Below are 108,188 nucleotides of genomic sequence, written 5' to 3'. Positions count from 1 at the left end.
GATGAAGGACAGCAAGATCATCGTCGCCATCAACAAGGACGAGGAAGCCCCGATCTTCCAGGTCGCCGATTACGGGCTGGTCGCAGACATCTTCGCCGCCGTGCCGGAGATGATCGAGAAGCTGTGAAACGGTTGAGACCGTCAGGGAAAGGCGCGGCAGGCAACTGCCGCGCCTTTTGCTTTGCCTAGGCCCTGGCGAAAAGCGGGCCAAGCACGGGCGCAAGGGCCGCCGCGATTTCGGCATGGTGCAGCGGGCCCGGCATGCCGCGCGCCGCAGGTTCTGCGAGAGAGGGAAAGACCATTCCCGCCGTGCCCGCAGCGCAGGCCTCGGCGCTGAAGGTGACCGTGACGCTGGCTGCGACATGGGGGCGCAGGGCCATGACCATGTCGGCATCGACGAGCATGGGTTCGGCATCGTCCTGCGCCGGATTCGGGGCAAGCCACAGCAGCACCACCCGGGGGCCGAGGCGTGGCAGCAGCGCCCCCATGCGGACCAGCCATGCGGCGCGCAATTCATCGGCCAGAAGGGCGAACTTTTCGGGCGAGACGCGCCGCAGGCTTTGCAGCATGTGGCGGGTAAAGTGGAAGTCGGTGAAATCCACCTCGCGGAAGATCTGCGTCAGCAGGGGCGAGGCCCGCAGGAAACGGTCGTTCCGGCGCGGATGCACGGCGTAGAAGCGGTTGGTCAGGTTCTGCGCGCCGGTGACCTGCACCACCGTGACGCGGGCCTTGGCGGCGATGTCGAGCAGCGTGGCATCCTGCCCCCATGCGTCAGGCCCCGCCGAGGGCACGCCGAGGTTGACCACCGGAAGGCCAAGCGCCGCCTCGAGCCGCGCGGGATAGGGGTGGGGCACGAACTTGCCATAGGTTTCGGTGCTGCCCAGAACGGCGACATAGGGCGCGGTAAGATCGCGCCTTGGCCCCCTGAAAAGCAGTTTCGACCGCCCGTAGCGGCAAGGAAAATAGTCCAGCGACGCATCGCCGGGAAAAGCGAAGCTCATCCCCACACCCCATCAGTCACACCCGCCGCCAGACTGAAGGGCAGGCGTGAACAAAGCGTAAAGCGCGGCCGCCTGCCCTTGCACTCAAAGCCGTGCAATGCATAAGCTTTTCACGGAATTTGCAGGAAGGTGGCGTCATGGCTGAGATCAGGACGGTCGGGATCGTCGGCGCGGGACAGATGGGCAACGGCATCGCCCATGTCTTTGCCCTTGCGGGCTATGACGTGCTTTTGACCGACATCAGCCAGACCAGTCTGGACAAGGCCATTGCCACCATCGACCGCAATCTAGAACGGCAGGTCACGCGCGGCAAGGTCGCGGCCGGGGACAAGGCCGCGGCGATGGCGCGGATCAGGACCACCCTGACGCTGGCCGATGTGGGGCCGAGCGATCTGATCATCGAGGCGGCGACCGAGCGCGAGACGGTGAAGCAGGCGATCTTCGAGGATCTGCTGCCGCATCTGAAGCCCACGACGATCCTGACCTCGAACACCTCGTCCATCTCGATCACCCGCCTTGCAAGCCGGACGGACCGGCCCGAGAAGTTCATGGGCTTCCATTTCATGAACCCCGTGCCGGTGATGCAACTGGTGGAACTGATCCGCGGCATCGCCACGGATGCCGAGACCTGGGACACGCTGCACGAGGTGGTGAAGAAACTGGGCAAGACGGCAGCAAGCGCCGAGGATTTCCCGGCCTTCATCGTCAACCGCATCCTGATGCCGATGATCAACGAGGCGGTCTACACGCTTTACGAGGGCGTGGGCAATGTGAAGTCGATCGACGAGTCGCTGAAGCTGGGCGCGAACCATCCGATGGGGCCGCTGGAACTGGCCGATTTCATCGGACTGGACACCTGCCTTGCCATCATGAACGTGCTGCATGACGGGCTGGCGGATACGAAATACCGGCCCTGCCCCCTGCTGACGAAATACGTCGAGGCGGGCTGGCTGGGGCGCAAGACGCAGCGCGGCTTCTACGACTATCGCGGCGAGGTTCCGGTTCCGACACGATAGGGCGCGGGGCGCGTCGTCATGGCCAAGGTTCCGTCATCGCGCGTTGACAAGCTGCTCTCCTCGATGGGCTACGGCTCGCGCAGCGAGATGGCGCGGATGGCAAAGGCGGGCGGGATCGTTCTGGACGGGGCCGAGGTGGCCGATGCCAGCCAGCGCATCGCCGTGACGCCGGACCTGCCCCTGCGGATGCAGATCGACGGCGCGCCGCTCGACCCGCTTGCCGGGCTGGTGATCCTGTTGAACAAGCCCTTGGGCATGACCTGTTCGCACAAGGAGGACGGCCCGCTCGTCTATGACATCCTGCCCGGGCGGTGGAGAGAGCGGGATCCGGCGATTTCGACCATCGGGCGGCTGGACAAGCAGACGTCGGGTCTTTTGCTGCTGACCGACGATGGCGCATTGCTGCACCGTGTCATCAGCCCGAAGCGGCATATCAGCAAGACCTATCGCGCCAGACTCGCCCGCCCGCTTTCCGGAGCCGAGGGTGGGGTCTTCGCCTCGGGCCGGCTGATGCTGGAGGGCGAGGAGAAGCCGCTGGCCCCTGCCGCGCTTGAGATCGTCTCGGAGACCGAGGCGCTGCTGACGGTGACGGAGGGGCGGTATCATCAGGTGCGCCGCATGTTCGCGGCCGTGGGGAACCATGTGACCGACCTGCACCGCGAGCGGATCGGCGGTTTGGGCCTGCCCGACGGGCTGGCGGCCGGTCAGTGGCGGCTGCTGACGCAAGCAGAGATCGCCCTGATCTTTGCCTGAGCATTGGCCACGGGCAGGCGCGGGGCGAAGAATTTTCGGAGAAAATTCTACGGGGCGGGTTTCGGGTGGGAAACTTGCCTGAGCGTCCTATTTGCCCAGGTTCAGCGTATGTTCACGCAGCCATGCGAGGAACCCCCTCGGGTTGCCCTCCCATTTCTTCAACTCTTCCGCCGGAATCGGTGCGCCGATCACGGGGCGGGTGGGTTTGAAGAGGCAGCGCTTGATTTCGTAGAGCAGCAGGCCCTGACGGATCGTATCGCTGATCTGGTTGGCGATCTGGAACGCGCGCGAGTTCTGGCCGGGGAAATAGATCGGCAGGATGGTCGCGCCCGAGGATTTGACGATCTTGTGGGTGAAGACGTTCCATTCGCTTTCGATGGCGGGGCCCCACCACCCTTCGGACATGGCGACCTTGCCTGCGGGGAACAGGATGATGACCCCGCCCGCCTTGAGGTGCTTCATCGTGTCGTCGCGCATTTGCAGGCCGAGTTCGCGGGCATTGTCCTCGTGCGGGAAGGGCACGGGGATCATGAACATCTCGACTTCGGGGATGCCTGTCAGAAGCGAGCGGGTCAGGATCTTGAAATCCGAGCGCACGCGGTTGACCATTTCGGCAAGGATCATGCCGTCGACCAGCCCCGAAGGGTGGTTCGACACCACGACCAGCGGGCCGGTCTTGGGAATGAGCGCGATTTCTTCCGGCGGCGTGTCGATCCGGATGCCCATCTGGCGGATGGCCTTGGGCCAGAAGGGCGCCCCCACCGGCGCGCCGGAGCGTTCGAACTGGCGGATCAGGCGCAGCAGCGTGACCTTGGCCGTCAGCCATTCGATGGTGCGGATCGTCGCGGCTTTGAACGGGTTCTTGAAGGTGCCCGCGTAGGACAGGCGACGCATGTCATAGGGTTTGCCGTCACCGTCATCGCGCCGGACAAGTGCCGGCTTCGCTTCGCTTTGGGACGTCTCGATCACCCGTAATGCGCCTTCGTTTCGTCTGACGGGTCTCAGTAGTCTTCGCCGAAGCGGTTTGCAACAAGGGCTTCGAGAGCATCGGCCAGCTTGTCTGCCTCTGCGCCGGAAGTCGCCACATCGATCACGGTCCCGCGCGAGGCGGCAAGCATGAGAAGGCCCATGATCGAATCGCCCGACACGGTCATGCCGTCCTTGGTGACGGCGGCGGCGGCGTCATGCTGTTCGACCACTTCGACGAATTTCGCCGATGCCCGCGCGTGCAGGCCTTTTTCGTTGATGATCCGAAGGGTTCTTGCCGTCACTTGGGCCTCGTTCCACGTATTGCGGGCAACCTGTCGCGGGCTATGCCCCGCCACCGAGGTCCAGACTGTTGATATACTTGCGCCCCGCGTCAAGCGCGGCGGCGACGGCGTCGGGAACGGAAAGGTCGCGCGATTTCGCCAGCTTGATCAGCATGGGAAGATTCGCGCCATAGACGATGCGGCGGTCAGGGCCGCAACAGGCCATGAGCGACAGGTTCGAGGGCGAGCCGCCGAACATGTCGGTCACCACCACCACACCCTGCCCGTGGTCGACGGAATCGGCGGCGGCGCAGATCTCGGCCTGTTTGGCGCTGCGATCATGTTCATCTTCGATGGCGATGGCGCGCATCGCATCCTGTTTTCCGACCACATGTTCGACCGCCGAGAGATACTCCCGTGCAAGGCCGCCATGCGCCACGATCACGATACCGATCACGCGCCCATCACCCCGATGCCAAAGGCGGCGTCGCCGCCGCCCTGCGTTCCAGTTCCCGATGCCGTTTTGACACCGCCCAGCCCGCCTCTGCAAGCGAATTGCCCAAAAGTTCCGCGATTGCAACCGAGCGGTGTTGTCCGCCGGTGCATCCGAAGCCGATGGAGAGGTGGGCCTTGCCTTCCTCGACCTGCGCGGGAAGCAGCAGAAGCACCAGATCGCGCAGCTTTTCGAAGAAGGGCGCAAAGCGGGCGTCGGCGCGGATATAGTCGACCACGGCAGGGTCGCGGCCGTCGAGATCGCGCAATTCGGCCTGCCAATAGGGATTTTGCAGGAACCGGCAGTCGAACACCATGTCGACGCCGCGCGGCAGGCCGCGCTTGTAGCTGAAGGATTGCACCGACAGGGTAAGGCGCTGCATCGGGCTGCGGCCGAACCATCGGGCAAGTTCGGCCTTGAGGTCATGCGGCGACATGTCCGTGGTGTCGATCAGATGGTCGGCGCGCACGCGGATGGGGGCGAGCAGGTCGATTTCGCGCGCAACCCCTTCGTTGGGGGATTCGGCGGGTGCCAGCGGGTGGCGGCGGCGGGTCTGGGCGTAGCGGCGGATCAGTTCGCCCGCCGCGCAGTCGAGATAGAGCACATCGAGCGACACGCGCGGATCGCGGGTCAGGCTGTCGATGGTTTCGATCAGGGCGGTGGCGTTGAAATCGCGGTTGCGCACATCCATGCCCAGCGCGATGGGGCGCGGCAGGGGGGCGCCGTCGATCAGGCGGGGGATCAGCGACAGGGGCAGGTTGTCGATCACCTCGTAGCCGAGGTCTTCGAGCGCATCGATCGCGGTCGAGCGTCCGGCACCCGAAGGGCCGGTCACAAGCACCAGACGGTGCCCTTCGGTCGCAAGATCGGCCCGTGCCGCCTGTTCGTTCATTCCCGCCGCCCTGCCCTGACGTATTGCCAGAGCGCAGCGGGAAAATGGGGCGTCGACTGGCCGAGGACAAGGGGAAGCATGCGCCCGAGGTAGGTCACGTTCCGAAGAGGTGGCAGGCGCAGGGCTTCGGTCTGGGAGAGATCGACGACCAGACGGACGGGTGCATGGTCCAGCGCATCCGCGTTGAGGATGCCCAGACCGCGGGCCTCGATCATACCGAAGATCGGCGGCGGGCAGGTGGCGACAAGGGTTTCGCCCGCAAGGGTGAGCGTGGTCTGGTCATCGGCGACGAGGTTTGCGCCCAGCGCCATGAGCGCCAGAGCGAGCGCGGATTTGCCCGATCCGGATGGCCCCGCGATCAAGACGCCCTGCCCCGCGATCGAAACGCAACTGGCGTGCAGCGTCAGAACCTGGGCAGGGGACACCGGATCAGACCGGAAGGCCGACGACGAAACGCGCGCCCAGCGGGTCCGAGCCGGCATCGGCATTGGTCGGGCGGATGTTTTCGGCCCAGATCACGCCGCCATGCGCCTCGACGATCTGTTTCGAGATGGCGAGACCAAGACCGGAATGCTGGCCGAACTGGACTTGCGGGCGTTCGGAGTAGAAGCGTTTGAACACCTTGGTCAGGGCCTGTTCGGGAATGCCCGGTCCGGTGTCCTCGACGACGACGAGGACGCGGTTCGAGCGGCGGCGCGCCCAGACGCGCACGGCATCGCCGTCTTCGCAGAAGCTTACGGCATTGGTGATGAGGTTAACGAAGACCTGTGCAAGACGCGCTTCCAGCCCGTGGATCGTGATCGGATCGGCGGGGAAGTCGGTGATGAATTCGACACCCTTCTCCTCGGCCTGCTGGCCGAGATATTCGCACAGGTTGGACAGGGTGATGACGAGGTTGAATTCCTCTTCCTCTTCCTTGACCAGTTCGCTGTCGAGGCGCGAGGCGTTGGAAATGTCGCTGACGAGGCGGTCAAGGCGGCGGACATCGTGTTCGATGACCTCGAGCAGCTTTTCCTTCTGGTCGTCGCGTTTGGCCACCCGCAGCGTGCCGACCGCCGAACGCAGCGAGGCGAGCGGGTTCTTGATTTCATGCGCCACATCGGCGGCGAATTGTTCGTTGGCGTCGATCCGGTCGTAAAGTGCCGCGACCATGCCGCGCATGGCGACGGACAGGCGGCCGATCTCGTCCGGGCGGGCGGCAAGGTCGGGAATGCGCACGCGGCCCGGACCCATCTTGCGGTCGCGGTCGCGGCCGAGTTCGGCGGCGGCGGCAAGGTCGGAGAGCGGGTTGGCGATGGTCGAGGCCAGCACGAGCGAGAGGCCGAGGCTGACCATCAGCGCCACGACGAACATTTGCAGCACCTGTTCGCGCTCGAACCGCACGAGGCGGTCGATTTCCCCTTCGGCGCTGGTCAGGGCGACGACGGCGACGACGCTGCCATTCTGCGCCACAGGGGTTGCGACCGAGAACAGCGCTCCACCCGAAGGGCCGCGTCCGGTGTTGACCACGGTATCGCCCGCCGCCGCGCGGTCGAACAGCGGGCGGACGATGGTTTCGGGATCGAAGGCGGGATCGGCGGGATCGTTCCGCGCGAAAAGACCGGTCACGCCGGTCCAGACGAAATTCAGCGCATCGACGATGAGCGTGCTGCGATCACCCGTGTCGGCGATGTTGCGCGGATCGCCGGTGTGGCGGCCCAGAAGCGTGCCGTCGGGCGCGAAAACGAAAGCCTCGACCCCCGGTCCGAGCGCGGCGTTCCCGAGCGCCCGCGTGGCATCATCGGCGGTCACGGCGGCACCCGCGACGCCGGCTTGCACCACATTGGCGGTAAGCATGGCTTCGGTGATAAGCCCCTGTTCGCGCTGGATCACCAGAGAGTCGCGGAACGGGTTGAGGAAGAGAACCCCCGCCACCAGAAGCACAAGCGCCATCAGGTTGAACAGGATGATCTTGCGCGCCAGCGGAGAGCGGTTGAGCGAGACGATACCACGGCGTCCCCGCCCCTCGCGCAGGGCAGGATCGACGAGGTGCTCGGGAGAGACCCAGTCGTCCCCAAGAAGCAGATCGCCCGACTTGGCCGGACGCCCCTCCTTTGACATGCGCGGTTGAGCTGTCATTCCTCGTTGTAGCGGTAGCCGATCCCGTAAAGCGTTTCGATGGCGGAAAAGTCGTTGTCCACGGCGCGCATCTTCTTGCGCAGGCGCTTGATGTGGCTGTCGATCGTGCGGTCGTCGACGTAGACCTGATCGTCATAGGCCACGTCCATCAGCTGGTCGCGGCTTTTCACGAAGCCCGGACGCTGGGCCAGCGCCTGAAGCAGCATGAATTCGGTGACGGTGAGGGCGACATCCTGCCCTTTCCACGTGACCGAATGGCGCAGCGGGTCCATGCGAAGCTGGCCGCGCTCCATGATCTTGGTTTCTTCGGTGGTCGCGACCTCGCCCGAGGCGATGGCCTCTTGGCGGCGCAGAAGCGCGCGGATGCGTTCGACGAGCAGGCGCTGGGAGAAGGGTTTCTTGACGTAATCATCGGCCCCCATGCGCAGGCCGAGGACTTCGTCGATCTCGTCGTCTTTCGAGGTCAGGAAAATGACCGGCATCGATGTTTTCTGCCGCAGGCGTTGGAGCAGGTCCATCCCGTCCATGCGCGGCATCTTGATGTCGAGCACGGCCATATCCGGCAAACGCCGGTTGAACGCATCGAGCGCCGACTGGCCATCGTTGTAGGTTTCAACTTCGAAACCTTCGGCTTCAAGCGTCATAGCAACAGACGTCAGGATGTTCCTGTCGTCGTCAACCAGCGCAATTCTTGCCATGTGACTATCCCTATACTGCCCGTTATTCTGATTTTTGCCAGATGATCGGGTTTCCAACCCCGAGAATCAATACGAATGTGCGAATCACCGCGCATCAGTTCGCTTCCCTTGCACGAAAGTCGCAGGGGATGGCCTATTTGCCGCAATGATTCGCGTCAGGGTTGCGCGCCATTCGCGGCTGCGATGCCGAGGCAAAGGGCATCTGGCGCGCTTTGCGGCACCCGGTCCGGCGGTGGCGGCGGCGCGATCACGCAGTTGCGTCAACTGATTGCGCTAACCTTCGGGTGGTTGCGCTAACTGTGCGATTGCGTCCTGTTCCAAATCTGGAACGCCGTGTTATAGCCGAAGTCATGCCCCCCTTCGTTGGCCCGGAGGCGGCATCGCAACCCTTTGGCCCGGGTTGTGTTTTGGGAGAGTTGCCGGGGGTAATCCCGGCCCAAGGAGCTTGCAGGATGACGAACGGACGCGTGAACCCGGCGCAGGAATTGGCACATCAAGGCATCACCGGTCTGGGGAGCGTCTATTACAACCTGATCGAGCCGGCGCTTGTCGAAGAGGCGGTGAAGCGCGGCGAGGGCCGTCTTGGCAAGGGCGGGGCGTTCCTCTGCTCGACCGGGCAATACACCGGACGTTCGCCCAAGGACAAATTCGTGGTGCGCACGCCATCGGTCGAACAGACGATCTGGTGGGAAAACAACGCGCCGATGGCGCCCGATGCCTTTGACCGCCTGCATGCCGACATGCTCGACCATATGAAGGGGCGCGACTACTTCGTGCAGGATCTCTATGCGGGGGCCGATCCGGTCCACCGGCTGGATGTGCGGGTGGTGACGGAACTGGCATGGCACGGGCTGTTCATCCGCCACCTGCTGCGCCGCCCGGACCGTGCGGAACTGGACCAGTTCGTACCGGAATGGACCATCATCAACTGCCCCAGCTTCAAGGCCGACCCCGCGCGGCACGGCTGCCGGACGGAAACGGTCATCACGCTCAACTTCGAGCGCAAGCTGATCCTGATCGCCAACACCGCCTATGCGGGCGAGAACAAGAAGTCGGTCTTTACGCTGCTGAACTATCTGCTGCCCGAAAAGGGCGTGATGCCGATGCATTGCAGCGCCAACCATGCCATCGGCAATCCGGTCGACACGGCCGTTTTCTTCGGCCTGTCGGGCACGGGCAAGACCACGCTTTCGGCAAGCCCCGACCGCACGCTGATCGGGGATGACGAGCATGGCTGGTCGGACCGCGGGTCGTTCAACTTTGAAGGTGGCTGCTACGCCAAGACCATCAACCTGAACCCCGAGGCCGAGCCGGAAATCTATGCCACGACCCACCGCTTCGCCACGGTGGTCGAGAACATGGTCTTTGACCCAGAGACGCTGGAGCTGGACTTCGACGATGACAGCCTTACGGCCAACACCCGTTGCGCCTATCCGCTGGATTACATCTCGAACGCGTCGGCCACGGGCCTGGGCGGGCATCCGAAGAACGTCATCATGCTGACCTGCGATGCCTTTGGCGTGCTGCCGCCCATCGCGCGGCTGTCGCCGGCGCAGGCGATGTATCACTTCCTGTCGGGCTTTACGTCAAAGGTGGCGGGGACCGAGCGGGGCGTGACCGAGCCGCAGCCCACCTTCAGCACCTGTTTCGGCGCGCCCTTCATGCCGCGCCGGCCCGAGGTTTACGGCAAGCTGTTGCAGGCCAAGATCGCCAAGCACGGGGCTGTCTGCTGGCTGGTGAACACCGGCTGGACCGGCGGCGCCTATGGCACGGGCAAGCGCATGCCGATCAAGGCGACGCGGGCGCTTCTGTCGGCGGCGCTGGACGGTTCGCTGGGCGGGGTCGAGTTCCGGCGCGATGCCAACTTCGGCTTCGAGGTTCCGGTCGCCGTGCCGGGTGTGGATGCGACGCTGCTGAACCCGCGCGACACCTGGGGCGACAAGGCGGCCTATGACGCGCAGGCGGCGAAGCTGGTCGAGATGTTCTCGAAGAACTTCGGGCAATATGTGCCGTTCATCGACGAGGATGTGAAGGCGGCGGCGATCGGCTGAGGCGATCGCCCTTAGCAGGCGCCGGGGGTTTCACCCCCGGACCCCCAGAGTATTTGGACAAGGATGAACGGGGGAGCGAAAGCTTCCCCGTCGTCACATCAGCGCGCGGCGGATGAGGTTGAGGCCCATCGCGACCAGAACGATCTGCGTCCACCAGCGGAAGCGGGTCTGGTCGAGGCGGTCTTGCAGGGCGTAGCCGAGGCTCATGCCGATTTGCGCCGGAATGACGAGGGCCGCGGAGAAGGGCAGGGATTGGCCGTTGGCGAGGCCGGTTTGCAGATGGGCGCCCAGAAGCGTGATCGCCCCCAAGAGGAAGGCCACGCCGAGGGCGCGGACGGTTTCGAGTTTCGGCACGCCGGTCGAGAGCAGATAGACGAGAAGCGGCGGCCCCCAGACACCCGAGACCCCGCCGTAAAGACCGCCGAGGACCCCGAGCCCCCATTCCGCCCCGCGACGATGGCGCAGATGCAGCGTCAGGCTGCGGCCTGAAAGGTTCAGCGCGGCATAGGCGGTGATCGGAACGCCGAGCAGGAGCAGCATGGCAGGCTGCGGCAGATCGCGCACGAACTGGGCCGAGACGATGATGAAGGCGCACATTGCCGCAAGGAAGCGCCAGAATTTGCGCGTGGTGGCAAGGGCCGGGGCGAGGCCCTGCCGCAAGGACTGGCTGAGGTTGGTGACGAGGGTTGGCAGGATCAGCCCCGCGAGGGCGAGTTCGGGCGGCAGGAAGCTGGAGAAGGCGCCGATCATGATCATCGGCATGGCGAAACCCACGGCGCCTTTGACGAAGCCTGCGAAAAGCGTGACCGCCGCCGCCGCCCAAAAGGCCCCTGCCCCCTGCCCTGCCATCAGCCAATCCATGCACGTCCTCCGCTTTGGGCCAAGGTGCAGCGAAGCGGGAGGAATGCCAAGGCGCGGCGGGCGGGCGCGACCGGACGAACAGCGCACTTTACATCGGCGCGGACCTTTAGAATTGCCAATAAGCAAGTCGCAGCTATTCTTGGCACATGTGCCAAAGCTTCAGATTACTGCTCTTGTTTGCTCCGCTTCTATTCTGCGCTATCGCCGTTCCAGCGCGCGCAGAGTTGCCAGCGCCTTATGCAAACCCGGCGCGGGCGGTGGCGCTGAGTGTCGGTATCGTCTGTTCCATGACGGTTGTCGGTCAGAAAAAGGCACCGCGGACGAGAGCCGGAACGTCTTTCCAAAACGATGGCGTCAGGATCTCGATCAAGACGCAGGTCATTCCCGCTTTCGAAGGCATAAAGTTCGGTATGACCTTTATGATCTTGGGACAACACGACAGCTACAACAGCGTGACGATGACACATCCGCCGCTGGGCCCAGACGGGACCACCGTCGAGCACTGGATGATGCCGATAAACACAACCGATTTGGCGAACATTGTTGTAAAGCTCGGTAGCGCGGATGAGCACCCGTTAGGCCGTTGGACGTTGACGACGAAATCCATCAATGGCCTGATTGCCACAACCGAGTTCGAACTGGTGGAGCCTAAGCCGGGGGAAGCCCACCCCTGTGAATTCCTGTCAAGCTAACCAAATCGACTGCGACATTTTACGTCGCCACGATAAAATTTCTTGAAACTAAGTTGCGCGTTCGCAGATTCCGCTCTAGCTATTTCGCAGATGCAGAAAGACAGGTGCCCCCATGCCGCATGATGGCCAGCAGATGACCCAGACGCCCTTGCTTGCCGACCTTCTCGGCCTGACCGGAGCCGCCCTGCCCGAGGTGGAGGCGCTGTTCGCCACGGCACGGGAAAACCTGCGCGAGCGGGTGACGGTGGCGGGCAAGGTGTCGGCCGCGGCGCTGGAGGAGCATCAGTTCGCGGCCCATGCGCTGGCGTGGCTTGCGACCTATGTCGAAAGCCTGCGGCAGATGCGCGACTGGGCCGGGCGGGTCGAGGCTGCGGGACAGTTCGGCGAGATGGAGGCGCTGCTGCTTCAGATCGCCTATGGCGAATACCTGAACCAGATCGCGGGCGGCATTCCGATGAGCCAGGGCGAGGTGGCGCGGCTGTCGGACCTGTGGTTGCCGCCGATGGTCGCGGGCGGGGCTGCCGGGGCGCTGATGGCGCAGGGCAATACGCAGGCGGCGCGGGCGCGGCTGGTCGAGCTGATGCGCGACAATCAGGGGCGGGCGACCTTTGGCGTCACCGGCCTTGACGCGGAATTGGAGATGATCCGCGACCAGTTCCGCCGCTATGCGGACGAGCAGGTGATCCCCTTTGCCCATGACTGGCATCTGAAGGACGAATTGATCCCGATGTCGGTGATCGGCCAGCTTGCCGAAATGGGCGTGTTTGGCCTGACGATTCCCGAAGAGTTCGGCGGTTTCGGGCTGTCGAAGGCGTCGATGGTCGTCGTGTCCGAGGAGTTGTCGCGCGGCTATATCGGGGTCGGCAGTCTTGGCACGCGCAGCGAGATCGCGGCAGAGCTGATCCTGTGCGGCGGCACGCCAGAGCAGAAGGCGCAGTGGTTGCCCAAGCTGGCGAGCGGAGAGATTCTGCCCACCGCCGTGTTCACCGAGCCGAATACGGGGTCAGACCTTGGCAGCTTGCGGACGCGGGCGGTGAAGGTGGGCGAGGATTGGGAGGTCACGGGCAACAAGACCTGGATCACCCATGCAGCGCGCACACATGTGATGACGCTGCTGGCGCGCACCAACCCCGAGACGACCGACTATCGCGGGTTGTCGATGTTTCTGGCCGAAAAGACCCCCGGCACCGACGAGACCCCCTTTCCCACGCCCGGCATGTCGGGCGGCGAGATCGAGGTTCTCGGCTATCGCGGCATGAAGGAATACGAGATCGGTTTCGACGGCTTCAAGGTGAAGGGCGAGAACCTGCTGGGCGGGGTCGAGGGGCAAGGGTTCAAGCAGTTGATGCAGACCTTTGAATCGGCCCGCATCCAGACCGCCGCGCGGGCCGTGGGGGTGGCGCAATCCGCGCTCGAGACGGGGATGCAATATGCGACCGACCGCAAGCAGTTCGGCAAGGCGCTGATCGAGTTTCCGCGCGTGGCCGGAAAGCTGGCGATGATGGCGGTCGAGATCATGGTGGCGCGGCAGCTGACCTATTTCAGCGCCTGGCAGAAGGACCATGACAAGCGCTGCGACCTAGAGGCGGGGATGGCCAAGCTGCTGGGGGCGCGTGTGGCGTGGGCGGCGGCGGACAATGCGCTGCAAATCCACGGCGGCAACGGCTTTGCACTGGAATACCGCATCAGCCGCATCCTGTGCGATGCGCGCATCCTGAACATCTTCGAGGGTGCTGCGGAAATTCAGGCGCAGGTCATCGCGCGGCGTCTGCTCGACTAGCACCGCCCGCCGAGGGGCGGGGTGTGCCGAGGCGGGGGTGCAACTGGCTGGCCACGGCGTGGGCGGCCAGAAGGCCCAAGCCCGCTGCGGCAAACACGCCCTGAACGGGGGCGACCAGCAGCACCAGCCATGCAGCCCCCGGCGTCAGGATGCCCGACACGTCGCGGAAGCTGGAATAGACGGCCGACATCTCGGTCCGTTCCGAGGGCTTCACCGCCATGAGGAAAGGCAGCCCCCCCACCACGTCGAGCACCACGAGGAAGAAGGCCGCAGCCATCATGGCGATGACCGAGAGCCACGGCATGGGCGCGACGATGGCCGAGAGGAAGAACAGCGCGCCGCAGGCACCGAAGGCCAGACGCACGCCCTGACGCACCGATGAGCGGCGCACGAAGCGCAGCATGACGGGCGAGATGAACAGCAGCGCGTTCGACAGCGACAGCGCCACGCCGCCGACCTTGTCGCCCAGACCGCTTTCGATGCAGAAGATTGGCAGGTAGACGACATAGACCCACCAGCCGCACGAGCGCATCACCGCGAACATCCAGCCCGCGATCAGGCGGGGCTGGCGGAAGAAGCGGCCCAGATAGGCAAGCGGGTTCAGCGCCGGCCCCTTGGCGCGGGCGATCTGCTTGCCGTTGCCAAGCCGCAGCACCCAGAAGGTGACAAGCAGGGCAAGGGCGAAGCTGCCGGCCAGAAGAAAGGGCGCGGGCGCCCAGAGGTCGTGCAGCCAGACGCCGAGCATCGGGCCCACGGCCCAGGGCCCGGCCGCATAGACCATCTGCATCGACTGGTTGCGCCCCAGATCGGCGCGGTCGATGTAGTCCAGCACATAGGCGTTGAAGCAGACGAAGGTCGTCGCGGTCGCCATCGCAAGACAGATCAGGGCGGCTTGCACCGCAAGGGGCGATCCGGTGACCGCAAGCGCCATGCCGATCAGATACAGCCCGCAGCCTGCCGAATACATCCAGCGGCGCGGGATGTGGCGGGTGAACCACGGCACCATCAGCCCCCAGATCAGGGCGACGATACCGGCGTGGAAATAGGCTTCCGACGTGGCCGCCGCATCGCCCAGCGCGTGGTAGACGGCCAGCGGCATGGCCGAGATCAGCGTGCCGCGCACGGCGGCTTCGGTTCCGGCCAGAAGCGCAAAGTCACGCACGCGGGGCGTGGGCGAATGGCGCAGGAAAAGGGGGACGTAGCGGGTTGCCATGACGTGCCTGATTTTCGGGCATTTGGCCAGCGATCGGCCCGCCCCGTCTGCACCGCGCGCGACAGGACGGGTCGGGTTTGGCGCTATTTAGCCGCGCAACTCGGAGGTGATCCGCACGGGTCCGGCCACGCCCTTGAGCTTGGCGCGGTAGATCACGAGGCTTTCGGTCACGCGCATGACATAGGTGCGGGTTTCGGTGAAGGGGATCATCTCGACCCAGTCCACCACATCGACCGACGGGTCGCGCGGGTCGCCGAAGGTGCCGATCCAGCGTTTCGGCCGGCCCGGCCCCGCGTTGTAGCCCGAAGCGACCAGCGCGACCGAGGGGCCGAACTGTTCGACGAGCTGCGCAAGATATCCGGTGCCGATGCGGACGTTGTAGCCCGGATCGTTCAGGTTGCCGGAATCGTAGACAAGGCCCACGCGGGGCGCGACGAGTTTGGCGGTCGAGGGCAGCACCTGCATCAGGCCGCGCGCGTCGGCGGCAGAGCGGGCGGCGGGGTCGAATTCGCTTTCGCGCCGCGAGATGGCAAGCGCCAGCGCGCGGCTGACGGCCAAGCCTTCGCCCGGCACGAAGGAGGGAACGGGATAATAGGCGCGGGGCAGGATGATGCCCCGTTCCGCCGCCTGTTTGGCAATGACCACGGCAAGGTGGGGTTCGTCGATTTCCAGTGCGAATTGCGCAAGCTGCGCGATTTCGGTTTCGTTCAGCCCTTCGGAGAGGTGAAGGAAGAAGCGTTTCGCAAGGGTGCGGTCGCCTGCCTTTTCCAGCAGCACGGCAGCGGCAAAGACCGAGGAGCGGGTGAAGGACGCGTCCTGCCAGTTCGGCGGGCGGCTGTCGGAGAGAAGCGACGCGTCGAGGTTCAGACCCAGCGTTTCGGCAGCCATCAGCCCGTAATAGGCGGTCTGGTTTTGCGCCGCGATGCGCAGGGCGGCGGTGGCCCCTGCCGTATCGCCCGCCGCTTGCAGGGCGCGGCCTTGCCAGTAATGGGCGCGGGCGGTCGAGATGGGGGTCGAGACGGCGGCTTCGAGATGTTTGAAATGCTTCAGCGCGGTTGCGGGATCACCAAGGAAGCGCAGGGCGATCCAGCCTGACAGGAATTCGAGATCGGCATAGTCGGACCCTGCCGCAAGCTGGTTCGAGGCTGCGACCCGATAGGCGGCCTTGGGCTTGCCGTCGCGCAAAAGGGCGCGGGAGAGCGAGGCGCGGCGCTCGGCCCATGCGTCGGGATCGCCGAGGGTTTGGGGCGATTTCGACGCGGCAAGCAGGGTTTCGGCGGCGTCGTCGTTGCGGTCGCGGCGGAAGCGCCAGTCGAATCGCTCGAAGGCAAGGCCGGGGTCGGATTGCAATTCGGGCGGGATGCGGGCGATCAGGGCATTGACGCCATCGGCATCGGCACGCAGCGCCATGCGGGCTTCGGCCAAGGCGCGCCAGCCTGCGCCGACGCGGGGCAGCATGCGCTTGGCTTCCGACGTGCGGTTCTGCCAGAGCAGCCGGTCAAGGCGGACTTCATGCGCGACCGAGAGGATATCGCCGTAAAGGCCAAGGATCTGCTGTTCTTCATCCGGCCCGAAGGCGAGGGTCGTCCAGGCGCGGAACGCCTCGTTCTCGGCATCGGCGGCGCGGCCGGCGGCGCGGAGCGCGTTGATATAGGCCAGCGCGCCGGTGGCGGTTTCGGGCAGATCGGGGCCGAAATAGGCGATGACGCGGGCGGGGTCGGTCGAGCGGGCAACGGCCTCTTCGCCCTTTTCCTTCAGGAGCGGCATGCCCGGCCAATCGGGGCGGCGGGCAAGGAAGGCTTCATAATCGCCAAGCAGCCCGCCCGAGGCGCGCAGGCGTTGCCATTCGACAAGATCCGCGCCGATCTCGCCCGCGCCGCGGGCGGCGGCGGCGGCACCGGCCCAATCCTGCTGCCCGACGGCGGCTTGCGCCGCACGCATCGCGCCCGCCGCATCGGCGGCGGCGGAAAGCGGCGCAAGGGCCGCGAATGCAGCAAGAAGCCACGCGAGGCGGCGGGGTCCGGTCATGATCTGCTCGTCTGTCGTTTTTTGTATTCGTTAAAGGCGAGTGTGCCGAAAAACGCCCCCGGCGGCAAGCGGAGACGCTGCGCGCGGCTTGCCGCTTTGCCCCGCTTGGCAAGCCTTTGCCACAAGGCTAGGAAGGGCGCGTTTGCAACGGGCGACTCAAGGCCCAGAAATCGGAGAAGCGTGTCATGATCAAAGGGTCCATTCCTGCCCTGGTGACGCCGTTCAAGAACGGCGAGCTGGATCTCGACACGCTCAAACGTCTGGTCGACTGGCATATCGAGCAGGGCTCGACCGGGCTGGTTCCGGTGGGCACCACGGGCGAAAGCCCGACGCTGAGCCATGAAGAGCATGAAACGGTCATCGAAGTGGTGGTGAAAGCCGCCCGTGGCCGCGTGCCGGTGATCGCAGGGGCGGGGTCGAACAACACGGTCGAGGGCATCCGCCTGATCCAGCATTGCGAACGGGTCGGTGCCGATGCGGCGCTGGTCGTCACGCCCTATTACAACAAGCCGACGCAGGCGGGCATGATCGCGCATTACACGGCGCTGCATGATTGCTGCAAGCTGCCGATCATCATCTACAACATCCCCGGCCGTTCGGTGGTGGACATGTCGCCCGAGACGATGGGCCAGCTTGCCAAGCTGCCGCGCATCGTGGGCGTGAAGGACGCGACCGGCAAGATCGAGCGCGTGTCGATGCAGCGCGCAAGCTGCGGGGCCGATTTCATCCAGCTTTCGGGCGAGGATGCGACGGCGCTTGGCTTCAACGCGCATGGCGGGGTGGGCTGCATTTCGGTGACGGCGAACGTGGCGCCGAAACTTTGCGCCGAATTCCAGACGGCAACGCTGGCGGGCGATTACGCCAAGGCGCTTGAATATCAGGACCGTCTGATGCCGCTGCACGAGGCGATCTTCATCGAGCCGGGTCTGGCGGGGGCCAAATACGGCCTGTCGCTGCTGGGCCTGTGCAGCGAGGAGGTGCGCTTGCCGCTGGTGACGCTGACGGATGGCACCAAGGCCAAGATCAAGGCCGCGATGCAGCACGCAGGGATCCTGTGACCGCGCAGGCGGTGTCGGACAACCTGAAAGGCGCTGTCTGGATGGTGGCCGCGATGGCGGGTTTCGCCGTCGAGGACATGTTCCTGAAGGCCGCGGTAAAGCATATGCCGCTGGGGCAGGCGCTTCTGGCTTTTGGCCTGATCGGCATGGTTTTTTTTGCCGCCATGGCGCGGCGGCATGGCGAGGCGGTGGTTCACCCCGCCGCCTTTTCCAAGCCGCTGCTGGTCCGGTCGGGGTTCGAGGTGACGGGGCGGCTGTTCTATTCGCTGGCCATCGCGCTGACGCCGCTTTCGGTGGCATCGGCCATTTTGCAGGCAACACCTTTGGTCGTGGTGGCGGGGGCGGCGCTGTTCTTTGGCGAGACGGTGGGGTGGCGGCGCTGGTCGGCCATCGTCGTGGGGTTCGTCGGGGTGCTTGTGATCCTGCGGCCGGGGTTGGACGGGTTCAGCCTGATGTCGCTGGTCACGGTGGTCGGGCTGATCGGCTTTGCGGGGCGCGACCTTGCCACGCGGGCGGCACCGATGGTGCTTTCGAACCGGCAGCTTGGCGTTTACGGATTGTCGATGCTGGCGCTGGCGGGGGCGGTCATTCTGGCGGTGACGGGCGGGTCGGTCTGGCCCGATGCCACGGGTGCGGCGCTTGTGGCCGCGATGAGCGGCTTTGGCATCTTTGCCTATTTCGCGCTGACGGTCGCCATGCGGACGGGCGAGATCGCCGCCGTGACGCCGTTCCGCTATACGCGGCTGGTCTTTGCCATGATCGCGGGCGTGCTTGTCTTTGGCGAGCGGCCCGATGCGCTGACGCTGCTTGGGTCGGCGCTGATCGTCGGAAGCGGGATCTACACGCTGAACCGCAGCCGTCAGGCCCGACGCCGCACCTGACCGATGCGGATGAGGCGGAAGGCCTCGATCATCAACGCGGTCATGAGGCCGAAGTTGAGAAAGCCGTTTGTCGCGGTCATGCCCGACAACAGGCGCCATTCATGCGGCAGGATCACATCGCCGAAGCCGAGGGTGGTGAAAGAGACGATCGAGAAATAGAGCGATTCCTCGAGCGTCGGAAAGACGCCGAGCGTGTCGTAGACAAAGGCCCAAAGCCAGACGCCCGCCGTGGTGGTGCCGACGACCCAGAGCGAGGCCACCATGACGGCAAGGATCATCTTGGGCCGATGCGGTTCACGCACGAGCCAGTCGTGCCAGCGGGAAAAGCCCATCTCCATCAGCAGGGCCGACATGGCCCCCATGAGGATGGACACCATCATGACGCCTGTGCCGAGTGCGATCTGGCCGAACATGCTGCCTCCGTCTGCTTTGGGTGACATTGCGGCCAGCGCAAAGAAAGGTAAATGCCTCGGGCGATAGGGCGGGGCTTCTGGACTTGGGCGGCGGCATCGCCTATCTCGGGTCCATCATGCAAGTGAAGTCAGACCCCAATTCCAAACTGATCGCAGAAAACCGCCGCGCGCGGTTCGATTACCATATCGAAAGCGACCTTGAGGCGGGGATCATGCTTCTGGGGTCCGAGGTGAAAAGCCTGCGCAAGGGCGGGTCGAACATCGCGGAAAGCTATGCATCGGTCGAAGGCGGCGAGCTGTGGCTGATCAACGGCTACATCGCCCCCTATGCCGAGGCCAAGACCTGGGGGCATGAAGAGCGGCGGCGGCGCAAGCTGCTGGTCAGCAAGAAGGAATTGTCGCGGCTGTGGAATGCCACCGCGCGCGAGGGCATGACCATCGTGCCGATCAAGATGTATTTCAATGACCGCGGGATCGTGAAGCTGAAGCTTGGAATCGCCAAGGGCAAGAAGCTGGCGGACAAGCGCGAGACCAGCGCCAAACGCGACTGGGACCGCGAACGCGCGCGCCTGCTGAAGATGTCGAAGCGCGATTAAAGCGTGATGACCATTTCACGGTGCAGGATGCCCGCATCCTCGTATTGCGGGCCGATCACCGAAAAGCCGAGCCTTTCGTAAAACCCGACCGCGTGGGTTTGCGAGCCGAGTTTGACGCGGGTGATGCCCGGCATGCTTCGGAACACATCGACCGCTGCCTTGATGAGTTCGGTTCCGATTCCCTTGCCACGCAGGGATTTCAACACGCAGACGCGCCCGATCTTGCCGGTGACGCCGATGGTCAGCAGACGCGCCGAGCCGACGGGCATGCCGTCATCGGTGGCAAGAAGGTGGATCGCCTGATCGTCGAGATCGTCGATCTCGTCCGCCTCGGAGACGCCCTGCTCGTGGATGAACACGATCCGCCGCAGGCGGCGGCAGGCGTCGATATCGTCGGTGCGGGCGATGGTCAGCGGCATTGGGTCATGCGAAATAATCCCTCAGGATACGGGAATAGATGGATTTGAGTTGCCGGATCTGGGTGATGCTGACGCGTTCGTCGACCTGATGCATCGTGCGTCCGACCAGTCCGAATTCCACGACGGGGCAGTGGTTCTTGACAAAGCGCGCGTCGGAGGTGCCGCCCGTGGTGGACATTTCCGGCGTGACGCCGGTCTCGGCCTGCACCGCGCGCGAGATGAGCGCGGACAGATCGCCGGGCGGCGTGACGAAGCTTTCGCCCGAAATCTGGATGCGGGTGGCGATGGTGACGCCGGTTTCGGCCTGCACCTTGGCGGCTTCGGACAAAAGCCAGTCGGACAGGCCAGCGCCCGAGTGGCTGTCGTTGAAGCGGATGTTGACGGTGGCGCTGCCCTTGGCGGGGATCACGTTGTTGGCAGGGTTTCCGCAATCGATGGTGGTGATTTGCAGGGTCGAGGCGTCGAAATGGTCGGTGCCTGCGTCGATGCGGTCGGGAAGGCGCGACAGCAGGGTTGTCAGCGCCCGCATCGGATTTCTGGCGCGGTCAGGATAGGCCGAATGGCCCTGCACGCCTTGGGCCGTGAACCAGGCGGTCATCGACCCGCGGCGACCGATCTTCATCATCTGGCCCATCGTGTCGGGACAGGTGGGTTCGCCCACGAGGCAATGGGTCATCCGCTCGCCATTGGCGGCCATCCAGTCGAGAAGGGCCACGGTGCCGTCGGTGGCGTCGCCCTCCTCGTCGCCCGTGATGGCAAGGATCACGGCACCGTCGGGCGGGGTTTCGCGCACGAAGTCGATGGCGGCGGCGGCAAAGGCGGCAACGCCGGACTTCATGTCGGTGGCGCCACGGCCATACATCCAGTCGCCGTCAACCTCGGCGCCGAAGGGGTCGCGGGTCCATGCGCCAAGGTCGCCCACGGGGACCACGTCGGTATGGCCGTTGAAGCCGAAGGAGCGGTTCGCGCCCCGCGCGCCCCAGCGGGCATAGAGATTGGCGGTGTTGCCACGGTCGACACGGGTGCAGGTGAACCCCCCGGCAGAGAGCAGACGTTCAAGCAGCACCAGCGCCCCGCCTTCGACAGGCGTGACCGAGGGACAGCGGATCAGGTCGGCAGTCAGGGCGACGGGGTCGGTCTGTTGCATCGGAGGGTCCAAAACATATGGCTGTAAATCGCATTAGCGGCTTGGCGCGGCGGGGGCAACCTGCTGTGGACTGTGGCCGTTGAGTCACCGAAGCGAAAGCGCGGCACCCATCCTTTCGGATGTTGATGACAGGGCAAGGGAGTATCGTTAACCTTGAGGGCAATAACAATGTCCCGAGGCAGGACGGAAGCGGGCCAATGCGCCCGGTCAGAGCAGGACCCGACAGGACCGGAGGCCGCAGGCGGCATCCGGGGGCGCTGCATGACGCTCCGCTATGCGCAAGGGCAAGCGGGGTGCTGTGATGGTGCGCACGGGTTCGGGGACGGATTGGATCGCGCTTTCTGACAAGGCCGGCATCGCTTCGGGGCCCGAGGTGGGCCGTGGGCTGTTCGCGGCCGAATTCCGCTTGCCGCTGGACGGGGCGCAAGTGCTGCTCGACCGGCGCAGCGCGGACGGGGCCGAGGTGTTCTCTATCCTGCACGACACGGCGGCGGGGCTTTCGGTGCTGCACCGTCGTGGCGGGCAACTGGCGCGGCATGCCTTGCCGGGGCCGTTGCCGCTGGGGCGGGCTACGGGACGGATGCTGTTCGACTGGGATGCGGCGCAGGACCGTTGGCGGCTGCAATTCGGGCTCTTGGGGGCGGATGCGCCCGCCACCGCCCTGCAGTCGCAGGGGCGCGGGGTGCTGGGGTTGGCAGCCCCCCTGCTGGCCGATCTGTGCGCGGGGCGCGGGCAGCGGCACGAGGCGCTTTTGTGGTTCGGCGTGACCAAGGGGGCCTTGCCCCGGCCAAAGGCATGGCTTGGTGCGCGCAGCATGGTGCCGACCGCGCAGGGACCGATGCCCGCCGAAGAGTTGCGGGCGGGCGATCCGGTGCTGACGGCGAATGGTGCCGTGCCGCTTCTGTCGGTCGAGCGCCATGTCGTGCCGGGGCGGGGAAGTTTCCAGCCCGTGCTGCTGCGCGCGCCGTGGTTCGGGCGCAGCGACCTGCTGGTGTCGGCGGAACAACTGGTGCGCGTCGCCGGGCCGGAAGCGGAATATCTGTTTGGCGAGGAAGAGGTTCTGGTGCCTGCGGGCCTGCTGGTCGACGGCCAGTCGGCGCTGGCCGAGGGGCGGCGGGCCGTGGTGTCAGGCGTCGCGCTGGAGTTTGGCGGGGCCGAACTGGTCGAGGTGCAGGGCTGCACGATCTGCACCGATCCGGCAGCCGGACTGTCCTTGCCGCTGCGCCTGCTTGACCGCTACGAGGCCGTGCCGCTGATGGCGCAATTGGGCCGCCTGCCGCAACGGGCGGTGGGCTAGTCGAAAAAGGGCGTCATCTGCGCCACGACGACCGAGTTTTCGTCAAGCGCGCGCTGCATCAGGCCACGCTCTTCGTCATCGATCTCGTCCCCGGCTTTCAGGCGGTCATCAAGGGTGCCGTAGCCCGACACGTCGAGCGGCGCGAGGTCGGCTTGCTTGAGGATCGCCACGGTTTCGCGCACCGCCTCTTCCTCGTCCACGCCCGAGGCGTAGATCATGAGCGCGGCCCCCGTGGCCTTGTCGGGCAGGCCGTCGCCGGGCTTGCGGCCCACTTCCACGACAAGCGTGAAAACCTGCTGCGGGCGCTTTTCCTTTTTCGGCTTCTCGATCTCGTCAGTCATGGCGGCCCCACAGTGTTGCGGCATCGCTGTTAGCACTGCGCCGCGGAAAGCGCAAAGCGGGCGGGTTCGTTAACAAAGGTTAAAAACATCGGCCGGGCCGCCGTTATCGGGGCGTTGGTGGTAGGCTGGTGGAAGATGGACCTGAGGATCGACTCGGCGAGTGCCATGCAGATGGCGCAGACGATCTTCGGATCGGGCATAAGCATCGTATCGGCCAGCTACAGCGGCCAGTCCAATCAGGTCGGCGTCTATTCGGGCGCGCTGACGACGATTCCGGGCATCGCGCCCTCGGACAGCGGGTTGATCCTGTCGACGGGGCGGGTGGACGATTTCACCCAAGCCTCGGGTGACGCGAACATCTCGGACAGCACCTCGACCAATTACGGCAAGGCGGGCGACGCGATGCTGGATCAGGTGTCGGGGCAAAAGACCTATGACGCGGCGGTCTTTTCGGCGACCTTCGTGCCGACGGGCAAGGTGCTGACGATGCAGATCGTCTTCAGCTCGGACGAATATCTGGAATATGTGCGCAGCGGCTATAACGATGCCGTTGCGATCTGGGTCAACGGCGTTCCGGCGACACTGGCGGTCGGGGATGGCGATATCACGATCGACAACATCAACCCGTGGTCGAACGAGAACCTTTACGTCGACAACCCGGCGGCGGCGAACACCCACAACACGGAAATGGATGGCTTCACCGTCACGCTGACGCTGAAGGCGGCGGTGAAACCGGGGGTGCAGAACACCTTCCGGCTGGCCATCGCCGATGCGGGCGACGGGGCCTACGATTCGACGGTGCTGGTCGCGGCGGATTCGGTGCAGGTGGCGCTGGTTGCGCAGGACGAGACGCTGACCGTGCACAAGGCGCGGAGCGGATCGGTCGACGTGCTGGCCAATGACAGCAGCACGGCGGCGGGTGCGCTGACCGTGACCAAGGTGAACGGCGTCGCGGTGACGGTGGGCAGCAAGGTCGTGCTGCCGACGGGGGATGTGATCACCGTCGGCAAGGGCGGGGTGCTGACGGTCGACGCGGCGGGGCACAGCGACACCCATGTACTGACCTATGAGGTGAAGGACAGCGCGGGCAACACGGACGTCGCCTTTGTCACGCTGAACGTGGTGGCCTGTTTCACGCTGGGCACCCTGATCGCGGTGCCGGATGGCGAAGTCGCGGTCGAGGCACTGACGCCGGGCGATCTGGTGCTGACCCGCGACCACGGGGCGCAGCCGCTGCGCTGGGTCGGGCGGGCGACGCGGGCGGCGGTGGGGCCGGATGCGCCGGTGGCGATAGCGGCGGGGCGGTTCGGGCCGCACCGGGCGGTCATGCTGTCGCCCAACCATCGGGTGATGATCGGCGGGCCGAGGGCCGAGTTGCTGTTTGCCGAGCCGGAAGTGATGGTCAAGGCACGCCATCTGGTCGACGGGCAGGGCGTGCGCCGGATCGAGGGCGGCATGGTGACCTATCTGCACCTGCTGTTCGACCGGCACGAGGTGGTCATGGCCAATGGCCTGCCCTGCGAAAGCTATTACCCCGGTCCGGCGACGATGGGCGGATATGATGCCGAAACGCAGGCCGAGGTCTTGCGGCTGTTTCCCGCCCTTGCACAGGGGAAACCGATCGGCCCCTTGGCCCGCCCCGAGGTGACGGGGCGGGAGGCGCGGGCTTTGGTGGCCTGACGCTCAGTCGCGCAGAAGTTCGTTGATGCTGGTCTTGCTGCGGGTCTGGGCGTCGACCTTTTTCACGATCACGGCGCAATAAAGGTTGATGCCGTTCTTCGACGGCATGGAGCCTGCCACGACGACCGAACCTGCCGGAACCTCGCCATAGCTGACCTCGCCGGTTTCGCGGTCGACGATCTTGGTCGATTTGCCGATGAACACGCCCATGCCGAGGACCGAGCCTTCGCGCACGATGCAGCCTTCGACGACTTCCGAGCGCGCGCCGATGAAGCAGTTGTCCTCGATGATCGTCGGGCCGGCCTGCATGGGTTCGAGCACGCCGCCGATGCCGACGCCGCCCGAAAGGTGGACGTTCTTGCCGATTTGCGCGCAAGAGCCGACGGTGGCCCAGGTGTCGACCATCGTGCCTTCATCGACGAAGGCGCCGAGGTTGACGAACGAGGGCATCAGCACGACGCCCTTGGCGATATGGGCCGAGCGGCGGACGATGCAGTTCGGCACGGCGCGGAAGGCGGCGGCTTTCCATTCGGCCTCGCCCCAGCCGTTGAACTTGCTGTCGACCTTGTCCCACCACGTTCCGCCCTGCGGGCCGCCGGTCTGGATACCCATGTCCTTGATGCGGAAGCCCAGAAGCACGGCTTTCTTGGCCCATTGGTTCACGTGCCAGTTGCCGTCCGCCTGACGTTGCGCCACGCGCAGCTTGCCGCTGTCGAGCGCGGAAAGGGTGGCTTCGATGGCATCGACCGCCTCGCCCTTCGAGGCCGGGGTCAGGGCGTCGCGGGCCTCCCATGCGGTTTCGATGGCGGCTTCCAGCGCAGCGTAGGTCATGTTTCCCCCGTTTTGGTTGGTGTCGGTCTTTGCGCCCCTATAAAGACAGAGGTGCCGCCACGCAATCACGAGGACGCCATGACCGAAGAACCGCGCAGCCACCCGTTCCGTGACAGCACACAGGACGTTGCGGCGGCGGAACGCCTGCCCGATACCGCCCAGACGCGCGCGCCCGCCTATCGGCTGGCATTCACCGACACCGATTTCCTGATGCGCGAGGAATTGCGGCCCGTGCGGTTGCAGCTTGAATTGCTGAAGCCGCAGATGGTGATGGACGAGCGCGGGATCAAAAGCACGGTGGTGCTGATGGGATCGGCCCGCGTGCGCCCCGAGGGCGGAGGCACCGCGACGGCGCTGACGCCGTGGTATGAGCAAGCGCGGAAGCTGGCGCATCTGATCACGGTGGAAAGCCTCAAGAGCTATGGCCGCGAATGGGTTGTCGTGACCGGCGGCGGGCCGGGGATCATGGAGGCGGGGAACCGCGGGGCATCCGAGGCGGGGGGCCAGTCGATCGGGCTGAACATCGTGCTGCCGCACGAGCAGGCGCCGAACCCCTATGTGACGCCGGACCTGTGCTTCAATTTCCACTATTTCGCCATCCGCAAGATGCACTTCCTGATGCGGGCGCGGGCGGTCTGCATCTTTCCGGGCGGCTTCGGCACGCTGGACGAGATGTTCGAAAGCCTGACGCTGATCCAGACGGGGCGGATGAAGCGGGTGCCGTTCCTGCTGTTCGGGCGGGCCTTTTGGGACAGCGTGATAAACTGGCAGGCGCTGGTCGAGGCCGGGGTGATCGCCGCGGCGGATGTGGAGTTGTTCCGCTATGTCGAAACGGCGGAAGAGGCGATGTTCGTGATGATGCCGGATTGGGCGGCGGATTAATCAGCCCGCAACCAGTCGGGCAGATATTCGACACGGGCGCAGCCTGCAAAGGCGGCAAGGCGGTCGAGTTCGCCGTCAAGCCTGCGCAGGCGCTGCGGGCCGATCTTTACCCCCGCTTCGGGCCAGAAGGCGCGGACGCGCAGCGCGCCGTCGTCGCGGAAGGCCTTGGCGTCGATGCGGCCGATGAGGCTGGACCCTTCCAGCACGGGAAAGACGTAATAGCCGTAGCGGCGCTTGGCTTCGGGAACGAAAACCTCGATCCGGTAGTGGAAGCCGAACAGCGCCTCGGCCCGCGCGCGGTCACGCAAGGCGGGATCGAAGGGGGACAGTATGCGCGTGCGTGCGGGCGGTTCGGGCGGGGTTTCGGACAAGAGCGACGGATAGGCCAAGGCGCGGCGCGTGCTGCCATCGGCGGATTCGACCGCGATGTCGATGACATCGCCGCGCTTGCGGGCGGCGGCGGACCATGCGCGCACCTCGTCGGGGCGCAGCGCGTTCCAATAGGCGCGGATTTCGGATTCGCTGGCAAAGCCAAGCCGGTCGAGCGCGGAACGGCAGGCCCAGTCGACCAGCGCCGCCTCGTCCGGCGGGTCGCTAAGATGGGCGGCGGGAATGACACGTTCGGTCAGGTCATAGACCTTGCGAAAGCTGTCGCGGCGGGTGATCGCCAGTTGCCCCGTGCGCCAGAGCCATTCCAGCGCGGTCTTTGAGGGGTGCCAGTCCCACCAGCCGCCCTTGCCGCGCGCCTCGCCGATGCCCACTTCGGCCGAGGTCACGGGGCCGTCCTTTGCGATGCGGTTCAGGATGGTGTCGAACTGCGCTTCGTATCCGTCGCGGAACCAGTTGCGCCAGTTCTTGTGCAGCCGTTCGGCATCGCGGGCAAAGCGGTGCTGCCAGAGCGGATGCAGATGGACGGGCAGGATCGAGGCGTCATGCGTCCAATGCTCGAACAGGGCGCGGTCCTGTTCGAGCAGGCGCCGCAGCGCTTCGGGGCGGTAGCTGGCGCGGCGCGACCACAGGATCATGTCATGCGCGCGGGCGACGGTGTTGATGCTGTCGACCTGAACGAAACCGATGCGGTCGACAAGGGCCGCCAGATCCGCGCCCTTGGCGGGGCCGGAGGGGGATTCGGCCAGCGCGTGCCGGTCGAGGAAGATGCGTCGCGCGGTGGCGTTTGACAGAAGGGGAAGGGCCATGCGCCGATGGGACGCCAAGCGGGATCGCGGCGTCAACGGTAAATTTTCGGCGCAGGCATTTGTGCGGACCGTGACGCTGCGGCCCCCGCAAGCACCGGCACGGGGTGGCATGCAGGATTTCGGCAAGAAAACTGCCCTGAAACTGCGGCAATTTCAGGCTGACGCGGAATATGCGGTTGAAACGGGGCGCAGCGTGCATAATTGCGAAGAAGCGACCCCCGAAAGCGCAACCCGCCCCAAAACCCCTGACCAAGGAGTGCCGATGCCCCATGACACCCCCCTGATCGCGACAATCGTCGTTGGCCTGTGCCTTGCCTTTGCGCTGGGTCTGATCGCCCAGCGCCTGAGATTGCCGCTGATCGCGGGCTATCTGCTGGCGGGGGTGATCGTCGGACCCTTCACGCCCGGCTATGTGGCCGACCAGAAACTGGCGACAGAGCTGGCCGAACTCGGGGTGATCCTGCTGATGTTCGGCGTGGGGCTGCATTTCTCGGTGCGGGATCTGCTGAGTGTGAAGGGCATCGCCGTGCCGGGTGCCGTGGGTCAGATCGGGGTGGCGACGGGCGCGGGAGTGCTGCTGGCCTGGGCCTTGGGCTGGGGGCTTGGCGCGGGGGTGATCTTCGGGCTGTCGCTGTCGGTTGCCTCGACGGTGGTGCTGTTGCGCGCCTTGCAGGACCGCGGCCTTGTCACGACGGACCGCGGCAAGATCGCGGTGGGCTGGCTGATCGTCGAGGATCTGGTCATGGTCGTCAGCCTTGTGCTGATCCCGCCGCTTGCGGGGTTGCTGGGCGGGGCGGCGCAACCCGTCGACGGGCAAGCCGCCGAGGTGGTGGCGCTGGGCTTCGGGCCGGTGGCGGCGACGCTGCTGGTGACGGCCGTCAAGGTCGGCGCCTTCGTGGCGCTCATGCTGATCGTGGGGCAGCGGCTGATTCCGATGGTGCTGCATTACGTGGCCCATACCGGCAGCCGCGAGTTGTTCCGGCTTTCGGTGCTGGCCATCGCGCTGGGCGTGGCCTTCGGGTCGTCGACGCTGTTCGGGGTGAGTTTCGCGCTGGGGGCGTTCTTTGCGGGCATGGTCATGGCCGGCTCGACACTAAGCCAGCAGGCCGCGCGGGAAACCCTGCCGCTGCGCGACGCTTTCGCGGTGCTGTTCTTCGTTTCGGTGGGGATGCTGTTCAACCCGATGGTGGTGGTGACCGCCCCCTTGGCGCTGATCGCCACCGTCGCAATCATCGTCGGCGTCAAGGCGGCGGTGGCCTATGGCATCGTCCGCGCCTTTGGCCATGACCGCGAGGTGGCACTGACCATTGCCGCCTCGCTGGCGCAGATCGGCGAGTTTTCGTTCATCCTGATCGTCATGGGGCTGAGCCTTGGCATCGTGCCTCCCGAGGCGAAGGATCTGGTCGTGGCGGGGGCGATGCTGTCGATCCTTGGCAATCCGCTGCTGTTCCGGCTGCTCGACCGCTGGTCGGAAAAGCAGGCCGCCTAAAGGTTGTCGGTGACGCGGAAGCCTGCGGGAATGTGGTCCTGCCCGTTCAGGACAAGATCGGCCATGACCGAGGCGACCTTGGGGGCCATGCCGAAGCCGATCTTGAAGCCGCCGTTGGCGATGTAATGGCCCGGCCGGTCGGGCCATTGCCCCAGCATCGGCGCGCGGGTTTTCGCGCGGGGGCGGATGCCGGCCCAGCGCGCGACGACGGGGGCACCCGCAAGGCAGGGCAGGGCCGCGACCGCGCGGGGCAAAAGCGCCTCGCCCGCGGCATCGAAGCCGGGGTCGGCCCAGCGGTTTTCCGAGGTCGAACCTATGGCGACGGTGCCGTCAGCATGGGGCACGATGTGCAGCGTGTCGGCAAAGAGCTGCGGCAGGCCGGCCGCGTCGAAGCGCAAGGCAAGCGCCTGCCCCTTGACGCCCGCGCCCACGGCTTTGCCAAGGGCATCCGACAGGCTGCGCAGCCCCTCGGCCCCTGTGGCCCAGAGAACCGCACCCTCGGCTTCGCCGTGGCGCGCCACCTCGGCCCCTTGCGCGGCGAGTGCGGCAAGCAGGGCGGCCAGCGCCCTGCGCGGCGAAAGGCGCGCGGTGAGCGTGTCATGCACCAGAAAGCCTGCGGGGCTGGGCGGCTCCCATGTGGCGCCTGTTGCGGGGATGACCTGCCAGAGCGCCCTGCCCTGCCATAGCGTTTCGGCCTGCACCGCCCGCGCCTGCGCCTGCTGCACGGCAGCGGCATCGGCCAAAGGCTGCAATCGGCCCGAGCGCAGATAGCCTGCCGGCTGCCCCCCTGCCGCTTCCACGGCGGCCCACCAGTCCGACGCCATCAGCAGGCTGTCGAGCTGGAATGCCTTTTTCGGGTTCCAGTTTTCCGGCACATGCGGGGCCAATGCGCCGACCAGCCCGCCCGAGGCCCCCGCCCCCGCGCCAGAGGGGTCGATCACCCGCACGCGGGCGCCGCGACGGGCGGCTTCCCAGGCGATGGAAAGGCCGAAGATGCCCGCCCCCATCACCGTCAGATCGACCCTTGCCATTCCGTCCCGCCTTGCCCATGGTCCGCGCCGATCAAGGGTTTAGGGCAAATGGGCAGCGGCGAACAGGGCGCGGACGCGGGTGTCGCGTGGAAGGACGGGGTGATCCCCGTCTCGACCCGCTTCGATGACCCCTATTTCTCGCTTGCCGACGGACTGGCCGAAACGCGGCATGTCTTTCTGGCCGGAAACGGATTGCCCGATCGGCTGGCGGACGGTTTCCATGTGGCGGAACTGGGCTTCGGGACGGGGTTGAACCTGCTCGCCCTGCTGATCGCATGGACGCAGACGGGCCGGCGCGGCGGGCTGCGCTATACCAGTTTCGAGGCCTATCCCCTGCCCGCGACCGACATCGCCCGCGCCCTGCGCCACTTTCCCGAGGCCCATGCCGTGGCGGGGCCTTTCCTGTCGCAATGGGACAACGCGCCTGCGGGTGGCGTGAAACGGATCGCCCTTGCCGGGATCGAGGCGCAGGTGATCCTTGGCGATGCGCGCGACACGCTGCCGGCATGGCAGGGCCGCGCCGATGCGTGGTTTCTCGACGGGTTCTCGCCCGCCAAGAACCCCGAACTCTGGTCGCCCGAGATCATGGCCGAGGTGGGCCGCCACACGGCGGCAGGCGGCAGCTTTGCCACCTATACGGCGGCGGGCCATGTGCGCCGCTCGCTCGAGGCGGCGGGATTTGCCGTCACGCGGCAGGCCGGACACGGGCGCAAGCGCCATATGACGACAGGAACGAAGGTATGAGCCAGAACGCGACCACGCAGAACACGCGGCTGGGAGTCTGGCTGATGATCGCAACGACGATCGTCTTTGCCGCGCAGGACGGGATTTCGCGCCATCTGGGGGCGCTCTATCCGGTGCAGATGGTGGTGATGATCCGCTTCTGGTTCTTTGCGGCCTTCGTCATGGTGCTGGCCGCGCGGCAACCGGGGGGCATCCGTGCCGCGACGCATACGCATTTCCCGCTGGCGCAGGCGATCCGCGGGCTGTTGCTGGTGCTCGAGGTCTGCATCCTCGTCGTGGCTTTCGTCAAGCTGGGGCTGGTGGAAAGCCATGCGGTCTTTACCTGCTATCCGCTGCTGGTCGCCGCCCTGTCGGGGCCGATTCTGGGGGAAAAGGTCGGCTGGCGGCGCTGGTCCGCGATCATGGTCGGCTTTGTCGGAGTGCTGATCATCCTGCAACCCGGCGTGGCGGTGTTTTCGCCCTGGGCGCTGCTGCCACTGCTGTCGTCGTTGCTCTTTGCCATCTACGGACTGCTGACCCGCTACGTCGCCCGCAAGGACAGCGCCTCGGTCAGCTATTTCTGGACCGGCTTCGGCGGTGCGGCGTGGATGACGCTGGTCGGCATCTGGTTCTGGGTGCCGATGGCGGCAAGCGACTGGATCTGGATGGGGGCGCTGTGCTGCACGGCCAGTCTGGGCCACTGGCTGCTGATCCGCGCCTTTGCGGTGGCCGAAGCCTCGGCCATCCAGCCCTTTGCCTATCTGCAACTGGTCTGGATTTCGGGGATCGGGCTTTTGCTTTTCGGCGAGACGCTGCGGACAAATGTCGTGATCGGCGCGGCGCTGGTGGTGGCGGCGGGGCTGTTCACCCTGTGGCGGCAATGGGTCAAGGCGCAGCAGGCCCGGCGCCCCGCGCAATAAGTGCGAGCAGCCGCGCCCGCGCTTCGGGCAGCGGACGGTCGTTCAGCGACGACAGTTCGCGCCCGAGGAAATGGCCGGTGATGGCAAGACCCTGCCCGATCTCGGCGCGGGTGGCGCTGCCCTGCCCCATCAGCACCTGCGGCAGGGGAAGCAGGCGCGCGGCCCAGTCTCCGGCCCCCGCACGGCTGACGGCGCGGCCCGTCTTGGGCGAGACATAGGCCAGATCGTCGCGTGCCCCCGTCACGGCGCAGCGCGAAAGATCCAGCCCGAAGCCGAGTTCGTCGAGAAGCAGCATCTCCCAGCGCAGGTAGTCGGGCAGCCAGTCAGCGCCGCGCTCCATCGCATCGAGAAGCGGCATGGTGGCGCGCCAGAGCGGGACATGCGCCTCGCGTTCGGGCAGGGCGGCATGCAGAAGGGCGCAAAGCGCATTCAGGCCCGAAAGGGCAAGATGGTCGGACAAAAGCGCGGCACGGCTGCGCAGGGGTTCCACCGTGAAGGCGCCGATATGCCCTTCGAGCCGCGCGCGCCATGCCACCTGAAGCTGGGTTCCCGCCTGAAGGGTGGCCGCCATCTTGCGCGAGCCGCCGCCGCGCACGACGCCCGCGTGGCGGCCATGCGCCGCCGTGAACACCTCGATGATCGCCGCCGATTCGCCATGCGGCCGGACCGAGAGCAAAAGGCCTTCGTCGCGCCATTCCATAGGGCAGACTATTCCCCTCCCGCCGCATGGAAGGCAAGCGCGGTCAGTCGCTCAGACCGTCTTCCCCGAGCAGGGTGCGGCCTTGGCGGTCCTCGACCTCGATCACCCACAGGTCGCGGTCACGGGCGCGCTGGCGGGCCAGAAGGGCATCGACATCGGCCTCTTCCCCTTCGGCAAGCACCACCCAGACGCGCCCGCCCGTGGCGAAATCGACCGATCGCTGGAAGGCGCGCGCCTTGCCGTCAAGCGTCGCCGATTTCACGATCACCGCCCCCGCCGTGGCATCGCCCCGGGCTGTCACATAGACCGGAATATCCGCCAGCCGCAGCCGGTTCAGATAGGCGGAAACCCAAAGCTCGCTGGTCAGACGGACAGACATGCGCCCCGCCCCTTCCTCTTGCCCCAAATATCCTCGGGAGGGTCCGGGAGGGCAGACAGCCCTCCCGGCCTTGGCCGCAGGGGCCGCCGCCGGGGATCAGTCGCCGTCCTTGAATTCAAGCCCCATCTCGGAATAGCGCTCTTTCTCTTCCAGCCAGTTCGGGCGCACCTTCACTTGCAGGAACAGATGCACCGGACGGTCGAGGAAGGCCGCAATCTCGGCCCGGGCCTGCTGGCCGATGATCTTGATCGTCTCGCCCCCCGCGCCAAGGATGATGCCCTTGTGCCCGTCGCGCGCGACATAGATGATCTGGTCGATGCGGACCGATCCATCCTTGCGGTCTTCCCATTTTTCCGTCTCGACGGTGAGCTGGTAGGGCAATTCCTCGTGCAGGCGCAGGGTCAGTTTCTCGCGCGTCATCTCGGCGGCGATCATGCGCATGGGCAGGTCGGCAATCTGGTCTTCGGGGTAGAACCATTCGCCCTGCGGCACCTCTTCGGCCAGCCAGTCGCGCAACGTCTCGACCCCGTAACCGCGCTCGGCGCTGATCATGAAAGTGCGGGCGAAGGGGAAGGCCTCGTTCATCGCCTCGGTCAGGCGGAGCAGGTTCTCGGCCTTGATCTTGTCGATCTTGTTGATCGCCAGCGCCACCTGCGTGCCGCGCGGGATCTTGTCCTTGAGGTTGTCGACGATCGCCTTGACACCTTCGGTCATGCCGCGATGCGCTTCGATCAGCAGGACAATGATATCGGCATCGGCGGCGCCGCCCCAAGCGGCGGCAACCATCGCGCGGTCGAGCCTGCGGCGCGGGCGGAACAGGCCGGGCGTGTCGACAAAGACGATCTGCGCATTGCCCGCCATGCAGACGCCACGGATGCGGGTGCGGGTGGTCTGCACCTTGTGCGTCACGATCGAGACCTTGGCCCCGACCATGCGGTTCAGCAGCGTCGATTTACCGGCATTGGGTTCGCCGATCAGGGCGACGAAGCCCGCGCGCTTGTCGGTGGTCATTCCAGTCCTCATTCAGAAGTCAGGGGGTCGCTTACTGGAAATAGGGGCAAGGTGCCACCTTTATCCACGAATGCGCGAAAGGCCGCATCCCGTAAAATCGCTTTTCCTGCCGCGAAGTCTGCGTTAACCTTGATTCACGTGTGTAACCAGTGGTGTGTGTCATGAGTATCCTGAACCTGCTTTTCAGCAGATTTTTCGGCGCAAGCGCCGTTTCCGAATCCCCCCTTGCCGCGATCAGTGATCCGTTGCCCGTGCAGGTCGCCCCTGTCGACAGGGCGCTTGCGGTCGGCCAGACCCTTGGCGGGGCGGCCCGTGTCATCGACGGCGACACGCTTATGGTCGACGGGGTCGTGGTGCGCCTGTGGGGAATCGAGGCCCCTGCCAGCGACCAGCCCTGGGGGGTCGAGGCGAAATATGCCCTGATCCGGCTGTGTCGCGGCAAGCGGCTTTCGCTGGTGGTCGAGGCGGTTCCGCTGCCCGGTCTGGTCATGGCGCGGTGCCGGTTGCCCGACGGGCGTGATCTCGCGGCGGCGATGGTGCAGGCCGGCCATGCGCTGGATTGGCCGCTTTATTCGCAAGGCGAGTACCGGGCGCTGGAAACCCGCGAGGCGCGGGCGCGCTTTTGGCGGGCCGACATGCGCCAGCGCGGCGAGGGGTTTGACGCCGCGGCCTAATCGCCCGCGGCTTCGACACGTGCCAGCAGCGCCTTGGCCGCTGCCTGTTCCGCCGCACGCTTGCCATTGGCACGGCCTGCGGCGGAGTCTCCGGTGGTGAGCCGGGCCTCGACCGTGAAAACGGGTTGATGGTCGGGACCGTCGCGGCCGGTTTCCACATAGGCCGGCGGCGGCAGGCCGCGGGCCTGCGCCCATTCCTGAAGCGCGGATTTCGGATCACGGGCGTTGACCTCGGCCTCGGCGATGCGGCTGCCCCAAAGGCGCAGAACCAGATCGCGCGCGGTCTCGAACCCCGCGTCGAGGTAGACGGCGGCAATGAGCGCTTCCATCGCGTCACCGAGCAGCGCCTCTTTGCGCCGCCCGCCCGACATCATTTCGGAACGGCCAAGTTTCAGCACATCGCCCAAGCCGATCTCGCGCGCGACCTCGGCGCAGGTCTCTTGCCGGACAAGGGCGTTGAAGCGGGGGGCAAGCTGGCCTTCGGCGGCGGTGCCATCGGCGTGGAACAGGGCGGTCGAGATGGACAGGCCCAGCACGCGGTCGCCCAGAAACTCGAACCGTTCGTTCGAGGGGCGCGTGGCCGAGGAGAGCGAGGAATGGGTCACCGCCCTGAGCAAAAGCTCGGGGCGGCGGAAGTCGTGGCCGATGCGGGCCGCGAAAGCCGCGAGATCCGCGGCGAGTTTCACGCCCGGCTTGGTCACTCGATCGCCTTGAAGAAGCGGTCGGGCCGCCACGTCCAGAAATAGAGCATCGACCGGCCCGCCGAGGAGAAGATCACGCGGTCGGCGCGGCCGATCAGGTATTCGGCGGGCACGAAGCCCACGCCGCCCACCGCCTGCCCGAAGCGGCTGTCCTGCGAATTGTCGCGGTTGTCGCCCATGAAGAAGTAATGCCCCGGCGGCACGGTGAACACATCGGTATTGTCGGCAAATCCGGCATTGTCGATGTTGAGGATGTTATGCACCACGCCATTGGGCAGCGTTTCGCGGAAGCGCGACGAGGTGCAGATGCCGCCTTCGCCCACGGGGCCGTTCTCGCAGCGCGGCAGGTTGCCCATCGGACCCTGCTTTTCGTAGACCTCTTCGAAGGTGCCCGCCGGTTCCTGCGGAACCTTGGTCCCGTTGAGGAACAGCACGCCATCCTTCATCTGCACCGTATCGCCCGGAAGGCCGATGAGCCGCTTGATGAAATCGGTGCCGTTGACGGGGTGGCGGAACACCACCACATCGCCGCGCTGCGGTTCGCCGCCAAGAATGCGGCCCGAGATCGGGCAGAGCGAGAAGGGGCAGGAGAATTGCGAATAGCCGTAGGCCATCTTGTTGACGAAGAGGAAATCGCCGATCAGCAGCGTGTCCTTCATCGATCCCGAGGGGATCCAGAAGGGCTGGAAGAACAGGGTGCGGAAGACGCCCGCGATCAACAGGGCGTAGACGACGGTCTTGATCGTCTCCATCAGCCCGCCATCGTGCTTCGCCGTGCTTTTCGCCATGCTCGTCTTACCTTACAAGGGGCCGCTTGGCGGCGTTCGGGGCTACATGCGCGGGGGGCGCGCGGGAGTCAAGTTCGCCGCCATCACGGCAGCGTTTGGGCGGCGGAAAGGGGGGCGATCGGGTCGGCGATCAGTCGGGCCTCGATCACCACGAAAGCCTGCGCCCAAGGGTGGTCGTCGGTCAGGGTGACATGGATCACCGCTTCATGCCCTGCGGGGGTCATGGCGGCAAGGCGTTCGGCGGCCCATCCCGTCACATGCATCACCGGTTGGCCCGAGCGCAGGTTCGACACCGCCATGTCGCGCCACGAGATGCCCATGCGCAGGCCGGTGCCCAGCGCCTTGGAACAGGCCTCTTTCGCGGCCCAGCGCTTGGCATAGGTGGCCGCGATGGCGCGGGGGCGGCTTTGCGCCTTGCGCTGTTCGCGTTCGGTGAATACGCGGTTCAGGAACCGGTCTCCGAAGCGGGCGATGGTCGCCTCGATCCGTTCGATATTCGCAAGGTCCGATCCGATGCCGAGGATCATGCGCGCAGACCGAAGATTTTCTGCGAAAATCTTTCGCAACGAATTTTCTGCGAAAATTCAGCGCCGGAGTCTGTGGCCCGAATTTTCGCAGAAAATTCGCCGGCTGGATTTTTCGCAGAAAAACCCACGCTCACAGCCCCTCGCGTGCCTGATCCATGCGGCGGCGCATTTCATCAAGCGCGCCGTCCAGCCCGCGATAGATCGCCTCGCCGATCAGGAAATGACCAATGTTCAACTCCATCACCTGCGGCATCGCGGCAATGGGGGCCACGTTGTCATAGGTCAGCCCGTGGCCTGCGTGGACTTCAAGCCCCAGCGAATGGGCCAGTGCCGCGCCTTTTTGCAGGCCGTGCAATTCGGCTTCGGTTTCGGCATGGCGATCTTCGGCGTGAAGTTCGGAATAAAGCCCGGTGTGCAGTTCGACCACGGCAGCACCGATGGCGGCCGAGGCTTCGATCTGGCGCGGGTCATGGCCGATGAACATCGACACGCGGCACCCTGCCGCGCGCAGTTCGGCGACATAATCGGTCAGGCGCGCGGCATCGCCCGCCACGTCGAGCCCGCCCTCGGTCGTGCGCTCCTCGCGCTTTTCCGGCACGAGGCAGACGGCATGGGGGCGCAGGCGCAGGGCGATGGCCTTCATCTCGTCGGTCGCGGCGCATTCGAAGTTGAGCGGGATGCGCAATCCGGCCGCCAGTGCCTCGATATCGGAATCGCGGATGTGGCGGCGGTCTTCGCGCAGGTGGGCGGTTATGCCGTCGGCACCCGAGGCTTCGGCCAGCAGGGCGGCGCGCAAAGGGTCGGGCCAGGCCGAGCCGCGCGCGTTGCGAACCGTCGCCACGTGGTCGATGTTCACGCCAAGCCGCAGTCGTCCGAGGGGTTTCATCGCCGCAATCCTTCTTTGGTCATCGGGGATACTAGGGCGCGGGGGGGGCTTCGTCATCCCCGCCTTTGGCGGTTTCGCGCTTGAGTTTCGCCGCCGCCGCCGCCAGCGCCTCGCGCAGGCTTTTGCGGCGTTCGTGGCGTTCCTTGGCCTTGGCCGCGCGCGCCTTCTGGTAGGCCATGACCAGCGGTATCGTCAGGTAGTAGAAGATCGCCGACAAGACGAGGCCGGGGATCAGGGCGCCGATGAAATAGGGCAGGTAGATTTCGCGCCAGAACTGGAGCAACCCGTCCCAGCGGGTGTGTTCGGGGCCGAAGATCGCAAGGAAGTTGAACCAGAGATCCTCGCCCGCATTGCCGAAGGCACGCCCGATGTAACCGGCGGTCAGCGGCTTCTGGATGCCCATGATCCAGTGGCCGAAGGACATGGCGAAGACGGCGAAGAAGGGCGTCGTGATCGGGTTGGTGTTGAAGGTCGCCAGCAGCGCCGCCAAGAGGTTTCCGTTCACCGCGCGCGATGCGGCCCATGCGGCGATGAACTGCATGCCCGGCAGCGGCAGGAACCCGACAAGCGACCCCGCGAACACCCCCCGCGCGATGCGGTGGGGCTGGTCCGGCAGGCGGCGCATGCGGTGCAGGACATATTGGGTGGCGCGTTTGAAGCCGCCTTGGGGATAGACCATCTCGCGCGTCCAGCCCCAAAGGGTCCGAGGGTTGCGCCGCTTGAAAACCAAGTAAAAGTCCCCCGATGTGCCCGTTTCAGGGCTTGCGCGTCAGATCGCGGTGGCGGGAAATCTGGGCCACGTCGGTCTCGGCCTCCAAAGCGGTCATGACCATGTGCAGATGCTCGACATCGCGGAGGTCCACGTCGATGATCAGCCGGTAATAATCCGGCTTGCGGTCGGTGAACCTCAGGTCCGAGATATTGGCCTTCTGCTCGCCGATCAAGGTGCATATCCGGCCAAGCACGCCGGCGTCATTGGAAATGGTGATTTCGAAGCTGACGGTATGGACCGCGGCATGGCGGCCCGAGTGCCAGTGCAGGTCGACCCAGCGGCCGGGCTGTTCCTCGAATTCTTCCAGCGCGGGGCAGTCGATGGCATGCACGACCACGCCCTGACCGCGATAGGTGATGCCGACGATGCGCTCGCCCGGCACGGGCTGGCAGCAGGGCGCGCGGCGGAAGGACTGGTCATCTGAAAGGCCGACGACGGGGCGGGTGCCGTCGACCTCGTCCGCCTGTTTGCGGGCAAGTTCGGGATAGAGCAGTTCCACCACGCGCCGCGCGGTGATTTCGGCCGAGCCGAGGCGGGCCATCAGGTCCATCTCGTCGGCCAGACCCATCATCTTGGCCGCCGTGCGCAGCGCCTTGTCGGAAGCCTTCTTGCCGACATGGTCAAAGGCCGCGCGGGCGAGTTCCTGACCCAGCTTGACGAAGCGGCCACGGTCTTCCTCGCGCAGGGATTTGCGGATCGCGGCCTTGGCGCGGCCCGTGGTCACGATGTCGATCCAGCTTGCCTGCGGGCGCTGGCCCTCGGCGGTGATGATCTCGACCGACTGGCCGTTCTTCAGCCGTGTCCAGAGCGGCACGCGGATGCCGTCGACCTTGGCCGAGACGCAAGAGTTGCCGATGCGCGTGTGGATGGCATAGGCGTAATCGAGCGGCGTGGCCCCGCGCGGAAGCTGGATCACATCGCCCTTGGGCGTGAAGCAGAACACCTGATCGGAGTACATCTCCATTTTCACGTGTTCGAGGAATTCGTCGTGATCGCCTTCGTCGAACCGTTCGGTCAGGGTGGCGATCCAGTTCGCCGGATCGACGGCAAAGGGGTTCACCGCGCGCACGCCTTCGCGATAGCTCCAATGCGCGGCGACGCCGGCTTCGGCCACTTCGTGCATTTCGCGGGTGCGGATCTGCACTTCGACCCGCTTTCCGTCGCGGCCCGAGACGGTGGTATGGATCGAGCGGTAGCCGTTGTTCTTGGGCTGGCTGATGTAATCCTTGAACCGCCCCGGCACGGCGCGCCAGCGGCCGTGGATCACGCCGAGGATGCGGTAGCAATCCGCCACCGAGGCGCAGATGACGCGAAAGCCGTAGATGTCGGACAGGCGCGAGAAGGCGAGGTCCTTCTCCTGCATCTTGCGCCAGATGGAATAGGGCTTCTTGGCGCGGCCGTAGACGTCGGCCTCGACCTGCACCTTTTCCAGTTCGATACGGATGTCGGCGGTGATCTTGTGGACCACGTCGCCCGCTTCGCGTTGCAGCGTGATGAAGCGGCGGATGATCGAGTTGCGCGCGTCGGGGTTCAGCACGCGGAAGGCGAGGTCTTCGAGTTCCTCGCGCATCCATTGCATCCCCATCCGGCCAGCGAGCGGGGCAAAGATCTCCATCGTCTCGCGGGCCTTTTGCGCCTGCTTCTCGGGCGACATGCTTTTGATCGTGCGCATGTTGTGCAGACGGTCGGCCAGCTTGACGAGGATGACGCGCAGGTCCTTGGACATCGCCATGAACAGCTTGCGGAAGTTTTCCGCCTGCTGGCTTTGCGCCGAGGAGAGCTGGAGGTTGGTCAGCTTGGTGACGCCATCGACCAGTTCGGCAACCTCGGTTCCGAACATCTCGGACACTTCGGTATAGGTCGAGCGGGTGTCCTCGATCGTGTCGTGCAGCAGGGCGGTGACGATGGTGGCATCGTCAAGCCGCTGCTCGGTGAGGATGGCCGCGACGGCGACGGGGTGGGTGAAATAGGGTTCACCCGATTTGCGCACCTGACCGTCATGCATCTGGAAGCCGTAGGCATAGGCCCTGCGGATCAGGTCGGCATTGGTGCGCGGATTGTAGTTGCGGACGAGGGCGATGAGGTCTTCGACGTCGATCATCATCGCCCCGCGCGGGGTCGGCCCAATGGCCGACCGGTCAGTTGTCGCCCTGCGCTTCCATCAGCGCGCGCAGGATCTTTTCTTCGGACATGTCGTCCTGCATCGGACGGTCGATTTCGCCCGACATCAGAAGTGCCATCTGGTCATCTTCCGGCTCGTCGACCTCGATCTGGGTCTGGTAGCTTTCGATCATCCGCTCGCGCAGGACATCGGCGCTTTGCGTTTCCTCGGCGATCTCGCGCAGCGAGACGACGGGGTTCTTGTCGTTGTCGCGGTCGATCGTCAGCGGCGAACCCGACTGGATCTCGCGCGCACGATGGGCGGCGAGCATCACCAGCTCAAACCGGTTCGGCACTTTGTCAACGCAATCTTCGACCGTCACGCGGGCCATATGCTGCTCCAGTTCGGATGGGGGGCAATGAACGGCCTATGTAATGGCAGGGCTTGGCCTTGACAAGCCTTGAATCAAACCCGCAACGGCACGACTTCGGCACGTTCGGCGGGGGGTCTTGCCGCCAGCATTTCCGCCACGGTCAGCCCCAGAACCGGATGGCGCCAGTCGGGGGCCACATCGGCCAGCGGCACCAGAACGAAGCTGCGGTCCTGCAGGCGCGGATGCGGCAGGATCAGGCCCGAGGGCGTCTCGCGCGCCTGGAAGGCGGGGTCGAGGCCGCGCCAGCGGGCGTGGGTCTGCGCATCGGGCAGCACGGCCTGACCGAAGGCCAAAAGGTCGAGGTCGAGCGTCCGCATCCCCCAGCGGGTTTCGCGCAGGCGGCCGAAGCGGTCCTCGACCGCGTGGAGGGTGGCAAGGACCCGCGCGGCATCCCAACCCGAGGGCAGCGGACCGGCGATGGCGGCGTTCACATAATCGGGACCGGCCCCCGCGGGAAAGCACGGGGTGGCGTAAAGCGGGCTGAGGCGCAGGCCCGAAAGACCCGAATCAGCCAGCGCCAGAAAGGCAAGGCGCAGCGTTTCGGCGGGGTCCTGCCCGCCGATCGGCAGATTTGCGCCCATTGCAACCAAAAGTTGATCGTTTCGGGCTGCCAATATCCTTCACCTTTCGTATATCTTGACTTGTCGGGCCCGTGGTCGCGCTGATATCGCTGGGTCGGGGAACAAGAAGTCATTGACCTAACTTTTTTCCGGCTTGGGCCAGTGCGTTCGAGCGACTGCTTTTTGAGGGGAAAGCACGATGTTTTACAAGGACGAACGGCTGGCGCTGTTCATTGACGGGTCCAATCTTTACGCCGCAGCCAAGGCATTGGGCTTCGACATAGACTACAAGCTTTTGCGGCAAGAGTTCATGCGGCGCGGCAAACTGCTGCGCGCCTTTTACTACACCGCGCTGCTCGAGAACGACGAATACTCGCCCATCCGCCCGCTGGTGGATTGGCTGCATTACAACGGCTTCACCATGGTGACGAAGCCCGCCAAGGAATACACCGACAGCCAGGGCCGCCGGAAGGTGAAGGGCAATATGGACATCGAGCTGACGGTCGATGCCATGGAGCTTGCGCCGCGCGTCGACCATATCGTGCTGTTTTCCGGCGACGGCGATTTCCGCCCGCTGGTGGAAAGCCTGCAACGTCAGGGCGTGCGCGTTTCGGTGGTGTCGACCATCCGCAGCCAACCGCCGATGATCGCTGACGAATTGCGCCGTCAGGCCGACAATTTCATCGAGCTGGACGAGTTGCGCGACGTCATCGGACGCCCGCCGCGCGACCCGCGCCCGATGGAGCGCGAAGAGATCGAGACGCAGGCGAAATAGCACCGCCACGGCAGTCCGCCCTGCCCGGGGCGGACCCTTGGAAGACGGCCCCCGACGGGGCGGGACATGCGGATATGATGACGGCCACGGTCGATGCCGAAACCGAACCTTCCGTTGCGAAACGCGCGCCGGACACGGTTCTGACCTACCTTCTGACGCCTGCGGATGCGCGGGCCTGGGAGCGGCTCAACCCCGCCGCGCGCAAGCGCAACCGCGCGGGGCTGGGGATTTCGCTGATGGTGGGGATAAGCCTTCTGGTGACGGTGACGCGCCACTTGCCCGACTGGCTGTCGCGGCTGCATTCCAACGCGATCGCCCTTGTCATCCTGCTGGCCCCCTTTGGCGCAATGATGCTGGCGCACCGCCGCGATCTGGCGCGGCGCAGTGCCGAGCGGGTCGCTTCGGAGGTAGAGGTGACGCTGGAAGTCTGGCCGCGCCGTCTGGTCGAAACCCGTGCCGACGGCCGCAAGCCGCTGGCCCTCGGGGCCGAGGCGCTGCGCGATGTGATCGAGACGGAAAGCCATGTTTTCCTGCATTCCCGCAGCGGAACGATCATCGTGCCGGCCCGCGCCTTTGCCGATGGAAAGGCCAAGGATGCCTTTGCCGGATACTGGGAAGGCTTTGCCGACTGACCCCGACGGCGACAGGGCGGGCCGCGCTTGCCCTGTGGACCCGCAGGCGGTTTCGCCTTAGGTCTAGGGCGATAGCTGAGAACCGAGGCCCCGATGTCCCTGCCCCCGCTGACCCTTTACCTCGCCGCGCCACGCGGGTTCTGCGCCGGTGTGGACCGCGCGATCAAGATCGTCGAGATGGCTTTGCAGAAATGGGGCGCGCCCGTCTATGTGCGCCACGAGATCGTCCACAACAAATTCGTGGTGGACGACCTGCGCGCCAAAGGGGCGATCTTTGTCGAGGAGCTGGACGAGGCCCCGACCGACAGGCCGGTGATCTTTTCCGCCCACGGGGTGCCGAAATCGGTTCCGGCCGAGGCCGCGCGGCGCGAGATGATCGCGGTGGACGCGACCTGTCCGCTGGTGACAAAGGTCCATAACGAAGCCCAGCGGCATTACGAGAACGGGCTGCAGATGGTGATGATCGGCCATGCCGGCCACCCCGAGACGGTGGGCACGATGGGCCAGTTGCCCGAGGGCGAGGTTCTGCTGGTCGAAACGGCCGAGGATGTCGCCGGTCTGGTGGTGCGTGATTCGGCAAAACTGGCCTTCATCACCCAGACGACCCTGTCGGTGGACGACACGGCGGGCATCGTTGCGGCCTTGCAGGCGCGGTTTCCGGCGATCATCGGCCCCCACAAGGAAGATATCTGCTATGCAACAACCAACCGTCAGGCGGCGGTCAAGGCGATTGCGGGCAGGATCGACGCGCTTCTGGTGATCGGCGCGCCGAATTCCAGCAACTCGAAACGGCTGGTCGAGGTGGGTTCGGCGGCGGGCTGCGCCTATGCGCAACTGGTGCAGCGGGCAACCGATATCGACTGGCGCGCGCTGGAAGGCATCAGGTCGGTCGGGGTGACGGCGGGGGCTTCGGCACCGGAATTGCTGGTGAACGAGGTGGTCGACGCCTTCCGCGCGCGTTTCGACACGACGGTGGAACGGGTCGAGACGGCGGTGGAGAACGTGGAGTTCAAGGTTCCCCGCATCCTGCGCGAGGCGGTCTGAGATGATTCCGCGTTCGGCTTTGCTTCTGGGCCTTGCGGGGCTGATCCCCTTTGTCTGGGGGGCGGCGACCACGCTGTCGCCCGCGCTTGCATCGGGCGCGATGCGGCTGGTGCCGCCCGTCTTTGTCGGCGCCGTGGTGCTTGTGACCTATGGCACGGTGATCCTTTCGTTCATGTCGGGCGTGCTTTGGGGCTTTGCCACCAAGGCCGAGGGACGCGAGGCGACGGTGGGTTACGTCCTGTCGGTCATTCCCGCGCTTTGGGCATTCTTCATGGTCACGGATACGACCGCAGAGTCGATCCTTTGGCTGGCCACGGGCTTTGCGGCGCTGCTTGCGCTGGATTTCAGCTTTGCGCGGCAGGGGCTGGCCCCCGCATGGTGGATGCGGCTGCGGGTGCTGCTGACCCTGATCGTTCTGGCCTGCCTGCTGGTGGTGCTGCTGTAGGCCACGATTTTCCTGCGAAAAATCGGGGGGGCTTTCCGCCCCCCCCGGCGCGGGGCGCCTCACCCCCCGAGAGTATTGGGGCAAAGGTGAATGGGGGTTTGACCCTGCAAGGCGCGGGTCCTAAACGGGGGAAAAAGGAGCCGCCATGCCCGATCTTTTCGCCTATACCGACGGTGCCTGTTCCGGCAATCCGGGCCCCGGAGGATGGGGCGTGCTGATGCTGGCGCGCGAAGGCGGCGAGGTCGTCAAAGAGCGCGAGCTGTCGGGCGGCGAGATGATGACGACGAACAACCGCATGGAATTGCTGGCGGCGATCTCGGCGCTCGAGGCGCTGGCGCGGGCCTCGGAGATCACCATCGTCACCGACAGCGCCTATGTGAAGAACGGCGTGACCGAGTGGATCCACAACTGGAAGCGCAGGGGCTGGCGCACGGCGGGGAATGATCCGGTAAAGAATGTCGACCTGTGGCAAAGGCTCGATCTGGCGCAGGCCCGGCACAAGGTGGTGTGGCGCTGGATCAAGGGCCATGCGGGCCATGCCGAGAACGAGCGCGCCGATGCCCTTGCGCGGGCCGGAATGGCACCGTTCAAGGTGAAGGCGTGACGGGGGCGGCGCTAGTCTCGGGGCTCGACTATGCCGCGGTGGCGGTCTTTGCGCTGACGGGGGCGCTGGCGGCATCGCGGTCGCAGCTGGATATCGTGGGGTTCATCTTCGTTGCCAGCCTGACGGCGGTGGGCGGAGGCACGTTGCGGGACATCATCCTTGACCGCGTGCCGCTTTGGGTCAGCGATCCGGTGATGCTGCTTGTGGCGGCGGTGGCGGCGGTGCTGGTGTTCCTGACCGCGCATTTGCTGGAAAGCCGCTATCGGGCGCTGGAATGGCTGGATGCCGCAGCCCTTGCCATCGCCGTTCCGGCGGGGGTGGGTGTCGCCCTGTCCGAGGGCATGGGCTGGCCCGTGGTGCTGGTCATGGGGATGGTGACGGGCTGCATGGGGGGTCTCATGCGCGATGTGGTCTGCAACGAGGTGCCGATGGTGCTGAAGCAGGGCGAGCTTTACGTCACCTGCGCCTTTGCGGGCGCGCTGGTCGCGGTGGCGCTGGGCGCTGTCGGGGTGGCCGGATGGGCGGCGCTGACCGCCTGCGCCGCCGTGGTCTTCGTGCTGCGGGCGGGGTCTTTGGCGCTGGGCTGGCGGCTGCCTGTCTACCGCTCGCGCCCGCCGCGCGCGCCGAAGCGGTAATCGAGCAGGACCATGCCTTCGGGCAGGCTGCGGCTGGCGTGCAGACGGGGCTGGAGGGCGGGCCCGCCTGTATCGGGAAAGAGGCGGATGCCCGTGCCGATGAGGCGGGGCACAAGGCAGAGTTCCAGCCTGTCGAGCGCGCCTTTGGCGATGAACTGCGCTTGCAGCGAGGGGCCGCCGACGATCCAGACATCCTTGCCGTCCAGCGCGCGGAGATGGGCGACAAGCGCATCGAGACCATCGCGCCAGAGCGTGCAATTGGCGTGCAGCGCTTCGGCAGGATGGCCGAGCACGATGCCCGCGCAGTCGGGATAGGGCCAATCGGGGGTGAGTTGCCAGATGTGGTCATAGGTCTTGCGCCCCATGACGACCGTGCCGATTTCGGCGATGAAGCCGGACCAGCCCCAATCGACATGCTGGAATTCATTCAGAAAGCCGACACCGCCCCGCGCATCGGCGACGTAACCGTCGAGGGTGGCGGCCATCATTCCGCGAATCTTTGCCAAGGGCTTGCCTTTCATGTTGCAGGACACCAATATAAACGAACAGTCGTTTAGGTAAAGCATGGCCAGACCCCGCAGCCTTCCGGATGCCGATGTTTTCTCTGCCTTGCGCCACCTGTTGGCAGCGGGGGGCGACAAGGCCGTGTCCTTTGCCAGTGTCGCGCGCGTGACGGGCCTTGCGGGGGCAAGCCTTGTGCAACGCTATGGCAGCCGCGACGGGATGATCCGCGCCGCCTTGCTTGCGGCATGGGACGGGCTGGATGCGCTGACCGAAACCGCGGCGGCCGAGGCGGAGAGCGCGCAAGGTTTCCTAAAGGCATTGGGGGGCGGAACGCCGGGGGCGGGCGATGTGGCGCTGCTGGCCGCCGATTTCCGCGACGCCGCGTTGCGGGCGCGGGCCGAGGCATGGCGCGCGCGGGTCGAGGCGCTTTTGACGGCGCGGTTGCGCGACCCCGAGGCGGCGGCGATCCTGTTCGCCGCATGGCAAGGGCAGGCGCTGTGGCAGATGGCCGGAGGCAAGGGCTTTCGCCTGAAGGATGCCGTGAAACGGTTAGGCTAGGCGTTCCGGCAGGGTCAGGCCGCGCAGGATTTCGGCGGCGTCCATCGGTTTCTTGCCCTCGCGCTGGGCAAGGGTGATCTCGACCGCGCCGGAACCGCACGCGACGGTCAGGCCGTGCAGCACCTGCCCCGCCCCGCCGCTGCCTTCGGCAAGGCGCGAGCCGAGGAGTTTGACGCGTTCGTTCCCCACCATGCACCATGCCCCCGGAAAGACCGAGAGGCCGCGGATCTGGCGGTCGATCTCGGCCGCGGGACGGGTCCAGTCGATGCGGGCTTCGGCCTTGTCGATCTTGGCGGCATAGGTGACGCCGCTTTCGGGCTGGGGTTCGGGTGACAGGCTGTCGAGCCTTTCGAGGGCCTCGACGATGAGGTCGGCACCCATGACGGAGAGGCGGTCATGCAGGCGGGCGGTGGTTTCGGTGGCGCCGATCGGGGTAGAGCGCCGCAGCAGGACGGGGCCGGTATCGAGACCCGCGTCCATCTGCATGATGCAGATACCCGTTTCGGTATCGCCCGCCATGATGGCGCGGTGGATCGGGGCCGCGCCGCGCCAGCGCGGCAGAAGCGAGGCATGGATGTTCAGGCACCCCCGCAGAGGTGCATCAAGCACGGCTTGCGGCAGGATCAGCCCATAGGCCACGACCACCGCGATATCGGCATTCAGGGCGGCGAAATCGGCCTGCGCTTCGGGAGTTTTCAGGCTGACGGGGTGGCGGACGGGCAGGCCCAGCGCCTCGGCCCGGGCATGGACGGCGGTGGGGCGCAGGCTTTTGCCGCGTCCGGCAGGGCGCGGGGGCTGGGTGTAGACGGCGACGATCTCGTGCCGCGCGGCAAGCGCCTCGAGGATCGGGACCGAGAAATCGGGCGTGCCCATGAAAACGAGTTTCATGCCCGTTTCCGCCATTTGTCGGCCTTGGCCAGCAGCATCTTGCGTTTCAGGGGCGAGAGGTGGTCGAAGAACATTTTCCCTGCCAGATGGTCGATCTGGTGCTGGGCCGATGTGGCCCAGAGGTGGACGAAATCGCGATCTTCCACCTGCCCTTCGGCGTTCAGGAACCGCACCGTCACCGCGCGCGGGCGGCTGATGACGGCCGAGACGCCGGGCAGGTTGGGCGAGGCCTCGTCATGTTCTCGGAACTGGCCCGAGGCGTGTAGCACCTCGGGGTTGGCCATCAGCACGGCCTGACCGCGTTCGGTCGAGCAATCGACCACCGCAAGGCGCAGCGGCACGCCGATCTGGACGGCGGCAAGGCCGTAGCCGGGCATTGCGTCCATCGTATCGACCATATCGGCCCAGATGGCGCGGATTTCGGGGGTGATCGCGGCAACCGTGGCGGCGGGTGCCTTCAGCACGGGGTGGGGCCAGGGCAGGCAGGGGCGGACAGTCATTTGGCACCTGCGGAATAGGCAGCCTCGAGGGCGGCGCGGGTTGCGGGCGAGAGGCGGTCAAAGGTGACGAGACCGTCGAGATGGTCGATTTCATGCTGGGCGCAGATGGCGGCAAAGCCCGACAGGGTTTCTTGCCGCGCCTGCCCGTCAGGATCGGTCCAGCGCAGCGTGATCTCGGCGGCGCGGGTCACATCGGCGCTGATGCCGGGGATGGAAAGACACCCCTCGGGGCCGGTCAAGCTGCGGTCGGACCGGTGCAGGATTTCGGGGTTGAGGAAGACGCGGGGGGCGCGGCTGCCCTCTTTCCACGTGGTGTCCATGACGAAAACCCGTGTCAGGACACCCACCTGCGGCGCGGCAAGCCCGCGCCCGTAAGCGGCATACATGGTGTCGAGCATATCGGCGGCCAAGGCGCGGGTGGCATCGTCCGGCAGGGCGGGGGCGCAAACGGTGGCAAGGCGCCGGTCGGGCCAGCGCAGGACGGGCAAGACCGCCATCAGCCCTGCCGCGCGCGTTCGCGCTTCAGCTTTTCCATCTTGCGGGTGATCATCTGGCGTTTGAGCGGGCCAAGGTAATCGATGAAGAGCTTGCCGTTCAGGTGGTCGATTTCATGCTGCACGCAGGTCGCCCAGATGCCGCTGAACTGTTCCTCGTTCTGCTTGCCGTCGAGCCCCGTCCAGCGCACGCGCACCTCGGCGGGGCGATCGACTTCGGCGTATTGGTCGGGGATCGACAGACAGCCTTCGTCATAGGTCGACAGGTCTTCGGAGGACCAGGTGATTTCGGGGTTCACCAGCACCATCGGACGCGGGGCTTCGCCTTCGGTCTTGACGCAATCCATCACGATCAGCCGCTTGGTGATGCCGACCTGCGGCGCGGCAAGGCCGATGCCGGGCGCGTCATACATGGTTTCGAGCATGTCTTCGGCAAGCTTGCCCATTTCCGGCGAGATGCCGGTGACGGGGTCGCAGACCTTCTTGAGGCGCGGATCGGGATGGATCAGGATAGAGCGGATCATGGGTCTGATTTACGAAATGACGCCGCTTGGCGCAATGGGGCGAGGCGCAGCATTCGCCTTGGGCGTTTATACCGGAAAAACACCATTAATCGGACGTATATTCCACCAATCAATACGATTGTAGAAAATTGTTCCAATACAAAACTCTATATTGGAAAATACGTCCGCTTGCCCTAAAACGGCGGGAAACGCAGAGCCAGCCTTGCACGACAGGACCCTAGCATGAGCCACGACTTCGACCAAGTGATCGACCGCTTCGGAACCCATTCGGTGAAATGGGACATGATGGAGGCGATGTATGGCGTGCCTGCCGATCAGGGCTTGGCGATGTGGGTGGCGGACATGGATTTCCGCCCGCCGGCCTGCGTGCAGCGCGCGGTCGAGGCGATGGCGGCGCATGGCATCTATGGCTATTTCGGCGATGACACCGCCTATAAGGACGCGATCCTGTGGTGGATGAAAACCCGCCACGGCTGGACGGTCGACCGCGACGCGATCTTTACCACGCACGGGCTGGTCAACGGCACGGGGCTGTGCCTCGAGGCGTTTACCACGCCGGGGGACGGGGTGGTGCTGACGACGCCGGTGTACCACGCCTTTGCGCGCACCATCAAAGCGGCGGGGCGCGTGGTGGTGGAATGCCCGCTGACCGACAATGCCGGCCGCTACGAAATGGATTTCGCCGCCTGGGACGCGCTGATGACGGGGCGCGAGACGATGTTCATCCTCTGCTCGCCGCACAACCCCGGCGGACGGGTCTGGACGCAGGCCGAATTGCGCGGGGTGGCCGATTTCTGCAAGCGCCACGATCTGGTGCTGGTGTCGGACGAGATCCATCACGATCTGGTCTTTGCGGGGCAAAAGCACATTCCGATGCCCAATGCGGCACCCGACATCGCCGACCGTCTGGTGATGATGACGGCGACGACCAAGACCTTCAACATCGCGGGCAGCCATACCGGCAATGTCATCATCGCCGATCCGGTGCTGCGGGCGAAGTTTGCGGCAAGGATCATGGCGCTGGGGATTTCGGGCAATTCCTTCGGGATGCATATGGCCACCGCCGCCTATTCGCCGGAAGGGGCCGCATGGGTCGATGCGCTGATGGCCTATCTGGAAGAGAACCGCCGGATTTTCGACGCGGGCATGGCCGCCATTCCGGGCCTGCGGTCGATGCCGCTGGAAGCGACTTATCTGGCGTGGCTGGATTTTTCCGGCACGGGGATGACGGCGGAGGAGTTCATCGCACGGGTCGAAAAGGACGCGCGGATCGCGACCAACCACGGCAGCGCATTCGGCACGGGGGGCGAGCAGTTCCTGCGCTTCAACCTTGGCACGCGCCGCGCCGTCGTGGTCGAGGCCGTCGCGCGGATGCAGGCGGCCTTTGCCGACCTGCAATAGGTCAGGCCTTGGGCAGGTAGCCCACCGGCGCGTTCTCGTCGTGCCAGTAATCCAGCGCGGGGCGGTCAAGCACGGCGGTCGAGCGTTTGAAACCGCAGATCAGTTCGCCCCCGTCCTGCGACGAGGCGACGATCAGGCATTGGAAGATGTGGTTCGCGCCGTCGTAGACATCGACCAGCCCGCGCAGATGCGGGGTCAGCTTGGCGTCGAGCGCCATGCCATCCTCCCAGAAGCGCAGCACGGGAAAGACCGCGCCGCCGACCTGCACGCGCAGACGCGACTTGCGGCGCAGCGTTGCCTTGCGTGCGGCTTCCAGCCCTTCGCGCACCTCGCGCGGCAGAAATTCGAGCATCGGTCTCTCCATCCCTTGGGCAGAGCGTTTCACAGCGAGATAGCCTTGCAGATGACAACGGCAGGGTAGGCAGGAAAAGTTAACGCGCCGTGACGGAAAAGCCGCAACTCGGGCGCGCGGGGGCGGGTTGCGGCCCTGCGGGGCGATGGACAGGGCGGGCGCGATCGGGTTTCTGGCGCTTGGACAGGCGGGGGCGGGCGAATCATGGCTGGGGTCGACCACGGCGGCGGGATTGATGCGGCGGCGGCGCGCTGGGGCGGGGCGCGGGGCGACTGGCTTGACCTGTCCACGGGAATCAACCCGCGACCCTATCCTTTGCCCGCATTCGGTGGCGACATCTGGACCGCCCTGCCCGACCGCGCGGCCTTTGCCGAGGCCGAGGCTGCGGCGCGGTCCTTCTGGCGCGTGCCCGATGGTGCGGCGGTGCTGGCGGCACCGGGCGCTTCGGCCCTGATCGCGCGGCTGCCGGCCCTGCGCCCGGCGGGGCGGGTGTCGATTGCGGGGCCGACCTATAACGAACATGCCCGCGCCTTTGCGGCCAACGGCTGGCAGGTGGTCGAGGGCGCGGCGGATGCGGCTGTGGTGGTGCATCCGAACAATCCCGACGGGCGGTTTCAGGCGGCACCGGACGCCGCCTTCAGCGTGATCGACGAAAGTTTTTGCGACATATGCCCCGACGAAAGCCAGATCGCGCAGGCCGGTCAGGCGGGGACGGTCGTGCTGAAGAGCTTTGGCAAGTTCTGGGGTCTGGCGGGGATGCGGCTGGGATTTGCCATCGGCGACCCCGTGCTGCTGGCGCGGCTTGAGCCGATGATCGGGCCTTGGGCCGTGTCGGGCCCCGCGCTGGTCACGGCGGCCAAGGCGCTGCGCGACGAGGCCTGGGCTGCGGCCACGCGCGCGCGGCTGGCGGCGGATGCGGCGCGGCTTGATGCGCTGATGCTGCGGGCGGGTGTGTCGCAGGCGGGCGGCACCGCGCTGTTCCGGCTTTACGATGTGGGTGATGCGGCGGCGTGGCAGGAGCGGCTGGCGCGGCACCGCATTCTGGGCCGGATCTTTCCCTATTCCGCCCGCTGGCTGCGCCTTGGCCTGCCCGATGGCGATGGCTGGGCACGGCTGGAGGCCGCGCTATGAGTGCCACGCTTCTGATCCCCGCCCTGCTGCTTGACGCCGCACTGGGCGAGCCGAAATGGCTGTGGGACCGCTTCCCGCACCCCGCCGTGCTGATGGGCCGCGCCGTGGGCCGGGCCGAGGCGCTGTTGAACAGGGGAAACCACCGCCGCTTGCGCGGGGTGGCGGCGATGGCGGGTCTGGGGCTTGGCGCATGGGGGCTGGGCTGGCTGATCCATGCCCTGCCGGATGGCGGCGTGGTCGAGGTGATCGCGGCGGCGATCCTGCTCGCGCAAAGGTCGCTGGTGCAGCATGTGCAGGCCGTGGGCGATGCGCTGCGCCTGTCGCTTGGCGGAGGGCGGCAGGCGGTTGCCATGATCGTGGGGCGTGACGTCGCCGCGCTGGACGAGGCGGGCGTATCGCGCGCCGCCATCGAAAGTGCCGCCGAAAACCTGTCGGACGGGGTGATTGCCCCCGCCTTGTGGTTTCTGGTCGGCGGTCTGCCCGCGTTGATGCTTTACAAGATCACCAACACGGCGGATTCGATGATCGGCCACCGCACCCCGCGTTACGAGCAGTTCGGCTGGGCGGCGGCGCGCTTCGACGATCTGCTGAACCTTGTCCCCGCGCGCCTGACCGCGCTTTTGATCGCGGTGACCCACGGCTGGTTCGACCCGCGTCCCGTGCTGCGCGATGCGCCGCTGCACCGGTCGCCCAATGCCGGTTGGCCCGAGGCCGCGATGGCGCCGGTGCTGGGTGTGGCGCTGTCGGGGCCACGGTCCTATCACGGCGAGATGCGCGATTTCCCCTGGGTCTGGCCCGAGGGGCGGCGCGATGCAGGCCCCGATGACATCGACGCGGCCTGCGCGGCACTGTGGCGGGCCTGGGGCGGGATGTTGGGGCTGACGCTGCTTCTCGCGCTTTTCTGATCCACCTGCGGTTGCCCCGCAGGCCCGGGCCGCATAACCTGCCCGCGCCCCAACCGCATGCGAGGCCCAATGCGCGCCCTGACCCTTGCCCTGATGACAGCCACCGCAAGCCCTGCCCTTGCCGCGCCCTGCGGCGGTGATTTCGGCAGTTGGGTCGCCGCGATGAAAGCCGAAGCCGTGGCAGCGGGCGAGACGCCGGCCACGGTCGATGCCTTCTTTGCCGGGGCCAATCCGGACCCGCGCGTGCTGAAAGCCGACCGCGCGCAAGGCGTGTTCCGCAAGAGCTTTCTGGAATTCTCGCAAAGCCTGATCTCGAAGGACCGGCTGCAAAAGGGCATCGCCAATGCCAGCCGCTATGGCGACATCTTTGCGCGGGCGGAAAAGGACTACGGCGTCTCGCGCGGGATCCTGCTGGCCTTTTGGGCCTTTGAGACGGATTTCGGCGCGGTGCAGGGCGATTTCAACACCCGCAACGCGCTGGTGACGCTGGCGCATGATTGCCGCCGCCCCGATCTGTTCCAGCCGCAGGTTCTGGCGGCCATCCAGATGCATGGTCTGGGCGAGTTCGATCTGGACACCACCGGCGCCTGGGCGGGCGAGATCGGGATGGTCCAGATGCTGCCGGGCGACATCTTGCGTCTTGGCGTCGATGGCGATGGCGACGGGTTGGTGACGCTGAAAACCTCGGCCCCCGATGCGATCCTGTCGGGGGCGCGGCTGTTGCAAAGCCACGGCTGGCGCGCGGGCGAACCGTGGCTGCAAGAGGTGATCCTGCCCGACAGTTTCGACTGGGAGCTGACCGGGCTCGACACGCAGCTTGCCGCCGAGCAATGGGCGGCGATGGGGGTGCAGGTGCGCAGCGGGGTGGTGGCGAACGGCTTGCCCGCGTCGATCCTTCTGCCGCAGGGGCGCAAGGGTCCGGCCTTCCTCGCCTATCCGAATTACTCGGTTTTGTTCAACTGGAACAAAAGCTTCGTCTATGTCACCACGGCGGCCTATTTCGCCACGCGGCTGATGGGGGCCGAACCCTATCGCGCGGGCAACCCCGATCCGGCCCTGCCTGTGGCCCAGATGAAGGCGTTGCAGCAGAAGCTGGCGGCCCTTGGGCATGATGTGGGCCAGATCGATGGCATTCTGGGTGCATCGACACGGATTGCGGTGCAGAAAGAGCAGACGCGGCTGGGCCTTCCCGCCGATGCATGGCCGACCGCCGACCTGTTGGAGAGATTGTGAAAACCACTGCCGAACTGATGGCCGCCCTGCCCCATGTGCTGGCCGCCCCGAAAGATGCCGCCCCCGTGCTGCAACTGTGCCTGCGCCCCGATTACGGGCAGCGCGCCTTTCCCGACCGCGTGACCCTGACGCGCGAGGGTGGCATTCCCGGCGAGCGTTGGGCCAAGGCACCCTGGCTGAAGCTGGCCGATGGCACGGGCGATCCGCGGATCCAGGTGTCCATCCTGCCCAAGCGGGTGCTTGATCTGGTCTGGCGCGAAGGCGATGCCGAACCGCATCCGGGCGATACGATCATCGCGGACCTCGACACATCCTTGGCCAATCTGCCCGAGGGGACGTTGCTGGCCTGCGGGACGGCGGTGCTGCGGGTGAGCGATGTGTTCAACGATGCCTGCGTGAAGTGGAAGGTGCGTTACGGCGCAGAGGCGAAGGATTGGGTCGTGGCCCCCGGCCACCCCGAATTGCGGCTGCGCGGGGTGCTGTGTTCCATCGAGCGCGATGGCGAAGTGCGCCTTGGCGACGTGATCTGCAAGCTGTGACGCCGTAGGGTGCGCAGTTGATGCGCACCTGTGCCGCGGAACGATGGTGCGCTGCAAGAGCGCACCCTACCGTTCACATCCCGTGCAGCGGCTTTTGCCCGCGCCGCCATGCGACCGCCTGCTTCGCCGCCGTCTGCATCAGCTTGCGCCACTGTGGCAGGGCGGCGGCAAGGCCGGCTTGCGTGACGGTCAGGGTCAGGTGGGTTTCGCCCCTGACGATGGCGAGCGTCCCTTTCTGCGAGATGCGCCAATCGGCAAGCGCCGCTTCGGGTGCCCGCACCTCGAAGCGCAGCGTCAGGGTGGTGCCCCCTGCCCCCGCATGGGCCGTGAATTCAGGGGCTGCGGGGCCATCGCCACGGGCGTAAACGGTGTCGCCCACGGGTTCGATGCCGACAAAACCCGCAGCTTGCAGGGCGGATGCGATGTCTTGCGGTGTCACGCGACCAGCGCCTCGGCTTTCTTGAGGTCGACCGAGACGAGTTGGCTCACCCCCTGTTCCTGCATCGTCACGCCGAACAGGCGGTCCATCCGCGCCATCGTCACGGCGTGGTGGGTGATGACCAGAAAGCGCGTGTCGGTGCGGCGGGTCATTTCGTCCAGCATGTCGCAGAAGCGCGTCACGTTGGCATCATCGAGCGGCGCGTCGACCTCGTCCAGAACGCAGATCGGCGCGGGGTTGGCAAGGAACACGCCGAAGATCAGCGCAAGCGCCGTCAGCGTCTGTTCGCCCCCCGACAGCAGCGACAGGGTGGCGAGTTTCTTGCCCGGCGGCTGGCACATGATTTCAAGGCCCGCTTCCAGCGGGTCATCGGATTCCACCAGCACCAGACGCGCCTCGCCCCCGCCGAACAGATGGGTGAAGAGGGTCGAGAAATTGGCGTTCACCTGTTCGAATGCGGTCAGGAGGCGCTCGCGCCCTTCGCGGTTCAGCCCCGCGATCCCTGAGCGGAGTTTCTTGATCGCCTCTTCCAGATCGTTCTTTTCGCCGGCGAGGGTGTCGTATTCCCCGGAGACAGTCTTGGCATCCTCTTCGGCGCGCAGGTTGACCGCGCCCAGCGATTCCCGCTGCCGTTTCAGGCGGTTCACATCGGCGTCGAGCGTTTCGGCATCGGGCATTCTGTCGGGGTCGGTTTTCAGCGTGTCGAGAAGCTGGTCGGGTGTCGCCTCGGTTTCCTCGGCGATGCGTTCGGCGGCATAGGCCACGGTTTCGCGGGCGGCATCGGCGCGGGCCTCGGCACGGGCGCGGGCTTCGCGGGCCTCGCCCGCCGCGCGCTCGGCATCGCGTTCGGCGTCCTGGGCGGCGCGAAGGGCGGCTTCGGCCTCGGCCAAGGCATCGGCGGCGATGCGGCGGCGGGCCTCGGCGGCGTCGATGGCTTCGGCCAGTTCCTCGCGCTTGATGGCGATTTCTTCGGGGGCGGCGCTGGCCTCGGCCAATTCCTCTTCCGTCTCGGCCTTGCGTTCGGCCAGTTCGGCAATGCGGCGTTCGGCGGTTTCAAGGCGGTGCTTCCAGCCGGACAGTTCCTTGACCGCTTCCTGACGGCGGCGCACCCGCGCCTCGCCCTCGCGGCGAAGCTCGTCATGCGCGGAGCGGCGGGTGAGCATGGCAAGACGGGCGGCCTCGACGGCCACGCGGGCGGCTTCGACCGCGTTGCGGGCGGCGTCGAGGTCGGGAAGATCGGCCTGCTGCGCCTCGGCCTCGCGCAGGCGGGCGCGGGCTTCCATCGCCTCGTCATCATAGCGCGAGACGGCAAGGCGGGCGGCTTCGAGCTTTCCGGCGGCGATGGAGCGGTCGGCCTCGGCACGGCTGGCGGCGCGGTTGGCTTCGGTCACGCGCCCATCGGCGGCGCGGCGGGCATCGCGGGCCATCTGGTCGGCACGGGCCAGATCGGCAAGGCGGGCTTGCAGCATCTCGTGCGCCTGACGCGCGCCTTCGGCCTTGGCCGCGACCTCTTCGAGGTCACGCTTCAACTGCACCAGACGGTTGAGCTGTTGCAGGCGAAGGGCGGCGGCCGAGGGCGCATCCTCGGCCCCCGCGCGGAACCCGTCCCAACGCCAGAGGTCGCCATCGAGGCTGACAAGGCGCTGCCCCGGTTGCAGCGCGGCTTGCAGCGCGAAACCCTGTTCGCGGCTGACAAGGCCGATCTGGGACAGGCGGCGGGCAAGGACGGCGGGCGCCTTGACATGCGCACCCAAGGGGTCTGCCCCTGCGGGAAGGGGTTGGGGCGTCGCATAGGCATCAAGCACGGCCCAGCCCGAACGGGCGGCGGCCTCGACCTCGGGGGCGCGAAGATCGTCGGCCAGCGCGGCGCCCAGCGCCTTTTCATAGCCGGGCGTCACGGTCAGACGGTCGAGGAGTTGCGAGCCTGCCGCCGCCTCGCGTTCGACCAGACGGGCCAGCGCCGCGACTTCGGCGCGCAGGGCATTCGCCTCGCCCTCGGCCGACGAGCGGGCGGCGCGGGCTTCGGCTTCGCGGCCCTGCGTTTCGGCGCGCGCGGTTTCGGCCTCGGCCAGCGTTTCCTCGGCCCGTTCGGCAAGGGCGGCCGCGGCCTCTTGCGCTTCGGTTGCGGCGTCGAAGGCCTCGGCGGCTTCGGCCAAGGCTTCGGTCGCGCCCTCGACCGCCTCGCGCGCGGCGCCCGCCTGCGCTTCGGCACGGTCGAGGGTGGAGCGGGTGTCGGACATCATGCGCTGCGCCGACTGGTGGCGGGCGGCAAGGCGGGCGCTGTCTTCGGTCGCCTGCGCGAGCAGGGTTTCGCGGTCGGACAGCAACGCCCCCGCCTCGCGCGCGATTTCGGCGGATTCGGTCAGGCGTTCGTCATGGCCGTCATGGGCGCGGGCAAGTTGCTCGATCTCCCATTCCAGCCGCCCGATGGTTTCGCCCGCGTCGCGGTTCAGCCCCGCTTCGCGCTCCATATCCCGCGCAAGCTGGTCGATCCGGCTGCGCAGCGTTTCGATCATCTGGCGGGCGCGGGCTTCTTGGTCGCCAAGCGCGTCGCGCTGGACGGTCAGCCGTTGCAGGACCGCGCTGGCAATCGCCTCTTCCTCGCGCTTGGCGGGCAAGGCGTCCTCGCGCCCTTCGCGGGCTTTTCCGGCCGCACGGGCGGCGGCTTCGGCCTGCGATGCCGCAAGCAGGCGTTCACGCAGCGCGGCATCGGCCTCGGCCCGCGCGAATTCGGCTTCGCGCCAGCGGCGATAGAGAAGCATCCCTTCGGCGCGGCGCAATTCCTCGCCGATCTCGCGATAGCGCGCGGCCTGTTTCGCCTGCCGCGTCAGGGTGGACAATTGCTGGGCAAGGGCTTCCAGAACGTCATCGACGCGGGTCAGGTTCTGTTCCGCGCCCTGCAACTTCAGCTCGGCCTCGTGCCGGCGGGCGTAAAGGCCCGAGATCCCCGCAGCCTCTTCCAGCACGCGGCGGCGCGCTTTCGGCTTGGCGTTGATCAGTTCCGAAATCTGCCCCTGCCGCACCAGCGCGGGCGAATGCGAGCCGGTCGAGGCATCGGCAAAGAGCATCTGCACATCGCGGGCGCGGACGTCTTTGGCATTGGCCTTGTAGGCAGACCCCGCATCACGCGTGATGCGGCGGATGATCTCGATCTGGTCGGCCTCGTTGAAGCCGGAGGGCGCGAGACGGTCCTGATTGTCGATCACCAGCGCCACTTCGGCAAAATGCCGTGCGGGGCGGGTGGCCGCACCGGCAAAGATCACATCCTCCATCCCGCCGCCGCGCATGGCGGTGGGACGGTTCTCGCCCATGACCCAGCGCAAGGCTTCCAAGAGGTTCGACTTGCCGCAACCGTTCGGCCCGACCACGCCTGTAAGCCCCTCATGGATCACAAGATCCGTGGGGTCGACAAAGCTTTTGAAGCCGTTGAGCCGAAGGCGGGTGAAACGCAAGGCTTGGTCCTGATTCCGCTGATGCGATATGGTCCGGCCAGACAGGGGGCAAGTCAACAGGATGTAGAAGCGGGCGGCGGCTTATCCCCAAGATGTTGGGGCTGGCGCAGACGGAATTTGGCGCAAATTCCGGTCCGGTTTCTGACGCAGAAACCGGCGGCAGGCTTGGGCGCGCGGAATTTGCGTCAAATTCCGTGCCGGAGTTTGCGTCAAACTCCGCTTGACCCGCGCAGGTTGCAGCACCACATTTGAACCATGCTCACCCTTCTCGGCATTTGCGGCGCGCTTCGTGCCGGTTCGACCAACCGCCTGCTTCTGGCCGAAGCGCGGCGCGTCTTTGGCGCGGCAGAACATGTGGAGGGCGACATCCGCATGCCGCTCTTCGACGAGGATGACGAGGTGGCGAACGGCTTCCCGCCCGGGGCCGTCACCCTGCACGGCCAGATCAGGGCGGCGGATGCGATTGTGATCGCGACGCCCGAGTATAACAAATCGGTGCCCGGCGGTTTGAAGAACGCGCTCGACTGGGTGTCGCGCGTGCCGGGGGCCGCGTGGCGCGACAAGCCGGTGGCCATCATGTCGGCCGCCGACGGGCGCGCGGGCGGCGACCGGTCGCAATTCGCGCTGCGGCTTTGCCTGACGCCGTTCCGCCCGCGCCTGATCACGGGGCCCGAGGTGATGGTGGCCGACTCGCGCAGCGCATTCGACGAGGCGGGGCGGCTGCGCGATGCGCGTTATGTCAAAACGCTGACCGAACTCATGCAAGTGTTGCGGTCCGAGGCAGGGCGCTAACCCCAGCCGCCGCCGCCCGGTGTCAGCATCTCGAAGACCGCGCCTGCGGGCAGGTCGCGTTCGTCGTTGCCCTGCAAGACCTCGACCCGCCCGTCAGGCCAGATCACGCGGTTCTCGCCCACAGCGCCCGCGCCACCGCCCGCGCCGCCAAAGGGCGGGACGATCCGGCTGGAACACAGCGTGGTGACGGTGACACCTTCGAGAAACCGCATCCGGCGCACCGCGCCGCTGCCGCCGCTCCACCGCCCCGCGCCGCCCGAGCCCTGCCGGATGCCAAAGGCTTCCAACCGCACGGGGAAGCGTTTTTCAAGGATTTCGGGGTCGGTCATGCGGGTGTTGGTCATATGGCTTTGCACCGCGTCGCAGCCCGCGAACCCCGGCCCCGCCCCCGTGCCGCCGGCAATCGTCTCGTAATTCTGGAAGCGGGCATTGCCCCAGACGAAATTGTTCATCGTCGCCTGCGAACAGGCCATGACGCCAAGCGCGCCGTAAAGCGCGTTGCAGGCGGCTTGCGACACTTCGGTATTTCCCGCGATTACGGCGGCGGGGGCGCGGGGGTTCAGCATCGACCCCTCGGGCACGACCAGCGTGACGGGGCGCAGGCAGCCTTCGTTCAGCGGGATGGCCTTGCCGACCAGCGTGCGGAAAACGTAAAGCACCACCGCCCGAGTGATGGCGGCGGGGGCGTTGTAATTGCCCGCGTGCTGGGCCGAGGTTCCGGTGAAATCGACCGTTGCCGCGCGGGCCGCACGGTCAACCGTGACGCGCACACAAATCCGCGTGCCGATGTCCATCGGATAGGTGAAGCTGCCGTCCTGCAAATGGTCGATCACCTGCCGCACGCTTTCCTCGGCATTCCGCTGGACATGGCCCATATAGGCCGCGACCACATCGGCCCCGTAGCTTTCGACCACGCGCGAAAGCTCGCGCCGCCCGGTTTCGTTCGCGGCGATCTGTGCCTTGAGATCGGCCATGTTCTGTTCGATGGCGCGGCAGGGATAGGGGCCGGACAGCAGCAGTTCGCGCACCGCCGCCTCGCGCAGCGTGCCACGGCTGACGAGGGGAAAGACGTCGATCAGGACGCCCTCTTCCTCGATCCTGCGGCTGTCGGGCGGGGATGATCCGGGCGTGCGCCCGCCGATATCGGCGTGATGCCCGCGCGAGCCAAGCCAGAAGGCGGGCTTGCCGCCGACGAAAACGGGGGTGATGACGGTGACATCGGGCAGATGCGTGCCGCCGTTGTAGGGCGAGTTGAGCATGAAAGCATCGCCCTCGGCCACATGCCCCGCCGTTTCGGCCATCACCACCTTGACCGCATGCGACATGGAGCCGAGATGCACCGGCACATGCGGGGCATTGGCCACCAGATCGCCCGCCGCATCGAAGATGGCGCAGGAAAAGTCCAGGCGTTCCTTGATGTTCACCGACCACGCGGTATTGGCGAGCGTGGCCCCCATCTGGTCGGCCACCGACATGAACAGGTTGTTGAACACCTCGAGCAGGACGGGATCGGCCTCGGTGCCCGCCGCAGGGGGGCGGGTGATCGCCCCGGTCCGTTCAAGGATCAGGTTGCCGGTGGCATCGGTGCGGGCGTCCCAGCCTTCGGCCAGATAGACGGTCCCCGTGGCTTCGCGGATCACGGCGGGTCCGGCAAGGCGCGCCCCCGCGCCAAGTGCTGCGCGGTCATAAAGCGGCACCTTGCGCCAATCGTCCAGCCAGAGGTCGACCGCATCCACCGGATCGGCGCGGCCTGCGGGCAAGGGCGCTTCGCCAAGGTCCGCGCCGCCGCCGATGGCCTCTACGGCGAGCATCTCGAAGAGCAAGCCGCGCTCGGGCGAGGTGAAGCCGAAGCGGGCCTGATGCGCGGCCTCGAAGGCGGCCTGCATCGCGGCGGGGGTGCCGAAGGGCACCTCGAGCGGCTGGTGCGAGCCTTCGTAGCGCAGATGGGCGCGGGCTTCGGTGCGGGGATTGGCGATGCCCTGCGCGGCAAGGTCGGCGCGCGCCCGCGCGGCAAGGTCGGCAAGGGCCGGGGCCGCATCGGCCGTAAGAGGCGCGTCGAACTGCACCTCGTGCAGGGCGCGCAGATCGGCAAGGCCCATGCCATAGGCCGACAGAACCCCCGCAAGCGGGTGCAGGAACACGCGCCGTATCCCCAAGGCATCGGCCACGCCGCAGGCATGCTGGCCCCCTGCCCCGCCGAAACATTGCAAGGTGTAGCCCGTCACGTCATGCCCGCGCTGGACGCTGATCTTCTTGATGGCGTTGGCCATGTTGTCGATCGCGATGCGCAGGAAACCTGCCGCCATCTCCTCGGGCGCGGGGCGGTGGCCGGTTTCGGCGGCGACGGTATCGGCAAGGGACTGGAACCGCCGCCGCACGATGTCGGCGTCGAGCGGCTGGTCGCCGTTCGGGCCGAACACGGCGGGGAAATGCGCGGGCGACAGGCGGCCCAGCATGACGTTGCAATCCGTCACCGTCAGCGGCCCGCCACGGCGATAGGCGGCGGGGCCGGGGTTGGCACCGGCACTTTCGGGGCCGACCTGAAAGCGCCCGTCCCGAAAGGTGCAGATCGAACCGCCCCCTGCGGCGACGGTGTGGATATCCATCATCGGCGCGCGCATCCGCACGCCGGCCACCTCGGTCTCGAAGGAGCGTTCGTAGCTTCCGGCGAAATGGCTGACATCGGTCGAGGTGCCGCCCATGTCAAAGCCGATCAGCCGGTCGAACCCCGCCGCCTGCCCCGTGCGCACCATGCCGACGATGCCACCTGCGGGGCCGGAAAGGATTGCATCCTTGCCCTGGAAGCGCGTGGCCTCGGTCAACCCGCCATTCGATTGCATGAAGAGAAGCCGCCCCGTGGCAACGCCCATATCGAGGGCGCCTTCGACCTGCGCCACATAGCGGCGCAGGATGGGCGAGAGATAGGCATCGACCACCGTGGTATCGCCGCGCCCGACCAGCTTTGCCAAGCGGCTGACCTGATGGGAAAGCGAGATCTGGGTAAAACCCACCCCGACGGCGATGGCGCCGATCCGCGCCTCGTGCGCGGGGTTCAGATAGGCGTGCAGCAGGGCCACGGCCACCGAGCGGATGCCCGCATCATAGGCCGTTTGCAGGGCGGCACGGACAGCCCCCTCGTCAAGCACGGCAACGACCGCGCCGCTGGCGTCCAGCCGTTCGGGAACCTCGGACACGCGCGCGTAAAGCAGGTCGGGGCGCTTGATGTGCAGATCGAACAGCGCGGGGCGGGCCTGCGTGCCGATCCGCAGAAGGTCGCGGAACCCTTGGGTGACCAGCAGAAGCACCGCTTCGCCCTTGCGCTCGAGCAGCGCGTTGGTGGCCACGGTCGTCCCCATCTTCACGGCGGCGATGGCCCCTTGGGGCAAAGCGTCTCCGGGGCAGAGGCCGAGGCAATCACGGATGCCCTGCACGGCGGCATCGGCATAGCGTTCTGGGTTTTCGGACAAAAGCTTGCGCGTCTCGATCCGGCCATCGGGGCGGCGGGCGACCACATCGGTAAAGGTGCCGCCACGGTCGATCCAGAATTCCCAAGCGCCCGACATGCGACCCCCTTTTGCCCTGCCCTTGGGTCCGACATCGCGGGGGCCGAGTCAACGGGCAGTCCTTCAGCCGTGGCGCTTCGGCACGGCTGCAAGTTGAGTATTTGGGCAAGGATGAAGCTGCCCTGCGGTTTTCATCCTTGCCCAAATACCCGCTTTTCCGAAGGTCACGGGCGGCGCGGCGGCGGGTCAGTCCTTCTTGGCCTCGTGGTATTCCTGTTCGGTGTTGATTTCCCACAGTTCGGCATGGGTGTCGCGGCCGCTCAGGATGCCGTCCACCGCGACCATCGCGGTCAGCATGGAATGGTCCTGGTTGTTGTAGCGGTGCATGCCGTTGCGACCGACGAGAAAGAGGTTCTCGAAGCGGTTCATGTAGTCGCGCACCTGATCGAAGCGGTCGTAGCTGCCGAAATAGGCGGGGTAGGCTTTCAGCGTGCGCACCACCACGGCGTCTTTCACGTCGGACGGGTCCGAAACCCCGAGCTTGGCCAGTTCCCCGACGGCAAAGGCGGTCAGGTCGGCGTCGGGCATGGACCAGATGTCGTCACCCTCGTTCACGAAGTATTCGAGGCCGATCCAGATGTCGTCCCTGTCGGCGACCAGATAGGGGCTCCAGTTGTTGAAGATCTGGATGCGGCCCACCTTTACATCGGGTTCCTGCACGTAGATCCAGTTGTCGGGGATGCGGGAATAGAGGTTCGCGGCCGTGGCGCCGCCGTTCAGCTTGAGCCGCTTGAGAAGCACGCCCACCGTGATGAAATCGCGATAGGTCAGGCCGTCCGAGACCGCCTGCACCTCGGCGGGGGCCGGAGGGGTCAGGCCTTGCAGCAGGTCGCGGACGGGCATGGTCGAAAAGAAGTAGTCGCCCGCGATCCGGCGTTTGGCCCCCGTGGCGTCGGTCACGTCGATGGCCGTCACGCGCGCGCCGTCGTGGTAGACTTGCGTCACGCGGGTCTGCATGTGCAATTCGCCGCCCTTGGCGACCACGCCTTCGGCCACTTTCTCCCACAACTGGCCGGGGCCGTGCTTGGGGTAGAGGAAACGCTCGATCAGGCTCGTCTCGACGGTTTTCTGCGACAGGGTGGTGCGGGAGGGTTTCAGCTTGCGCAGCGCGTTCTTGACCAGCGCGGTGATCGACAGCCCCTTGATCCGCTGCGCGCCCCATTCGGCGGGGATATCCTCGCAAGGCACGCCCCAGACCTTTTCGGTGTAGTCGCGGAAGAAGGTGGCATAAAGCTCGTGCCCGAAGCGGTTGATGATGAAATCGCGCAAGCTGCGTTCGGGGCGGATCGGCAGCACCCGCGCCTTGGCGTAGGAGAAGAAGATCTTGACGCTGCGCCAGAGGCCAAGCCCCGCCAGCGTGCCGAGGCTGAACTTGATCGGATAGTCGAAGAACTGGCGCAGGTAGAGGATGCGCGACACGCGGGGGCGGATCAGCATGACGTCGTCGGTCAGGTCGGGGTCGGCCCCGCCCGTGGGGTTGTCGATGCTGCGGTGCTTGTTCTGGTAGCTGATGGTCAGCGTGGGGTCGGCATCGCCCGCGGTTTGCAGCGGCAGGACATTCGACCACCAGTCCATCACGCGGTCGGATTTCGAGAAGAAGCGATGGCCGCCGATGTCGATGCGGTTGCCCTTGTAGTTGACCGTGCGGCTGATGCCGCCGACCTGCGTGTCGGCCTCGACCAGCACGGGTTTGATGCCCGAGCGGGTGACGAATTCATGCGCGGCGGTCAGGCCGGCGGGGCCCGCTCCGATGATGACGGCAATCTTGTCGGTCATGTCATGGCCTTTCGTCCGGCGTGCGGGGCGTCGCATCGGAGCGGCGGCCACGGCGGAAACTCACGTATTTATGGGCGAAGAACGAATAGATCGCGGTCAGTCCCACGGCGGTGATATGGGCCAGCGCCTCGGGTGGCAGATGCGGGTCGATGGCGGGCAGATGGCCGCGCAGGTTTTCGGCAAGGGTCGTGGTGATGGCAAGACCGCCCACGGAGACGGCGAAGAAGTCGATGGCCTCCGACCGGGTCAACCGGCCCGAGGGTTCGAAGGTGTAGCGCCGGTTCAGCACGAAGCTGACGCCCATGCCCGCCAGAAAGCCGATGGCGACGGCAAGCGCGTATTGCCAGCCCTCGACCAGCCCGAGACCGGCATAGAGGATATAGCCCGTGACAAGGTTCACGGCGGCGGCCAGCCCCGAGAAGATCAGGAAACGGTGGAACATCAGCCCACCACCGCCGCTGCGCAGGTCATTGCCGTCGTCACAGAAACCGCCTCCGAAGTCGCGCTCTTTTGGGCGCTTTTACCCGAAGGGATATGTCACCCCCGCCCAAAGGCGCAATCAAAGGAACGTCGGCGCGAAATTCGGCCCCGTGACTGTGGCGTGGCTGCACCCCTGCGGGCCGCCCCGGTCAGATCGACGGCGGGCGCAGGCCCTGGAACAGGCGCAGGACCGTGATGACGATGGGAACGATCACGATGATCAGGTTCACGGGAAACAGGAAGACCGCCATCGGGAAAAGCATTTTGATGGGCAGCGCGTTCGCCTTCTCTTCGGCCCTGAGCAGGCGCATCTGGCGCATTTCCTTGGAATAGGTGCGCAGGGTCCGCACCACGCTTGCCCCGAGTTCCTGGCTTTGGCGGAACAGGGTCGAGAGGGTGCGGGCCTCTTCCAGACGGACGCGATAGGCGAAGTTCGTCAGCGCCTCGTGCAGCGGACGGCCCGCGCGGACTTCGAGGCTGATGATGGCAAGGTGGGTTCCGAAAACCGGCTTCGTGGTGATGAATTCCCGCGCCACACGGTCGATGGCCGCTTCGATCGACAGGCCGGCGTCGACGCAGACGATCAGCATGTCCATGAAATCGGGGAAGAGTTTGCGGTTCTGGATTTCGGTCTTGCGGACGTAATAGTCGAGCACCGCGCTGCACAGGATGAAGGAGATGCCGCCGAAAACGGCAGCGATCAGCACGGCGCCTGCGGGGTTGATGTCGGGGAACAGCCGCACGATCACGAAGCGCATCACAAGCGTCACCACCACGACCGCCACGATGCGGGAGATGTGGAACAGGCGCGGCGCCCCCTTGGTCAGGAAACCCGCCGCGATCAGCTTCATCTCGAGGCTGTCGGGCTGGTTCTTCTTCTGGATGTTGAAGTAATGGCTGACCTGTTCGTTGTCGGACGAGAAGATGTCGTTGTCCGCGCCGCGGCTTGAGGTGGCCGCTTCGATGTTGCGGGTGATTTCGCGGTTGCGGGCGACGATGGTCAGGATGGTGAAGGCGATGATGATCACCGCCAGAAACACCATCAGATAGATCACATTCTCGGTCATCTGGGGTGCTTTCTGTCAGAAATCGAACCGGACGAGCCGGTTGAGGATGAGCATACCGAAGGCCATGATGACGAGAAGCCCCACGACGATCTGCGTGCCGTAGCCGCTTTCCCAGACCGGATCGAAATAGGTCGGAACCAGCGTGACGATCATCGAATAGAGCCCGAAGGGGAAGATCGCCATGATGACCGAGGTGATGCGCCCTTCGGCCGAGATGGCCTTGATCTTGGCGCGGATCACGCCGCGGTCGCGGATCATGCTGGACAGGTTCTCGAGGATTTCGGCAAGGTTGCCGCCCGTGCCGCGCTGGACGCTGACGGTCACGGCGAGAAGGGCAAGTTCTTCGGCCCCGACGCGGTCGAGCATGTTGAGCATCGCATCGTCAAGTTCCGAACCAAAGGTGAGCTGGTCGCTGAGCAGGCCGAATTCGGACCCGATGGGATCGGGCATTTCGCGCCCGACAAGGGCGATGGCCGTGCTGAGCGGGTGCCCCGCGTTCAGGCTTCGCACGATGATCTCGATGGCGATGGGCAGCTGTTCGACGAATTTCTTGATGCGCTTGGTGCGCACGCGCATCACCACCAGCACCATCACCGCAAGCCCGAGGACCGGCCCCGCGACGAGTTGCAGCGCGCCGCCGCCGACAAGAAAGCCAAAGGCGATCCAGCCGAAGATGATGAAGCCGATGGTATAGAGGATGCGGCGCTGGATCGACAGGCGCATGCCCGACTGGCGGTAGATGCGCGTCATCCACGCAAAGACGCCCTTCTTTCCCCAGCCGCCGGTCGCGCTGCGGTCTTTCAGCAGCTGGCGATAGGTTTCCGCCTGATCGCCGCCGCCTTCGTTCAGGCGTGACAGACGGTCGTTTATCTCGCGCCGCGACCGGGTCCGGGTGGTGGCATAGCGCAGGATGGCATCGACGGCCAGAAGGACCGCGGCGAAAACGAAGACATAAATCAGGAGTATCGACATGGTCAGAACCGCGTGGTCGGGTCAAAGATACGGGCATCGACCTTGAGGCCGATGCTCTGCACCTCGGCCAGAAAGCGCGGGCGGATGCCGGTGGCGCGGAATTCCCCGATGATCTTGCCGTTGTCGTCGACGCCCAGACGGTTGTAACGCACGATATCCTGCATCTGGATCACCTCGCCCTCCATGCCGGTCAGTTCCGAGATGGCGGTCATGCGGCGCGTCCCGTCGCGCATGCGCGACAGTTGCACGATCAGGTGGATGGCCGAGGAAATCTGCGACCGGATCGACAGTTGCGACATGGGCATGCCGGCCATGCCGACCATCTGCTCCATACGGCCCAGCGCATCGCGCGGGTTGTTGGCGTGGATCGTGCTCATCGAGCCTTCGTGGCCGGTGTTCATGGCCTGAAGCATGTCAAAAGCCTCGCCGCCCCTGACCTCGCCGATGATGACGCGGTCGGGACGCATCCGCAGGGCGTTCTTGACCAGATCGCGCTGGGTGATCTCGTTCCGGCCATCGAGGGTCGGGGGGCGGGTTTCCATCCGCACCACATGTTCCTGCTGAAGCTGGAGTTCGGCGGCGTCTTCGATGGTCACAAGGCGTTCTTCTTCGGGGATGAACGACGAGAGCGCGTTGAGGAAGGTGGTTTTCCCCGAACCCGTGCCGCCCGAGACGATCATCGACACCTTGCCTTCGACGGCGGCCGCCAGAAGATCGGCCATGCCCGCAGGCAGGGCGCCCCGCTCGACAAGGTTCGACATGGCAAGCGGGCGCTTCGAGAATTTCCGGATCGAGACCTGCGGGCCGTCGACCGTGACGGGGCGGATCGCGGCGTTCACGCGGCTGCCGTCGGCAAGACGGGCATCGACGAGGGGCGAGCTTTCATCGACACGGCGACCGACCGAGGAGACGATCTTGTTGATGATGCGCAGAAGGTGGGCTTCGTCCTTGAAGCGCACGTCGGTCTTGCTCAGCTTGCCGTAGCGTTCGATGAACACGGTTTTCGGGCCGACCACCAGAATGTCGGCGATGCTGTCATCCTTGAGCAGGGGTTCCAGCGGGCCGAGGCCGAGCATTTCGTCGGCGGTGTCGGACACCAGCGCGTCGAGTTCCTTGGCGTTGAGCGGCAGGTTGTTCGACCGGACATAATCGCGCACCAGCGGGCGGAGTTCTTCCAGAAGCTGGCTGTCCTCCATGCTGTCGAGGATCGTCAGGTTGATCTTGTCCAGAAGGAAGCGGTGCAGGTTGACCCGTTCGGCCACCATATCCGGACCGGTGCGCGCGGCGGGCGCGGTGCTGACTTCGGCGGCAGGTGCCGTCCCGGTCATCGGGGCGGCGAGCCCGTCTTCGCTCTTGCGGAAAAAGCGCCCTACCATTTTCGTCCTCCGGAAATAACGTGAACGGTCATCTGACGATCACCTTTGTGCCTTCGGGCACGGTCTGGAAAAGTTCGATCACATCGGCATTCGTCAGGCGGAAACAGCCCGAGGTTTCGTAATTGCCCACCGTCGGCGCGTTGTTCGTGCCGTGGATGCGGTAAAGGGTGTCGCGGCCATTGGCGTAAAGATAAAGCGCCCGCGCGCCGAGCGGGTTGTAGGGGCCGGCGGGGACCATGTCGGGAAGCGACGGATCGCGCTGGCGCATTTCGGCCGGCGGGCGCCATTCGGGCCATTTCGCCTTGCGCCCGACGGTGACGGTGCCGGTCCAGGTAAACCCTTCGCGCCCGACGCTGATCTGGTAGCGCGCGGCCTTGCCGTCGCCCATCACGATATGCAGCGTGCGTTCGGCGTTCGAGATGATGATGGTGCCGGGGCGTTCGGTCGACTGGTAATCGACGATCTCGCGCGTGTGCTGGCCAAGGTCGCGTGGCACGGCCTTGTTGTCGGCAAAGGCCGCACCCGAAAGGGCCAGGACAAGGGTCACGACCCCGATCAGGGCAAGGCGGATGGCCCTCATTTCGATGCCTTCTCGTTCAACATGACCTCGGACACGTAGGCGCCGATTTCGCGTTCGAATTTGGAACGCGCGTTGACATCGCTCGGCACGACACCACGGTCGAGCGCTTCGGCAAAGGTCGCGTCATCGCGCGGCAACATGCGGTAGGGGACGTCGCCGAACAGTTCCTTCAGCTTCGAGTCCGGAATGCGGCTGCGTTTGAACATGCCGGCTTCGACCTTGTTGATCAGCACGTTGACCTGCTTGGGCGCGCCGGACAGCGCGCGGATGGTCTTGAGCAGATCGAGCGCGTGCTTGATCGAGGGGATGTTCAATTCGCAAACCACGGTGACCGTGTTCACGGCCGACAGCACATCCTGCGCCCAGTCCACCTCGTAATAGGGCACGTCGAGAACGGTATGGGCATGTTCCATCGTCACGGCGTCAAGCAGGCGCAGGACGACCTCGTAACCGTTCAGGTGGGTGACGAAATCGCGCCGCTTGAAGGAGTAGAGGTTGAAATCATGCGCATGGCGCTGCTGGATCAGGCTGACGAATTCGTGGTCGATCCGTTCGGGATGGGTGATGACGGAATCGAGGTTCAGCGTGGTCGACAGGTTCAGCATCATCCCGCAGGAACCGCTGGAGAAATCGAGGTCGAACAGGCCGACCGACTCTTTCTGTTTGGACAGTTTGCGCGCAAGGGCATCGGCCACCGAAATCGCGACCGTGGTTCCGCCCGCGCCGCCCATCGCCGAAATCACGGCATGGACCCGCGTGGACAGTTGCTTGGCATTGCGGATGGACGAATTCAGCGAGGTGTGGAAATCGCTCTGGGTCAGCGGTTTGCGATGCCAGTCGTGGATCTTGAGCTTGAGAAGCTTGCGCATCTGCACATCGTCGAGCGCCTCGGACACGATGATGACCGGCACGTCACCATAATTGCCGCGGATTTCGACAAGGACTTCCAGTTCCTCGTTGCTCGGATTCATCAGGTCGAGAACGACGATATCGGGCGAATGGGCGAGAGGGTTCGAGATGACGCTTTCGATGGTGGCGCGCTCGGCACGGTAGTCGCCGGTCTTGGCGACCATTTCCATGATCTCGTCAGATCCGCCCTGGCCGGAATCGACGATCAGCACGGAATATTTCCGCATCGGCTTGCGAGGGCTGCTCACTTCGTTTTCCATCGCGTTCATCGGTAGGACTCGCTGCACCCCGAGGGGCGCGGTTAGGGACAGGGGGTCGAGAAACTGGTGGCGGTCGTGGCGGGGTTGGCACAGCTTGCCATGTCCTCGCCCGTGACGGTGACGGGGCTTACGGGCATGTCGATCCGGTTCAGGCCGAACAGCGCACCGACGAAGAAGAAGTAGAACGGGATGTCGCGGGTCTGCACGGTCACGGTCGGAACCGGCCCCGAGACGCGGCCGACATAGCCGAGACCCGCGCGGGTATAGGTGACGATGACGTTCTTGCCTTCGATCCGCGGGTTCAGGTCGCACATGCCCGCAACGCCGGTGCCGTAGTTCGGATTGCAGACGCCATCCGATCCGCGGATGAACCGCAGGGCATCGGAGTTGCAGATGCTGTAGGTTTCCCCCGCCCCGCGCGAGGCGATGGCGCAAGAGGTGCTGACCGTCGCGGCCGGAACCGGTTCGCCTGCGAGAAGGGTCGAGCTGCTTACATAGTCGTCGTCGAGCGTCGCGTAGCCGGGCGCCACGGGGGTCGACACCGCCGCAAGCCGCGCGCCGACGGCGACGGCCTTGCCGGTCTGGCTCCACTGGAACACGGCATAGCCGAATTCGACAAAGGTGATGATGACCGTCAGCACCAGCGGAAAGACGATCAGCCCCTCGATCAGTGACACGCCGCGTTCATCGCGGCCAAAGCCCCTGCGCCGCATTACCATCCGAGATACCTCATCGAGTAATTGTAGCGGACGGTGACGGCCCCGATGTCGAGCAGCCCGAAAAGGGGCGAGCCGCTGTAGAGCAGCCGCCCTTCGGCATAGACGATATCGGTGGGCGCGGTATTGGCGGGCGGCGTGGTCGGCGAGATGGCCAGATCCTCGGGGCGATACCAGTTCGGCACGCGCAAACCGCCGGTCCCTGCCGGATTGCTGTAAAAGGCGATGTTGCGCGCCTTGGTCAGCGAGCAAGAGCCCGCAGCGGCGGCGGTCTGGCTGCAACGCGACCAATAGCGCGCGGCATCCCTGACGCCGGCCTGCATCTGCTGGCGTTCCCAGAACATCACGCCGAATTCAAGCAGGCCGACGGCGAAAATCGTGATGATCGGGATGGCGATCAGCGCCTCGACAAGGATCGCCCCCTGTTCCGAGGTTCTGAATCGCGAAATGAGGGGCGCGGTCAGACGCTTCAAGGCAAAATCCATTCTGGGCGGGAAAGCACCCGCGCAAGGCTTGATAGAATGTTCCGGCAGCGGCGCGGCGCGCACCCCTGCCGGATTTCTCCCTGTCAGCCGCCGGTGCGGTTCTGGAACGCGGCCGGAGGCTGCGGATTGATCGTCTGGATCGCCAGATTGCCCTCGACCGCATCGCCCGCCCGTGCCGAGACCGAGTCGCGGCGGTTCATGTAATCGGCGCAACCTGCAAGCAGGGCCGCCATGACGCAGAGCAGGACGACCCGCTTATTTTTTGTTGATGAGCGCATCGTTGAACTCCAAGTCAATCATGTGGCCATAGGGTCCGACGATCCCTTCGCCGGTGCGGAAACCTTTGATCGTGTCGCGGTCCACTTCCATCATGCCGAGCAGGAAGAGTTCGACGTCATCCGACGAGCGGGTGTTGTCGAGCGGCGATTGCAGCGGCTGGTTCGGCGAGGCCGGATCGACCAGATGCGGGGTCACGAGGATCACGAGATCGGTTTCGCGTTTCTGGAACTCGGTCGAGCGGAACAGCGCGCCGAGGATCGGAACCTGACCAAGCCACGGGGTCTGGTCGATGCTGCGCGTATTGTCGACCTGCAACAGGCCGGCGATCGCAAAGCTTTGCCCGTCCATCAGCGACACGGTCGTATCGGCACGGCGGGTCGAGAAGCCGGGTTGGCCGTCGACGCCGGTGAACTGCTCGTCGATGTTCGACACTTCGGGCTGGACGCGCAGCGAGATCATGCCGCCATCCAGAACCTTGGGCAGGAAGGCAAGTTTCACGCCGACGTCACGGAAAGTGGTGGTCGGGGTGGAACCGGAGCCGTCCTCGTTCGGCTGGGCGATGGTGATCGGAACCTCGCCGCCGACGATGAAGTTGGCTTCGACGCCGTTCGAGGTGACGAGTTGCGGGTTCGCCAGACGGCGGGCAAGGCCCTTTGCCTCGAGCGCGTTGATGACTACGTCGACCTGACCGCCCGCGATGCGCAGGACGCCGCTGATCTGGGTGCCGATGTCACCGGTCGGGCCGGGGGTCGTGAAATCGTCGCCCGCATTGCCAAGCTGCACGCCAAGCGCGCGGCCCGCGTTGCGGTTCACTTCGAGGATGCGCACATCAAGCTGGACCTGCTGCGGATCGACGACGCGGATCGCGTTCACGACCGGAACATCGGCGGCGCTGTATTGCTGGGCGATTTCCAGCACGCGCTGCATGTCGAGCGCGTCGCGCACGTTGCCCGAAAGGCGGACTCGGTTGTTGACGTTCGACACTTCGACACCGGCGCTGGGAACGGCGCGGTTGATGGCTTCCTGCAATTCGTTGAAGTCGACGCGGACCTGAACGATGACCGAGCCGATCAGCTTCTTCTGCGCGTCATAAAGCGCCACGTTCGTCGCGCCCGGCGCGTTGCCCTGAATATAGAGCGACCGGTCGGTCAGCGGGAAAACGTCGGCCACGCCGGGGTTGCCCACGACAAGGTCGGTATAGGGTTTGTCGACCTCGACCGTCAGCGTGAAGCCGGGGGTTACGACGATGGGATCGACCTTTGCGCCCAGTGTGACGAAGCGCGAGTCCTGCGCCATCGCCGCCCGGGGCGCCACGGTCCCGAGCATCAGAACGGCGGCAAGGAGCATTCCCAGACCGCGCAATCCGGCGGCCGGAATGAGCCGCTTCTGTCCCTGTGTGTTTTTCATTTCTAGACCCAATTTCCTGTCCACCCGCCCCCTTTGACAGGGGACATTTGTTGTCTTGTCGCGGTTACTGCCCGAAGAACGTAAGCACACGGTACTCGGCGCGCTGGCCGCCACGGATAACCCCGACGTTCGAGAATTCCGGACCGGTCGCAGCCGGTGCGGCGGCGTCGGCCGTTGCTGCGGCACTGGCACCGGCCGCGGCGGTCGCCGTGGTCGCGGCGTCGGTGCGCAGCTTTTCAAGCTCGGCTTCCAGCTTGGCCACGCGAGCCAGGGCTTCGGCGCTGGTCTGGTCTTGCGCGGCACGTGCGGCGGCAAGTTCGGCCTGCGCGCGCGCAAGTTCCTGATCGCGCTTGGAGCTGTCGATTTCGTTCAGATCGACCACGGTGATCCGGTCGGTCTTTTCCATCTGGCCCGCGCCGATGTTGCGCAGCGCAAGCGACAGGGTGCCGATGTTGGCCGCCAGCGTCAGCTTTTGCGCTTCGTCGGTCGTGACCTCGAACGTCACGGTGCGCACGACGCTGGGCTGGTCGGTGCGGTCGTCGGCGGTCTGGTCGATGGCGACGACGCGCACGCCCTGAAGCAGGATATCGACGAAGGGGCCATTGCCTTCGTCGCGCGTCAGCATGACATCGACACGGTCACCCGGAAGCACGAAGCCCGCAACGCCCAGAACGTCGTTCACGCGGATCGAGATGGCGCGCATGCCGGGGGTGATGGCGGTCGAGAGTTTGGCGCGCTGGCCCGGCGTGGTGATCTTGCCCGGAAGGATAAGCTCGCCCGGCTCCATCGACGACAGCGCGTAGCGGGCATCTTCCTCGCCGGTGCCGACAAGGTTTTCCACGGTGCGGAACGCGCCTTCGGGCACGCGGTCGCTGGCCCATTCCAGAAGCTCGACACGGTCCGCCGTGATCCGGTCACCGAAGCCGAGGCTGCTTTTGGCGACGACGACGTAATTCTTCGGCTTGGCATCGGTCTGGAGCGCGGATTGGGCAATGGATGCCCGCTCGTTCTGAAGCCACGAGCGCACGCCGATAACGGCCAAGCCCGCCAGCACAAGTGCCACGACGAAACTGATGACGGTAGAAGCCCGCATATCGAATGATCCTGCCCTGTATCGGCCACTGGCCCGTTTTGCGAAAAATTAGCAGAACGGGGCGGTCCGCCGAAGTGGTTTATTAATGTTTCTTAATTGTGCGGCACACATGACACGCCTTGCGCACCGGCCACGAGACGAAATGAAATAAGCCGGCAGCACGCGGGGCGCTGCCGGCTTGTTCAGGAATACCGTAACAAGTCGGCTTACGGAGCGCCGAGGTTGTTCGAAGCGAACCAGTCGGACCAGCTGGTCCAAGCCGCGTTCAGGTCGCCGCCGATGAGCAGCACGGCTGCCACGACGCCGCCGACCAGCAGGCCGAGCAGGATGAGGTATTCGGTCAGGGCGAGGCCGTCTTCTTCACGGTTGAAACGGGCCATCAAATTCGAGATCAGCATACGCATTGTTCGTTCTCCAAGGTTAAATCGATTGTGGCACCAGCCCCCACTAAGTGCCGTCCGCCTTACTGCTTCCAACTCACCGACTAACTTTTGCCGCACTTGTTATGAATTGTTAATGCCGTGGCCCTGTGCAAGCGGTCAAGTGATTGTTAGTTTTTGTTAACGGCTTGCATCACAGACTTGGCCTTTTGGTAAGGACTGTTGCCCACGCAGCAAATATCCCGACCAAAATACACCAGACACATCCAAATTCATGCATCCGATCCAGCCTTTGGTCGGGGAATCACGCTGCGAGTGATTCGCGCGGCGGCCCGTCCGGCCCGCCACATTTTTGCCGGATTTGACCTAGCGAACCAGCACCGCGTCTTGCCGCAGGAACTCTTCGAGGCCGCCGTTGGAGCCTTCGGTCACATCGACGAACTCGAAATCGATGCTCTGCGAGCCGGGGTTGTTGCCGCTCGTCTCGAGCGGGTTGACGAGGAAGATCTTGGCCAGCAGGTCCACCGGCACCGTGGCGCTGCCGCGCGTGTCGTTGGTCGCGCAATCGACCACGGCGACGAACATGGTGCGCCGGTCGATCCCGCCTGTCGGGGCCGTGCCGCTGTAGCACTGCGGCAGCCCCTTTTCGCCGGGCGGGTTCGGGCTGCCGCCCGGAGACCGTTCGTTCACCAGCGCATCGGCAAGGTTGGTTACCACGTTGCCGTTGACGTCATGCGTCTGCTCGTAGCGATAGACGTCATAGCGCGACGGTTCGGCCCCCGGCCGCGAGGTCATGGCGGCAAGCATGTTCTGGTTGGCGACCGACAGGGGCGTTGCAAAGCCGATGTTCGGATAGGTGGCGATCGGATACATGGTCTGCCAATAGGGCGGATAGGTGATCGTATCGACCTTGGTCGGCGAGGTGCGCACGTCGACGGTGATCGACTGGCTGAAGTTCCACGGTCCCTGCCGCATCACGTCGGAATAGCCGCCACCAAGGTCTGTCGCCGGATCGCGGTTGTCCGAGAACACCGGAGCCTTGAGGTAATCGAAGGCCGCGGGGTTGGTCACGCAGCCCGAGGCGCCGTTCTTGATCCATCCCTTGCGGACGTTGTTCGCGGGGGGGAAGTCGCCGTTTGCGCCGAAGATGCCGCCGAAGTTGTTGGCGTGGATGTCGAAACGCGTGTTGAAGCCCACCCCTGCCGAGGTGACGGTGCCGGTCTGGGTGGTGACGGTGGGGCTGAGGTTGACGCATTCGGGATAGGGTTCGCCCGCAAGGGCCGCCGCAAGCTGCGCCGCGCCGCGCTTGCCGCTGGTGCGCAGGTAGCCGATGTTGCCCGGCCCCGGCTTCGAGGCGGCGGGGCTGGCGACAAGCTTGACCATGCGCCCGTGCAGGCTGCCCGACAGGAAGGCCGAAAGCAGTTTCTCTTTCGAGCTTTGCGCGCCGTCGCCGACAAAGGGGTTGCACATGAAGATGGGCGCAAGATCGCAGGTCGACCGGCTTAGCGTGGCAACCGCGACCGCACCCACGGGGACATCCTCGGTCGTGCGCGTCAGCGGGTTGAAGAAGAAGGACCGCAGGCTGCTGCTGCGCGAAAAGACGTAGACGTATTGCGCCTCGGTGCCGTCATTGGCGACGTTGGCCTGCGCATAGGCAAGGTCGATGGGCGTATCGTCGCTGTCGGGAATGTTGCGCAGGAAGATCACGTTGAAGGGGGCGGTGCTGCCGACCGTATAGGTCAGCGTCTGCGTGCTGGTCGCGGGGTTCACGTTCAGGAAACTGACCGTGTTCGACACCAGCGCCATCGCGGCCTTGGCGCGGTCGATGCTGTCTGTCTGCCCGTCAAGCTCTTTGGCCCCTGCAAGCGCCAGCGCGTCGGCGGCGGCCTGATGGTCCTGTTGTGCATTGTTGCCGCGCCCGATGTCGATCACCAGAAGCCCGATACCGATAAAGACCGGCATGAAGATCAGCGTCAGGATCAACACGTAGCCGCGCTCGGAACGTAGGAAATTTCGCATGTTCAAACCCATGTGCCAAAAAGGCGCAAAAATCCCGCACCCTGCCCGTACGGGTGCCCCCACCCGACTTAACAAGTATTAACTCGCTGCGCCCCTCTGTAAAGAACGCAAGCCAGCGGTCACGTGACCGTCAGACGCCAGAAAATCGCCACCGCACCGGCCGCCGCCATCGGCACGCCATAGGGAACGCCGCCCGAGGTTGCGATTTCGGCCAGCCTGCGGGCGACGAAGCCCTGCCCCAGCAGCCCTTTGCGGGCCAGTTTCACGAAGCCCAACAGCACCAGCGAAAACGGCAACAGCCCCAGCGCAAAGACCAGAACGCCATTCCACCCGATCAGGATGCCCAGCGGGAAGAACAGCTTGGCATCGCCCGCCCCCATCATCCGCAAGAGCCAGAACACCACGCCAAGGACGAACAGCAAAAGACCCGGAACAAGGTTTGCAAAGCCCGCCTGCGTGACGCCCGGCACCAGAAGGATCGCGGAGAGGGCGATAAGCACAAGCACCTCGCGGTTGGGAATCCGCAAGGTGCAGAAATCTATCCAGGCGACGCGGGCCAAAAGAACCAGCGCGGCCAGCGATACGGCGATGTCTAAGACAGCCACAGTCCGGCTCAGATCCCTTGCAGGTCACCCGCCGACCGCTTGGGATAGGTCACCGAGTTGCGCAGCAGTTCGAGGTTGTTCGCCGCGAACTGGTTCGAGGGGTCCATCTCGTAGGCGATCAGGAAATGCTTGCGCGCGGCCTTGAGGTTGCCACGCAGCAACATCGAATAGCCGAAGTTGTTGTGGAACTCGATCCGGTTGCCGATCATCGGCTGCAAGGTGCGATAGGCGGCATCGGCCTGATCGAAACGGCGCAGCATGTCGGCCGCCGCCGCAAAGCCGAGCAGGGCCTGCGGGTCCTTCGGCTGCACGTCCAGAGCCTTTTTGAAGGCGGTGAACGCCTTGCCGTAATTCCCCTCGCGGAACTGCGTCTTGCCCGAAACGATCAACTGGTCGTCCGGATAATACGCAAGGTTCGAGGTATCGGCCACCGAGGCTGCGCCGTCAGCCGTCGAGGACAGATCGCCAAGACCGTTCTCGGTGCACGCAGCGAGGCCAAGGAAGACGCTGCAAACAAGTATAGCGCGCATGGGATTTACCGTTTTCAAAAATTGTTGGTCCAATCCTATTAACAATACTTAATTACGTAAACTGGCCTCCCCTTTCGTCGGGTGGCTTGTGACATTATCGACACTAGATCACGCAAGCCTTTGACAGAAATTGGAAAATCGGAATCGTCGCATGTCGTTTCCGGCCCATCCGCGACGGTGACGCGGCACAAGGGCGGCGCGGTGCAGGGAATCGGCGGCGGGGGCGTCGCCGCCAGCCCGCGCGGGGGGAAGAGATGTCAAAATGAGGGAAGTAACGCCCTGCGCCCGCCTGCGGCACGGGGCGCGCGGGCCGCACCGCAGGGCCGCCTGCGCAACTTTCGCACTTGCAGCATCGCTTGCGCGCAATTTCCGTGCAATGCGTTGAAATAAGGAAAGCAATTTATCGCCGTTCCCTTCACAGGCGCTTGATGCCCGCTTGCAGTCCGCTTGCGCTCGCATCTATATCCGCGCCTGAGTCGCGCCCCCTCCTCCTTGCGCGTTATCCCTTTGGGTTATGGCTTCTATGTCGACATACCGGACGATGAACGACCTCGTTTCGCGCCGCGCGCTGCTGTCATTCGCTGCCGCTCTGGCACCGGCGGCCGTGCTTGGCCTGCCCCGCTTTGCACAGGCGCAAGAGGCGGGTGCCACGCCGACGCCCGCCCCTGCTGCGCCGCAGCAATTCAGCTTCGACGGCCTGTCGGAGGAAATGAAGCAGCTTGCCACCAAGCCGCACACGACCGCGCCGGCCCCCGAAGGGTTCCTTGGCGATCTGAGCTATGATGACTATCGCCTGATCCGCTTCCGCGACGACCATGCCCGCTGGGCCGACACCGACTCGCATTTCCGGCTGGCCGCTTTTCACATGGGCTGGCTGTTCCCCGAACCTGTCCGCATCTTCGAGGTCGCGGGCGGCATGGCGACCGAAATGCAGTTCTCGACCGATGATTTCGAGTATCTGAACGACCTTGCCAAGCGCGTGCCCGAACATGCCAAGCTTCCCGGCGTCGCGGGCTTCCGTCTGAACAACCCGCTCAACCGGCCCGACAAGTGGGACGAGCTGGCGGCCTTTGTCGGGGCCAGCTATTTCCGTGCGCTGGGTCGCGGCTCGGCCTACGGGCTTTCGGCGCGCGGGCTTGCGCTGAACACCGCGACCGACAAGGGCGAGGAATTCCCCCGCTTCTCGCGTTTCTACATGGAGCGGAACGACAGCGAGACGATCGTCGTCTACGCCACCCTCGAAGGGCCGAGCGTGACGGGCGCCTACCGCTTCGCCATCACCCCCGGCGCGGAAACGGTGATGGATGTGACCTGCCGCCTGTTCTTCCGTCAGGACGTGGCCGAGTTGGGCATCGCGCCGCTCACCTCGATGTTCCTCTTCTCCGAGAAGAACCGCGCCAAGTTCGACGACTATCGCCCCAACGTGCATGACAGTGACGGGCTGCGGATCGAACGGTCGGACGGCGACGTGATCTGGCGGCCGCTGAACAATCCGCCGCAACTGACGGGATCGTATTTCGCGGAAACCGCGCCGCACCGCTTTGGCCTGCACCAGCGCGACCGCGCTTTCGACAGCTATCAGGACACCGGCGCGCATTACGAACGCCGCCCCTCGCTTGACGTCGAGCCGCTGGGTGACTGGGGCACGGGCCATGTGCGGCTGGTGGAAATCCCCTCGGACCTCGAGGCCAATGACAACATCGTGGCCTATTGGGTGCCCGAAGCGCCGGTCAAGGCAGGCGACGCGCGTGAATTCGCCTACCGCCTGCATTGGGGCGACCTGCCGGTCGATCCGACGCTTGAGCTGGCGATCGTGCATGAAACCCGCGCCGGACACGGCGGCGTCTCGGGTGTCGAGGCGCAGACCGGAACCCGCAAGTTCGTGGTCGACTTCAAGGGCGGCTGGCTGGCCGCTCTCGAAGCCGAGGCGACGGTCGAACCCGTGGTCACCATCGCCAATGGTGAATTGACGGGCACGACGCTTGAAAAAGTCGCAAATACCGATATTTGGCGGCTCGTGATCGATATTTCGGCGGCGGATGCTGCCGTTGTCGAACTGGGTGCCCATATTGCGGGATATGGACGCAAACTGACCGAAACCTGGCTTTATCAATGGATCAACGCGAAATGATGGACCTGTCGCAGCAGGAACAGTTCGATCTTGACCGTCTGGCCGAGGATCTGGGCGCATTGCCCGAAGCACCGCTTTCGATGCCGGTGCAGGCGCTTGAATCGCCTTTGACGCAAAGCGTGTTCAACCTGTTCCGCCTGCGTCTGCACCTGCCCGAACCGAAGGCCGGACATTAAGCCATGACCCGCTCTGCCCCTTTGCAACGCCGGGTGATCCTCACCCGGACGCTGGCCTTGGGGGCGAGTCTGGCAGCCGCTTACGGGGGGTTCCTGCTGTTCTTGCAGTTCGGGGCGGCAGACGGGCTGGACAGCTTTGACATCCTGCGTTCGGCGCTGATCTTCGCGTCGACCTTCTGGCTGGCATGGGGGGCGATCACCGCGCTGGCGGGGCTGACCACGCGCCCGCCCTTGCCGCCGCGCCATACAGGGGCGCTGACCGCGCGCACCGCGATTCTGGTGCCGGTCTACAACGAGGACCCCGTCGCCACCTTTGCCCGCATCGCGGCGATGGAGGCTTCGCTGCGGCGGACGGGAATGGGGCATCTGTTCCACTTTGCCATCCTGTCGGACACGCGTGACGACGCCATCGCCGCGCGCGAGCGGATGTGGTTCCTGCGCCTGCTGGCCGATACCGATGGCGAAGGGCGCATCTTCTATCGCCGCCGCACCAAGAACAAAGGGCGCAAGGCGGGCAATATCGAGGAGTTCATCAAGCGGTCGGGCGCCGCCTATGATTACGGCGTGATCCTCGATGCCGACAGCCTGATGGAGGGTGCGACGCTGGTCGAGATGGTTCGCCGGATGGAGGCTGCACCCGCGCTTGGCCTGTTGCAGACCCTGCCCACGATCATTCACGCCCGTTCGCGCTTTGGCCGGACCATGCAGTTCGCCGGAGCCTTCTATTCACCGATCTTCGCGCGCGGGCTTGCGATGATGCAGGGGCGGACAGGGCCGTTCTGGGGGCATAATGCCATCGTGCGGATGCGGGCCTTTGCCGAAAGCTGCGCCCTGCCGGAACTGTCGGGCAAGCCGCCCTTTGGCGGGCATATCATGAGCCATGACTATGTCGAGGCCGCGCTTCTGGCGCGGGCGGGCTGGACGGTGCGGGTGGATGACGACCTTCAGGGCAGCTATGAAGAGGCGCCCGAGAACATCATCGACCACGCCAAGCGCGACCGCCGCTGGTGCCAGGGGAACCTGCAACACAGCCGTCTCTTGCTGGCTCCGGGGCTGAAGCCGTGGAGCCGGTTCGTCTTTTTGCAAGGCATCCTTGCCTATATCGCGCCTGTGTTCTGGCTGGCCTTTCTTGCCGCATCCATCGCCGCCCCGCTTTTCGCGCCGCCGATCGACTATTTCCCCATCGAAAGCTGGCCCTTCCCCGTGCTGCCCGTCAGTCAGGTGTCAAAGGCGCTGGGGTTGGCCATCGGCGTGGTGGGGCTTTTGTTCCTGCCCAAGGTGCTGATCGTGCTTGATGCGGCGCTGCGGGGGCGGGTGCGCGGCTTCGGCGGGGCGTTGCGGGCAACGCAATCGACCCTTGCCGAGCTGGTGCTGTCGTCGATCACCGCGCCGATCTTCCTGATGTTCCAGACGCGCTCGGTCCTGCAGGTGCTGCGCGGCGCCGATGGCGGTTGGCCCGCGCAATCGCGTGGCGACGGCAGCCTGACGCTGGCCGAAGCATGGGCGGCATCGCATTGGATCGTGACCACGGGGGTCGTGGTGCTGGGGGCCGCGCAATGGTTCGCGCCCGCGCTGGTGCTGTGGCTGTTGCCCGTTGCCCTGCCGATGGTTCTGGCCCCGGTGCTGATCGCATGGACCTCGCATCCCAGCCGGTCGGGCCTTTTCCTGACGCCGACGGAATTGGCGGCGGCTCCGGTGATGGACCTGCAAGATGCGGTGCTGACGCGCTGGCAGATGGTGGCCGCCGATCTGCCCGAACAGGTCGCCGATCTGGGCGCGCGGCCCGCACGGGCCTGAGGTGCGCCGGGCGGCAAAGCTTCGCCTATAAAAGCGTCACAAAACTGCATCACTTGCAGGCCGCACGGTCACAAGGCAATAGGCGCGCGACCAGCCGGGCCGCAGCACTGCCCTTCCGGCGTGAGCGGTGAGCCATGAACAACCAGTCGATGACAGCCCAGACCGCCCCGATGCGGGTGAAATCGCCGCGCGATCCGCGGCTCGACGTGTTTCGCGGGCTTTGCCTTGTGATGATCTTCATCAACCACGTGCCGAAGAACCTTTACGAGGATTACACCAGCCGGAATTTCGGCTTTTCCGACGCCGCCGAAGGCTTTGTGCTGATGTCGGGCATCGCGGCGGGGCTGGCCTATTCGGCCGACTTCCGCGCGCCGATGCGGCTTTGGGTCGGGTTCGGCCGTGTGTGGAAACGGGTCTGGACGCTTTACATGGTGCATATCCTGACCACGATGGCAGCGCTGGCCTCGGCCTCGGCGGTGGCGGTGTTCCTGCACAATTCCGAGGTTCTGTTCCTGAACCAGATGGACGAGGTGTTCAGCGATCCGCTGCGGGCCTTTATCGGCCTGACGCTGCTCACGCACCAGTTCGGCTATGTGAACATCCTGCCGCTTTATCTGGTGCTGCTGGCTGTCGCGCCGCTGATGCTGATGGCCGCGTGGCGCAAACCGCTGTGGCTGATGGCGGGATCGGTCCTGCTGTGGGCGGCGGCGGGGCAGTGGCATCTGAGCCTTCCGAACTATCCCACGCCGGGGGGGTGGTTCTTCAATCCGCTCACCTGGCAGGTGATCTTCATCACCGGCCTGCTGACCGGGGTCGCCATGAAGGACGGGCGGCGCTTTGTGCCGGTGAAGCGGTGGTTGCAGGTGCTGACAGGCGGGTTCGTGCTGTTCGCCGCCGTTGCCGCGCAGGTGCCCGAGGTGTCCAAGGCGATGGGCGGCACGCTTTGGCTGTTGCAGGACAGGCTGGGCCTGCCGTGGTTCCTGACCGCTTTCGAGAAAAGCTATGTCACCGCCCCGCGGCTTTTGCACATTCTGGCGCTGGCCTATTTCCTGTCGACCTTTCCGGCCGTCCGCCGCGCCTGCGGCAGCGTCTTCGCCAAACCCTTCGAGCTGCTGGGCCGTCAGGCATTGCCGGTCTTTGCGCTGGGATCGGTGCTGTGCATCGCCTTTCAGGGGGTGAAACATGCGCTTGGCGACAGCCTCGCGCTGGACAGTGCCTTGCTGGCGACGGGGCTGGCGGCGCAATTCGCCTTGGCCGCCGCCCGCCAGTATTGGCCCAAGCCCCGCACTAGCTGAACAGCAGCGGGTCAGGCCCCGTCCGCTCGGCCGCGTCAAGGCGGGCGATGGCGGCCATGTCGTCATCGGTCAGGGCAAAGCCGAACAGATCGAGGTTCTCGGCCAGCCCCGCCGCGCGGGTCGAACGCGGGATCACCGCGCAGCCCAGTTGCAGATGCCAGCGCAGGATGACCTGCGCGGGGGTCTTGCCCGTGCGGGCGGCTGCGGCCTGAACCGCAGGCGCATCGAACGACCGCCCCTGCCCGAGCGGCGTCCAGCTTTGCGTCACGATTCCCATGCGCCGGTGCAGGGCGCGCAGATCGGCCTGCGCCAGACGCGGGTGCAATTCGATCTGGTTCAGCACCGGCGCGACACCGGTTTCGCCGACCAGCCGTTCCAGATGCGGGGCCATGAAATTCGACACCCCGATGGACCGCACGCGACCTTCGGCGCGCAGTTCGATCAGCGCGCGCCATGTTTCGACGTAGCGGTCATGGTCGGGGCATGGCCAGTGGATCAGCAGGCAATCGAGGTAGTCGACCCCGATCCGCTTCAGGCTTTCGTCTGCCGCGCGTCGGGCGGCGTCATGGCCGTGGTGGTCGTTCCAGACCTTGGTCGTGACGAAGATCTCGTCCCGCGCGACATCGGTGCTGCGCAGGCCCTCGCCCAAGCCCGCCTCGTTGCCATAGATCGCAGCGCCGTCGATCAGCCGGTAGCCTGCCGCCAAACCCTCGCGCACGACGCGGGCGGTCTGGTCTTGCGGCACCTGCCACAGACCGAAGCCGAGTTGCGGCAGGCTCTGGCCATCGTTCAGCGCGAGACGGGTTTGCATGTCTTTTCCTTTTCAGATCGGTCCGGCGGAATATGCGCCAAGCCTGAGCGGCGTCCAGTGCCGCACCCCGACCGACAGAAGCGCAACGCCGCACCCGCGCCCGCGTTCCCCGACGCGACCTTTGGCAAAGCCCGCCGCCCGACCCGATTTCTGGCCCGATTTCTGGCCCCACTGCGACATCTGCGGCATGGGGCCAAGGTTGTGCCGTTTCGATAATAAATGTTAACGTGAAGGGGCAGTGTGATCTTGTCACCCTCCGGGGCGGTCGATGGGCAAGGTCACCGAGAGGGGCGCGTGGAAGACAAGGGTTTCGCCAATTTCTTCGAAGCTTCCGCCGATATGCTTTGTATCGGTGACATGCAGGGCTACGTCCACGCGGTAAATCCGGCATGGGAGCCGATTCTCGGCTGGACGCCCGCCGAAGTGGTGGGAAGGCCTTTAAGCGATTTCGTCCATCCCGACGACCTTGAAGACACCAACACCGCTGTCGCCTCGCTGCGTGACGGTGCGTCGCGGCATTTCGTGAACCGGCTGCGCGCCAGGGATGGCACGTGGCACGAACTGGAATGGAGCGGCAGCTTCGACGCGGCCAGAGGGCTGGTCTATGCCACCGCGCGCGACGTGACCGAACGCCGCCGCGCGGCGTTTCACCATGCCCGGATCGAAGCGGTTTCGGGTGTCGGAAGCTGGGAGATCGACGTAGAAAGCGGGGCGATCTTCTGGTCGCCCGAGACCTACCGGATTCACGGCATGCCGCAGGGGGCGGCTGTCGCCTTGGAGACGGCGCTCGATTTCTATGCGCCCGAAAGTCGGGCGGTCGTGGTGGCGCATTTCAACGCGCTGATGAAGGAGGGAACGCCCTTCGACCTCGAACTCCAGTTCTCGACCGCCAAGGGACGCCCCCGCTGGGTGCGCAGCACGGCGGGGGTCGAATGGCGCCGCGGGCATATCGCGCGCATCTTCGGGACATTCGAGGACATCACCGAACGCAAGCGGCTCGAACACAATCTGGAGCAAGAGCGGAACCGCCTTCAGGCCACGCTCGCCGCCATTCCCGACCCGATTTTCGAGGTGGACTATGACGGCAATTTCATCGGCTACCATGTTGCCGAAGGTGTGCCGCTTTTCCTTCCGCCCGACCATTTCATCGGCCGTCCCATGGCCGAGGTGCTGCCCCCCGATGTGGCGGCCATCGCGGTCGAAGCCATGCGCGAGGTCGATGCGACGGGCCTGTCACGCGGCAAGCGGTACAGACTGACGCCGCCGGACGGCGAACAGACATTCTGGTACGAACTCTCGGCCTCGGCCCGGACGCCTTATGATGCGTCCTCGAAGCCGGGGTATCTGTTCATCGCCCGCGACATCACCGAAGCCGTCCAAAACGAGGCCGTGCTGCGCTACCGCGATACCCTGCTCGAGGCGCTGTTTGACCTGTCGCCCGTGGGAATTGTGCTGAACGATCTGGAAACGGGGGCGATGGTCGATGCGAACGCGGCCTTCATGTCCTATACGGGCTATACGCGCCCCGAACTGCTGGCGCTGACCTATTTCGAGGTCTGCCCGCCCGAATTCCATGCGGTCGATGCCGCGCAGATCGAAATCCTCAGGGCCACGGGGCGGTGCGGGCCGTTCGAAAAGGCGTTTCTGCGCAAGGATGGCCGACAGTTCCCCGCGCTTTGCAATGCCGTGCGCATCACCGATGACAACGGCCGGGTGCTGATCTGGAGCCTTGTCGAGGATATCACCGACCGCAAGCTGCGCGAGGAGCGTTTGCAGCAGGCCGAACGGGCCGCCATCGCCGCGCGCGAGCAACTCGTCACCGCTGTCGAGGCGCTGCCGGACGGTTTCGTGCTTTACGATGCCGACGACCGTCTGGTGATCGCCAACGGGCGCTACAAGGAAATCTATGCCGAAAGCGCCCCCGCCATGATCCGCGGCACCGCTTTCGTCGATATCCTGCGCTACGGCCTGAAACGCGGCCAATATGCCGAAGCCGTGGGACGGGAAGAGACATGGCTTGCCGAGCGGATGCACAAGCACCTGAACCCCGGCCCGATGATAGAGCAGCGTCTGGGCAACGGGCGCGTGTTGCGGATATTCGAACGCAAGACGCCGGACGGTGGCAGCGTGGGCCTGCGGGTCGATGTGACCGAGCTTCACGATGCCCGCGAACGCGCCGAAGAGGCGAGCCGGTCGAAATCGCTGTTCCTTGCCAACATGAGCCACGAGATCAGGACGCCGCTCAACGGCATTCTCGGCATGGCCGATCTTCTTGCCGCCGATCTGTCCGACCCCGACCTTGCCCGCACGGCCCAGACCATCCGTGAATCGGGCGAGACGCTTCTGACCATCCTGAACGACATCCTCGACATGTCGAAGATCGAGGCCGGAAAGCTGCAACTGGTGCAGGACACCTTCTCGCCTTCGGAGATCGGCCGCAAGGTCGGTGCCTTGCACCGGCTGAAGGCCGAGGAAAAGGGGCTGGCCTTCCACAAGGATTTTCCCGCCGATCTGCCCTTGCGGACGGGCGACGCGCACCGGCTTTCGCAGATCTTGCACAATCTGCTGAGCAACGCGGTCAAGTTCACCGAAACCGGCAGCGTGGTCTTGCGGATTACCGGCGGAGCGGCCGAACCCCTGACGATCGAGGTGAGGGATACGGGCATCGGCATGTCGGCGGACCAGAAGGCGCGGATTTTCGACGATTTCGAACAGGCCGACCCAAGCATGACGCGGCGCTACGGTGGCACGGGCTTGGGCATGTCCATCGTGCGCCGCCTGACGGCGATGATGGACGGGCGGATCGAGATCGACAGTGCGCCCGACAAGGGCACGACCGTTCGCGTCACGCTGCCCCTTCCTGCGGTCGCACCCGCCGAGGCCACGCCGCCGCGCGGCACCGAACTGCCCGCCCTGCACGGCGTGCGCGCGCTGGTGGCCGATGACAATCCGATCAACCTCCAGATCATCGACGCCTTTCTCAAGCGCATGGGAATCGAGACCTTGCTGGTTGAAAACGGCAGGCAGGCTGTCGAGGCCTGGGCGCCGGGCCGGTTCGACATTCTGTGTTTCGACATTGCCATGCCGGAAATGGACGGGATCACCGCCTTGCGCGAAATCCGGCGGCTTGCGGAAAACAGCGGCACCGTTGCTCCGCCCGCCGTTGCCGTAACCGCCAACGCGATGGCGCATCAGGTCGATGAATATCTTGCCTCCGGCTTTGCCGCGCATCTGCCCAAACCCGTCCGCCGTGCCGACCTTGCGGCGCGGGTGGCGGCTTTGGTGCAGAGCGTTCAGGAAGGGTCAGAAACCCTTTGACAGCCGCGAGCGCAGCCCACAGCTTGCGGCAAAGCAAGGGGTGAGGGGCTTTCGATGACGCCGCTGGACAGGGTGCTGCGCCTGCCGATCTGGACCGGACGACCCGAGGTCAAACCGCTGGGCGGCGGGATCACCAATGTCAATTTCGTAGTGCAGGATGACGCGCGGCGCTGCGTGGTGCGGATCGGAGACGACATTCCCGTGCATCAGATCCTGCGCTTCAACGAGCTGTCGGCAAGCCGTGCCGCCCATGCGGCGGGCATTTCCCCCGCCGTGCTGCACCATGAACCGGGGGCGCTTGTGATCGACTTCATCGAAGGTCGCACGCTGGCGGCCGCCGATTTCCACGATGCGGCGACGCTCGAGTCGGCGCTGGCGCTTGTCGCCCGCGCGCATCGCGACATGCCCGCCCATCTGCGCGGGCCTGCGCTGGTTTTCTGGGTGTTCCACGTCCTGCGCGACTATGCCGGAACGCTGCGCGACGGCGACAGCGGCTATGCGCCGCTTTTGCCCGACCTGCTGGCGCAGGCGTCGCGGCTGGAGGCGGCGGTCGGTCCGGTCGAGCTTGTCTTCGGGCACAACGATTTGCTGCCTGCCAATTTCCTGCATGACGGCGCGCGGATGTGGCTGGTCGACTGGGATTATGCGGGCTTCAATTCTCCGCTCTTCGATCTTGGCGGTCTGGCGGCCAACAACGGCCTGACCCCGGCGCAGGAAGCGCGGATGCTGTCGGCCTATTACGACCGCGCCCCCGATGCCGCGCTGTGGCGCAGCTATCGCGCCATGAAAGCCGCATCCGCCCTGCGCGAGGCGATGTGGAGCATGGTGCAGGAAATCCATTCCGAACTTGATTTCGACTATGCGGCCTATACGGCCACCAATCTTGACACCTATCGCGCCGCCTTGGCCGCGTTCGAGGAAAGCTGACATGACCCTTCCCACCACCGCCCGCGCCGTCATCATCGGCGGCGGCATCATCGGCTGCTCGACCGCCTATCACCTTGGAAAGCTGGGCTGGACCGACACGGTGTTGCTTGAACGCAAGAAGCTGACCTCGGGCACCACTTTCCATGCGGCGGGGCTGGTGGGGCAGTTGCGCACCTCGGCCAACATCACCCAGCTTCTGGGCTATTCGGTCGAGCTTTACAAAAAGCTGGAACAGGAAACCGGCCTGCAAACCGGCTGGAAGATGAACGGCGGCTTGCGGCTGGCCTGCAATGCCGAACGCTGGACCGAAGTGAAGCGGCAGGCGACCACCGCGCACAGCTTCGGGCTGGAGATGCACCTGCTGACCCCGCGCGAGGCGCAGGAGCTTTGGCCCTTGATGACCATCGACGACCTTGTGGGGGCGGCCTATCTGCCGACCGACGGGCAGGCGAACCCGTCCGACATCACCCAGTCGCTGGCCAAGGGCGCGCGCATGGCGGGGGTGCAGATCTTCGAGGATACGCCCGTCACCCGCATCATCGTCGAAGACGGGCGCATCAGGGGCGTGGAAACCGCGCAAGGCACCATCGAATGCGAAAAGGTGATCTGCTGCGCGGGCCAGTGGACGCGCAGTCTGGCCGCGACCGTGGGGGTCAATGTGCCGCTGATCTCGGTCGAACACCAATACATGGTCACGGAACGGATCGAGGGCGTCACCCCGACCCTGCCCACCCTGCGCGATCCTGACCGGCTGACCTATTGGAAGGAAGATGTCGGCGGCCTTGTCTGGGGCGGCTACGAGCCGAATCCCAAACCCTGGGCGCAGAACGGCATACCGGAAGGGTTCCATTTCGAACTGCTTAATTCGGATTGGGACCATTATTCGCAATTCATGGAGAACGCGCTGGCCCGGGTGCCCGCGCTTGCGAATGCCGGGGTGAAGCAGCTGATCAACGGCCCCGAAAGCTTTACCCCCGACGGCAATTTCATCCTTGGCGAAGCGCCCGAGTTGCGGAATTTCTACGTGGGCGCGGGGTTCAACGCCTTTGGCATCGCCTCGGGCGGCGGGGCGGGGATGGCGCTGGCGGAATGGGCGGCCAAGGGCGAGGCGCCCTATGACCTTTGGCCCGTCGATATCCGCCGCTTCGGCCGTGTCCACCGCTCGACCGACTGGGTCCGCGCCCGCACGGTCGAAGCCTATGGCAAGCACTACACCATCGCATGGCCGTCCGAGGAACACCGCTCGGCCCGCCCGACACGCCGCTCGCCGCTTTACGCGCATTTGCAGGCGGCGGGGGCCTGTTTCGGAGAAAAGCTGGGGTGGGAGCGTCCGAACTGGTTCGCGGACCTTGCCGCAGGGGAAACCCCTGTCGACCGCTATTCCTACCAGCACCCCGGATGGTTCGATGCCGTGGGCCGCGAACACCGCGCCGCGCGCGAGGGGGCGGTGCTGATCGACCAGACCTCATTCGCCAAATTCACCCTAAAGGGGCCGGATGCGGCGCAGGTTCTTAACCATATCGCTGCCGGAAACGTCGACCGTGCGGTGGGGTCGCTGACCTATACGCAGATGCTGAACCGCCGTGGCGGGATCGAGGCGGATGTGACGGTGGCCCGCGTGGCGCGGGACGAATTCTACATCGTCACCGGAACGGGCTTTGCCACGCATGATTTCGACTGGATCGCCCGCAACATCCCCGAAGGATCGCGCTGCCAGCTGGTAGATGTGACCGCAGGTTCGAGCGTGCTGTCGCTGATGGGGCCAAGGGCGCGCGACATCCTTCAGGCGCTGTCGCCGGATGATCTGTCGAACGCCGCATTCCCCTTTGCCACGGCGCGGGCGATTTCGGTTGCCGCCTGCCCCGTCCTCGCGCTGCGTGTCACCTATGTCGGTGAACTGGGATGGGAGCTGCACATGCCGACCGACGTGGCCGTGACGGTCTACGAGGCGTTGATGCAGGCGGGGGCCGCGCACGGGCTGCGCAACGCCGGATACCGCGCCATCGAAACGCTGCGGCTGGAAAAGGCCTATCGCGCCTGGGGTGCCGATATCGGCCCCGACCATACACCCGTGGAAGCGGGGCTTGCATGGGCCTGCAAGATGAAATCCGGCATCCCCTTCATCGGACGCGAGGCGGTGGCGGCGCAACTGGCGGGCGGGGTGAAGAAACGGCTCGTCAGCTTCACCGTCGACGACCCGCAGGTGATCTTGCTGGGCCGCGAGACCATATACCGCAACGGCGAGCGGGTGGGCTGGCTGTCGTCGGGCGGGTTCGGCCATACGCTGGGCCAGCCCATCGGCATGGGCTACGTGCGCCATGCGGGCGGGGTGGATGACGCCTTCCTCGCGGGGGGAAGCTACGAATTGGAAGTCGCCTCGGAACGGGTTGCCGCAAGGCTGCACATCGCGGCCCCCTTCGATCCGCAATCGCTGCGCGTGAAATCCTAGCGGTTCAGCGTATCGACGGGATAGGCGGTGGTGAACTTCATCCGCTCCATCGCGAAATGGCTGGTGACGTTCTTGATCGGGACGGCACCGGTCAGGCGTTTGTAAAGCCCGTCAAAGGCCGCCATGTCCGAGACCGCAACGCGCAGCAGGTAATCCATCTCGCCCGCCATGCGATAGACCTCCATGATCTGGGGGATGTCGCGCGTGGCCTTGGCAAAGGACTCGCGCCATTCGGCGGAATGGTCGGGTGCCTCGATACCGACAAAGACGGTCAGCCCGAAACCGAGTTTCGCGGGGTCGGCCAGCGCGACACGGCCCGTCAACACGCCGATGGCTTCCAGCTTCTGGATCCGCTTCCAGCACGGGGTCTGCGACAGCCCGACCTTGTCCGCGATCTGCGCCACAGGCAGCGTCGCGTCACGCATCAATTCGGCCACGATCTTGCGGTCGATCAGATCGAGATCTTCCATGACACCCCTCGTTCTTGCGGTCCTGCTACAGGATGCCGATAAAAAACGTTTTGTCTACTGTCTTTGTCGTGTTTTAGAAGATTTCCATTTTACACGCCCTTTCAAAGGCTTGCCCCACCCCTGCGCGGGGGGTGGGCGGAAATTCGCAAATACCTACATTGATTCTCGATCTTCGGCGGCGTAGCTTTGAAGCCATGATCACGCAAAAGATGAAATATGCGCTCAAGGCCCTGCTCGTTCTCGCGGATGAAGCCACGCGTCCGAAGCCCGAAGCCCTGACCATCGAGGAAATCGCCAAGCGGTCAGGCACGCCGAAGCGGTTTCTCGAGCATATCCTGCTTGAGGTGCGCAACGCCGGCGTCATCGCGTCGATCCGCGGGCGGTCGGGCGGGTATTCGCTGATCAAGAAACCCTCGGACGTGTCGATATCAGAGCTGTTGCGCACCATCGACGGGCCGATCGCCCCCCTGCCCTGCCTGTCGCGCCGCGCCTATCAGCGCTGCGAGGATTGCGCGGACGAGGCCACCTGCCGCATCCGCAAGGTCTTTGCCGAGGTGTTCTGGTCCTATCTTCTCATCATCGATTCCCTGACGCTGGAAGACATGCTGCGGTCGTCGGAAGCCGCCGATCAGGTGCTTGGCGCCTGACCTTTTCGACCAACCTGTTGAATTTCAACACATTACCGGAACGCGCCGCGCCATCCGCTTCGCCGCGCGGCGTAGAATATTCTTCTCTATACACGACAAAATTTGGCGTGAATATTCCTTTGCAATAGGCGACCAACTCTGTCGATATTAAACCACCGAAGGCACACCGCCCCGGTCAGACAGAGGAGACAGCCGATGAACGCACTTGTTCCACGCTCTGCCGCCCCATCACGGGCCGCCGGACATGCGCCTGCCTGTGCTGTCCATCTGATCGACAAGCGCACGGGTGCCGCGCATCGCGTCAATGGCACGCCGCTGGTGATCTTTACCCGCCAGCCCGACCTTGCCGTGGCCGAGCTGCTGGCCGGGCGCGATCCCGGGATCTGGGAAGCCCGCATCGACGCCATCGAAACGGGAGGCAGGACATGAGCCTGCACCACCCCACCACCATTCTGGGGCTCGCGCCCTTTATCCACCGCTTTTCCCTTGCCGCCGGGCAAGGCGAGTTTCAGGAGAAAGACATGCTGACCACCATCACCCTGTCGGGCCAGACCACGGCGCAAGGGATCAAGGTCGAAGACCATCTCGACGGCCGTGTGACCATCGAAACCGGCGTTCGCCGCCTGACAGGCTGGCCGCTGCCGCGCTTCGTCAAGGGCGCTCTCTCGGCGCTGGCGATTGCGCTGGTCGGTCTGGGAGCCGCCCCCGAGGCCCGCGCCGAGTCGTTGCTGAACGTCAGCTATGACCCGACGCGCGAACTTTACCGCGAATTCAACGAAGCCTTCAGCGCCTATTGGGTGGCACAGGGCAACGAGGCCCCCACCATCGAAAACAGCCACGGCGGATCGGGCGCGCAGGCCCGCGCGGTGATCGACGGTCTGGAAGCGCAGGTCGTGACGCTGGCCCTTGCCGCCGACATCGACAAGATCGCGAAAGAGGGCAAGCTGCCCGCCGACTGGCAGTCGAAACTGCCGCACAACTCGTCGCCCTACACCTCGACCATCGTGTTCCTCGTCCGCGAGGGGAACCCCAAGGGCATCAAGGACTGGGGCGATCTGGTGAATGACGGCGTCGAAGTCATCACCCCGAACCCCAAGACCAGCGGCGGCGCGCGCTGGAACTATCTGGCCGCATGGGCCTGGGCCGAAAAGAACGGCCAGGACCCCAAGGAATTCGTCGGCAAGCTGTTCGCGCATGTTCCGGTTCTCGACTCTGGCGCGCGCGGTTCGACCACCACCTTTGCCCAGCGCGGCATCGGTGACGTGCTGCTGGCTTGGGAGAACGAGGCCTATCTGGCGCTGAAAGAGCTTGGCGACGACCAGTTCGACATCGTGGTGCCGAGCGTGTCGGTCCTTGCGGAACCGCCGGTGGCGCTTGTCGAGGGCAACATCAAGTCCGACGGGCAGCGCAAACTGGCCGAAGCCTATCTGAACTACCTTTACTCGCCCGAAGGTCAGGCCATCGCCTTCAAGAACTTCTACCGCGCCTGGGACGGTTCGGCCGCGAACCCCGAAGATGTGGCCCGCTTCCCGAAGCTTGACCTTGTCGATATCGCCTCGTTCGGCGGTTGGGCCAAGGTGCAGCCCGAACACTTCGGCGACGGCGGCATCTTCGACCAGATCTACGTCGCGAAATAAGGGAACACGATGGGCAAACCGCTTATCCACCGATCCCCCATGCCCGGCCTTGGGCTGAGTATGGGGGTGACCCTCACGATGCTCTCCCTCGTCGTGCTTTTGCCCATCGGCGCCCTTCTCTGGAAGGGCGCCAATTTCGGCATTTCAGGCATATGGGACACCGTGAACCGCGAACGCGTCTGGGCGGCGCTGTTCCTGTCATTCCGGCTGTCGCTGTTCGCGGCGCTGTTCAATCTGGTCTTCGGCATGATCCTTGCCTGGGTTCTGGTGCGCTACCGTTTTGCAGGGCGCAGGCTGCTTGACGCCGCCGTGGACCTGCCCTTTGCGCTGCCGACCGCCGTGGCGGGCATCGCGCTGACGGCGCTTTACGCGCCGAACGGGGCGCTGGGGTCGCTGGCGGCAGAGATCGGCTGGAAAATCGCCTATACCCAATGGGGCATCTTTGTCGCGCTGGTGTTCGTGGGCCTGCCCTTTGTCACGCGCACCGTGCAACCCGTGGTCGAAGAGATCGAGGCCGAGGTCGAGGAAGCCTCGGCCACGCTGGGAGCCAGCCGCATCTACACGCTGCGCCGCGTGGTGCTGCCGATGCTGGCCCCTGCCGCCCTGACGGGCTTTGCCCTGTCCTTGGCGCGGGCGGTCGGGGAATACGGCTCGGTGATCTTCATCGCCGGCAACATCCCCCTCAAGACCGAGATCGCCCCCCTGCTGATCGTGATCCAGCTTGAAGAGTTCAACTACGACGCCGCCGCCGCCATCGGGATCGCCATGCTGCTGATCAGCTTCGGGATGCTTCTGGTCATCAACCTCATCCAGGTCTGGAGCCGCAGGAGAATCGGTTATGTCTGACGCAAGCCTGACCAAATTCCGCTCGGCGCGCGAAGAGACGCCGCTGGCGCGTTACGCGCTGATCGCGGTTGCCGTGCTGGGGCTGGGTGTGCTGGTCGCAGCCCCGCTGATCGCGGTGTTCGTGGAGGCCTTGGCACAAGGATGGCTTGCCGCCGTGGCCAGCCTTGGCAACCACGATGCGGCATCGGCCATCAAGCTGACGCTGCTGATCGCGGGCGTTTCGGTGCCGCTGAACGCCGCCTTCGGCATTGCCGCCGCATGGTTCATCACCAAGTTCGACTTTCGCGGCAAAGCGTTCCTCATCACGCTGATCGACCTGCCCTTCTCGGTCTCTCCGGTGGTGGCGGGGCTGTGCATCGTGTTGATGTTCGGCACCAACAGCCTTGTCGGCGGCTGGCTGGTGGCAAGCGGCTATCCCATCGTCTTTGCCCTGCCGGGCATCGTGCTGGCCACGATGTTCGTGACCTTCCCCTTTGTCGCGCGCGAATTGATTCCCGTGATGATCGAACAGGGACGGGCCGAGGAAGAAGCCGCACTTACCCTTGGCGCTTCGGGCTGGCGCACCTTCTGGACCGTGACCCTGCCGAACATCCGCTGGGCGCTGCTTTATGGCGTGCTGCTGTGCAACGCCCGCGCGATGGGAGAATTCGGCGCGGTCGCGGTGGTGTCGGGCAAGATCCGCGGCCAGACCGCGACCATGCCGATCACCATCGAGATGCTCTACAACGAATATCTTTCGGTCGCGGCCTTTTCGATGGCCGCCGTCCTGACGCTGCTCGCCCTTGTGACGCTGATGCTCAAGACCGCGCTGGAAATCCGCCATGCCGACGCGCTTGCCGCCACCCACCGCCATTGATGCCGGAGACCTGACATGCATATCGAAATCGACGAAATCTCCAAGCAGTTCGGCACCACGGCGGCGCTGACGCCGGTGTCGCTGGCAATCCCCTCGGGGGCGCTGGTGGCGCTGCTTGGTCCTTCGGGGTCGGGAAAGACCACCTTGCTGCGCATTCTGGGCGGGCTGGAATTCCCGACCTCGGGGCGCGTGCTGTTCGACGGGCAGGATGCGACGGGCCTGACGGTGCAGGAACGGCGGGCGGGCTTTGTGTTCCAGTCCTACGCGCTGTTCCGGCATATGACGGTGTTCGAGAACATCGCCTACGGTCTGAACGCCCGCCCCCGCGCCAGCCGCCCGCCCAAGGCCGAAATCGCGCGGCGCGTGACCAAGCTGCTCGAGTTGATCCAGCTTCCCGATATCGGCAGCCGATACCCGAGCCAGCTTTCCGGCGGGCAGCGGCAGCGGGTGGCACTGGCCCGCGCGCTGGCGATCGAGCCGCGGATGCTGCTGCTCGACGAACCCTTCGGCGCGCTGGACGCCAAGGTGCGCAAGGAATTGCGCCAGGGCTTGCGCGACATCCATGACGAGACGGGGCTGACCACGGTCTTTGTGACCCATGACCAGGACGAGGCGATGGAACTGGCCGATCTGGTCGTCGTCATGTCGGGGTCGGTGACGGGGGGGCGGATCGAACAGATCGGCAAGCCCTCGGACATACGCGCCCGCCCGGCCAGCGCCTTTGTGCGCGATTTCATCGGGGCCTGAAGGCGCGCGCCGCGAAACGGCATGGCCCGCCCCTGTCAGGGGGCGGGCTTTTCCTTGCCGATCAGCGGGGCGCCCATCAGGTCCTCGATCAGGATGCTGACAAGCTGGCTGCGCCCCTGCACCCCCGCCTTGCGGTAGATCGCGTTCAGATGGGTCTTGACCGTCCCTTCGGCCGAGCCGCGCAATTGCGCGATATCGGCGATGGAGCAGCCCTTGATCGTGAATGTCGCCACATCCTGTTCCGCAGGCGTCAGCGCCCATTGGCGGAAGTAGCCTTCCATCACGTCGTTCAGCGCGCCCGAGGCGACGCCCAATCCCTTTTCCATCCGTGCCTGCCGCCGCAGCAGCGCGACAAGCGACCGCCCCTCGAACACCACGCCGATCACCAGCCCGACGGTCGCGGCCAGTTCGGGCAGCATGTGGAACAGGCTGGTCAGCCCCTCGTCCAGATCACGGGTGACATCATAGACGAAAAAGGCGGTGCAAAAGCACTGGAACAGGATCAGCGCGATCAGGCCAAAGGGTCTGTCGCGCTGAACCTTCAGACGGTTCGGAGAGGGCAGGTCAACCATCGGACGGCTTTCGGTCATTTGACCGTCTTGTAGCCCGTCACCATCGACTTCGGAAGGTTGATCCCGAGCCTGCGGCTTTCCACCACAACGGCCAGAACATGCAGCACGATGCTCATCTCGGCCCAGACGACAAGCGCCTCGTGCAGCTCCTCCATCCATTCGACGCCGAAAAAGGCGACCGTCGTCATGGCGTAGCCCGAAGCGGCAAGACCCGCCATCGTCAGCAGAAGGTTGTAGATCATCAGCGCGCCCAGCGGCGAATGGCCGACATGCACATGCCGCCGCCCCGTCGCCATGTCGCGCAGTTGCCCGAGTGCTGCGCGCGGCGAGGGCAGGAAATCGGCAAAGCGGGCGTGTTGCGTGCCGACCAACCCCCAGATCAGACGCACGGAGATCAGCCCCGCGACGGTGTAGCCGACAAGACGATGCGTCTCGCGCCCCGGTTTGGTCAGGAAATCATTGGCGATGAAGGCCGCGACAAGCGACCAGTGGAACAGGCGGACCAAAGGGTCCCAGACGCGGATTTTCTGCATGCTTGGCTCCGGAAGGCTGGATTGGCGCGGACCCTGCCGCAGGGGCAGGGTCCGCCGCGACGGCTCAGTCGGCGCTGTCGCCATGCTCGACCGGCTTCAGGTCGGCGTCGAACCACAGCGAGGCGGTCTCGCCATCCTTGACGACATAGACTTCGATCAGCCCGTCTTCGGCTTCGATCTTGCGGACGTCATAGCCTTCGGCGGTCAGTTGCGCGGTCAGCTTGTCCTTGGTCGCGGCATCGACGGCATCGCCATCGGCAAAGGCGGGGGCCGACAGGCAGGCCAAGGCAAGGGCAAGGGCGGTCAGGGTGCGGTTCATCTCTATCTCCACATGGCTCGGTCGGGGCAGGATCGCCCCGGGACCGATGCCGCCGATCTGGCCTGTTCCGCATCGCGGCGAAATTGGCCGCAGGTTGTAGACGGCGCGAAAACAGCCGTCTGCAACCAAGGTTGCACGCGGGAATTTGCCGGTGGTGCCGGTCAGGATAAGGGACGCAGACGCACAAACGCACCCATTGGGCGGGTTTCGTGCGTTTCAAGCAAGTTCATGTGCAAAAATAAGTGAACGTTAGCGTTCATTTTAATATTGCATACGCCGCCGTTCAGTATATCTAGGTTCCAGACGAAACGAAGAGACGGAGGCACCGATGTGCTGACACGAACCAGACCGAAAGACTGCTCCCCCCGGGGTCGCTAGGCCCCACCACCGGCCACAACGCCGGACGGACTGAACCAAACCGCATCGCCGTATCCGATACACCGACCAGTGATCTGGCGCGGCCCGGCCGATGCTTGCCGACACACCAGAATTTCCCAGGAAAGGGACCCTATCATGCGTAATATCATCCTCACCTCGACCCTCGTGCTTGCAGCCCTGTCGGGCGCCGCTTCGGCCTCGAGCCTGCAGCCGCGCTACAATGCGGGCGACGCGCAGCTTGCACTGACCGCCGGCGTCCAGCCCGGCGAATACAGCCGCGCCGAGCTGATCAACATTCTCGACGCCCAGCGTGAAAACGATGCGACGCGCCTGAACTTCTACCTGTCGGGTGCAAACCGCACGACCAACGCCGCCGATCCGGCTGCCGTTGCCCAGATCGCCGCCTCTGCCGGCGTGCAGGGTGGCGACTACTCGGTCGCTGAACTTCAGCGTCTGATCGATGCCCGCAGCGAAGGCGATGCGGCGACCGTCGACTTCATCGTGAACCGTGCGGGCAAAGCCGCCAACGCGGCCGAGGTCGTCACCCCCGGCGAAGCGCAGCTTGCAGCGGTGATCGGTGTCGATCCGGCGCAGTACACGCTGGCCCAGCTGATCGCGTTGCAGCCGGAAAACGACTGATCCTTCGGCCCTGACCGGTCGATAAAGCGGACCGCCTGACCCTTTGGTCAGGCGGTTCTCGGCATGGAGGTGATGCATGGCTTGTTTCGGTGAAGGTGAAGCCTTACCCTTGCGCGACCCGCCCGTCGGCGGCTGCGGTGAGGATATGGTCCAAAGGGCGCCCGGCAGACCGAAAGACCTTGAGAAGCGCGAGGCCATCCTCGACGCGGCGCAGGCGCTTTTCGCGCAGCGCGGGGTCGACGGCGCACCGATCGAAGCCATCGCCGCCCAATCGGGCGTGTCCAAGGTGACGGTCTATGCCCATTTCGGCGACAAGGCGAAGATCTTCGAAGCCATCGTCCAGCGCGAGACAGAGCGGCTGAACCGCGAACTCGCCCATACCATGACCACGGCGACATCGCTGGAAGAGCGGTTGGTCAATTTCGGCACCGTGCTGGTGCAGGTGATGACCCAGCCGTGCCATCTGGCGCTGGACAAGGCGCTCAGCCTTGAAGCGCAGCGCAATCCGACCCTGGGGCGGCGGTTCTTTGATGCCGGTCCCGGCCATGTGCGCGAATTGCTGGCCGAGCTGATCGCCGAGGCCGGGCGCAAGGGCGAAATCACCCTTGATGATCCCGACCGCGCCGCGCGCGACCTTCTGGCGCTGTGGTTGGGCTTCACCGCGATAGAGCGGCGCTTTTGCGGCGGCTGCCTGCCCGATGTCGATGTGCTGACCGCCGATATCCGCCGCACGACCCGGCTTTTCCTGCGCGCCTGCGCGCCCGTTTGACGCAGGTCGGAAACGGCAGGCCCAAGGCCGGATGCGGCCTTGCGGCGGGCCGCCGATGCGCGCCTGATGGGGCCGGAAAACGGAGGCCCCCATGGCAAGCGTGGTCGATGACATCGGCGGAGAGCCGGTTGTGCGTGCGCTGGTGGAACGGTTTTACGACATCATCGAAACCGCCCCCGAAGGCGCGCGCATCCTTGACCTGCATTTTCAGGGCCACGGGCTTTCGCATGTGCGGGTCGAGCAGTTCGAATTCCTCAGCGGCTTTTTCGGCGGGCGACGCTATTACGCCGAACGCCACGGCCACATGAACCTGCGCGAGATCCACGCCCATGTGCCGATCCACCTGCAAGATGCCGAGGACTGGCTGGCCTGCATGGCCCGCGCGCTGGATGATGTCGGCATCCACGGCCCGGCGCGCGAGAAGATCGGGCTTGCCTTCGACCGCGCGGCGCGGATGCTGGTGAACCGCGACTGACCTGTCGGTCGGGCAAGGGGGAACATGCCGGTCGAACGGTTCATCATTCGGGGCGATCTGGCGGCGGCGACCTTTCTGCCTTGGGTTGCGCGGCATTTGCTGCGGCTTGGCCTGCGCGGAGAGACGCAGCGCAGCGATGCCCTTTGCGTGGAAATGCTGGTCGAAGGCCCGGCCGATCTGATCGACGCGATGGAAATGGGTGTCTCGCTCGGCCCGATCGAGGCTTGGGTGGAAACCATCGAACGCCTCCCCCTCAACCGGTGCGGGAGTGCCTGATTTTTCCGCTTCGCGCCGCTTCACAAAACGCTGTCTTTTGGTGCAGCGGTGACTAGGATTTGGGCAGAGCGCCCGATTCCTGTGGGCTTTCCTGTCCGGAAATTGCCGTGGCAAGACAAGCGGCGGGATCGGGTTCTAGCGTCCTAGCCAACAAAGGCATCCCTGCCGGAAAGTCACCATGCTGCCCTACTGGACCCCTGTCGCACTGTCCCGCGACCTTGCGCCCCTGGTCGTGATGCCCGTCGTCGTAGACGGGGCAGAGCTTGCGCTTTGGCGCAGCGCCTCGGGCCGGATCGCGGCCTGGGCCGACCGCTGCCCGCATCGCGGCATGCGCCTGTCGCACGGGTTCGTACGGGGCGAGGCCCTGTCCTGCATCTATCACGGCTGGAGCTATGCCCAATCGGGCCAGTGCCAGCGCATTCCGGCCCACCCCGACCTCGAACCTCCCGAAGCGATCCGCGTGCCGGTGCATCGGGCGATGGAATCGGGGGGCGTGATCTGGGTAGCCTTGGCCGAACCGGCGGCACTGCCGCCCGCGCTGGCGGGTCTTGTGCCGCTGCGCTCCGTCACGCTCGATGCGCCCTTCGATCCTGCGGCGGCGGGATTGGCCGAAAGCGGCGGCGCGTGGCGCGGCACCTTGGCCGGGGTCGCGGTGGCCGTTCTGGTGCAGCCTTTGCCCGAAAACCGCTGCGTCCTGCATGTTCTGGCCGATGGCGCGGCCACGCCTGCCGCCCTTGTCGATGCCTCGCGCGGGGTGGAAACGCTGCGCCGTCAGGCCGAGGAGGCTTTGGCATGACCGACCCGATCCGCGACGAATGGTATCCCGTTGCGCTGGTCAGCCAGCTTGGGCCGGAAGGCCGCGACACAAGGCTTTTGGGCGAACCTGTCCGCGTGGCATGGCACGGGGGGGCGATCACCGTCACAAGCGGGGGGCGCAGCCTTCCGTCGCAGCAACGCTACGGTCATGTCTGGGCCTGCCCCGGCACGCCGCAGCGCCCGCTGTTCGACATTCCCGAAGCCGATCAGCCGGGCAGGCGCCTTGTCGATGTCGGTCTTGTGCGGGTGAAATGTTCGCCGCTGCGCGCGGTCGAGAACTTTCTCGACATCGCGCATTTCCCCTTTGTCCACACCGATATTCTGGGGGCCGAGCCGCATACCGAGGTCGGCCGCTATGATGTGGCGATCCGCGAGGAGGTGGACGAGGTCTGGGCGACCAAGGTGCATTTCTACCAGCCGCAAGCCGCGAAATCGGCGGCGGGCGGGATCACCACCGAATACATGTATCGCGTCCCTGCCCCCACGGTTTCGATCCTGTACAAGACCTGCCCGCCGCGTCCGGGGGAATGGGATGTCATCACCCTGTTCGTGCAGCCCTTGGACGAGGAGCTGTGCGAGGTATGGCCCTGGATGGCGCTGTTCGACGACGACACGCCGATGACCGACCTGATCCATTTCCAGCAGACGATCTTCCTGCAAGACCGCTCGATCCTTGAAAACCAGCTTCCCCACCGCCTTCCGCTCGATCCGGGGCTCGAGATTCCGACGCGGGCGGACCTGACCTCGGTCGCCTATCGGCGCTGGCTGAAACGGCGGGGCTATACCTACGGCGCGCAACTGGTGGCGGCATGATCCTTTACGACTACGTCCTAAGCCCCGATTGCTACAAGATCCGGCTTCTGGCCGCGCTGACGGGCGCGAAGCTGACCTTGCGGGCCGTCGATTTCCACCCCGGCGGCGAGCATCGCAGCCCCGCCTTTCTGGCCATCAATCCCGCAGGCACGATTCCCGTGATGCAGGACGCCAGCCTGACGCTGACGGATTCGGCGGCGATCCTAACTTACGTGGCGGCGCGGTCCGGCCCCGCATGGCTGGGCGATGACACGCCCGAAATGCGGGCGCGGGTGGCGCTGTGGCTGGCCTTTGCGCAACGGCTGTCGGCCAGCATCGGCAAGGCCCGCACCCATGACATGCTGCAAAAGCCCGCCGATATCGTGGCTTGCCGCAAGGCAGGGGTGCAATGCCTGCGCGAGATCGAGGCGGCCTTGGTCGAACGGCATCTGATGGGCGACGCCTTCCTTGCGGGGAACCGCCCCACGCTGGCCGATATCGCCTGTTTCCCGCATTCCATGCTGGCCCCCGATGGCGGGATCAGCGTCGATGCATATCCCGCGATCCGGCTTTGGACACGCGCCATCCGCGCCCTGCCCGGATTCGTCGAAATGCCCGGCATCCACCGCTTGCACGACCTGAAACCCGAACCCGCTGGAGTTCAGGCATGAGCGGCTATCTGTTCAAAGGGTGCGCGGCGGTGGTGGCCGACCCCGCCACCGTGCTGCGCGATGTCGACCTGCTGGTCAAAGGCCCCGCCATCCGCGCCATCGGCAAAGGGCTGGACGCAGAGGGGGCCGAGGTGATCGACGCGCGCGGCTGGTTCCTTTACCCCGGCCTTGTGAACACGCATCACCACTTTTTCCAGACCTTCGTGCGCAACCGCGCCGACCTCGACTGGACCAAGCTGTCGGTGATCCAATGGCTCGACCTGATCTACCCGATCTTCTCGCGCCTGACCGAGGACTGTTTCTACCACTCGTCCCTGACGGCAATGGCCGAGCTGGCAAAGCACGGCTGCACCACGGCCTTTGACCACCAATACAACTTTCCCCGCCACGCCGGAAAACGCATCGTCGACCGCCAGTTCGAAGCGGCGGCCAAGATCGGCTTGCGCTTTCACGCAGGGCGCGGCGGCAACACGCTGCCGAAATCCGAAGGCTCGACCATCCCCGATGCGATGCTGGAATCCACCGACGAATTCATCGCCGACTGCGCCCGCCTGATCGACCGCTATCACGACGCAGGGCCGTTCAGCATGCGGCAGGTCGTGGTTTCCCCCTGCCAGCCGGTGAACTGCTACCGCGAGACGTTCGTGGAATCGGTCGCCCTTGCCCGCGACAAGCGCGTGTTCCTGCACAGCCATGTCGGCGAGGGCGAGGCCGAGGTGATCCGCGCGCGCCACGGGATGCGGACGGTGGATTATCTGGAACAGATCGGCTTTGCCGGCCCCGATACGTTCTATGCCCATTGCTGGGAACTGACCGATGCCGAATTGCGCCAGACGGCGGCCAGCGGCACGGGCGTCGCGCATTGCCCCGAACCCGTCTATCTGGTGGGGGCCGAGGTGACCGACATTCCCGCGATGGCCGCGCATGGGCTGCGGATCGGGCTTGGCTGCGACGGGGCGGCGTCGAACGACAATTCGAACCTGATGCACTGCATCCATTCGGCCTATATGCTGCAATGCCTTGTCGCGGGAACCCGCGCGCATCCGGTGCCGGAGCCGGGCGATTTTCTGGCCTATGCCACGACGGGGGGGGCCGCACTGCTTGGCCGCAGCGATATCGGCCGCCTTGCCCCCGGCATGGCCGCCGACCTGTTCGCCATCGACACGCGGCGGATGGATTACGTCGGCACCCGCCACGACCCCGCAAGCCTGATCGCCAAGGTGGGCATCGGCATGCCGACCGACCTGACGATGGTCAACGGGCGCATCGTCTGGGCCAAGGGGGAATTCCCCGGCCTCGACGAGGCCGAAATGGCCCATGAGGCGGAAGCCGCCCTTGCCACGATAGACGCATAAAGAAACCAACAGGAGACAAACCCATGCAAAGACGCGCCTTCCTACAGACCACCGCCTTCGCCGCCATCGCCAGCGCCATCGGCGCGCGCGGGGCCAGTGCGGCCGACCCGCTGGGCATCGCGCTGGTGCTGCCCTCGCCCAATGGCGATGTGGGCTGGTCGCATACGCTTGTCGCAGGGCTTGACCCTGTGATCGCCGCCTATGGCGATGCGGTGAAGATCACCCTTCTGGAAAACATCGCCGAAGGCCCCGATGCCGACCGCATCATGACCAAGGCCGTGGCCGACGGGAACAAGGTGCTGATCGCAGGCTCCTTCGGCTACCAGAACGGCGCGATGCAGATCGCCAAGCGCGACCCGTCGGTGACGGTGCTGCACGCGTCGGGCTACATGGTTGCCCCGAACTTCTCGCCCTTCGCGGCCAAGTATTTCCAGGGCACCTATCTGATGGGCATGGCCGCCGCCGCACTGTCGAAATCCGGCAAGCTCGGCTCGGTCTCGGCCTTTGCGATCCCCGAACTGATCACCTCGATCAACGCCTTCACGCTGGGCGCGCAGTCGGTGAACCCCGATGTCGAAGTGTCGGTCGTCTGGGTGAACACCTGGTTCGACCCCGCCAAGGAACAGGAAGCCGCCAAGGCGCTGATCTCGCAGGGCTGCGACGTGATCTTCTCGAACGCGCAGGACACGCCTTCGGTCATCGCCGTCTGCGAGGAAGCGGGCGTCTATGCCTTCAACCTCAACTCCTCGATGAAATCCTATGCGCCCAAGACCTATCTGGGCTGCGTGGCGACGGATTGGGGCCCGTTCTTCAAGGCCTCGATCGACGCGCATATCGCCGGGACCTTTGCCGGTGCCAACGCCTTCCTCGGCGTGGCCGACAAGGTGGTCGAGGTCGTGGACTGGAGCGGCGACATCCCCGCCGATCTCAAGGCCAAGATCGTCGAGACCGAAGCCAAGATCGCCGACGGCAGCTTCAACCCCTTCACCGGCCCGATCACCAAGGCCGATGGCAGCGAAGGCGTGGCGGCAGGGGTCGGCATGACCGACGAGGAGATCGTCGCGATGGACTGGCATGTGAAGGGCGTCGCAACGCCGCTGCCGCAGTAAAGATGGAACCCGCGCCGCTTTTGACCCTGCGGGGAATGACCAAGGCCTACGGGCAGGTCGTGGCCAATGATGCCATCGACCTGACCGTGGGCCAGAATTCCATCCACGCGATACTGGGCGAGAACGGCGCGGGCAAATCCACGCTGATGAAGCTGATCTACGGCGTCGAAACACCCGACGCGGGCGAGGTGGTCTGGCAGGGAAACCCTGTGCAGCTTACCTCGCCCGCCGAGGCGCGGCGCTTGGGCATCGGCATGGTGTTCCAGCATTTCTCGCTGTTCGAAACGCTGACGGTGGTTGAAAACATCGCGCTGATCGTTGCGGGGCCCAAGGCCGCGCTGGCCGCCCGCATCCGCGAACTGGGTCAGGATTTCGGGCTGGACGTCGACCCTTTCGCCCATGTCCATTCGCTGTCGGTGGGCGAGCGGCAAAGGGTGGAAATCATCCGCTGCCTGATGACCGAACCGAAGCTGCTGATCCTGGACGAGCCGACCTCGGTCCTGCCGCCGCAGGCCGTGGGGCTGCTGTTCGACACGCTGCGCCGTCTGCGCGACCGCGGGGTGTCGATCCTGTTCATCTCGCACAAGCTTGACGAGATCCAGGCGCTTTGCGACTGCGCCACCATCCTGCGCGGGGGCCGCGTGACGGGGCGTGTCGACCCGCGCGCGCATGATGCGCATGATCTGGCGCGCATGATGATCGGGCGCGACATGCCGCCGCCGATGCAGGCCGAACCCCACCCCGTGGGCGAGGTGCGGCTGGAACTCGCCGCACTTGACCATGCGCCCGACGATCCCTTCGCCGTGGGCCTGTCTGCCGTGAGCTTGCGGCTGCATGCGGGCGAAATCCTTGGAATTGCGGGTATTTCCGGCAACGGTCAGGCCGAACTTGCCAAGCTGCTCTCGGGCGAGACGCGGCTTTCGGCGGCGCGCTGCGACGAGGTGCGGCTTATGGGCCAAGGCGTCGCCCATCTTGACCCGGCCGCCCGCCGCGCGCTTGGCTTTGCCTTTGTTCCCGAAGAACGCCTCGGGCGCGGGGCCGTGCCGGAAATGACGCTGGCCGACAACAGCCTGCTGACCGCCCATCCGCTGGGCCTGCTGAAGCGCGGCTTCATCGACCGGCGGCGCGAGGCCGAATTCACCGCCGCCTGCATCCGCGACTTTGACGTGCGCACCTCGGGTCCGGATGCCGAAGCGGGGGCGCTCTCGGGCGGCAACCTGCAAAAATTCATCATGGGCCGCGAGATTTCGCTGCGCCCCAAGGTTTTGTTCGTGGCGCAGCCGACCTGGGGCGTCGATATCGGGGCGGCGACGGCGATCCGGCAAAGGCTGGTCCAGATGCGCAACGAAGGGGTGGCCGTGCTGGTGATTTCCGAGGAACTGGAAGAATTGTTCGAAATCTGTGACCGGATCCAGGTGATCCACAAGGGACATCTGTCCCCCTCGCTCGACGCGCGCAACACCCGGGCCGAAGAGATCGGCCGCTGGATGATCGGCGCCGCCGGGGTGGCGGCATGATCCCGCGCCTGATCCGGCGCGACCGTGCCTCGCTTCGCATGGCGGTTCTGGCCCCGCTGCTGGCGCTGGCGGCGGCGATCCTTGTCAACCTCGTGCTGTTTCTGGCAATGGGCAAAGACCCCGCCGCCGTGTTCTACGCGCTGCTTCTCGAACCGTTCCTCGGCTGGTCCTCCTTTTCCGAAGTGCTGCTCAAGACAGGGCCGCTTTTGCTGATCGCGCAGGGCTTGGCCATCGGCTTCCGCGCCAAGGTGTTCAACATCGGGGCCGAGGGGCAGTTCATCCTTGGCGCCATCTTCGCATCGGCCATTCCGGTCTATTTCCCGCAGGCGACGGGCGGCTGGATCTGGCCCGCCATGCTGGTGATGGGGGCGCTTGGCGGCGCGCTCTGGGCGGTGGTTCCGGCCTTTTGGCGGGTGCGGCTGAATGCCAACGAAATCCTCGTCACGCTGATGATGTCGCTGATCGCGGCGCAGGTGCTGAATTACCTGCTGCTCGGCCCGTGGAAAGACCCGCAGGGGTTCAATTTCCCGCAATCGGTGATGTTCCAGTATGACGCCATGATCCCGATCCTGCTGCCCGGAACGCGGGTCAACCTGTCGCTTCTGCTGGCGCTTTTGTCGGCGGTTCTGGCTTGGGCCTATATGCAGCGCAGTTTCGGCGGGTATCAGTTCCTTGTCGGCGGGCTTGCCCCCAAGGCCGCCGCCTACGCCGGATTCTCGGAAAGCCGCGCCATCTGGCTGTCCCTGCTGATCGGCGGTTTCGCCGCAGGGCTTGCCGGCGCGGCCGAAGTGGCCGGCCCCATCGGGCAATTGCAGCGCGGCATTTCCACCGGATACGGCTATGCCGCGATCATCGTGGCCTATCTGGGCGGCTTGCACCCGATCGGCATCGTGGCCTCCTCGCTGCTGATGGCGGCACTTTACATCGGCGGAGACAACGCGATGGTCTCGGCCGATCTGCCGGTCGCGGCGGTCAGGGTGTTCCAGGGCAGCCTGCTGGTCTTTTACCTCGCCGCTATCACCTTCGTCCGTTTCCGGCTGGTCTGGCCGATCCGCAAAGGAGGTGCCGCATGAGCGGGCTTTCCTTCATCCTCGCCGGAATGCTGGCGGCGGCGACACCCTTCCTGCTGGCCGCATTGGGAGAGCTGGTCGTCGAACGCGCCGGTGTGCTGAACCTCGGTCTCGAAGGGATCATGGCTTTGGGCGCGGTCGTCGCCTTCATCGTGGTCTATCATGGCGGCGGGCATGTCGCGGCCTTTGGCGTGGCGGCGGTGGCGGGCATCCTTTTGTCGCTGGTCTTCGGCTGGCTGGCGCTGGGGCTGCGGGCCAATCAGGTGGCGGTCGGTCTGGCGGTCGGCATCCTCGGACAGGGATTGTCGTCGCTGATCGGCAATTCCTACGAAAGCCTGACGATCACGGGTCTGCCCAAACTTGCCGTGCCGGTGCTGTCGGACCTGCCCGTCGTGGGCGGGCTCTTCGCACAGGACGCGGTGGTCTGGCTGTCGCTGCTGGGCACGGCGGCACTCTGGGCGATGTTCCGCTATTCCCGCCTCGGCCTGATCCTGCGGGCCGTGGGCGAGAACCCGCAAGCCGCCCGCGCCATCGGCTACCGTGTGGTCGCGCTGCGCCTTGGCGCGGTGGTGTTCGGCGGGGCGATGGCCGGGCTGGCGGGGGCCTATGCGGCCACGGTCTATACTCCGCTCTGGGCCGACGGGATGATCGCGGGGCGCGGCTGGATCGCGCTGGCGCTGGTCGTCTTCGGCACATGGATGACAGGGCGCATCTTCTTTGGCGCGTTGCTCTTCGGCGCGGTGTCTCTGGCCAGTCTCGTGGCGCAGACCGAGAACTGGGCCGTGCCGTCACAACTGCTTTCGGCGCTGCCCTATATCGTCACCATCGTCGTGCTGGGCATCATCACCTCGAACAAGCGGCTGCTCAAGATCAACGGCGTGGCATCGCTGGGCGAGCCGTTCGGACCATGACGCGCCATTAGTTTTTCTCAACCCCCCGTGAAAAACGGTCTTTTGACAGACGCGGCCACTGCGGCGACCATGACGCAAATTCACGAAAAGGAATCCGTCATGCAACGCGAAAGACTGCAGAACTATGTCGGCAACGGCACCCCGGTCACCCCGACCTTCTCGGCCACCGAGATGCAGCGGCGCCTCGATGCGATCCGTGGCGTCATGGCCAAGAACGGCATCGATGCGGCGCTGTTCACCTCGTACCACTGCA

General features: G+C 65.5%; 113 protein-coding genes and 1 pseudogene. 54 read left to right on the top strand and 60 right to left on the bottom strand.

The window, feature by feature from the left end; genetic code table 11:
• Positions 1 to 127, top strand: a pseudogene (locus tag H7F16_RS18790) (electron transfer flavoprotein subunit alpha/FixB family protein); the annotation flags it as partial.
• 58 nt (positions 128 to 185) lie between these two features.
• Here H7F16_RS18790 and H7F16_RS18785 read toward each other — a convergent pair.
• The gene (locus H7F16_RS18785) at positions 186 to 1,001 is read right to left on the bottom strand and encodes a DUF6473 family protein (protein WP_185799179.1); all 816 of its coding nucleotides are present in this window, start codon (positions 999 to 1,001) and stop codon (positions 186 to 188) included.
• A 137-nt stretch (positions 1,002 to 1,138) separates the two neighbouring features.
• On the opposite strand from H7F16_RS18785, the gene H7F16_RS18780 reads away from it, so the two are divergent.
• Together H7F16_RS18780 and H7F16_RS18775 are read left to right on the top strand one after the other, a co-directional pair.
• On the top strand, positions 1,139 to 2,017 hold the full coding sequence (locus tag H7F16_RS18780; protein ID WP_185799178.1) for a 3-hydroxybutyryl-CoA dehydrogenase: 879 nt from the start codon (positions 1,139 to 1,141) through the stop codon (positions 2,015 to 2,017).
• An 18-nt stretch (positions 2,018 to 2,035) separates the two neighbouring features.
• A complete protein-coding gene (locus H7F16_RS18775) occupies positions 2,036 to 2,770 on the top strand; it encodes a pseudouridine synthase (RefSeq protein WP_185799177.1) in 735 nt (244 codons plus the stop codon).
• Between the two features lie 87 nt (positions 2,771 to 2,857).
• On the opposite strand, the gene H7F16_RS18770 is transcribed toward H7F16_RS18775, so the two are convergent.
• The 7 genes from H7F16_RS18770 to H7F16_RS18740 are packed head-to-tail and all read right to left on the bottom strand — an operon-like array spanning position 2,858 to position 8,221.
• Positions 2,858 to 3,739 carry a lysophospholipid acyltransferase family protein gene (locus tag H7F16_RS18770; protein ID WP_338402033.1) on the bottom strand — a complete coding sequence of 294 codons (882 nt, stop codon included), beginning with the start codon at positions 3,737 to 3,739 and terminating at the stop codon, positions 2,858 to 2,860.
• A 32-nt stretch (positions 3,740 to 3,771) separates the two neighbouring features.
• Positions 3,772 to 4,041, bottom strand: a complete 270-nt coding sequence (locus H7F16_RS19745; protein WP_185799176.1) for an HPr family phosphocarrier protein — start codon at positions 4,039 to 4,041, stop codon at positions 3,772 to 3,774.
• A gap of 40 nt (positions 4,042 to 4,081) precedes the next feature.
• A complete protein-coding gene (locus tag H7F16_RS18760; RefSeq protein WP_185799175.1) occupies positions 4,082 to 4,477 on the bottom strand; it encodes a PTS sugar transporter subunit IIA domain-containing protein in 396 nt (131 codons plus the stop codon).
• 7 nt (positions 4,478 to 4,484) lie between these two features.
• On the bottom strand, positions 4,485 to 5,405 hold the full coding sequence (gene rapZ / locus H7F16_RS18755) for an RNase adapter RapZ (protein ID WP_185799174.1): 921 nt from the start codon (positions 5,403 to 5,405) through the stop codon (positions 4,485 to 4,487).
• Positions 5,402 to 5,830: an HPr kinase/phosphorylase gene (locus H7F16_RS18750; RefSeq protein ID WP_338402032.1), complete on the bottom strand. Its 429-nt coding sequence runs from the start codon at positions 5,828 to 5,830 to the stop codon at positions 5,402 to 5,404. Before H7F16_RS18750 ends, rapZ begins: the two co-directional genes overlap by 4 nt.
• Positions 5,831 to 5,834: 4 nt before the next feature.
• On the bottom strand, positions 5,835 to 7,523 hold the full coding sequence (locus tag H7F16_RS18745) for a sensor histidine kinase (protein ID WP_185799172.1): 1,689 nt from the start codon (positions 7,521 to 7,523) through the stop codon (positions 5,835 to 5,837).
• Positions 7,520 to 8,221 carry a response regulator transcription factor gene (locus H7F16_RS18740; RefSeq protein WP_185799171.1) on the bottom strand — a complete coding sequence of 234 codons (702 nt, stop codon included), beginning with the start codon at positions 8,219 to 8,221 and terminating at the stop codon, positions 7,520 to 7,522. The genes H7F16_RS18745 and H7F16_RS18740 overlap by 4 nt, the downstream gene beginning before the upstream one ends.
• Positions 8,222 to 8,673: 452 nt before the next feature.
• On the opposite strand from H7F16_RS18740, the gene H7F16_RS18735 reads away from it, so the two are divergent.
• Positions 8,674 to 10,272, top strand: coding sequence for a phosphoenolpyruvate carboxykinase (locus H7F16_RS18735; RefSeq protein ID WP_185799170.1), 1,599 nt, complete (start codon positions 8,674 to 8,676; stop codon positions 10,270 to 10,272).
• 93 nt (positions 10,273 to 10,365) lie between these two features.
• On the opposite strand, the gene H7F16_RS18730 is transcribed toward H7F16_RS18735, so the two are convergent.
• Positions 10,366 to 11,133: a sulfite exporter TauE/SafE family protein gene (locus tag H7F16_RS18730; protein WP_241741527.1), complete on the bottom strand. Its 768-nt coding sequence runs from the start codon at positions 11,131 to 11,133 to the stop codon at positions 10,366 to 10,368.
• A gap of 146 nt (positions 11,134 to 11,279) precedes the next feature.
• Between H7F16_RS18730 and H7F16_RS18725 the strand changes: the two genes are divergently transcribed.
• Positions 11,280 to 11,825 carry a DUF3859 domain-containing protein gene (locus H7F16_RS18725; protein WP_185799169.1) on the top strand — a complete coding sequence of 182 codons (546 nt, stop codon included), beginning with the start codon at positions 11,280 to 11,282 and terminating at the stop codon, positions 11,823 to 11,825.
• 112 nt (positions 11,826 to 11,937) lie between these two features.
• Positions 11,938 to 13,605 carry an acyl-CoA dehydrogenase family protein gene (locus H7F16_RS18720; protein WP_185799168.1) on the top strand — a complete coding sequence of 556 codons (1,668 nt, stop codon included), beginning with the start codon at positions 11,938 to 11,940 and terminating at the stop codon, positions 13,603 to 13,605.
• On the opposite strand, the gene H7F16_RS18715 is transcribed toward H7F16_RS18720, so the two are convergent.
• Positions 13,580 to 14,818 (bottom strand): MFS transporter, encoded by a 1,239-nt coding sequence (locus H7F16_RS18715; RefSeq protein WP_185799167.1) that lies wholly within the window; start codon positions 14,816 to 14,818, stop codon positions 13,580 to 13,582. The genes H7F16_RS18720 and H7F16_RS18715 overlap by 26 nt on opposite strands.
• An 87-nt stretch (positions 14,819 to 14,905) precedes the next feature.
• A complete protein-coding gene (locus H7F16_RS18710) occupies positions 14,906 to 16,846 on the bottom strand; it encodes a lytic transglycosylase domain-containing protein (protein WP_185799166.1) in 1,941 nt (646 codons plus the stop codon).
• Positions 16,847 to 17,031: 185 nt separating this feature from the next.
• Between H7F16_RS18710 and dapA the strand changes: the two genes are divergently transcribed.
• Both dapA and H7F16_RS18700 read left to right on the top strand, forming a co-directional pair.
• Positions 17,032 to 17,904: a 4-hydroxy-tetrahydrodipicolinate synthase gene (dapA, locus tag H7F16_RS18705; protein ID WP_185799165.1), complete on the top strand. Its 873-nt coding sequence runs from the start codon at positions 17,032 to 17,034 to the stop codon at positions 17,902 to 17,904.
• Complete coding sequence (locus tag H7F16_RS18700) at positions 17,901 to 18,785, top strand: DMT family transporter (protein WP_338402031.1); 885 nt, start codon at positions 17,901 to 17,903, stop codon at positions 18,783 to 18,785. Before dapA ends, H7F16_RS18700 begins: the two co-directional genes overlap by 4 nt.
• Here H7F16_RS18700 and H7F16_RS18695 read toward each other — a convergent pair.
• On the bottom strand, positions 18,764 to 19,198 hold the full coding sequence (locus H7F16_RS18695; RefSeq protein WP_185799164.1) for an ion channel: 435 nt from the start codon (positions 19,196 to 19,198) through the stop codon (positions 18,764 to 18,766). The two genes, H7F16_RS18700 and H7F16_RS18695, sit on opposite strands and share 22 nt — an antisense overlap.
• A gap of 116 nt (positions 19,199 to 19,314) precedes the next feature.
• Between H7F16_RS18695 and smpB the strand changes: the two genes are divergently transcribed.
• Entirely contained in the window at positions 19,315 to 19,794 is a 480-nt protein-coding gene (gene smpB, locus H7F16_RS18690; RefSeq protein ID WP_185799163.1) for an SsrA-binding protein SmpB, read from the top strand.
• Here smpB and H7F16_RS18685 read toward each other — a convergent pair.
• Both H7F16_RS18685 and dapE read right to left on the bottom strand, forming a co-directional pair.
• Positions 19,791 to 20,213 carry a GNAT family N-acetyltransferase gene (locus H7F16_RS18685; RefSeq protein WP_185799162.1) on the bottom strand — a complete coding sequence of 141 codons (423 nt, stop codon included), beginning with the start codon at positions 20,211 to 20,213 and terminating at the stop codon, positions 19,791 to 19,793. The two genes, smpB and H7F16_RS18685, sit on opposite strands and share 4 nt — an antisense overlap.
• Positions 20,214 to 20,217: 4 nt before the next feature.
• Positions 20,218 to 21,360 (bottom strand): succinyl-diaminopimelate desuccinylase, encoded by a 1,143-nt coding sequence (gene dapE, locus H7F16_RS18680; RefSeq protein WP_185799161.1) that lies wholly within the window; start codon positions 21,358 to 21,360, stop codon positions 20,218 to 20,220.
• A 301-nt stretch (positions 21,361 to 21,661) separates the two neighbouring features.
• Here dapE and H7F16_RS18675 point away from each other — a divergent pair, with 301 nt between their 5' ends.
• Positions 21,662 to 22,657 (top strand): Hint domain-containing protein, encoded by a 996-nt coding sequence (locus H7F16_RS18675; protein WP_185799160.1) that lies wholly within the window; start codon positions 21,662 to 21,664, stop codon positions 22,655 to 22,657.
• Here the strand turns inward: H7F16_RS18675 and H7F16_RS18670 are convergent.
• Positions 22,654 to 22,998 carry a hypothetical protein gene (locus tag H7F16_RS18670; RefSeq protein ID WP_185799159.1) on the bottom strand — a complete coding sequence of 115 codons (345 nt, stop codon included), beginning with the start codon at positions 22,996 to 22,998 and terminating at the stop codon, positions 22,654 to 22,656. The genes H7F16_RS18675 and H7F16_RS18670 overlap by 4 nt on opposite strands.
• Positions 22,999 to 23,133: 135 nt before the next feature.
• Here H7F16_RS18670 and H7F16_RS18665 point away from each other — a divergent pair, with 135 nt between their 5' ends.
• The gene (locus H7F16_RS18665) at positions 23,134 to 24,678 is read left to right on the top strand and encodes a choice-of-anchor L domain-containing protein (protein WP_185799158.1); all 1,545 of its coding nucleotides are present in this window, start codon (positions 23,134 to 23,136) and stop codon (positions 24,676 to 24,678) included.
• 3 nt (positions 24,679 to 24,681) lie between these two features.
• Here H7F16_RS18665 and dapD read toward each other — a convergent pair whose 3' ends face one another.
• Positions 24,682 to 25,509: a 2,3,4,5-tetrahydropyridine-2,6-dicarboxylate N-succinyltransferase gene (dapD, locus tag H7F16_RS18660; RefSeq protein WP_185799157.1), complete on the bottom strand. Its 828-nt coding sequence runs from the start codon at positions 25,507 to 25,509 to the stop codon at positions 24,682 to 24,684.
• Between the two features lie 78 nt (positions 25,510 to 25,587).
• Between dapD and H7F16_RS18655 the strand changes: the two genes are divergently transcribed.
• Positions 25,588 to 26,391 (top strand): LOG family protein, encoded by an 804-nt coding sequence (locus H7F16_RS18655; RefSeq protein ID WP_185799156.1) that lies wholly within the window; start codon positions 25,588 to 25,590, stop codon positions 26,389 to 26,391.
• Here H7F16_RS18655 and H7F16_RS18650 read toward each other — a convergent pair.
• The gene (locus H7F16_RS18650; protein WP_185799155.1) at positions 26,388 to 27,587 is read right to left on the bottom strand and encodes a winged helix-turn-helix domain-containing protein; all 1,200 of its coding nucleotides are present in this window, start codon (positions 27,585 to 27,587) and stop codon (positions 26,388 to 26,390) included. The genes H7F16_RS18655 and H7F16_RS18650 overlap by 4 nt on opposite strands.
• Before the next feature lie 262 nt (positions 27,588 to 27,849).
• Here H7F16_RS18650 and H7F16_RS18645 point away from each other — a divergent pair, with 262 nt between their 5' ends.
• Positions 27,850 to 29,076 (top strand): cation:proton antiporter domain-containing protein, encoded by a 1,227-nt coding sequence (locus H7F16_RS18645; RefSeq protein WP_185799154.1) that lies wholly within the window; start codon positions 27,850 to 27,852, stop codon positions 29,074 to 29,076.
• On the opposite strand, the gene H7F16_RS18640 is transcribed toward H7F16_RS18645, so the two are convergent.
• The gene (locus H7F16_RS18640) at positions 29,073 to 30,107 is read right to left on the bottom strand and encodes an NAD(P)/FAD-dependent oxidoreductase (RefSeq protein WP_185799153.1); all 1,035 of its coding nucleotides are present in this window, start codon (positions 30,105 to 30,107) and stop codon (positions 29,073 to 29,075) included. The genes H7F16_RS18645 and H7F16_RS18640 overlap by 4 nt on opposite strands.
• A 48-nt stretch (positions 30,108 to 30,155) precedes the next feature.
• Between H7F16_RS18640 and mnmC2 the strand changes: the two genes are divergently transcribed.
• Both mnmC2 and H7F16_RS18630 read left to right on the top strand, forming a co-directional pair.
• Positions 30,156 to 30,851, top strand: a complete 696-nt coding sequence (gene mnmC2, locus H7F16_RS18635) for a tRNA (5-methylaminomethyl-2-thiouridine)(34)-methyltransferase MnmC2 (protein ID WP_185799152.1) — start codon at positions 30,156 to 30,158, stop codon at positions 30,849 to 30,851.
• Positions 30,848 to 31,750, top strand: coding sequence for a DMT family transporter (locus tag H7F16_RS18630; protein WP_185799151.1), 903 nt, complete (start codon positions 30,848 to 30,850; stop codon positions 31,748 to 31,750). The genes mnmC2 and H7F16_RS18630 overlap by 4 nt, the downstream gene beginning before the upstream one ends.
• Here H7F16_RS18630 and recO read toward each other — a convergent pair.
• From recO to era, 3 genes are all read right to left on the bottom strand, one after another.
• The gene (gene recO, locus H7F16_RS18625) at positions 31,716 to 32,450 is read right to left on the bottom strand and encodes a DNA repair protein RecO (protein ID WP_185799150.1); all 735 of its coding nucleotides are present in this window, start codon (positions 32,448 to 32,450) and stop codon (positions 31,716 to 31,718) included. The two genes, H7F16_RS18630 and recO, sit on opposite strands and share 35 nt — an antisense overlap.
• A 43-nt stretch (positions 32,451 to 32,493) precedes the next feature.
• Positions 32,494 to 32,829 carry a DUF1491 family protein gene (locus tag H7F16_RS18620; RefSeq protein WP_185799149.1) on the bottom strand — a complete coding sequence of 112 codons (336 nt, stop codon included), beginning with the start codon at positions 32,827 to 32,829 and terminating at the stop codon, positions 32,494 to 32,496.
• 96 nt (positions 32,830 to 32,925) lie between these two features.
• The gene (gene era / locus H7F16_RS18615; protein ID WP_185799148.1) at positions 32,926 to 33,840 is read right to left on the bottom strand and encodes a GTPase Era; all 915 of its coding nucleotides are present in this window, start codon (positions 33,838 to 33,840) and stop codon (positions 32,926 to 32,928) included.
• 161 nt (positions 33,841 to 34,001) lie between these two features.
• Here era and H7F16_RS18610 point away from each other — a divergent pair, with 161 nt between their 5' ends.
• On the top strand, positions 34,002 to 34,514 hold the full coding sequence (locus H7F16_RS18610; RefSeq protein ID WP_185799147.1) for a thermonuclease family protein: 513 nt from the start codon (positions 34,002 to 34,004) through the stop codon (positions 34,512 to 34,514).
• On the opposite strand, the gene rnc is transcribed toward H7F16_RS18610, so the two are convergent.
• The 8 genes from rnc to folK form a co-directional block, all read right to left on the bottom strand.
• Positions 34,511 to 35,200 (bottom strand): ribonuclease III, encoded by a 690-nt coding sequence (rnc, locus tag H7F16_RS18605; RefSeq protein ID WP_185799185.1) that lies wholly within the window; start codon positions 35,198 to 35,200, stop codon positions 34,511 to 34,513. The genes H7F16_RS18610 and rnc overlap by 4 nt on opposite strands.
• An 11-nt stretch (positions 35,201 to 35,211) precedes the next feature.
• Complete coding sequence (gene lepB, locus H7F16_RS18600; protein ID WP_185799146.1) at positions 35,212 to 36,003, bottom strand: signal peptidase I; 792 nt, start codon at positions 36,001 to 36,003, stop codon at positions 35,212 to 35,214.
• Positions 36,004 to 36,086: 83 nt separating this feature from the next.
• Positions 36,087 to 36,530 (bottom strand): holo-ACP synthase, encoded by a 444-nt coding sequence (acpS, locus tag H7F16_RS18595; protein ID WP_185799145.1) that lies wholly within the window; start codon positions 36,528 to 36,530, stop codon positions 36,087 to 36,089.
• 130 nt (positions 36,531 to 36,660) lie between these two features.
• Complete coding sequence (locus H7F16_RS18590) at positions 36,661 to 37,416, bottom strand: pyridoxine 5'-phosphate synthase (RefSeq protein WP_185799144.1); 756 nt, start codon at positions 37,414 to 37,416, stop codon at positions 36,661 to 36,663.
• 31 nt (positions 37,417 to 37,447) lie between these two features.
• Positions 37,448 to 38,095, bottom strand: coding sequence for a DUF2062 domain-containing protein (locus H7F16_RS18585; protein ID WP_241741526.1), 648 nt, complete (start codon positions 38,093 to 38,095; stop codon positions 37,448 to 37,450).
• 76 nt (positions 38,096 to 38,171) lie between these two features.
• Positions 38,172 to 40,289, bottom strand: coding sequence for a RelA/SpoT family protein (locus H7F16_RS18580; RefSeq protein WP_185799184.1), 2,118 nt, complete (start codon positions 40,287 to 40,289; stop codon positions 38,172 to 38,174).
• A gap of 37 nt (positions 40,290 to 40,326) precedes the next feature.
• Positions 40,327 to 40,680 (bottom strand): DNA-directed RNA polymerase subunit omega, encoded by a 354-nt coding sequence (rpoZ, locus tag H7F16_RS18575; RefSeq protein ID WP_185799142.1) that lies wholly within the window; start codon positions 40,678 to 40,680, stop codon positions 40,327 to 40,329.
• Positions 40,681 to 40,754: 74 nt separating this feature from the next.
• The gene (folK, locus tag H7F16_RS18570; RefSeq protein WP_185799141.1) at positions 40,755 to 41,303 is read right to left on the bottom strand and encodes a 2-amino-4-hydroxy-6-hydroxymethyldihydropteridine diphosphokinase; all 549 of its coding nucleotides are present in this window, start codon (positions 41,301 to 41,303) and stop codon (positions 40,755 to 40,757) included.
• Between the two features lie 178 nt (positions 41,304 to 41,481).
• Here folK and H7F16_RS18565 point away from each other — a divergent pair, with 178 nt between their 5' ends.
• The 6 genes from H7F16_RS18565 to H7F16_RS18540 all read left to right on the top strand — a co-directional run bounded on the left by H7F16_RS18565 (position 41,482) and on the right by H7F16_RS18540 (position 45,417).
• Complete coding sequence (locus H7F16_RS18565) at positions 41,482 to 42,057, top strand: LabA-like NYN domain-containing protein (RefSeq protein WP_185799140.1); 576 nt, start codon at positions 41,482 to 41,484, stop codon at positions 42,055 to 42,057.
• A 74-nt stretch (positions 42,058 to 42,131) separates the two neighbouring features.
• A complete protein-coding gene (locus H7F16_RS18560; protein ID WP_185799139.1) occupies positions 42,132 to 42,689 on the top strand; it encodes a hypothetical protein in 558 nt (185 codons plus the stop codon).
• A gap of 93 nt (positions 42,690 to 42,782) precedes the next feature.
• Positions 42,783 to 43,733: a 4-hydroxy-3-methylbut-2-enyl diphosphate reductase gene (gene ispH, locus H7F16_RS18555; RefSeq protein ID WP_185799138.1), complete on the top strand. Its 951-nt coding sequence runs from the start codon at positions 42,783 to 42,785 to the stop codon at positions 43,731 to 43,733.
• A 1-nt stretch (position 43,734) separates the two neighbouring features.
• On the top strand, positions 43,735 to 44,178 hold the full coding sequence (locus tag H7F16_RS18550) for a DUF3429 domain-containing protein (protein WP_185799137.1): 444 nt from the start codon (positions 43,735 to 43,737) through the stop codon (positions 44,176 to 44,178).
• 145 nt (positions 44,179 to 44,323) lie between these two features.
• Positions 44,324 to 44,782: a ribonuclease HI gene (rnhA, locus tag H7F16_RS18545; RefSeq protein ID WP_185799136.1), complete on the top strand. Its 459-nt coding sequence runs from the start codon at positions 44,324 to 44,326 to the stop codon at positions 44,780 to 44,782.
• Positions 44,779 to 45,417 carry a TRIC cation channel family protein gene (locus H7F16_RS18540; RefSeq protein ID WP_185799135.1) on the top strand — a complete coding sequence of 213 codons (639 nt, stop codon included), beginning with the start codon at positions 44,779 to 44,781 and terminating at the stop codon, positions 45,415 to 45,417. Before rnhA ends, H7F16_RS18540 begins: the two co-directional genes overlap by 4 nt.
• Here H7F16_RS18540 and H7F16_RS18535 read toward each other — a convergent pair.
• Positions 45,381 to 45,905 (bottom strand): dihydrofolate reductase family protein, encoded by a 525-nt coding sequence (locus H7F16_RS18535; protein ID WP_185799134.1) that lies wholly within the window; start codon positions 45,903 to 45,905, stop codon positions 45,381 to 45,383. The two genes, H7F16_RS18540 and H7F16_RS18535, sit on opposite strands and share 37 nt — an antisense overlap.
• 76 nt (positions 45,906 to 45,981) lie before the next feature.
• Between H7F16_RS18535 and H7F16_RS18530 the strand changes: the two genes are divergently transcribed.
• Positions 45,982 to 46,479: a transcriptional regulator gene (locus H7F16_RS18530; protein WP_185799133.1), complete on the top strand. Its 498-nt coding sequence runs from the start codon at positions 45,982 to 45,984 to the stop codon at positions 46,477 to 46,479.
• Here the strand turns inward: H7F16_RS18530 and fmt are convergent.
• The 4 genes from fmt to def (H7F16_RS18510) are packed head-to-tail and all read right to left on the bottom strand — an operon-like array spanning position 46,471 to position 48,885.
• Positions 46,471 to 47,367: a methionyl-tRNA formyltransferase gene (gene fmt, locus H7F16_RS18525; protein WP_185799132.1), complete on the bottom strand. Its 897-nt coding sequence runs from the start codon at positions 47,365 to 47,367 to the stop codon at positions 46,471 to 46,473. The genes H7F16_RS18530 and fmt overlap by 9 nt on opposite strands.
• Positions 47,364 to 47,867, bottom strand: a complete 504-nt coding sequence (gene def / locus H7F16_RS18520) for a peptide deformylase (protein ID WP_185799131.1) — start codon at positions 47,865 to 47,867, stop codon at positions 47,364 to 47,366. Before def (H7F16_RS18520) ends, fmt begins: the two co-directional genes overlap by 4 nt.
• Positions 47,864 to 48,364 (bottom strand): peptide deformylase, encoded by a 501-nt coding sequence (gene def, locus H7F16_RS18515; RefSeq protein WP_185799130.1) that lies wholly within the window; start codon positions 48,362 to 48,364, stop codon positions 47,864 to 47,866. Before def (H7F16_RS18515) ends, def (H7F16_RS18520) begins: the two co-directional genes overlap by 4 nt.
• Positions 48,364 to 48,885, bottom strand: a complete 522-nt coding sequence (def, locus tag H7F16_RS18510; protein ID WP_185799129.1) for a peptide deformylase — start codon at positions 48,883 to 48,885, stop codon at positions 48,364 to 48,366. Before def (H7F16_RS18510) ends, def (H7F16_RS18515) begins: the two co-directional genes overlap by 1 nt.
• A gap of 222 nt (positions 48,886 to 49,107) precedes the next feature.
• Between def (H7F16_RS18510) and H7F16_RS18505 the strand changes: the two genes are divergently transcribed.
• Entirely contained in the window at positions 49,108 to 50,286 is a 1,179-nt protein-coding gene (locus H7F16_RS18505; RefSeq protein ID WP_185799128.1) for a MalY/PatB family protein, read from the top strand.
• Between the two features lies 1 nt (position 50,287).
• Here the strand turns inward: H7F16_RS18505 and H7F16_RS18500 are convergent, their stop codons facing one another.
• Positions 50,288 to 50,638, bottom strand: a complete 351-nt coding sequence (locus H7F16_RS18500) for a hypothetical protein (protein ID WP_185799127.1) — start codon at positions 50,636 to 50,638, stop codon at positions 50,288 to 50,290.
• A gap of 204 nt (positions 50,639 to 50,842) precedes the next feature.
• On the opposite strand from H7F16_RS18500, the gene H7F16_RS18495 reads away from it, so the two are divergent.
• The 4 genes from H7F16_RS18495 to H7F16_RS18480 all read left to right on the top strand — a co-directional run bounded on the left by H7F16_RS18495 (position 50,843) and on the right by H7F16_RS18480 (position 54,446).
• Positions 50,843 to 51,769 (top strand): aminotransferase class I/II-fold pyridoxal phosphate-dependent enzyme, encoded by a 927-nt coding sequence (locus tag H7F16_RS18495; protein ID WP_185799126.1) that lies wholly within the window; start codon positions 50,843 to 50,845, stop codon positions 51,767 to 51,769.
• Entirely contained in the window at positions 51,766 to 52,674 is a 909-nt protein-coding gene (cbiB, locus tag H7F16_RS18490) for an adenosylcobinamide-phosphate synthase CbiB (protein WP_185799125.1), read from the top strand. The genes H7F16_RS18495 and cbiB overlap by 4 nt, the downstream gene beginning before the upstream one ends.
• A gap of 93 nt (positions 52,675 to 52,767) precedes the next feature.
• Positions 52,768 to 53,907, top strand: a complete 1,140-nt coding sequence (locus H7F16_RS18485; RefSeq protein ID WP_241741525.1) for a lytic murein transglycosylase — start codon at positions 52,768 to 52,770, stop codon at positions 53,905 to 53,907.
• A 17-nt stretch (positions 53,908 to 53,924) separates the two neighbouring features.
• On the top strand, positions 53,925 to 54,446 hold the full coding sequence (locus H7F16_RS18480; protein WP_241741530.1) for a hypothetical protein: 522 nt from the start codon (positions 53,925 to 53,927) through the stop codon (positions 54,444 to 54,446).
• Positions 54,447 to 54,519: 73 nt separating this feature from the next.
• Here H7F16_RS18480 and H7F16_RS18475 read toward each other — a convergent pair whose 3' ends face one another.
• Both H7F16_RS18475 and smc read right to left on the bottom strand, forming a co-directional pair.
• Positions 54,520 to 54,885: a hypothetical protein gene (locus tag H7F16_RS18475; protein WP_185799122.1), complete on the bottom strand. Its 366-nt coding sequence runs from the start codon at positions 54,883 to 54,885 to the stop codon at positions 54,520 to 54,522.
• Positions 54,882 to 58,337 (bottom strand): chromosome segregation protein SMC, encoded by a 3,456-nt coding sequence (gene smc / locus H7F16_RS18470; RefSeq protein WP_185799121.1) that lies wholly within the window; start codon positions 58,335 to 58,337, stop codon positions 54,882 to 54,884. The genes H7F16_RS18475 and smc overlap by 4 nt, the downstream gene beginning before the upstream one ends.
• 255 nt (positions 58,338 to 58,592) lie before the next feature.
• Here smc and H7F16_RS18465 point away from each other — a divergent pair, with 255 nt between their 5' ends.
• Positions 58,593 to 59,129: an NADPH-dependent FMN reductase gene (locus H7F16_RS18465; RefSeq protein WP_185799120.1), complete on the top strand. Its 537-nt coding sequence runs from the start codon at positions 58,593 to 58,595 to the stop codon at positions 59,127 to 59,129.
• On the opposite strand, the gene H7F16_RS18460 is transcribed toward H7F16_RS18465, so the two are convergent.
• From H7F16_RS18460 to H7F16_RS18380, 17 genes are all read right to left on the bottom strand, one after another.
• The gene (locus H7F16_RS18460) at positions 59,126 to 62,692 is read right to left on the bottom strand and encodes a hydantoinase B/oxoprolinase family protein (RefSeq protein WP_185799119.1); all 3,567 of its coding nucleotides are present in this window, start codon (positions 62,690 to 62,692) and stop codon (positions 59,126 to 59,128) included. The two genes, H7F16_RS18465 and H7F16_RS18460, sit on opposite strands and share 4 nt — an antisense overlap.
• 186 nt (positions 62,693 to 62,878) lie before the next feature.
• Complete coding sequence (locus H7F16_RS18455; protein WP_185799118.1) at positions 62,879 to 64,468, bottom strand: NAD(P)/FAD-dependent oxidoreductase; 1,590 nt, start codon at positions 64,466 to 64,468, stop codon at positions 62,879 to 62,881.
• A gap of 1 nt (position 64,469) precedes the next feature.
• Positions 64,470 to 64,910, bottom strand: coding sequence for a GtrA family protein (locus H7F16_RS18450; protein WP_185799117.1), 441 nt, complete (start codon positions 64,908 to 64,910; stop codon positions 64,470 to 64,472).
• Between the two features lie 187 nt (positions 64,911 to 65,097).
• Positions 65,098 to 66,015, bottom strand: a complete 918-nt coding sequence (locus H7F16_RS18445) for a type II secretion system F family protein (protein WP_185799116.1) — start codon at positions 66,013 to 66,015, stop codon at positions 65,098 to 65,100.
• Between the two features lie 15 nt (positions 66,016 to 66,030).
• Positions 66,031 to 66,987, bottom strand: a complete 957-nt coding sequence (locus H7F16_RS18440; protein WP_206682621.1) for a type II secretion system F family protein — start codon at positions 66,985 to 66,987, stop codon at positions 66,031 to 66,033.
• Positions 66,988 to 66,989: 2 nt separating this feature from the next.
• Positions 66,990 to 68,315, bottom strand: a complete 1,326-nt coding sequence (locus tag H7F16_RS18435) for a TadA family conjugal transfer-associated ATPase (RefSeq protein WP_241741524.1) — start codon at positions 68,313 to 68,315, stop codon at positions 66,990 to 66,992.
• Between the two features lie 76 nt (positions 68,316 to 68,391).
• Positions 68,392 to 68,943 carry a L,D-transpeptidase gene (locus H7F16_RS18430; RefSeq protein ID WP_185799114.1) on the bottom strand — a complete coding sequence of 184 codons (552 nt, stop codon included), beginning with the start codon at positions 68,941 to 68,943 and terminating at the stop codon, positions 68,392 to 68,394.
• Complete coding sequence (locus H7F16_RS18425) at positions 68,940 to 70,100, bottom strand: CpaE/TadZ family protein (RefSeq protein ID WP_185799113.1); 1,161 nt, start codon at positions 70,098 to 70,100, stop codon at positions 68,940 to 68,942. The genes H7F16_RS18430 and H7F16_RS18425 overlap by 4 nt, the downstream gene beginning before the upstream one ends.
• 53 nt (positions 70,101 to 70,153) lie before the next feature.
• Positions 70,154 to 70,789: a TadE/TadG family type IV pilus assembly protein gene (locus H7F16_RS18420; RefSeq protein ID WP_185799112.1), complete on the bottom strand. Its 636-nt coding sequence runs from the start codon at positions 70,787 to 70,789 to the stop codon at positions 70,154 to 70,156.
• Between the two features lie 35 nt (positions 70,790 to 70,824).
• Positions 70,825 to 71,313, bottom strand: coding sequence for a TadE/TadG family type IV pilus assembly protein (locus tag H7F16_RS18415; protein WP_185799111.1), 489 nt, complete (start codon positions 71,311 to 71,313; stop codon positions 70,825 to 70,827).
• 83 nt (positions 71,314 to 71,396) lie between these two features.
• Positions 71,397 to 71,546, bottom strand: a complete 150-nt coding sequence (locus H7F16_RS18410; protein WP_185799110.1) for a hypothetical protein — start codon at positions 71,544 to 71,546, stop codon at positions 71,397 to 71,399.
• 22 nt (positions 71,547 to 71,568) lie between these two features.
• Positions 71,569 to 72,999 carry a type II and III secretion system protein family protein gene (locus H7F16_RS18405; protein WP_185799109.1) on the bottom strand — a complete coding sequence of 477 codons (1,431 nt, stop codon included), beginning with the start codon at positions 72,997 to 72,999 and terminating at the stop codon, positions 71,569 to 71,571.
• Positions 73,000 to 73,063: 64 nt separating this feature from the next.
• Positions 73,064 to 74,092, bottom strand: a complete 1,029-nt coding sequence (gene cpaB, locus H7F16_RS18400; RefSeq protein ID WP_185799108.1) for a Flp pilus assembly protein CpaB — start codon at positions 74,090 to 74,092, stop codon at positions 73,064 to 73,066.
• A gap of 206 nt (positions 74,093 to 74,298) precedes the next feature.
• Positions 74,299 to 74,490, bottom strand: a complete 192-nt coding sequence (locus H7F16_RS18395; protein ID WP_206682620.1) for a hypothetical protein — start codon at positions 74,488 to 74,490, stop codon at positions 74,299 to 74,301.
• 348 nt (positions 74,491 to 74,838) lie between these two features.
• On the bottom strand, positions 74,839 to 76,491 hold the full coding sequence (locus tag H7F16_RS18390; protein WP_185799106.1) for a TadE/TadG family type IV pilus assembly protein: 1,653 nt from the start codon (positions 76,489 to 76,491) through the stop codon (positions 74,839 to 74,841).
• A gap of 119 nt (positions 76,492 to 76,610) precedes the next feature.
• A complete protein-coding gene (locus H7F16_RS18385) occupies positions 76,611 to 77,096 on the bottom strand; it encodes a prepilin peptidase (protein WP_185799105.1) in 486 nt (161 codons plus the stop codon).
• Between the two features lie 8 nt (positions 77,097 to 77,104).
• Positions 77,105 to 77,626 carry a tetratricopeptide repeat protein gene (locus H7F16_RS18380; protein WP_185799104.1) on the bottom strand — a complete coding sequence of 174 codons (522 nt, stop codon included), beginning with the start codon at positions 77,624 to 77,626 and terminating at the stop codon, positions 77,105 to 77,107.
• A gap of 541 nt (positions 77,627 to 78,167) precedes the next feature.
• On the opposite strand from H7F16_RS18380, the gene H7F16_RS18375 reads away from it, so the two are divergent.
• The 4 genes from H7F16_RS18375 (at position 78,168) to H7F16_RS18360 (ending at position 83,025) form a co-directional block, all read left to right on the top strand.
• Positions 78,168 to 79,757 carry an OpgD/OpgG family glucan biosynthesis protein gene (locus H7F16_RS18375; protein WP_241741523.1) on the top strand — a complete coding sequence of 530 codons (1,590 nt, stop codon included), beginning with the start codon at positions 78,168 to 78,170 and terminating at the stop codon, positions 79,755 to 79,757.
• Positions 79,739 to 79,933: a hypothetical protein gene (locus H7F16_RS18370; RefSeq protein ID WP_185799102.1), complete on the top strand. Its 195-nt coding sequence runs from the start codon at positions 79,739 to 79,741 to the stop codon at positions 79,931 to 79,933. The genes H7F16_RS18375 and H7F16_RS18370 overlap by 19 nt, the downstream gene beginning before the upstream one ends.
• Positions 79,934 to 79,936: 3 nt before the next feature.
• Positions 79,937 to 81,730: a glucans biosynthesis glucosyltransferase MdoH gene (gene mdoH / locus H7F16_RS18365; RefSeq protein ID WP_185799101.1), complete on the top strand. Its 1,794-nt coding sequence runs from the start codon at positions 79,937 to 79,939 to the stop codon at positions 81,728 to 81,730.
• 134 nt (positions 81,731 to 81,864) lie between these two features.
• Positions 81,865 to 83,025 carry an OpgC family protein gene (locus H7F16_RS18360; protein WP_241741522.1) on the top strand — a complete coding sequence of 387 codons (1,161 nt, stop codon included), beginning with the start codon at positions 81,865 to 81,867 and terminating at the stop codon, positions 83,023 to 83,025.
• On the opposite strand, the gene H7F16_RS18355 is transcribed toward H7F16_RS18360, so the two are convergent.
• Both H7F16_RS18355 and H7F16_RS18350 read right to left on the bottom strand, forming a co-directional pair.
• A complete protein-coding gene (locus H7F16_RS18355; RefSeq protein WP_185799100.1) occupies positions 83,018 to 83,836 on the bottom strand; it encodes an aldo/keto reductase in 819 nt (272 codons plus the stop codon). The two genes, H7F16_RS18360 and H7F16_RS18355, sit on opposite strands and share 8 nt — an antisense overlap.
• 12 nt (positions 83,837 to 83,848) lie before the next feature.
• A complete protein-coding gene (locus tag H7F16_RS18350; protein ID WP_185799099.1) occupies positions 83,849 to 84,016 on the bottom strand; it encodes a hypothetical protein in 168 nt (55 codons plus the stop codon).
• Positions 84,017 to 84,076: 60 nt separating this feature from the next.
• On the opposite strand from H7F16_RS18350, the gene H7F16_RS18345 reads away from it, so the two are divergent.
• Genes H7F16_RS18345 through H7F16_RS18335 form a run of 3 tightly spaced genes read left to right on the top strand, consistent with a single transcriptional unit; the run spans position 84,077 to position 90,530 of the window.
• Entirely contained in the window at positions 84,077 to 87,154 is a 3,078-nt protein-coding gene (locus H7F16_RS18345; RefSeq protein ID WP_338402030.1) for a PAS domain S-box protein, read from the top strand.
• Positions 87,155 to 87,208: 54 nt separating this feature from the next.
• Positions 87,209 to 88,081, top strand: coding sequence for a choline/ethanolamine kinase family protein (locus tag H7F16_RS18340; RefSeq protein WP_185799097.1), 873 nt, complete (start codon positions 87,209 to 87,211; stop codon positions 88,079 to 88,081).
• 1 nt (position 88,082) lies between these two features.
• Positions 88,083 to 90,530 carry a GcvT family protein gene (locus tag H7F16_RS18335; RefSeq protein ID WP_185799096.1) on the top strand — a complete coding sequence of 816 codons (2,448 nt, stop codon included), beginning with the start codon at positions 88,083 to 88,085 and terminating at the stop codon, positions 90,528 to 90,530.
• Here H7F16_RS18335 and H7F16_RS18330 read toward each other — a convergent pair.
• Complete coding sequence (locus H7F16_RS18330; RefSeq protein ID WP_185799095.1) at positions 90,527 to 91,000, bottom strand: Lrp/AsnC family transcriptional regulator; 474 nt, start codon at positions 90,998 to 91,000, stop codon at positions 90,527 to 90,529. The genes H7F16_RS18335 and H7F16_RS18330 overlap by 4 nt on opposite strands.
• A 194-nt stretch (positions 91,001 to 91,194) precedes the next feature.
• On the opposite strand from H7F16_RS18330, the gene H7F16_RS18325 reads away from it, so the two are divergent.
• The 6 genes from H7F16_RS18325 (at position 91,195) to H7F16_RS18300 (ending at position 95,733) form a co-directional block, all read left to right on the top strand.
• Positions 91,195 to 91,647: an Rrf2 family transcriptional regulator gene (locus H7F16_RS18325; RefSeq protein ID WP_185799094.1), complete on the top strand. Its 453-nt coding sequence runs from the start codon at positions 91,195 to 91,197 to the stop codon at positions 91,645 to 91,647.
• A gap of 195 nt (positions 91,648 to 91,842) precedes the next feature.
• Complete coding sequence (locus tag H7F16_RS18320; protein ID WP_185799093.1) at positions 91,843 to 92,076, top strand: hypothetical protein; 234 nt, start codon at positions 91,843 to 91,845, stop codon at positions 92,074 to 92,076.
• Between the two features lie 92 nt (positions 92,077 to 92,168).
• Positions 92,169 to 93,284, top strand: coding sequence for a sulfate ABC transporter substrate-binding protein (locus H7F16_RS18315; protein ID WP_422121133.1), 1,116 nt, complete (start codon positions 92,169 to 92,171; stop codon positions 93,282 to 93,284).
• 9 nt (positions 93,285 to 93,293) lie between these two features.
• Positions 93,294 to 94,130 carry a sulfate ABC transporter permease subunit CysT gene (gene cysT, locus H7F16_RS18310; protein ID WP_185799092.1) on the top strand — a complete coding sequence of 279 codons (837 nt, stop codon included), beginning with the start codon at positions 93,294 to 93,296 and terminating at the stop codon, positions 94,128 to 94,130.
• A complete protein-coding gene (gene cysW, locus H7F16_RS18305) occupies positions 94,123 to 94,986 on the top strand; it encodes a sulfate ABC transporter permease subunit CysW (RefSeq protein WP_185799091.1) in 864 nt (287 codons plus the stop codon). Before cysT ends, cysW begins: the two co-directional genes overlap by 8 nt.
• A gap of 15 nt (positions 94,987 to 95,001) precedes the next feature.
• The gene (locus H7F16_RS18300) at positions 95,002 to 95,733 is read left to right on the top strand and encodes a sulfate/molybdate ABC transporter ATP-binding protein (RefSeq protein WP_185799090.1); all 732 of its coding nucleotides are present in this window, start codon (positions 95,002 to 95,004) and stop codon (positions 95,731 to 95,733) included.
• 35 nt (positions 95,734 to 95,768) lie between these two features.
• Here the strand turns inward: H7F16_RS18300 and H7F16_RS18295 are convergent, their stop codons facing one another.
• The 3 genes from H7F16_RS18295 to H7F16_RS18285 form a co-directional block, all read right to left on the bottom strand.
• Positions 95,769 to 96,323, bottom strand: a complete 555-nt coding sequence (locus tag H7F16_RS18295) for a helix-turn-helix transcriptional regulator (protein ID WP_241741521.1) — start codon at positions 96,321 to 96,323, stop codon at positions 95,769 to 95,771.
• The gene (locus H7F16_RS18290) at positions 96,320 to 96,838 is read right to left on the bottom strand and encodes a cytochrome b/b6 domain-containing protein (RefSeq protein WP_185799089.1); all 519 of its coding nucleotides are present in this window, start codon (positions 96,836 to 96,838) and stop codon (positions 96,320 to 96,322) included. The genes H7F16_RS18295 and H7F16_RS18290 overlap by 4 nt, the downstream gene beginning before the upstream one ends.
• A gap of 64 nt (positions 96,839 to 96,902) precedes the next feature.
• A complete protein-coding gene (locus tag H7F16_RS18285) occupies positions 96,903 to 97,157 on the bottom strand; it encodes a PepSY domain-containing protein (protein ID WP_185799088.1) in 255 nt (84 codons plus the stop codon).
• A gap of 513 nt (positions 97,158 to 97,670) precedes the next feature.
• Here H7F16_RS18285 and H7F16_RS18280 point away from each other — a divergent pair.
• From H7F16_RS18280 to H7F16_RS18225, 12 genes are all read left to right on the top strand, one after another.
• Positions 97,671 to 98,174: a hypothetical protein gene (locus H7F16_RS18280; RefSeq protein ID WP_185799087.1), complete on the top strand. Its 504-nt coding sequence runs from the start codon at positions 97,671 to 97,673 to the stop codon at positions 98,172 to 98,174.
• Positions 98,175 to 98,319: 145 nt separating this feature from the next.
• On the top strand, positions 98,320 to 98,943 hold the full coding sequence (locus tag H7F16_RS18275; RefSeq protein WP_185799086.1) for a TetR/AcrR family transcriptional regulator: 624 nt from the start codon (positions 98,320 to 98,322) through the stop codon (positions 98,941 to 98,943).
• Between the two features lie 91 nt (positions 98,944 to 99,034).
• Positions 99,035 to 99,418 carry a group II truncated hemoglobin gene (locus tag H7F16_RS18270; protein ID WP_185799085.1) on the top strand — a complete coding sequence of 128 codons (384 nt, stop codon included), beginning with the start codon at positions 99,035 to 99,037 and terminating at the stop codon, positions 99,416 to 99,418.
• A 24-nt stretch (positions 99,419 to 99,442) separates the two neighbouring features.
• The gene (locus H7F16_RS18265) at positions 99,443 to 99,694 is read left to right on the top strand and encodes an acylphosphatase (RefSeq protein ID WP_185799084.1); all 252 of its coding nucleotides are present in this window, start codon (positions 99,443 to 99,445) and stop codon (positions 99,692 to 99,694) included.
• A gap of 178 nt (positions 99,695 to 99,872) precedes the next feature.
• The gene (locus H7F16_RS18260) at positions 99,873 to 100,490 is read left to right on the top strand and encodes a Rieske 2Fe-2S domain-containing protein (RefSeq protein ID WP_185799083.1); all 618 of its coding nucleotides are present in this window, start codon (positions 99,873 to 99,875) and stop codon (positions 100,488 to 100,490) included.
• Positions 100,487 to 101,323, top strand: coding sequence for an aromatic ring-hydroxylating oxygenase subunit alpha (locus H7F16_RS18255; protein WP_185799082.1), 837 nt, complete (start codon positions 100,487 to 100,489; stop codon positions 101,321 to 101,323). Before H7F16_RS18260 ends, H7F16_RS18255 begins: the two co-directional genes overlap by 4 nt.
• Positions 101,320 to 101,973, top strand: a complete 654-nt coding sequence (locus H7F16_RS18250) for a glutathione S-transferase family protein (RefSeq protein ID WP_185799081.1) — start codon at positions 101,320 to 101,322, stop codon at positions 101,971 to 101,973. The genes H7F16_RS18255 and H7F16_RS18250 overlap by 4 nt, the downstream gene beginning before the upstream one ends.
• Positions 101,970 to 103,328 carry an amidohydrolase gene (locus H7F16_RS18245; RefSeq protein WP_185799080.1) on the top strand — a complete coding sequence of 453 codons (1,359 nt, stop codon included), beginning with the start codon at positions 101,970 to 101,972 and terminating at the stop codon, positions 103,326 to 103,328. Before H7F16_RS18250 ends, H7F16_RS18245 begins: the two co-directional genes overlap by 4 nt.
• Before the next feature lie 23 nt (positions 103,329 to 103,351).
• Positions 103,352 to 104,437, top strand: coding sequence for a BMP family ABC transporter substrate-binding protein (locus H7F16_RS18240; RefSeq protein ID WP_185799079.1), 1,086 nt, complete (start codon positions 103,352 to 103,354; stop codon positions 104,435 to 104,437).
• Positions 104,438 to 104,472: 35 nt separating this feature from the next.
• Positions 104,473 to 105,954: an ABC transporter ATP-binding protein gene (locus H7F16_RS18235; protein ID WP_241741520.1), complete on the top strand. Its 1,482-nt coding sequence runs from the start codon at positions 104,473 to 104,475 to the stop codon at positions 105,952 to 105,954.
• On the top strand, positions 105,951 to 107,027 hold the full coding sequence (locus H7F16_RS18230; protein WP_185799077.1) for an ABC transporter permease: 1,077 nt from the start codon (positions 105,951 to 105,953) through the stop codon (positions 107,025 to 107,027). Before H7F16_RS18235 ends, H7F16_RS18230 begins: the two co-directional genes overlap by 4 nt.
• Positions 107,024 to 107,935 (top strand): ABC transporter permease, encoded by a 912-nt coding sequence (locus H7F16_RS18225; protein WP_185799076.1) that lies wholly within the window; start codon positions 107,024 to 107,026, stop codon positions 107,933 to 107,935. Before H7F16_RS18230 ends, H7F16_RS18225 begins: the two co-directional genes overlap by 4 nt.
• Positions 107,936 to 108,188: the final 253 nt, after the last annotated feature.

The organism is Paragemmobacter straminiformis, assembly GCF_014243445.1.
Lineage (GTDB): Bacteria > Pseudomonadota > Alphaproteobacteria > Rhodobacterales > Rhodobacteraceae > Paragemmobacter > Paragemmobacter straminiformis.
The sequence above is the reverse complement of the archived record's forward strand: the minus strand, read 5'-3'. Positions and strand labels throughout refer to the sequence as shown.

Bases quoted from the DNA above. Each gene is read 5' to 3' on its own strand.
- H7F16_RS18785 (WP_185799179.1), bottom strand. From the start codon at position 1,001: ATGAGCTTCGCTTTTCCCGGCGATGCGTCGCTGGACTATTTTCCTTGC.
- H7F16_RS18780 (WP_185799178.1), top strand. From the start codon at position 1,139: ATGGCTGAGATCAGGACGGTCGGGATCGTCGGCGCGGGACAGATGGGC.
- H7F16_RS18775 (WP_185799177.1), top strand. From the start codon at position 2,036: ATGGCCAAGGTTCCGTCATCGCGCGTTGACAAGCTGCTCTCCTCGATG.
- rapZ (WP_185799174.1), bottom strand. From the start codon at position 5,405: ATGAACGAACAGGCGGCACGGGCCGATCTTGCGACCGAAGGGCACCGT.
- H7F16_RS18745 (WP_185799172.1), bottom strand. From the start codon at position 7,523: ATGACAGCTCAACCGCGCATGTCAAAGGAGGGGCGTCCGGCCAAGTCG.
- H7F16_RS18740 (WP_185799171.1), bottom strand. From the start codon at position 8,221: ATGGCAAGAATTGCGCTGGTTGACGACGACAGGAACATCCTGACGTCT.
- H7F16_RS18735 (WP_185799170.1), top strand. From the start codon at position 8,674: ATGACGAACGGACGCGTGAACCCGGCGCAGGAATTGGCACATCAAGGC.
- H7F16_RS18730 (WP_241741527.1), bottom strand. From the start codon at position 11,133: ATGGATTGGCTGATGGCAGGGCAGGGGGCAGGGGCCTTTTGGGCGGCG.
- H7F16_RS18725 (WP_185799169.1), top strand. From the start codon at position 11,280: ATGTGCCAAAGCTTCAGATTACTGCTCTTGTTTGCTCCGCTTCTATTC.
- H7F16_RS18720 (WP_185799168.1), top strand. From the start codon at position 11,938: ATGCCGCATGATGGCCAGCAGATGACCCAGACGCCCTTGCTTGCCGAC.
- H7F16_RS18715 (WP_185799167.1), bottom strand. From the start codon at position 14,818: ATGGCAACCCGCTACGTCCCCCTTTTCCTGCGCCATTCGCCCACGCCC.
- H7F16_RS18710 (WP_185799166.1), bottom strand. From the start codon at position 16,846: ATGACCGGACCCCGCCGCCTCGCGTGGCTTCTTGCTGCATTCGCGGCC.
- dapA (WP_185799165.1), top strand. From the start codon at position 17,032: ATGATCAAAGGGTCCATTCCTGCCCTGGTGACGCCGTTCAAGAACGGC.
- H7F16_RS18695 (WP_185799164.1), bottom strand. From the start codon at position 19,198: ATGTTCGGCCAGATCGCACTCGGCACAGGCGTCATGATGGTGTCCATC.
- smpB (WP_185799163.1), top strand. From the start codon at position 19,315: ATGCAAGTGAAGTCAGACCCCAATTCCAAACTGATCGCAGAAAACCGC.
- H7F16_RS18685 (WP_185799162.1), bottom strand. From the start codon at position 20,213: ATGCCGCTGACCATCGCCCGCACCGACGATATCGACGCCTGCCGCCGC.
- dapE (WP_185799161.1), bottom strand. From the start codon at position 21,360: ATGCAACAGACCGACCCCGTCGCCCTGACTGCCGACCTGATCCGCTGT.
- H7F16_RS18675 (WP_185799160.1), top strand. From the start codon at position 21,662: ATGGTGCGCACGGGTTCGGGGACGGATTGGATCGCGCTTTCTGACAAG.
- H7F16_RS18670 (WP_185799159.1), bottom strand. From the start codon at position 22,998: ATGACTGACGAGATCGAGAAGCCGAAAAAGGAAAAGCGCCCGCAGCAG.
- H7F16_RS18665 (WP_185799158.1), top strand. From the start codon at position 23,134: ATGGACCTGAGGATCGACTCGGCGAGTGCCATGCAGATGGCGCAGACG.
- dapD (WP_185799157.1), bottom strand. From the start codon at position 25,509: ATGACCTACGCTGCGCTGGAAGCCGCCATCGAAACCGCATGGGAGGCC.
- H7F16_RS18655 (WP_185799156.1), top strand. From the start codon at position 25,588: ATGACCGAAGAACCGCGCAGCCACCCGTTCCGTGACAGCACACAGGAC.
- H7F16_RS18650 (WP_185799155.1), bottom strand. From the start codon at position 27,587: ATGGCCCTTCCCCTTCTGTCAAACGCCACCGCGCGACGCATCTTCCTC.
- H7F16_RS18645 (WP_185799154.1), top strand. From the start codon at position 27,850: ATGCCCCATGACACCCCCCTGATCGCGACAATCGTCGTTGGCCTGTGC.
- H7F16_RS18640 (WP_185799153.1), bottom strand. From the start codon at position 30,107: ATGGCAAGGGTCGATCTGACGGTGATGGGGGCGGGCATCTTCGGCCTT.
- mnmC2 (WP_185799152.1), top strand. From the start codon at position 30,156: ATGGGCAGCGGCGAACAGGGCGCGGACGCGGGTGTCGCGTGGAAGGAC.
- H7F16_RS18630 (WP_185799151.1), top strand. From the start codon at position 30,848: ATGAGCCAGAACGCGACCACGCAGAACACGCGGCTGGGAGTCTGGCTG.
- recO (WP_185799150.1), bottom strand. From the start codon at position 32,450: ATGGAATGGCGCGACGAAGGCCTTTTGCTCTCGGTCCGGCCGCATGGC.
- H7F16_RS18620 (WP_185799149.1), bottom strand. From the start codon at position 32,829: ATGTCTGTCCGTCTGACCAGCGAGCTTTGGGTTTCCGCCTATCTGAAC.
- era (WP_185799148.1), bottom strand. From the start codon at position 33,840: ATGACCACCGACAAGCGCGCGGGCTTCGTCGCCCTGATCGGCGAACCC.
- H7F16_RS18610 (WP_185799147.1), top strand. From the start codon at position 34,002: ATGAGTATCCTGAACCTGCTTTTCAGCAGATTTTTCGGCGCAAGCGCC.
- lepB (WP_185799146.1), bottom strand. From the start codon at position 36,003: ATGGCGAAAAGCACGGCGAAGCACGATGGCGGGCTGATGGAGACGATC.
- acpS (WP_185799145.1), bottom strand. From the start codon at position 36,530: ATGATCCTCGGCATCGGATCGGACCTTGCGAATATCGAACGGATCGAG.
- H7F16_RS18590 (WP_185799144.1), bottom strand. From the start codon at position 37,416: ATGAAACCCCTCGGACGACTGCGGCTTGGCGTGAACATCGACCACGTG.
- H7F16_RS18585 (WP_241741526.1), bottom strand. From the start codon at position 38,095: ATGGTCTATCCCCAAGGCGGCTTCAAACGCGCCACCCAATATGTCCTG.
- H7F16_RS18580 (WP_185799184.1), bottom strand. From the start codon at position 40,289: ATGATCGACGTCGAAGACCTCATCGCCCTCGTCCGCAACTACAATCCG.
- rpoZ (WP_185799142.1), bottom strand. From the start codon at position 40,680: ATGGCCCGCGTGACGGTCGAAGATTGCGTTGACAAAGTGCCGAACCGG.
- folK (WP_185799141.1), bottom strand. From the start codon at position 41,303: ATGGGCGCAAATCTGCCGATCGGCGGGCAGGACCCCGCCGAAACGCTG.
- H7F16_RS18565 (WP_185799140.1), top strand. From the start codon at position 41,482: ATGTTTTACAAGGACGAACGGCTGGCGCTGTTCATTGACGGGTCCAAT.
- H7F16_RS18560 (WP_185799139.1), top strand. From the start codon at position 42,132: ATGATGACGGCCACGGTCGATGCCGAAACCGAACCTTCCGTTGCGAAA.
- ispH (WP_185799138.1), top strand. From the start codon at position 42,783: ATGTCCCTGCCCCCGCTGACCCTTTACCTCGCCGCGCCACGCGGGTTC.
- H7F16_RS18550 (WP_185799137.1), top strand. From the start codon at position 43,735: ATGATTCCGCGTTCGGCTTTGCTTCTGGGCCTTGCGGGGCTGATCCCC.
- rnhA (WP_185799136.1), top strand. From the start codon at position 44,324: ATGCCCGATCTTTTCGCCTATACCGACGGTGCCTGTTCCGGCAATCCG.
- H7F16_RS18535 (WP_185799134.1), bottom strand. From the start codon at position 45,905: ATGATGGCCGCCACCCTCGACGGTTACGTCGCCGATGCGCGGGGCGGT.
- H7F16_RS18530 (WP_185799133.1), top strand. From the start codon at position 45,982: ATGGCCAGACCCCGCAGCCTTCCGGATGCCGATGTTTTCTCTGCCTTG.
- fmt (WP_185799132.1), bottom strand. From the start codon at position 47,367: ATGAAACTCGTTTTCATGGGCACGCCCGATTTCTCGGTCCCGATCCTC.
- def (WP_185799131.1), bottom strand. From the start codon at position 47,867: ATGACTGTCCGCCCCTGCCTGCCCTGGCCCCACCCCGTGCTGAAGGCA.
- def (WP_185799130.1), bottom strand. From the start codon at position 48,364: ATGGCGGTCTTGCCCGTCCTGCGCTGGCCCGACCGGCGCCTTGCCACC.
- def (WP_185799129.1), bottom strand. From the start codon at position 48,885: ATGATCCGCTCTATCCTGATCCATCCCGATCCGCGCCTCAAGAAGGTC.
- H7F16_RS18505 (WP_185799128.1), top strand. From the start codon at position 49,108: ATGAGCCACGACTTCGACCAAGTGATCGACCGCTTCGGAACCCATTCG.
- H7F16_RS18500 (WP_185799127.1), bottom strand. From the start codon at position 50,638: ATGCTCGAATTTCTGCCGCGCGAGGTGCGCGAAGGGCTGGAAGCCGCA.
- H7F16_RS18495 (WP_185799126.1), top strand. From the start codon at position 50,843: ATGGCTGGGGTCGACCACGGCGGCGGGATTGATGCGGCGGCGGCGCGC.
- cbiB (WP_185799125.1), top strand. From the start codon at position 51,766: ATGAGTGCCACGCTTCTGATCCCCGCCCTGCTGCTTGACGCCGCACTG.
- H7F16_RS18485 (WP_241741525.1), top strand. From the start codon at position 52,768: ATGACAGCCACCGCAAGCCCTGCCCTTGCCGCGCCCTGCGGCGGTGAT.
- H7F16_RS18480 (WP_241741530.1), top strand. From the start codon at position 53,925: ATGGCCGCCCTGCCCCATGTGCTGGCCGCCCCGAAAGATGCCGCCCCC.
- H7F16_RS18465 (WP_185799120.1), top strand. From the start codon at position 58,593: ATGCTCACCCTTCTCGGCATTTGCGGCGCGCTTCGTGCCGGTTCGACC.
- H7F16_RS18460 (WP_185799119.1), bottom strand. From the start codon at position 62,692: ATGTCGGGCGCTTGGGAATTCTGGATCGACCGTGGCGGCACCTTTACC.
- H7F16_RS18455 (WP_185799118.1), bottom strand. From the start codon at position 64,468: ATGACCGACAAGATTGCCGTCATCATCGGAGCGGGCCCCGCCGGCCTG.
- H7F16_RS18450 (WP_185799117.1), bottom strand. From the start codon at position 64,910: ATGTTCCACCGTTTCCTGATCTTCTCGGGGCTGGCCGCCGCCGTGAAC.
- H7F16_RS18445 (WP_185799116.1), bottom strand. From the start codon at position 66,015: ATGACCGAGAATGTGATCTATCTGATGGTGTTTCTGGCGGTGATCATC.
- H7F16_RS18440 (WP_206682621.1), bottom strand. From the start codon at position 66,987: ATGTCGATACTCCTGATTTATGTCTTCGTTTTCGCCGCGGTCCTTCTG.
- H7F16_RS18435 (WP_241741524.1), bottom strand. From the start codon at position 68,315: ATGACCGGGACGGCACCTGCCGCCGAAGTCAGCACCGCGCCCGCCGCG.
- H7F16_RS18430 (WP_185799114.1), bottom strand. From the start codon at position 68,943: ATGAGGGCCATCCGCCTTGCCCTGATCGGGGTCGTGACCCTTGTCCTG.
- H7F16_RS18415 (WP_185799111.1), bottom strand. From the start codon at position 71,313: ATGGATTTTGCCTTGAAGCGTCTGACCGCGCCCCTCATTTCGCGATTC.
- H7F16_RS18410 (WP_185799110.1), bottom strand. From the start codon at position 71,546: ATGGCGGCCCTGCTTGCAGGTTGCGCCGATTACATGAACCGCCGCGAC.
- H7F16_RS18405 (WP_185799109.1), bottom strand. From the start codon at position 72,999: ATGAAAAACACACAGGGACAGAAGCGGCTCATTCCGGCCGCCGGATTG.
- cpaB (WP_185799108.1), bottom strand. From the start codon at position 74,092: ATGCGGGCTTCTACCGTCATCAGTTTCGTCGTGGCACTTGTGCTGGCG.
- H7F16_RS18395 (WP_206682620.1), bottom strand. From the start codon at position 74,490: ATGCTGATCTCGAATTTGATGGCCCGTTTCAACCGTGAAGAAGACGGC.
- H7F16_RS18390 (WP_185799106.1), bottom strand. From the start codon at position 76,491: ATGCGAAATTTCCTACGTTCCGAGCGCGGCTACGTGTTGATCCTGACG.
- H7F16_RS18380 (WP_185799104.1), bottom strand. From the start codon at position 77,626: ATGCGCGCTATACTTGTTTGCAGCGTCTTCCTTGGCCTCGCTGCGTGC.
- H7F16_RS18375 (WP_241741523.1), top strand. From the start codon at position 78,168: ATGAACGACCTCGTTTCGCGCCGCGCGCTGCTGTCATTCGCTGCCGCT.
- H7F16_RS18370 (WP_185799102.1), top strand. From the start codon at position 79,739: ATGGATCAACGCGAAATGATGGACCTGTCGCAGCAGGAACAGTTCGAT.
- mdoH (WP_185799101.1), top strand. From the start codon at position 79,937: ATGACCCGCTCTGCCCCTTTGCAACGCCGGGTGATCCTCACCCGGACG.
- H7F16_RS18360 (WP_241741522.1), top strand. From the start codon at position 81,865: ATGAACAACCAGTCGATGACAGCCCAGACCGCCCCGATGCGGGTGAAA.
- H7F16_RS18355 (WP_185799100.1), bottom strand. From the start codon at position 83,836: ATGCAAACCCGTCTCGCGCTGAACGATGGCCAGAGCCTGCCGCAACTC.
- H7F16_RS18350 (WP_185799099.1), bottom strand. From the start codon at position 84,016: ATGTCGCAGTGGGGCCAGAAATCGGGCCAGAAATCGGGTCGGGCGGCG.
- H7F16_RS18340 (WP_185799097.1), top strand. From the start codon at position 87,209: ATGACGCCGCTGGACAGGGTGCTGCGCCTGCCGATCTGGACCGGACGA.
- H7F16_RS18335 (WP_185799096.1), top strand. From the start codon at position 88,083: ATGACCCTTCCCACCACCGCCCGCGCCGTCATCATCGGCGGCGGCATC.
- H7F16_RS18330 (WP_185799095.1), bottom strand. From the start codon at position 91,000: ATGGAAGATCTCGATCTGATCGACCGCAAGATCGTGGCCGAATTGATG.
- H7F16_RS18325 (WP_185799094.1), top strand. From the start codon at position 91,195: ATGATCACGCAAAAGATGAAATATGCGCTCAAGGCCCTGCTCGTTCTC.
- H7F16_RS18320 (WP_185799093.1), top strand. From the start codon at position 91,843: ATGAACGCACTTGTTCCACGCTCTGCCGCCCCATCACGGGCCGCCGGA.
- H7F16_RS18315 (WP_422121133.1), top strand. From the start codon at position 92,169: ATGCTGACCACCATCACCCTGTCGGGCCAGACCACGGCGCAAGGGATC.
- cysT (WP_185799092.1), top strand. From the start codon at position 93,294: ATGGGCAAACCGCTTATCCACCGATCCCCCATGCCCGGCCTTGGGCTG.
- cysW (WP_185799091.1), top strand. From the start codon at position 94,123: ATGTCTGACGCAAGCCTGACCAAATTCCGCTCGGCGCGCGAAGAGACG.
- H7F16_RS18300 (WP_185799090.1), top strand. From the start codon at position 95,002: ATGCATATCGAAATCGACGAAATCTCCAAGCAGTTCGGCACCACGGCG.
- H7F16_RS18295 (WP_241741521.1), bottom strand. From the start codon at position 96,323: ATGACCGAAAGCCGTCCGATGGTTGACCTGCCCTCTCCGAACCGTCTG.
- H7F16_RS18290 (WP_185799089.1), bottom strand. From the start codon at position 96,838: ATGCAGAAAATCCGCGTCTGGGACCCTTTGGTCCGCCTGTTCCACTGG.
- H7F16_RS18285 (WP_185799088.1), bottom strand. From the start codon at position 97,157: ATGAACCGCACCCTGACCGCCCTTGCCCTTGCCTTGGCCTGCCTGTCG.
- H7F16_RS18280 (WP_185799087.1), top strand. From the start codon at position 97,671: ATGCGTAATATCATCCTCACCTCGACCCTCGTGCTTGCAGCCCTGTCG.
- H7F16_RS18275 (WP_185799086.1), top strand. From the start codon at position 98,320: ATGGTCCAAAGGGCGCCCGGCAGACCGAAAGACCTTGAGAAGCGCGAG.
- H7F16_RS18270 (WP_185799085.1), top strand. From the start codon at position 99,035: ATGGCAAGCGTGGTCGATGACATCGGCGGAGAGCCGGTTGTGCGTGCG.
- H7F16_RS18265 (WP_185799084.1), top strand. From the start codon at position 99,443: ATGCCGGTCGAACGGTTCATCATTCGGGGCGATCTGGCGGCGGCGACC.
- H7F16_RS18260 (WP_185799083.1), top strand. From the start codon at position 99,873: ATGCTGCCCTACTGGACCCCTGTCGCACTGTCCCGCGACCTTGCGCCC.
- H7F16_RS18255 (WP_185799082.1), top strand. From the start codon at position 100,487: ATGACCGACCCGATCCGCGACGAATGGTATCCCGTTGCGCTGGTCAGC.
- H7F16_RS18250 (WP_185799081.1), top strand. From the start codon at position 101,320: ATGATCCTTTACGACTACGTCCTAAGCCCCGATTGCTACAAGATCCGG.
- H7F16_RS18245 (WP_185799080.1), top strand. From the start codon at position 101,970: ATGAGCGGCTATCTGTTCAAAGGGTGCGCGGCGGTGGTGGCCGACCCC.
- H7F16_RS18240 (WP_185799079.1), top strand. From the start codon at position 103,352: ATGCAAAGACGCGCCTTCCTACAGACCACCGCCTTCGCCGCCATCGCC.
- H7F16_RS18235 (WP_241741520.1), top strand. From the start codon at position 104,473: ATGACCAAGGCCTACGGGCAGGTCGTGGCCAATGATGCCATCGACCTG.
- H7F16_RS18230 (WP_185799077.1), top strand. From the start codon at position 105,951: ATGATCCCGCGCCTGATCCGGCGCGACCGTGCCTCGCTTCGCATGGCG.
- H7F16_RS18225 (WP_185799076.1), top strand. From the start codon at position 107,024: ATGAGCGGGCTTTCCTTCATCCTCGCCGGAATGCTGGCGGCGGCGACA.